This window comes from Adhaeribacter arboris, assembly GCF_003023845.1.
Taxonomy (GTDB): domain Bacteria; phylum Bacteroidota; class Bacteroidia; order Cytophagales; family Hymenobacteraceae; genus Adhaeribacter; species Adhaeribacter arboris.
In genome coordinates, this window is record NZ_PYFT01000001.1 from 6,046,200 (window position 1) to 6,161,542 (window position 115,343).

The following is a 115,343-nucleotide window of genomic DNA, read 5'->3' on the forward strand; positions in this document are numbered from 1 at the left end:
CGACTCCCGCAAAAACAATTTGCGCGGGCCGGAAACCAGTGGCTAACGCTTGTTTAATTTCATTGCCACTCACGCAATCAGCTCCAAAACCAGTTTCCCGAATTAATTTAAGAATAGGTTCATTGCTATTTGCTTTTAAGGCGTAATGCACGTGATAACCATACCGGTCAGCCTCCGTTCGAGCCGCTTGTAAGGTTTGCCGTAGTAAATGAAGATCGTAGAAATAAAATGGGGTATTTTGCCCATTCCAGTTTTGCTCGGCCAGATTAAGCATGTGCGGGTTCCCTTTCAAATACACCTTCGTTTAAAGCCACTAAGGCCCGGTTTTTATCTGTTGTGCTGATTAACAAGCTAATATTATTTTTACTTCCCCCGTACGAAATCATACGCAAGGGAATAGCTTTTAAAGAATCGAATATTTTTACGGTTGTACCAGCTACTTCTTCTATGGAGTCGCCCACTAAACAAATAATCGTCTGATTCTCATCTATCTGCACCGAACTAAATTCTTTTAACTCGGCAATTATTTCCGATAAGTACTTGGTGTTATCAATGGTTACGGATACGGCTACTTCCGAGGTAGTGATCATATCAATGGGCGTTTTGTATTCTTCAAAAACTTCGAATACCCGGCGCAAGAAACCATACGCCAGCAGCATCCGGCTCGATTTTATGTTTATGGCCACAATTCCGTCTTTCGCGGCCACAGCTTTGATATTTTTCCCCGACGATTGCGCTGAAATGGTCGTTCCTTTCGCTTCCGGCTGCATGGTATTGAGTAATTTTACCGGAATATTCTTTTGCTTAGCGGGTAAAACGCTGGAAGGATGCAGGATTTTTGCGCCGAAATAAGCTAGTTCGGCCGCTTCGTCGAACGATAATTCCGCAATGGGATAAGTATCCCGGACAATGCGCGGATCGTTATTGTGCATGCCGTCGATATCGGTCCAGATTTGAATTTCGGAGGCTTTTACGGCCGCGCCAATCAACGAAGCCGAATAATCGCTGCCACCGCGCTTCAAATTATCTATTTCGCCGAACGAATTCCGGCAGATATAGCCTTGGGTAACAAAAAGATGGGTATTCGGGTATTTGGCTAAGGTAGCCGCTAATTCTTGCTGCAAAAATTTTACATCCGGTTCCTCGTTTTCATCTATCCGCATAAAATTAAGGGCCGGTAGCAAAACAGAATCCCGGTTCCTTTCTTCGAGTAAAAACTGAAATAAAGCCGTAGAAAGTAATTCTCCCTGCGCTAAAATAGCCCGCTCTTCGCGAATAGAGAAAGGACCAACCGCCAATGATTTAATAAAATCGAAATGAGAAAGCACCAAGTCTAATGCCGCGAACTTTTTCTTCTCGGTGGTATATACATCTTGTATTACTTCCCGGTAAATTTTGTGTAAATTCTCGGTGAGTTTAAGCGCTTCCTGGGTTTGTTGTTGGGAAAACTTACCGGCAATTTCTACCAATTTATTCGTGGTACCCGACATGGCCGATAAAACCACGATTTTACGATCCGCATCGTTAATCAGGTTGGCTACTAGTCTCATGTTTTGAGGAGAACCTACCGAAGTTCCGCCAAACTTTAGAATTTTCATGAATAGGTAATTTATAGGATGTATTATGTTGTAAAACTACTAAATTCAGGAAGACGTTAGCGAATTTTTCAAGTATTTGTTAAATAATTGTTAAATTTTTAGCTATTTGCCTTTAAATCTATAAATAATAACCAGCAACTAATTAGATTAGGGTAAAATTTATAAATTGTTAAGTAATAGCCGCCGACTAGATTTACCAATGTTTTTACTTCCCCACCTAAGCTGACTAAATAGCTTACTATGTGAACTTTATTGAAAATAGTTATAACTTTTAACACTATAATTCAGTAAAAGAAAATCCTGAACTTATCCTTCCTTTTTATTTTAATCACTTTCCCTTATGGAAGATTACAACTACGTTCATTCGGATACAGATTTAGATATTATTTCCAAAAAAGAATTCTGGAAACTAATAAAAGCTGGGCTCATAATTGATGCCCGGGCGGGTGGTCTGATTTTAGGCCCCTCTATTGAGCAAGGCGGCATAGATTGTGTGGCTGAAACCCCGGACGGTTTTACTAAAATTGGTAAAATTGAAGGCGGTGTTTTTATCGTTAATTCTTTAGCTAATAAGAACTACAGCGATAAGTTGCTGGCTTTTAATGCTTATGATACCTTGTTTTATGAAGATGAACCCGTAGATTACATTATATCTCCTACAACTTGTGTTTACAATACCTATGGCGTAGAAGAAAAATTGGTTTGGTTACGGGGAGATGAGTTTATAATGAATAAATATGCCTCTTTTAAGTTTTTAAAAGAAATTGAGGAAATTAACTACTTCGATTTTCGGGTTTGATAGGTTGAAGTTACAGGTTGCAAGCTGAATAGTTAGAAGATTAGAAAGTTGTGCTACTTTTTAGGTTTTAAGTTAAACGTTGTACGTACTTTCAAGCAACATTTTAACAATCCGGCAATTTAACGATCTAACAATTTACAATAAATAGACTATGGTCTAGATCCCCTTCCTGACAATTAAAGCCGAAGCATTACCCCCAAAACCCGCCGCTAAAATCATTATTCTTCGGATTGGATTTGTTCTTTTGCTTTGCTCTATGAAAATAGGGTAAGGAAAAGTGGTATATTGTTGGTGCTGTAAAATCCAAAGTGCGTATTCCAGACTCAGAGCCGCGGAGGCTCCCAAGGTATGCCCAATTAAGAATTTATTTGAGGTTACTAGGGATAGGTTTCTCCCGAAAACTGCTTTTAAAGCATAAATTTCGGCTGCGTCGCCGGCTACCGTGCCGGGAGCGTGCAGTACCACCGCATCAATAGTGGAGTCGTTTACCGATAAAGCTTGAGTGGCATTCCGGATGGCTTTCTGAAAATTACTTCCTTCGGGTGAAATGCCGGTTTTACTCGTTATTTTTTCAAAGCCAAATCCAATTGCTTCCAGAATAATGGTTTCAGGAGAGAGTTCAGACTCTGGAACTTGTTCTAAAGCAAACAAGGCGGCTCCTTCGCCCAGTACAAAAGTATTTTGTTTTTCTTTATTTAAAGGTCGGCACCAGTATTCGGGCTTGGGTTGGGTAGCGTAAATACCAATGGCTCGCATTTGGGCGATAGTGAAAGGAGTAAGTGGCGCCTCGGCGGCGCCGGCCAGAAAACGGAAAGCCATACCGGATTGTAACCAGGCAAAACCGTTAGCCAAGGCTTGCAAAGCCGTACTGCACGTTACCGAATGACTAATGACAGGGCCTTCGGTAGATAAATCGTTGGCTACCCAACTCGAAATATTTCCTAAAGTAGTAGTAGGAGAAATTTGGGAAGAAATATGGTTAGGATCTTTTTGGAAATCCTGATAGTATTGTTCAAATAAGCTAGTTGCCCCTCGAGACGAGCCAATATTTACGGCAATTTCTTCTTCTTGCTTCCAGCCTGCTTGTTGCAGAGCTTGGCGAGCCGCGTGAATGGCCATTAAAACAGTCCGGTCCAGATTCCGGTACAAACGATTTTCCTGCTGAATAGAGGTTACTAATTTTTCGTTTTCCGGAGATATAGCGGCAACTGGAACTTCAGAATTATTAAAAAGCTGAGGCAAAATAATTGGTTTCCCTTGACAATAAGCCCGGTCTACTTCAGTAGAATTAGCTCCTAAAGGGGAGATAGAACCAAAGCCTTTAATAACAATGTATTTTTTTGTACTCAATTTAGTTGTTTGCAATTAGTGAGAGCATGCCCAAAATTACATCATAAATTTGTCGTAATTCTTCGTTGGTAGTGCAGTAAGGCGGCATTACGTAAATAATATTACCTAGAGGCCGCAAAATTACGTGGTTTTCCAAGGCATAAGAATAAAGAATCTGCCGGATGTTGTTAAAATAAGACGTTTGCCCCGCATTCAATTCAATGGCCAGAACAGTACCCAATTGCCGGGATTCTTTAATAGCAGCATGGTCTTTTATTTCTTCGCGGAAACCTTCGTGCTCCTGACTTATCCGTTGCCGGTTTTCCAGGCAAGAAGGGTCTTTAAATAAATCCAGGCTGGCGCTAGCGGCGGTGCAGGCAATAGGGTTGGCCGTAAAAGAATGGCCGTGGAAAAAAGTTTTGGCCGGATTATCACTTAAAAAAGCCTGATAAATAGCATTTGTACACGTAGTTACTCCTAATGCCATTACCCCACCGGTCAAGCCCTTGGAAAAGCACATAATATCCGGCTGAATAGTAAGATAGTCGCAGGCAAAGTTTTTACCGGTTCGGCCGAAACCTGTCATTACTTCGTCGGCAATGGTTAAGACTTCGTGCTGCTGACAAATCTTTAAAAGCTGATTTAATACCTCCGGGGAATACATGACCATACCGGCCGTACCTAATAACAAAGGCTCAAAAATAAAAGCGGCCACATCGCCTTGCTGAACCAAAGTAGTGAGTTGTTCTATTACTTGCGCTTCCTTTCCTTTTATTGGCACGTCAATAAAATCCACCTGAAACAAATACTGCACGAAAGGCTGGGTAAATGTGCTGCGGCTGCTCACCGACATGGCGCCAAAGGTATCGCCGTGGTACGAATCCCGGAAAGCAATAATTAGCCGCTTGGGTTTATCCTGGTTTTCCCAGAACTGAATGGCCATTTTTAAGGCTACTTCAACCGCCGTAGAACCATTATCGGAGTAAAAAACACGCTTTTGATTATTGGGCAACAAAGACAGCAACTTTTCGGCTAACTCTACGGCGGGCGGATGAGTAAAACCGGCAAAAATAACGTGGTCTAACTGCTTTATTTGTTCCGCTACTTTTTCGGCAATGTAAGGATGAGAATGCCCGTGAATGGTTACCCACCACGATGAAACAGCATCCAGGTAAGCTTCGCCAGTTTCGGTATATAACCAACTTTTTTTCCCGCGCACAATGGGCAGGGGTAAGCTGGCGGTTTGCATTTGAGTGTAAGGATGCCAGATGATTTGCTGATCGCGGGAAGCTAAATTCATAGTAAAACAGATCTAAACAGAGCCGCATAGCGCTTTATCGTAGCGGCATTTATTTCAGACTCCGGTAAAACGGACGGCAATTTAGTTAATCCGGAATAAGTACTAATAAAATCTTCGGAAGCAGGAGTAGGAGGTCCGTTAAAAACAATACCCGCAACTGGAATTTGACGTTGCCGCAAATACTCAATAGAAAGTAAAGTATGATTAATGCTACCCAAATAATTTCGCGATACCAGGATTACTTCGGCCTTTAATTGGGCAATTAAATCAATAATCAAGAAAGCAGAGTTTAAGGGTACTAGTAAACCACCAGCTCCTTCAATCACTAAAATATTATCTGTTTTAGGCAGTAGCATCTGATTCGGGTCCAGGGTTATATTTTCGGCGGCGGCGGCCTGGTGCGGCGAAGCCGGTAGTTGCAGGCGGTAAGCTTCCGGGTGAAAAGTAGTTCGTTGGTTACTAATTAGTTCTTTTACCGTATCCGTATCAGTATGGTCGAGGTTACCGGATTGTACGGGTTTCCAGTAATCTGCTTGTAAGGCTTCCGCTACGATCGCTGCGACAATGGTCTTTCCCACATCGGTACCAATACCCGTTATGAATAGTTTTTTCATGCCCATAAATTTGCCAGAGGACCTAACAGTAAATCTATTTGAGCCGGCGTGTTAAAAGCGTGCACAATAATGCGTAATCGTTCTTTACCTACCGGCACCGTTGGGCTGAAAACCGGTCGTACATCTATATTATTTTCCTGAAGATTTCTGCTGATTTTCTTTAACTGCTCAATGTTGGGGGCAAAAACCACATTTATCGGCCCCGGCTCTTGTAAATATTTATTACCTGTAAATTTTTCTAACTGTTCGTTTAAATAGCGGGAAAGAGCTTTTACCTGGTTTCGTTCCGCTTGTAGCGATGGCAAAAAGCTGTAAGCCGATTTTATGGCTAGAATGTTATGCAGCGGTAGGGCAGTGGTGTAAATAAAAGGTCGACTAAAATTTATAAGATAGTTTTTTAAGGAAGTTGATCCTACCACCGCGGCTCCATGGCTGCCAATGGCTTTCCCGAAGGTCATAATGCGGGCAAAAACTTTATCTGTTAGGTTTTTTTCTACTATTAAACCTTCTCCGTTCTCCCCAAATAAACCATTGGAATGCGCTTCATCTACCACCAGGTACGCACCCTTTTTTTCGCAAAAATCAGCTAATTTAGGTAAAGGAGCTTGATCGCCATCCATGGAATAAACCGATTCGACGGCCACATAGGCGTTGCCCGCTGCGTGTTTAAATTTCCGGGTTAAATCTTCCAGGGAATTATGTTTAAAAGAATAGGCTTTCGCTAAACTTAACCGAATCCCTTCTTTAATGGAAGCATGACTAGCTTCGTCGTAAAAAATGGTATCACCGCGTTGAGGAACAGCGGAAAAAAAGCCCAGATTAGCTACGTAACCCGAATTAAATAAAAGCGCTGCCTCGGCTCGGTGAAAAGTAGCCAATTGTTTTTCCAGTAATTCATAAACCGGATGATTGCCCGATAATAAACGCGAACCGGTAGAACCCAGTAAGTAATTTGAAAATTGTTCGGCTTCTTGAGTTATTAATTGCTTTAAAGCGGTAGACCGGGCCAGGCCCAAATAATCATTTGAGCAAAAATCAATGGCAGCTTTACTGGTTGGTAATTGCCGGTAAATACCTTGCTGGGTACGTAAACTTAATTTTTGCTGTAAATTCTCCGGAAATTGCATGCCTTATTTCGCGGGTTGCCAGGCATCTTTAAATGCTTTCCGGGGCTGCAGTCCTAACAATTCAAACATAGCCTGGTCTTCGTTAAAATCCGGATTGGGAGTGGTTAATAATTTTTCGCCGGAAAATATGGAGTTAGCTCCCGCCAGAAAACACAAGGCTTGTTCCGCCACGCTTAAGTTCGTGCGGCCGGCCGATAGACGCACCATGGTTTTAGGCATAATAATGCGGGCCGTCGCAATCATCCGGATCATATCCCACACGGGTACCCGCGGCTGATTTTGCAAAGGCGTGCCGGCCACCGGTACGAGCGCGTTAACCGGCACGGATTCGGGGTGCTCGGGCATCGTAGCCAATACGTGCAGCATTTCAATCCGGTCCTCGGTGGTTTCGCCTAGACCAATAATGCCGCCGCTGCAAACCGAAATTCCGGCTTTGCGCACGTGATCAATGGTGTTTAACCGATCTTCGTATTTGCGGGTAGTAATTATATTGCCGTAATGATCGCCGGAAGTATCCAGGTTATGATTATAGGCGTATAAACCGGCTTGTTTCAAACGCTCGGCCTGGTATTCGTTCACCATACCTAAGGTGCAGCAAACTTCTAAGCCCATGTCGTTTACTTGGGTAACCATACCTAATACGCGGTCAAAATCGCGGTTATCGCGTACTTCGCGCCAAGCGGCGCCCATGCAAAAACGGGTTGAACCGGCATTTTTAGCGCGGGTAGCGGCCGCCAGTACTTCTTCGTCTTTTAACAAACCGTGGGCCTTTACTCCTGTTTGGTAACGGGCTGCCTGCGGACAATACGCGCAATCTTCGGGGCAGCCGCCGGTTTTCACGGACAATAAGGTGCAAACTTGTACTTCGCTCCCAGTTTGGTATTGACGGTGAACGGTAGCTGCTTCTACAATCAGTTCGAGAATGGGTTTATGATATATCTCCTCGATTTCTTTTATTTCCCAATCCGTGCGGATTCCGTAATTTTCGTTCGGCATGTTGTCAGCGTTAAGGGTACGAAAGTAAAGAAGAATCTACTACTAAAAAAAAGAATCCTGCGAAAACCTCTATCCGGAAATTTAGCTTATGAAGAGAATTTCTAAAAAACAAAAAGCACCGGTATTTAAACCTGGTGCTTTCTTAATTATAAGTTTTTGAATTAGCTTGAATACTTTAATGTAACAGCGAAGATTATTTACGTTTAATATCGGCACCCAAGGCACTCAAGCGTTGGTCGATGTATTGATAACCACGGTCGATTTGTTCTACGTTCTCGATGGTGCTTTTCCCTTCCGCAGACAAAGCGGCAATTAATAAAGCAACTCCTGCCCGGATATCCGGAGAAGTCATGTTAATTCCTCGGAGCGGTACCTTCCGGTTATGGCCAATTACCGTAGCCCGGTGCGGATCACAAAGTATAATCTGGGCGCCCATATCAATTAATTTATCCACGAAGAAAAGCCGGCTTTCGAACATTTTCTGATGAATAAGCACCGTGCCTTTGGCCTGGGTAGCAACCACCAAAGCCACGCTAATTAAATCGGGCGTGAAGCCGGGCCAGATAGCATCGGCAATGGTTAAAATACTGCCGTCAATGTAGGTGTCAATTTCATAGGAGTCCTGGGCCGGAATGTAGATATCATCGCCCCGGAATTCCATTTTAATGCCTAAGCGCTGAAAGGTTTCCGGAATAATACCTAATTCCGGAATTTGAACGTCTTTAATGGTAATTTCAGAACCGGTCATACCGGCTAAACCAATAAAAGAACCAATTTCAATCATATCCGGTAGCATCCGGTGCTCGGTTCCACCCAGTTTTTCCACTCCTTCTATCACGAGTAAGTTAGAACCAATACCGCTGATTTTCGCTCCCATGCGGGTGAGCATGCGGCAAAGTTGTTGCAAATAAGGTTCGCAGGCGGCGTTATAAATAGTGGTGGTGCCTTCGGCTAATACAGCGGCCATAACCATATTGGCGGTGCCGGTTACCGAAGCCTCATCGAGCAGCATGTAGGTTCCCTTTAAACCATTAGGCGCGGTAATCTGGAAAAAAGAATCCTGCGAATCGTAATTAAAGTTAGCGCCCAGTTTCTGTAAACCGATAAAATGGGTATCCATGCGGCGGCGGCCAATTTTATCGCCGCCGGGCTTAGGCAGGGCACACACTCCGAAACGGGCCAGCATGGGTCCCATAATCATAACCGAGCCCCGGATAGCCCGGCCTTGAGTCGCAAATTGCTCGGTTTTTAAATATTCCAGGTTAATATCGTCGGCCGTAAACGTGTACGTAGAAGCATCTTTTCGCTCTACTTTAACGCCGAGGTCGGTAAGCATTTCTATTAATTTATTTATGTCCCGGATATCGGGTACATTGGATATAGTAACAGGTTCAGGAGTAAGCAATACGGCACATAATATTTGTAATGCTTCGTTTTTGGCGCCCTGCGGAATAATTTCTCCTTGTAATTTATTGCCACCAATTACTTCAAAACTGGCCATTTAGATGAGTTAAAAGTTATGAGTTAAAAGTTAAAAGCTGTCGGCAAAGCAAGCCGGAAACCTTTAACCAGAACTACGTACGGTTTAAGAGTGAAAAGTAATAATCAATAACTAACAACGAACAACCAGCAACGAACAACTAAATTATTACTGTTGTTTTTTGCGCTGCTTATCCAGCATTTTCTTGCGGTTATTATTGTTGTTATTGTTGCTGTTATTATTAGAATTATTATTGGAAGAGCCCACTTTTACACTTACCTCAAATAAATTATTTGCTTCAATTTTAGCCAAATCCATGTTCAGTTTACCCCCGGAAAGCTCCCGGATATTGTTCAGGATAATTTCGTCGGTAATGGAATCTTTATTGTACGTGCGGTAAAGCGTTTTCATGAGCTTGCCCAAAGAAATAATGGCAGCGTCCTGCTCGTCCCGATCCTTTACTTCAATGGCCTTATGAATGAGGTGCTCCACGTTTTTACCGTAATGCTTATACTTCGGAATATCGTGCGGAATATCCATGCGGGCGGGCTTGTCATTCAAATATTCCATGGCGCTTAGCGGGTAGGGACAATCCACATCCAGCTTGCCATCTGACATCACGAACAGGTGGTTCCATAATTTTTGCTGCATATCCTGAATATCGCGGATAGAAGGATTCAGCTTGGCCATCAAGTTCACGAGCAGTTGGGCACTGCGGCTGCGTTGCGCCCGATCTTCGATAGAGAGAATATAAGAAACAATATTCTGAACATTTCTGCCGTATTCCCGCAGCAGCAGTTCCTGTTTAAAACTGGAGTTAGCAATCATAAGGTAAAGGTAAGGATTTTTTAGACGCTAGATACTAGATGCTAGACGCTAGACTTTTTTAAATTATCATCAACGAGTAATGTACGCTAGATTTCAAAATGTTTTTTAAATCTAAAATCTAGCGTCTAATGTCTAGTATCTAGCGTCTCGTTTCTATTCATGTATGCGTAATTTGGCGAAGCTGAGTAATAAGGTTTTTTCGCCGGCTTCTTCAAATTCAATGATGGCTTTGGTGCTGTTGCCTTGGGTATCCATTTTAGCTACCACACCAAAACCAAATTTAGGGTGTTCTACGCGCATTCCGGCTTGTAAGTTGGCGGTATCACTGGGTACAAAATCGGCGGGGGGAACGTAGTTACTTGCTTTTTTAACGGGAGAAGCCGGAATTAAATTGCTTTTCCGCTTTAAAACTTTATCAAAAACACTCTGGCCTTCGCCGTACTGAAAGTTTAAGAACCGGGTGTCGATTTCGTCAATAAAACGGCTTTTTTCGCAGGCCCGCAGGTTGCCCCATTGGTAGCGGCTGGTAGCGTAAGATAGAGTTAATTTCTTTTCGGCGCGGGTAATGGCTACGTAAAACAAACGGCGTTCTTCTTCCAAATCGGCGCGGGTGGTCAGCATCATTTGGCTCGGAAACAGGTTTTCTTCCATGCCCACAATAAATACATTCCGGAATTCCAGACCTTTAGCCGAGTGAATGGTCATCATGGTAACGTATTCGCTGCCGTCGTCTTGTTGCTTGTCGGCGTCGGTAATAAGAGCAATGTCTTGCAAAAAGGCCGACAAGCTTTTATCTTCTTTCTCCGGATCATCCACAAACTCTTTTATCCCGTTGAGTAATTCCTGGATGTTTTCGTAACGGGCCAAGCCTTCAATGGATTTATCGGCGTACAATTCTTCTACAATGCCGGATTGTTTGGCAATGTGTTTGGCTACTTCAAAGGCATCGTTTTGCTCCGCCATAATGGCGAAGCTTTTAATTTTAGTGGCAAAGTCTTCAATGGGAGAAGCCACACGGCCGGTTAAAAAGCTTTTAGCGTTGCTGACTACTTCCCAAATAGTATGGTTGGTTTCGTCGGCGGTTACAATAATTTTTTCGATGGTAGAGTCGCCGATGCCGCGTTTGGGGTAGTTTATTACCCGCCGTAAGGCTTGCTCGTCGTTGTGGTTAACGGTTAGGCGCAAGTAGGCAATTAAGTCTTTAATTTCTTTGCGTTGGTAGAACGATAAGCCCCCAATAATGCGGTATTTAATATTCATCTTCCGTAAAGCCTCTTCCATAGCCCGGCTCTGCGCATTGGTCCGGTAAAGAATCGCAAAATCTTCGTAAGAAAGGTGGTTGTTCATCTTTTCTTCGAAAATAGCGTTCGCCACTAGTTTACCTTCTTCGTTGTCGGAGTTGGCTTTTATTACTTCAATCAGCGGACCTTCTTCGTTGTCGGTAAAGACATCTTTGCGCAGCTGGGCTTTGTTATTTTTAATAACCGAATTAGCCGCGTACACAATGTTTTTGGTAGACCGGTAATTTTGCTCCAGCTTAAATACTTCCAGTTCGGGGTAATCGCGCTCGTAATTCAATATATTTTGAATATCGGCTCCCCGGAACGCGTAAATACTTTGCGCATCGTCGCCTACTACGCAGATATTCCGGTTTTTGGCGGCCAGTTTGCGGGTAATTAGGTACTGGGAGTAATTGGTATCCTGGTACTCATCCACCATCACGTATTTAAAAATGTTCTGGTATTTGTTCAGAGCATCTACATGTTCTTTAAAAAGCACGTTGGTGTTGAACAATAAGTCATCGAAATCCATCGCGCCGGCTTTAAAGCACCGGCTTTGGTATGCCTGGTAAATTTCCCCGATTTTGGGGCGCATGGCCGCTTCGTCGTCGGCCTGGATGGTAGGGTCCTGGCGGTATTGGGCAACGGTAATCAGTTTGTTTTTAGCCGCCGAAATGCGGCCTAATACCATGCCCGGTTTATACAACTTATCGTCGAGGTTCATTTCCTTAACGATGTTCCGGATCAGGGTTTTAGAATCATCGGTATCGTAAATAGTAAAGTTACTCGGGTAACCAATTTTAGGAGCTTCGGCGCGCAGAATTTTAGCAAATACCGAGTGGAACGTGCCCATCCAGATATTTTTGGCTTCGTTGCCGATTACTTTTTCAATCCGTTGCCGCATTTCTTTCGCGGCTTTATTAGTAAAGGTTAAAGATAATATATTAAAGGGGTCAACACCTTTACTAATTAAGTGGGCAATCCGGTAGGTTAAAACCCGGGTTTTACCGGAGCCGGCGCCCGCAATAATCATTACCGGACCGTCGGTATGCAGAACGGCGGCTCTTTGTGAATCGTTCAATAATTTCAGGTAATCCATTCGCTTCGGGGCTATCAGACAAAAGCGGCACAAGTTACAAAATTTACCGCATCTTCTATTCTTTCTAACAGCCAAACTACTTTATCAGTTTCTTGTATGTGGGTTAGGTAATACAAAATCTATTTAAAAAATCAAAAGGTACTGGTTCGTGTACTTGGAAGGAACAGCTTAAAGATTAACAAAAACTTAACAATTTCTTAACCTAGTGTACCTGGTGTACATTCCCACTAAGTGCCTATCATTCTTTACTTTTGTGAAATTTTTTAAAGTTTTGGCGTTCTCTCCCACTTCTACCAGCGCTCGCTTTAAAAATTAAAGAGACTAAACAATGAAAAGAATTATTTGTCCGCTCAAGTTACATTTGGGCGGCTGGCGGTATATTATCGCTTTTGTAGGAGTCAATCTTATTTACTTTTCGGCGCAGGCCCAGCAAGCTTCTCAAGATTCTACTATTTCGCAGGGCGAGGGTATTTACTCCGTTTTTAAAAAATTTGAAAATTTAAAATTCAGCGGGTATATCCAACCGCAGTTTCAGTTGGCGCAGAGTGCCGGTGCTCCCAGCTTTGCGGGGGGTAACTTTGCCGCTAATTCCAATAACCGGTTTATGCTGCGCCGCGGCCGGGTAAGGATGGAATATACCATGCTCCACCAAAAAGATTTACCTTCCGTCTCTTTTGCTTTCCAGTTTGATGTAACGGAACGAGGTGTGCAGATTCGGGATTTTTACGGAAAAATTTACGAGAATAAGTTCAGTAAATTTCACCTGACCACGGGTATGTTTCCCCGACCCTTTGGGTTCGAAGTAAATTATTCTTCGTCGCAGCGAGAAGCACCCGAACGTGGGCGCATGTCGCAGATTTTGTTCCGCACGGAGCGTGATTTGGGCTTGATGTTAAGTTTTGATCCGCAAAAGGAGCAGGATGCCTTAAGAAATCTGCGGATTGAAGCCGGTTTGTTTAACGGCACCGGGGTAGCCGCTCCCACCGATTACGATAGCAACAAAGATTTTATTGGTCGGGTTTCGGTAAAGCCCACCGAAATAACTGAAAAATTAATTTTATCAGGTAGTGTATCGCACTACAATGGCGGCATGCGCCAGTTCGGCAAACAGGTTTACCGTTTAAACAAAACGGCTGCCGGACCCATGTTTCAGGTAGATTCCGCGGAAACCAATATCGGTAAAATTGCTACCCGCCGGTACTACGGAGCCGATGCGCAGCTGAAAATTTTAAATAAATGGGGCACTACCGAGCTGCGGGGCGAATTTATTATTGGCCGGCAACCCGGCATTGCCACCTCCTCCGAAGTACCCGCTACCGAACCTACCACCGACGAGATTACCATTGTCAATAACCTGCCTTTTGCCCGCAAAGTAGGTTTGCCCATTTACCACCGAAAGTTTAACGGGGCTTACTTTTACTTTTTACAAGACATCAAGACCAGCCGCGACCAAATTGTGCTTAAGTACGATTGGTACGATCCGAACAAACAAGTAAAAAATAAAGAAGTAGGACAGCCTGGTTCCGGCACCACCGAAGCTGATATTAAATTCAGTACTTTAGGCGGCGGCTACATTCATAATTTTACGAATAATGTACGCTTTACCTTTTGGTACGACTGGGTAAAAAATCAACCTACCCAATTAATTAAATACGCCCGGGATTATAAAGATAATATACTAACTATTCGGGTAATGTACCGTTTCTAATGTAAGCGGCAATTTAAAATAAACCCTTACTTACCGCGGTAAGTAAGGGTTTATAGTTTTGTAGCGGACGAATACAGCTTTTATCGCCGAATGAAAAATACCTTAGATAAACTGGTTTTTCCCTGCAAGATTTTAACAATGTATAAGCCTACGGGTAAATTAGCGGTTGGCAATAAAAGGGTATTCTGTCCTAGAACGGGTTTTACAGAAAGATTCTGATGCACTAATTTCCCCTGGTTATTATAAAGTTGAACCGTATATTTCTGCTCAGAGGTAAATGGAATACGCACCTTTAAATAAGAGTTTGCCGGATTCGGATAAACCTGAAGCACAGGTTCTGTCGCAACCGTTTCTTTTGTGCTAGCTTGTGCCGGGGCAGAAGAATTTGGGCTTACTACTAAATGATCTAGGTTGGGGCCACTGGTACCCGTAGCCGTAAGCCGAATTGTGTTTGAACCCGCCGTTAAACTAATATTTATTTCTTTATTTGACCAGGAAGTCCATTGCCCGGTTTCGGGAAATTCCAGTTCCGATGCGAGGTTGGCGTTGTTTACCTGAAGCCGAAGATGACGTGAGCTACCTACCAAAGCATAGCGGAAGCTTAAATTATACGTACCGGCTGTCGGAACAGAAACTGTCCATTCTATGTAGTCATTCGATTCCTGGAGGTAGTTGGCAAAGCCGGTTCCGGTATAACCCGCATGATCGTTAGAAACTTGTACGCCAGAGACTACCGCATTTTCTGCCTCTAAGAGCGCCGAAGAAACTGCTTCGCGGTAAACGGCCGTATAAGTTACATTGTCTTTGGGCGTAGAAATAGTTTGATTCGCCGAGCCGCCGTGCAGCCATTTTTCAAAAACGTAGGTTTTCCCGTTAAGTGTTTGCGAATTTACCGGGCCGATATTTCGCATTATACCTTCTACACTGTTAACCGCAATAGGGGTATTTACGGGTTGTCCGTCTAAGGTAAGTTTTAATCCGGCCGGTTGAGTCGTCAGACTTATTGTGGAACGGTACGGATGAATATCCCGGTAAATTGTATCGGTTAACCCGCCCGCATCTTTTACTACGGCATACAGGCGGTACCAAACGTTTGCGGATACTTCTCCGCTGGTCGGAATCACAAAGGAGCCGCTTTTTACCCCATCGGCAATAGCCGGGCCGTCGTGGTGGTGGGTGTCGTGGTGAAAATCTACGAACCAGGTAAAGGCACTGGCTGGTAACGTTCCATCTTCCGTATCGGTAGCATCCCCGATAAACCGGATAACATCGCCGCCGCGGTAACGGAAGGTTTCGGTGGGATAATTAATTACGGCCACTGGCCGGTTGTTGAAAGCAGTAACCTTTAAGGAAGCGGCATTACTGGTTGCTTTTCCGGCGGCATTTGCTACTACCACGCGGTAATTACCGGCGTCCGCTGCTTTGGTACTAGCTATTGTGTAAGTAGCCGCGGTAGCTCCCGAAATATTTACTCCATTCTTTTGCCATTGGTAGGTGAGCGGAGCGGTACCAGTAGCGGTTACTTTAAAGGTGGCGGGTTGTCCGGCGGCAACCGTTAGGTTGGCCGGTTGTTGTTCAATACGGGGCGCAGCATTAGTAGTATAAATAATCTTATAAACGGCACTGGTACTTCTTTCCAGATAATACAAATTGCCATCTGTACCCACAGTAATCCCCAAAGCGTAGTCGCCGAGATTAGTGGCAAAAGGTTGGCGGATAGGAGTAGGGCTGGAAAGATCCAGTACATTAATCCATTTACTGCATAAATCCTGAAAAAAATAACGACCTTGGTAAGCAGCGGGATAATTGGTAGTAATTGGGTTAAAAAAAACTCCCCCGGTAATGGCACAACCCGTACCATCTTCGGAGCCGTGCGGATAGGCAAATACCGGATTGGCATAGGCCGGGTCCGTGCTGAATCCTTCTTTAACGGGCCAGCCAAAATTTTTTCCCCCGGCACTAGCATCGTTTATTTCTTCCCAAGTAACCTGACCTACATCGTTCACGAATATTCGGCCGGTACCGGGTTGGACCGCGAAAGTATACGGGTTACGCAAGCCGGAGGCCCAGATTCTTTTTTTTTGAGCTGAACCAGTAGTATAGGGATTACCTGCCGGAATGGAGCCATTCGGGTTTATCCGGAGTAATTTTCCGTGGTAAGTATTTAAGTCTTGAGATTGAGCCGGGTTGGCATTCTCGCCAATGGCTACGTATAATTTACCATCCTTGCCAAAGTGCATGGCGCCACCATTATGGTTATTAGCACTACTGAGCGGGTCCAGGTTTAATACAACTACTTCGCTACCTGGTACTACTACGTCGCCTTTAGCCGTAAACCGGCTTATCCGGTTGCGGGGTGTTCCCCGAACCGTATAATACACATATAAGTACTGATTACTGGCAAAGTTCGGGTCCAGGGTCAGGCCGATTAAACCTCTTTCCCCGTTGGAAGTAACCGGTAGCTGCATAAAAGGAGTTGAAAGAAGCTTCCCATTTTTGATAACCCGTAAAATGCCATCTTGCTGAGCTACCAAAATTCTACCATCCGGGGTAAAAGCCATTACCGTAGGTTTACTAATGCCGGAAGCAACCTGCACCCGGCTGAAACCGGCCGGTAAAGTATGGGCTTGAGTTGATGCGTTCCCCAGAAGATTAATCAAAATAAACAAAAAAAGAATTTAGCTTTTCGGCTATTCCGTTTAATGGGTCTCTTTGTCATCATAATCTAAATTTTTAAGTAGTTTTTTGTAGTGCCAACCATACTAATACCGCTAGATTTAAGGACTTTTGACTTTTAAAGGAGTAAAATGAATGGTTAGCTGGAAATAGCAGAAGCCTTATTTTTACTGTATTTACGCTGTAGTTGATAAAGCTTCGGCCGGTGGCGAACTATCAGCAGCATACTTACCAGCATCACGAGCAAAGAAATACCTACCGTTAACCCAATAATAACATACCCATTCGTAAAACTTCTGAATACGGCTTCTACAAAAAAAGCGGCAAATAAGCCCATCACCGATCCGTTTATATAATTATAATGCTTTTGCAGCCAGTTTCCCCGCCGCCGGATAACCGGATAAATACCCAGAGAAACAAAAAACAAATTAATGAGCGCTCCTACGTGAAAAGGCCCCGGTAAGCCGGAATTATATTCTAAAATGCCCCAGGCACTTACGTCCAGGATAACAATACTTACTACGTAAACCCAGCCCATACGGCGGTGCGAACGGGTTCCTTTCGGCGTGAGTAAAATATAAGTAGCGGCGGCTACGGCTATAATGCCGGTAATTACATGAAACCATCCGAACAGATTATGAATTTGCCATTCCATTGTAGTAGGAGTTAAAATTTATTTTCGGGTAAAAATTGATTAGAAGTAAAGGTTGATGAGGTATTTACCGGCGGGTGAGTTAATTACATTTCTTGCGTAGTATACGGGGTAGCAAGCAAGTTTTATTTTCCTGTCTTCCTTGTTTTATTTAATGCTTGGTACTCTTAGTTCCCATTCCAATACATCGCCATCTTCTTCGTCGTATAGTAAACCATTGCATTCAAAATGGTTTTTCTTCAGTATTCCTATCGAGCCCAGATTGTCTGGCAGCGTTCGGGCGGTAATTTTAACGGACGAATCGGTTTTTAGGGAAAGTTCTACTAATTGCCGGCAAATTTCGGTACCTAAACCCCTGCCTCGAAAATTTTTAAAAGTACCGTAAGAAATCTCTACCTTACCGTTACTGGGTTTGCCTTTGTATCCGCCACAACCAACCAGAGAATTTTCGTCGTTGGTTGCAAAATAGCCGATCCAAGGTTTATGGAAACCAACCCGTTTGTAAAATCCAGGATATACCTGAAGAATTTCCCGGCATTCTGGGTTATGCCCAAACCGGTAATTCTGTTTTTCGTCTACTTCTATGGGCAATAGCTTCATTGTTTTATTGGGTTTCGTTTTACTTACCAGAAGGTTGGCGCAATTTGAATAAACCGCAGCCGGTTTAGAGTAATTAAAGATAAATTTCCCGGATTTACAAGGATTTTTTTGATATCGTTTAACCAAATTGAAAATCAAAAATGCGGGCTAAATACTTTTCCGACTTACTTTATTCAAAAATAATTTAAAATCAAGTTTAGGAAGTTATCGGTACCTCCCAGATATAACTGGTAGAAATAAAATTAGCTTTCCTTTTAGCTTAAAAACCTTTTGGTGTACCTTTCTAATTTATAATTTCTAATTTTAATTTGGCAAGCGCCAGAAATAAACTTTAATTCCGCGAAACCTAAATGGAAAAATGAAAGCTTTCACGTGGCTGAAATAAGTTCTTGGGTATTTGTGTCGAAAACTAGAATTCCTTCGTCGGTATCATTCCGTTGGCCCATTAATAAACCTTGTTTATTCCAAACGGATGTTTTCCCGCCGCATTCCATACCACCCGCGGGCCCCACGCAGTTCGACATAAATACCTGCATAGAATACGTTTTGGCAATCCCGGCCAATCTTGGTAAAGCTCTATCTAAGCCTTGCACCGATTTTGCCACACTGGTCAAGTACACGCCAGCTCCTTGTTTAAAGGCCGTTTCTGCGTGTTCCGGAACGGATATTTCGTAACAAATTGCCATGGCTATATGCGAATGATTTTCGATTAAACCCGGCGAGTTGGGGCCACAAACAAAAAAACTTTCTTCGTCGGGGTGTAAAAACTGCTTGGCATAGGTTTGCGGGGCTTGATGCGGATGAAAAAGAACCAGGCCAATGTGTACTCCCGCAGCGTTTTTAATGGGTAATCCTATCCCAATAATTATCTGGTGGGTATCACTAATTGCTTGAAAATCGTTCAGCCTATTATCATCCGGCTTGGTCGCTAATTTACGGGCAAGTTCCGGTTCGTAACCCGTCAGAGATAGTTCCGGAAAAATAATTAGGTCTGCATCCAGGGAAAGAGCCTGGTCGATTAATTTTTTATGATTTTCTATATTCTTCGGAATATCTCCTTTAATGGGCCGGGTTTGGGCTACACCAATTCTCATTTTACACTTGTTTAACTAACCCGAATAATTTAAGAAATTTACATTTTACTTTTCTGGCTTTTTGGGTAAAGGTGATAAGGTTACAGGTTGGCGTATTTTCTTATAAGTTTATCTAATTTTTGAGAAATATCTCCTGTTAAAACTCCGCCGTGATAGCACACTAGTTTTTGAATATCCAGTTGCTGAAGTTTTTTTATCGATTTTACGGCTTCTTTTAAATCCAGAGTAAAATCTGGATTGGCTATTTCTAATTCATTTTTTTCGATTACCACCGCATCGGCAGCAATCAGGGTTTTACTTTCGGGCAGGTAAAGCGAAATATGACCGGGCATGTGGCCGGGAGTTTTTAGTACCCGAACGCCCGGTAGAAAAGGTAATTCCCCTTCGGCAAAGGTAGCATCTACGAGCACTGGTTTAATTTGCTTCAACATTTCCTGAAAAGCATAAGCGCCTGGTTTTTGCTCTTCGGGCAACGACTCGTATAAGCTTTCAGCCTGTTGTAAGCGTAAACTTTTTTTCTGACCATTTATATAAGGCTCCTCCATTTCCGGGGAGTATATTTTTATGGTTGGGTATTTTTCTTTCAGCTCAAACAAGCAGCCTAAATGATCCATATCGTGGTGCGTTATAATAATGCCCGTTAGATCTTGAAGCGATAAACCTTGTTGGTGAGCGGCGGCTTCGAGTAAAGGAATAAACCCAGCATAGCCGCCGTCAATTAGAATGAGTTCTTGGTCATTTTGTAAAATTACCGGGTAAAGTGCTTTTGCTACCCCCTCAAAGGTAAATTGTACTTCTAAAACGTAATGGTTCATGGGGGTAAGGAGTAATTAATTTCTCTAAAAGATGCTTTTTTAACTTTAATCAGGAGCCGATAAAAGTTTTCTCATCACCAAATCACATCGGGGCGATGCGGCCGCTGTTTGTTTTACTTTCCGGAAGCCAAAGCTTTCGTAGAGCTGAATGGCCGCTGCCATGGTATGCACAGTTTCGAGTAATATTTCCTGAAAGCCCAGGTAAATGGCTCTTGCTATAATTTTCTCCAGGAGTAGTCGGCCTAATCCTACGCCGCGGTAATCTTTCGCGACGTACATTTTTCTTAATTTGGCGGTAGTTGAATTTACTTTATAAAGAGCGACGGTACCTACAATTTGGGCTTGGTTGGTTTGAAGCGTTTCAAAAGCGCCTCCTGCATTTATATAAGTGGTTTCAATGTTTGCTAAATCACTTTCCGAAGATTCCGGGGAATACGTTAAGTTAAATTCTTGTAAACACTTTTTAACTAAACTTACAATTTCCGGAATATCCGGGTTGGTAGCTGGGCGAAATTTTAAATTTTCAGATACCATGAAAGTTAAGTTTCCGTTTTTTACTTCTAAAAGTAGTTTAATTACCTAACGTTTCCATTCTCCACCACACAAAAAAGATTGCCGTCCGGGTCTTCTAACACGATAAAATCACTTTTGGGCGGATAGCGCCAAGGATATTTTTTGGCTCCCAGTTTTATTAATCTTTCTACTTCTTCTTTTTGTCGGCGGGTGTACAAATCCAGGTGAATCCAGCTTCTTTGCCCGGAACGTTTTTCCGGAGCTTTGTCTAGAGACAGATTTTGGGCCTATTCCTTGAGGATCGCATAAAACTACCCATAAAACTACCCAACCGGCCTGCGCCGGCTCTCTTGGTACATAGCGGAGCGCTTCCTGCCAAAACTCCAGCATTTTTGCAAAATCAAAACACCGTATCACAATAGAGCCGATTTTCATGGAAAAGACCAAAGTACCCAGCTACAAGACATAAGACTTATTCTGAGTTAAAACGATTGATTTTAAGTCCTTTGTGTATCATCTTCCAGTCAATTTAACCAGAGCGACTTTGTCCGGTGACTTAATCGTAAATAATTGATAATCTAATTTCAGCTATCGAATAAACAATCCAACTGCTTGTTTGGAAATTGCATGTAATTAGTAGGTTTTAGCTAAAGAATACTGGAAACATCTTCCCAAATATACCGGCAAACCTGAGCTTTGGTTTTATCAATGTTTTCCGTTTCTATGGTTTGAAAGTTTTTGCCGCCTAAACGATCGTAGAAAGCGCGGGCATTTTTATTTAATTCATAAACCCACAAATACATATTCGGAAGGTCGGCCGAGCTTTTTATATACTTCGCGCTTTCTTTCAGGAGTAAAGCGCCCACGCCGGATTTTTGTAGCTCTTTAGCAACGTGGAGATTGTCGATATAGGAACCGAAAACCGGATCACTGTTTAAATAAAAACAAGAAAAGCCAACTATATTTTCAGCTAAAGTGGCCAGCAGCATTTTTTGGTTTGCACGCGGGCTTTGCAGTCTTTGGTGCCAAACATTCAAACGATCTTGCTCCACTTCCTTATCTAAAAAATAATCGCTCATTATTCCCCGGTAATGTTGCTGCCAACTGGCAGCGTGGAGCTTGGCGATGGCAACATGGTCTGAAAACTGAGCATCTCGTAATATAATCATGCGGGAGGTTTAAAAACTAAATTCTATTTTCCAGATGTATGGTGTAGCTCACAATGCTAAGATATTTAATTAGGCGACCACTTTCAATTTTCTGGTTCCTGTTCTTCGCCAATTAGGGTCGGCAAAAGTTCGGGTAAAACCTGGGCGGAGCAAACAAAATGATGATTAAGCTGTTGTAGAATAGGTATTTATTTACGATTTCGCAATAAAAATATATACTAAACATAGGGTAACACGTATTTAAACCTAGTAACTGACCCGGTGAGTGATTAGATGAGCCGGAAAATAGATTTTATCTGCGGCAGGTGAAATACGGGTTAGGTTTTAGCTGTAAAACATACTTAAATATAAATTTAAATAATAGCTATGGCCAGTAATACCATTTCCACCGAAAGTTTTGGCATTCGTTACGGTATAATTGCCGCCGCTGCCATGATTGCCTACTTCCTTTTTATTAATGTTATTAATTTGCAAGACATGGAGGTAGTACGCTTTGCCAGTAATATTTTTATTTTAGTAGCGGTAATTTGGGCGATAAATGCCTATAAAAACCGGAGTCGTGGCCCAATGCCTTATTTGCCCGGTTTAGCGGTAGGTTTTCTGGTGGGTCTGATTAGTTCGGTATTGTACGCTTTTTTTATTTACGTATATGCCAAATTCCTCAATCCGGATTACGCCACCGTTTTAAAAACCCAGGACTACTACGGTTCGGTATTATCGCCGATGATGTTGGCCGGAGCTATTACTATTTTAGGTACGGCCGTAGGCACCATGACCGGTTATATTATGATGATGGCCTACGATAACTCCGGTGCCCGTACGGCAGATTAAATGAATAAATTCGTTTTATTTTGCGCTTATATTGGAAAAACGGAAAACCGGTAGAATCACCGGTTTTTTTAGTAGCCATCATTTCTGTTTAGCTTTTATAAGGTTTGTTTTCCAATGAAGCTAAATAAAAAATAAATTACCTTCTTTTAAACCGGCTTCGTATTTAGCTTTATCAAAGCGGTACAAATAAGGCGATTTATGAGCTCCGCCCTTCCGGCGGATGGGTAATCTTTCCAGGATACCTAAACCCAGCAGCTTTCTTTGAAAATTCCGCGGATCTAATTTTCGGTCCAGGATGGTTTCGTAAAGCTTTTGCAATTCGGGCAAGGTAAATTCGTGCGGCAATAGATTATACCCAATGGGTTGCCAGCTTAACTGGTTGCGTAAGGCTTGCAAGGCCACCTGAATAATATGATTATGGTCGAAAAGCAGAAAAGGAATTTCCCGGATATCCCACCACTGGCATTCGTCGGTGTAAGCATCGGGAGTAGGATTAACGCGGGAATAGTCTACTAAGGCGTAATAACCAATAGAAACGGCCCGCTCGTACCAAAGCTCCGGATCGAAAATTAATTTCAACTTTTCCTGAATCTCTGCCCGGCTATAACGCTCCACTTCACCAAAAACATGAAACTGCTGCAGAAAAATATCGTCGAGCCCGGTTCTTTCTTGTAAGATGCGTTGGGCCGCCGCATTTACCGATTCGTTTTGCCGGATGGGGCCGCCCGGTAAACTCCATTCCTGCGTATTTTTCCAGCGCAGCAACAACACCCGTAACTGGTTATTGTGAAACCCTAAAATGATACAATCCAGCGTAAGCTGGGGTATTAACGGAGCATTATTTTTCTCTGGTTCCAACCAGGACTCGGGTAGTATAGCCATACGGTAAGATAAATATTTTATTGTGTTACTTTGACATATTGATAAAAGTTTCTATTATTATGTAAAAGTTACATAATGTAAGGAACGCATTTTCTTAAATCTAATTCAGCATGGGTATTTTTAAAAAATTTATTTTTTGTTTTTTATTTACGCTACCGTTTTTGCCTTTTGCCTGCGCGCAAACCAAAAACAATACCGGTTTGGGAGCTAACCAGGTTAAAACGGCGAACGGCCGCGTAGAAGGAACTCTGGAGAAAAGTGGCATCCGGGTGTTTAAAGGCTTACCTTTTGCGGCTCCGCCGGTAGGAGAGTTACGGTGGCGAGAGCCGCAACCCGTTAAAAACTGGACCGGAGTACGGCCCGCCCAGCAATTTGGACCCCGGGCCATGCAGTTGGCGGTGTTCGGCGACATGGGCTTTCGCTCCAATGGCATGAACGAAGATTGTTTGTACCTGAATGTCTGGACGCCGGCTAAAACCGGACAAGAAAAATTACCCGTGCTGGTTTACTTTTATGGCGGTGGTTTTGTGGCCGGTGACGGTTCCGAGCCTCGTTACGATGGCGAAAGCATGGCTAAACGCGGTATTGTAGCCGTTACGGTTAACTACCGGCTGGGCGTTTTCGGCTTTATGGCTTACCCCGAATTAACTAAAGAATCTCTCAATAAGGCTTCCGGCAATTACGGTTACCTCGACCAGAGTGCGGCTTTGCGTTGGGTGCAGCAAAACATAGCGGCTTTTGGGGGCGATCCTACTAAAGTAACCATTGCCGGGGAGTCGGCGGGTTCTATTTCCGTTAGTGCGCAAATGGCTTCTCCTTTGTCGAAAAATTTATTTGCCCAAGCCATTGGCGAGAGTGGAGCGGCTGTAAATTCTAGTCTCGATCCCATTTCTTTGTCGGAGGCCGAACAACAAGGAGTAAAATTTGCGACTAGTCAGGGGGCTAATTCTTTGGCTGCTTTACGGGCTTTGCCGGCGCAGCAATTGTTAGAAGCAGCCGGTAAATTAGGTATTCCGGGCTTCCCGGCCACCATCGATAATTATTTCTTTCTAAAAACACCTACCGCAACTTTTACTGCTGGCGAACAAGCTAAAGTGCCTTTACTTGCCGGTTGGAACTCCGAAGAAATGACCCCTATGTTCGTGCTGGGGCGGCAAAAACCTACTCCCGAAAACTATAAAGCCGCCGTAGAGAAAATGTATAGTACCCAAGCCCAGGAAGTTCTAAAGGCCTACCCAGGAACTACCGAAGAAGAAGTGCTGCAATCTGCTACGAACCTGGCGAGCGACCGGTTTATTGCCTACAGTACCTGGAAATGGTTGGATTTACATAGTCAGACGAGTGGTAAACCGGTTTACCGGTACTTGTTCTCCCGTCCGCGACCCGCTATGACGCCCGAAATGGGAAATGCCGCAGCCGGTTTAGCCGGAGGAGTAGTAAAAGATAAATCTGCCAATGCGGTTACCTTGCCGCCCGCTAAAGGTGCGGTACACGCCGCTGAAATTGAATACGCCTTAGGTAATTTGCCTTATAATAAAGTATACGCCTGGACTCCGGAAGATTACAAAGTATCGGAAACCATGCAAAGTTACTTCGCTAATTTTGTTAAAACGGGTAACCCCAATGGAACAGGTTTGCCTAACTGGCCGGTTATGAAACCCGGCAGTGCGGGTCAGGTAATGAATCTGGATGTAAATACCCGCGCCCAAACCGACCAAACCCGCGAACGCTACCAATTGCTGGATCAACTCCAGACGAAAAAGTAATTGATATAAATTTATGTTGATTTAAAGAAAACCTGTTGTTTGAATGGATAAACACAGGTTTTCTTAGTTTTGACCGTAAGAAATAACCTTTATTCAATTGGTAATTCTTAACTTGGTACATAAAAATTGCCAGTATAAAGTTTTTTCGCTTTACTCCCCGACATAAATTTCAAAACTGTATAATCGCTGGCCCAGCCAAAATTATTCAGTACTTTTCTCATCTCCTATCCAACACTAGCTTATGAAATTTCTTAATACTCTTCTTTTTGCGGCTTTATTGCTATCATTTAAAAGTTTATACGCGGCTAAAGTAGATTCCCTGGATATTCCGAGTGCGGCTATGCACAAAAGTTACAAAGCCGGGGTAATAGTGCCAAATGCGTACGCTAAAAGTAAAGCTGCTTTTCCGGTGCTGTATTTACTACACGGTGGGGGCGGGCATTTCAGCGATTGGCTCCGGCAAACCCCCGATAAGCAACTGCTGCACAAATTAGCCGACCAGTACCGGATTATTATTGTAACCCCCGAAGGGGAAAGGTTAAGCGGTTACCTGGATAGTCCTCTTCAGAAAGACAATCTCTTTGAAACCTACATTACCAAAGAAGTAATTACTAAAATTGACAATACCTACCGTACCATTCGCGACCGCAAAGGCCGGGTAATTACCGGTTTAAGCATGGGTGGCCACGGATCGCTTTACCTGGCTACGCGCCACCCGGATCTTTACTGCGCGGCCGGCAGCATGAGTGGTGCCGTAGACCTAAACGCCACTACCTGGAATATAACGCCGGAGTTTGCCAAACAAATAGAACCCGGATTTACGCGTATTTTAGGTCCGCTCCAATCAAAGCCTGACCTCTACGCCGCTAATTCGGTGGTATACATGACGAATAAAATGAAGGCAAACGACGTGAAATTAATTATTGATTGCGGGGTAGATGATTTTCTGATTGAGCCGAACCGCGAACTGCACCGCCGCCTGGTTTACGAGAAAGTGCCGCACGATTATACCGAAAGACCCGGTGGGCATACCTGGGATTATTGGGAAAATTCCTTGTCGTACCACGTGCAGTTCTTCTACCAGATTTTGAAAAACAACAGTGCAATAGTGCTGTAATAGTTGTTTGCTTCTGTTCTAAACAGGTTATCTATGATTGAGCATTCTGACTTTTAGAACAAACGCGCTTAAGATTTTAACCTTGGATTTCGAATACCAAGCTAAATTTATTTCTGTCAAGTGTTCCGTTGAGTAGGAAGCAACGGGTTGTTTAACCTTAAACAAACTAATACACACACCATTATGGCTATGGACTATAGACTAAATACTAATATGAAATTTTTAAAAAACTTACTGCTGACGGGATTAAGCGGGTTGTTTTTTTCTCCGGCTATTCAGGCAGCTAAGGTAGATACCCTGGAGATTACCAGTAAAATAATGCAGAAACGCATCCGGGCGGCCGTGGTGTTGCCGTCTAGTTATAAGAAAGTTAAAAAGCCTTTTCCGGTTCTGTACCTGTTGCACGGCGGCACGGGTAACTACCGCGATTGGCTAAGTAAAACTCCGGATAAAACTTTACTTCACCGGTTAGCAGATCAGTATAACTTAATTATCGTTACCCCGGACGGCGGACCAACCAGCTATTATTTTGATAGCCCCTTGGATAAAAATAGTCAGTACGAAACATTCATCTCCCAAGAGCTTATAGAAAAAGTAGAAGGCACTTACCGCACCGTGCGGGACCGAAAAGGACGGATAATTGCCGGCTTATCTATGGGCGGACACGGCGCCATCTATATTGCCACTAAACATCCGGATTTGTACTGCGCGGCGGGTAGTATGAGCGGGGTAATGAATATTAATACCGCCACCTGGAAAGTGCCAGCCGACTTCGCTAAATTACGGGCCCAGAACTTTGTCCGATTGCTGGGTGCCCCGCAAGATACTTTAAATCCCTATCCGGCTTATACGGCCGTGGGAATGACCGACCAGATAAAGGCAAGTAGGTTAAAGCTGGTTTTTGACTGCGGCGTAGACGATTTTTTAATTGAGCCCAACCGCGATTTACACCGGCGCTTAACAGCAAACAAAACGCCGCACGATTATACCGAAAGACCCGGCGGGCATACGTGGCAATATTGGGAAAATGCTTTACCTTACCAATTAATATTCTTTTATAAGGTATTCGTAACGAACGGTGTTGCCCTTCCTTCTTCTTAACAGAAAACATATGTTTGTAAGCGTACAAATTGTATTTTACTTTTTACTAAATTTCCTTTTTTCGCCTGTTAAACCAGTGGCGTTGGGAGTAGTAAAAACGCAGGCCGGTTTAATATCCGGAGTAAAAAACCAAACGGGGGATGTGGCTATTTATAAGGGTATTCCTTTTGCGGCTCCGCCAGTAAAGGCCTTACGCTGGAAAGCTCCCCAACCCGTAAAGCCCTGGACGGGTGTTCGTCGCTGTGAAGCTTTCGGCCCCAGCCCCATGCAGACCGATCCGGCGCCGTTTAGCATGTGGAGCGCCGAGTTTTTAATTCCAAAAGAACCCATCAGCGAAGATTGTTTGTACCTGAACGTTTGGTCGGGCGCTAAAGCTGCGACCGAGAAAAGGCCGGTATTGGTTTGGATTTACGGTGGTGGATTTAACAGCGGCGGCAGTGCCGTACCTATCTACGACGGCGAAGCCATGGCCCAAAAAGGGATTGTGTTTGTGAGTATTAATTACCGGGTAGGAGTTTTTGGCTTTTTGGCTCATCCGGAATTAACGAAAGAATCAGGTAAGAATACCTCAGGAAATTATGGTTTGCTGGACCAGATAGCAGCTTTGCAGTGGGTACAGAAAAATATTGCGGCTTTTGGCGGTGATCCTAAAAATGTAACTATTGCGGGTCAATCGGCCGGGTCTATGAGTGTAAACTGTTTGGTTGCCTCGCCTTTAGCTAAGAATTTGTTTGTAAAAGCCATTGCTGAAAGCGGGGCTAATTTTTCCCGGGGCACTACTACGCTGCAACAAGCCGAACAAGATGGGGTAAAATTAGCCCAATCCTTACATGCTTCCTCGCTGGCTGATTTACGAGCAAAACCAGCTAAAGAGTTAATGCAGCCATCGCAAGCCCGCCGCGGACCCGTTACGGATGGCTACGTTTTACCAGCGTCCATAGCCGAAATATTTGCGGCCGATAAAGAAAATAAGGTAGCTTTATTAACTGGCTGGAACGAAGACGAAGGATTATTATCTGGTCCGTTAAAAAGCGCCGAAGAATTTCGCAAGCAAGCTGAACAACAATATGGTGCAGATGCCAAAACGTTTCTGGAATTATATCCGGCCACCGACGAACCTCAGGCCATTCATTCGCAATATAGATTGTCGCGGGATATGATTTTTGGCGTTCAGAATTATACCTGGGCACAAGTGCAGAGCCAAAAAGAAAAACAAAAAGTATTTGTTTACCGCTTCACCCGCAAAGTGCCCGCTACCGGCGAATACGTAAAATACGGGGCTTTTCATACCGGCGAAGTGCCTTACGCGTACGATAATTTAAAATTTGTCGACCGGCCTTGGGAACCCGTCGATCAGCAATTGGCAAAAACTATGTCTTCTTACTGGGTAAACTTTATTACCAAAGGAAATCCTAACGGACCGGGTTTACCCGAATGGCCGGCTTACAATAGTAGTAGTAGCCAGATAATGATTTTAAGCGATAAACCCGAAGCCCAGCCGCTACCCGATAAGCCCGCATTGGACTTTATAGCGGCTAAAATGGGAGGTAAATAGTTTTCTTAGTTAAGGAATATTGGTGAAATAGGCTACCAGTTATTGCCGTCCATCTCTATTTTTTACGTTTATCTTCCTTGAATCTCTGAAAAATAAACAATAGCTTTAAACACGCTTATTCATTTTAAATTAAACCTTCATGCAGCACAAAACACTTCTAAAAACCTTCTTTTTTCTTTTTTTAGCGATTGTAACTTTTCAGGTTCAGGCGCAAACCAAATTATTTAACGGTAAAAATTTAGATGGCTGGAAAGTACACGGCACCGAAAAATGGTACGTCGATAATGGGGAACTAGTCTGCGAAAGTGGCCCGGATAAACAATACGGCTACCTGGCTACCGACAAAACTTATAAGGATTTTGAACTAACCTTAGAATTTAAACAACAAGCCGACGGCAATAGCGGCGTATTTTTTCATTCTTCGCTCGATGGTACCAAAGTTTCGGGCTGGCAGGCAGAAGTGGCTCCTCCCGGAAAAAGCAGCGGTGGCATTTACGAGTCGTATGGCCGGGGTTGGTTAATTAAACCGGATCCGGAAAAAGATAAGGCACTTAAGATGGGTGATTGGAACAAAATGAAAATCCGGGTGGTGGGTAATCAGGTAACTACCTGGCTAAACGGAACCCAAATGGTAGAGCTAAACGACGAACAAATTGGCAGCAAAGACGGTGTACTTGCTCTGCAAATCCACGATGGGGGCGGCATTAAAGTACGCTGGAGGAACATCCGGGTAAAAGAACTAAGTAAATCATAAATACTTATTAAATCTCTTTTTAGGCAATGCCATTCCGGAAGGGATGGCATTATTTTTTTAGGCAGAGAATAGGTTTTTTGAATTTTAAAGAAATGTTTCGGGGTAGTAGCAGTTAATTTCATGCTGTTTTAAGTTAACTTAAGGAAACAAATTTTAAAATGATAAGGCATTTGCTCCTAGTCTTAAAACTCACCTTAGTGTTGCTGCTACTAACTCCACTAGCCTGGGGGCAGCCGGAACAGAAATTTCAATGGGCGAAACAAGGCGGTGGGCTCAGCTTCGATGAGGGAAGCAGCATTGGCGTAGATGCAGAAAGTAATAGTTATGTACTGGGTACTTTCAGCGATACGGCCCGGTTTGGAACCTTTACCGTTACGCCCACGCCTTTGGTAATTGGGTTCAGCAAAGATGCCGTTTTTATGGCGAAATACGATCCGAAGGGTCAGGAAGTATGGGCCATAAAAGTAAGCGACTCGAACCTGGATTTCGGGAACGACATGGCGGTAGATGATTTAGGCAATATTTACGTAACCGGCGGCTTCAGCGGCACCGTCCAATTCGGGACTACTACCTTAATCAGTAATGGTTACGGCGATATGTTTTTCGCCAAGTACGATACCAATGGTAGTTTTATCTGGGCCAAAAAAGGAGGAGGTTCCAGCTTTACCATTGCCAATAGTATTGCGCTGGATGGTAGCGGTAACAGTTACGTTACCGGTTATTTTCGGGCAAATGCGGTATTTGGCGCTTTTACTTTAACCAGTTTGGGCCGGGACGATGCTTTTTTGGTAAAGTACGATGCGGATGGAGACGTTTTATGGGCTAAAAGTGCCGGCGGTAAAGCCGGTACAGGCAGCACAGAAGGAACCGATGCTGTCGTAACTCTGGCCGGCGATTGTTTTTTTACCGGATTTTTTTACGGCCAAGCTACCTTTGATGCGGTTACTTTAACCGGCAGTAATAGCCCGGAATTAAAAAAAGACGTGTTTCTGGCCAAATACGATTCGGATGGTAACGTGCGATGGGCTCAAAAAATCAGTAATCCCGGCGAAGATACTCCCGGGGGTTTAGCCGTTGATTCCGCTGGTAATTGTTATGCGACGGGTGATTTTGTAGGTTCCGCCACTTTCGATGCTATTACTTTAACCAGTTACGGTGCCGAAGACGCTTTTCTGGTAAAGTATGATCCGGCGGGTAAAATAATTTGGGCCAAAAACCAGGGCGGACCAGCCAGCGATAAGGGCATTGATTTAGCTTTTCAGAAAGGAAAAATCTACGTTACGGGTACGTTTACCGGCACGGCTGTTTTCCAGAATACCGTTCTGACCAGTAAAGGAGGTTCGGACGTGTTTTTGGGACAATGGAATGCAGCGGGCCAAGAAATTTTTGCGGTAAAAGCCGGTGGGGAAGCACAAGATAAGGTAAGTAAAATTGCCTTAGATTCTACCGGCAATGCGTACGTGGCCGGCAGTTTTGAAAAGACCAGCTCTTTTGGCGATATTTCCATAACCAGTCAGGGAAATTTGGATGCATTTGTAGCCAAATTTGGCCAGCCGTTTACCGGATCGAATAATCCAACCATTACACTTTCCTCCTTAGAAAATTTTAATTACTGCGCCGGGCCCATTGTGTACCTTCCTTTTCGTACCAGCGGTTTTTTTAACCCGGATAATTCTTTTGTGGCCCAACTCTCGGATGCGACAGGTTCGTTTGCTGCTCCGGTTATTATTGGAACCAACTCCCGCAGCCCGATCATTGCGACTATTCCGGCCAATACGCCGGTGGGTAGTGGTTACCGCATCCGGGTAGTGGCAATTTCGCCGGCTATTAGCAGCAATACCAGCGAAACGGCTTTAGCTTTATTTCCCTTGGGTTTAGGAGCGCCCATTCCTAATATTATTACGCCCAACGGCGACGGCTTAAACGATACGTTTGCGTTGGTTTTATCCTGCCAGCAAGTAGAATTAAAAGTATATGACCGCTGGGGCAAATTGGTTTACGAGCAGACTGATTACCAAAATACCTGGAATGGCGCTAACCTCGCCGAAGGTACTTATTTTTACCAGTTGCATTCCTCTAAAGGGCAAAGTTGGAAGGGCTGGGTAGAAATAAGCCGGTAAGTTTTCGAGCATATTTTCAACGACTTTAACTAGAAAGTATTTACTAATATTCTACCAGTCGTTTTTAAATAAATCTCCTTAGAGCATATTCCAACTTATACAGTTTATTTAATAGATATAAAAGATTACGGGCCAAAGATAGTGAGTTAAGACAAGCGGAAAGAAGCTATCTTACAGGGGGAGAACTTATCTGACCCAGTGCGGAGGAACTTAAAAAAATTAGCCCCGAAACATTTACATGCTCGGGGCCAGGATTTGCTTTACTTGTTATTTGATTTATCGCGCGTAATATTTTCTTTGCAGATCTTCCGGTAAACCGATTCCTTCGAAACGGTAATTGCCGGTTTGAGTTTTGGCGAACTCCATTCGACGGGCATGGTCAAAAAGGGGATGAGCCGCTTCTTCAGCCCGGCAATTCTGGCAAAGCATATGGATGTTAAACCACGAAGCCCGAAGCGAATCTGCTTCGGCTCCGCAGCGATGACAAATTTGTTTACAATAGCGCATGATCTTTATTCGGTTTGGTTGGATGGATTAGTTTGATGCTTTTATATTAATATATAACAATGTTTTAATATAATAAAGTTAACGATTATTTTTAATTAAAGTTCGGAGAATAATAAAAAATATTAAAAAATTTAAATATTTAATTTAAGTCTAGTTTAAAGCAATACAATTCATTGAATTAATGGTGATAAACCCCCGGGAATTTTCCTATTTGCTTTTACCCAGATGTAATATTTTGCTTTAACGGTAGTATTTACTGGCTTATTTTACTACGTTCCAATAATCTCAAATCAGGATAAACAAACAAAGTGCCAGCCCCTTTTTTATTAAGGGTATTAGTAAGATTTGCCGACCCATTTTCTATTACCAGAAGCCCTACTATTTATATCAATTTATTCGTTCAGGTTAACAGATATTACCAAATAATTTAGAAATTTTCTAAATCTGAATAATTATAGATCAATAGGAGTAGAGCAGAGATAGTAGTTTCGCTCATCTACGTATCTAAAAAGCCGGGAGTGAGGAACAAAGAATTTCAATTACCAGGTGAGGCAAATAAGCAGCCGAGGATTTTCTGGCTAGAGATTAAAGGTGGATTTCTGTTAAAAAACTTTCTGATATAATTCTTTTGGCCGCGTTTCTTCCGGGTGCCCAACTTCCAGCAATTCGTATACATTTTGTTTAATCGTGTGCGCGATATCGCCAATGGGCAAATCGTTGCAATCCAAGCCAAACGGATCCTCAATTTCTTCGGCCATTAATTCTACGCCAATAAAAGCAAAGAAAATAAACATTATTAACCCAATGCCGGCGTAACCAAAATCGGGCAATAAGCCGAAAGGAAGAATTAACGTGTAAGCCGAGATGTACAGTTTCAGGTAAACGTTGTAGGAAAAAGGAATGGGCGTTTTCTTGATGCGTTCGCACGCGCCGGCTACGTCCAGCAGCGTTTGGGTGTGCATTTTTATATTGATCAAGTCTTCGCCGGTTAGGTCGCCCGATCTGACTTTTTCCTGCACTTGTACCTGAATTTGGGTAGCGATATAATTAGGCAGGTGATTCTTGGTAGCGTATAGAGCCTGTTCTTCCGGCGAAACATGAATAAGTTCGTTTATTTTTACTCCTCCGCGTAAATGTTCTTTTAAGGCAAGGCAAAAATTAGCAATATGCGCCGCCAGGTACCTACGGCTCGGCAGATCGGAAGCGGGCAAAGCCGCGTGCAGCAACATGGCCAAAGTACGGCAATTATTGACCAGATTCCCCCACTGCCGACGGCCTTCCCACCAACGGTCGTACGCCGAATTTGTCCGGAATACCAACAAAATGGAAAGCACAATCCCCAACAGCGAAAAAGTGCCGGTTTCTATTCTCCAATGCGTTAGCTTAAACACATCAATCACTAAGTAACTGATAAGGGCCATGCCAGCTCCTACCCACAAGGTACTGCGCACAATTTTTTGCATGGTGTAGCTCCGGTATAAGTGCTTTACATCGCGCAGCCAGCTTTTATTCGATTCATATATAATCATAACCTGCTTTAATAAAATAAACTAATCTGAATTTACTGGTAATGATAAGCAAACCATCAGAAATATTGAACTATGTTGTAAGATTGCCTTGGCTTGTAGCCTAACAGATTAGATAGGAGGGTAGAATAATAACGGGTTTTAAGAAAAACGAGAATCTAATAACAAATGACTAAAGCAAATGGGGCGCTGCTACTAAAGTTGCTCGGATAGGTACTTTAATGAGAATGGAGTAATACTTCCCGCTTATGTTGATTGCCCTTTAAATTTTTGTTAAGTTTCGGTTACGAGCTAGAAAGCCGAATCCGCTCCTGTAATTTTAGCCTTTCATTTATGAAGCCATGAAGAAACAACTTTACTTATTCGTTTTATCACTCGCTTTTTAAGTAGCTGGTTTACGGGAAGTGCCCAAACCCCGACGAACAATCCGCAAGCGAAGAATGTATTATTGCCCAACGGCTGGTCTTTAAGTCCGGCGGGGCGTTCTTTACCATTAGGGGATTTACCTTTAAACCTACAATTATCTCCTTCTAAAAAATTACTGGCGGTAACTAACAATGGGCACGGTAACCAAAGCATTCAACTCATTAATCCGGGAACCGAAAAATTACTGGACGAGAAGCCCATTAAAAAATCCTGGTACGGTTTAAAATTCAGCGCCGATAGTAAAAAATTGTACGCTTCGGGCGGCAACGATAATCGCATTCTGGTGTATCCCATTGTAAATAATAAATTAGGTTCGGCGGATACCATTGTTTTAGGACAACCCTGGCCCAAAGATAAAATCAGCCCAACGGGTTTGGATGTAGACGATAAAAAGAAAGTGCTGTACACCGTTACCAAAGACGATAGTACCTTGTACGTGGTAGATTTAACCACCGGAAAAACCCGGCAAAAAGTAAAATTAGGTTATGAGGCTTACGCCTGTTTACTCTCGCCGGATAAAACCGAATTGTATATTTCGCTTTGGGGCGGCGACAAACTAGCCATTTACAACACTACTACTCAGAAAATAACCACCGAAATAAAAACCGAAAGCCATCCGAACGAATTGCTGTTAACTAAATCGGGTAAATACCTGTTTGTGGCCAACGCCAATGATAATTCGGTATCGGTAATAGAAACGAAAAGCCGAAAAGTCATCGAGATTATATCGGCGGCTCTTTATCCTACCAAATTAACCGGTTCTACTACCAACGCTTTGGCCTTATCGCCCGACGAAGAAACTTTATACATTGGCAATGCCGATAATAACTGCGTCGCAGTTTTTAACGTGGAGGAGCCGGGTAAAAGCAGCGCCTTAGGCTTTATCCCAACGGGTTGGTATCCGACTAATATTAAAACTTCAGGTAAAAAAATAATGGTGGCGAATGGCAAAGGATTTTCGTCGTTGCCTAATCCGGCGGGGCCGCAACCCCTAAAAGAAACCGATAACAGTGGTTCGCACAGGGGAGTTACCGATAAGCAGGAGGTACAATATATTGGTGGTTTATTTAAAGGTACTTTATCTTTTATCGACCGGCCCAAAGAAGCCCAACTGAAAAGTTATTCGCAGCAAGTTTATAAAAATACGCCTTTTACTCTGCAAACCGAAGCACAAGCTAAAAGCGAAGCGGGTAATCCGGTACCGGGCAAACCGGGCGAGAAATCACCGATTAAATACATTTTTTACGTGATTAAAGAAAACCGCACCTACGATCAAATTTTAGGTGACATGAAAGAAGGCAACGGTGACCCGAACCTGTGTTTGTTTCCGGAAAAAGTTACGCCTAACCACCACGCTTTGGCGCGTGAATTTGTATTGCTCGATAACTTTTACGTGAATGCCGAAGTTAGCGCCGATGGCCATAACTGGAGCATGGCCGCTTACGCGAACGATTACGTGGAGAAAACCTGGCCCACCAGTTACAGCGGCCGGGGAGGAACCTACGATTACGAAGGAACCCGTAAAGTAGCTTACCCACGGGATGGCTTTATCTGGGATTATTGTTTACGGGCCGGCGTAAGCTACCGGAGCTACGGTGAATTTGCGAATAAAGGCAAGACTAGTTTAAAATCTTTACAAGGGCGTATTTGCAAAGCGGCTCCGGGCTTTGATATGGATATTAAAGATTTAGAACGTGTTAGAATCTGGAAACAAGATTTTGATTCTTTACTGGCGAAAAACGCGGTGCCGCAATTTAGTACTATTCGTTTATCTAACGACCATACCAGCGGCCAGCGCAAAGGCAAATTTACGCCTATTGCCGCTGTGGCCGATAATGATTTAGCTTTGGGCCAGTTAGTAGAGCATATTTCGAAAAGTTCTATCTGGAAGGAAGCAGCCATTTTCGTGCTCGAAGACGACGCCCAGAACGGCCCCGATCACATTGATGCCCACCGTTCGCCCGCTTTTGTGATCAGCCCATATACCAAACGGAATTCCGTGAATCATACCATGTATACCACCTCCGGTATGCTGCGCACGATAGAGTTAATTCTGGGTTTGCCGCCGATGAGTCAGTACGATGCGGCGGCTCTTCCTATGTTCGGTTGTTTTTCCCCGCAAGCTGATTTAACAGGTTATACTGCCAAACAGGCGCAAGTAGACCTGGAAGAACGCAACGTAGTCTGGAACAAAAGCGCCGAACGGTCCGAACATTTTAATTTGGCCGCCGAAGATTCCGCGCCGGATCTGGATTTAAACGAAGTAGTCTGGAAATCGGTAAAGGGCGAAGATTCCGTTATGCCTGCTCCCCGCCGCAGCGCCTTTTTAAAAGTGAAGATAGAAGAAGAGGAAGAGGATGATTAATTACCTATTTCATAAGTAAATCTAAATTACTTTTACGGCAGTAAAATAGCTGGATAAATCAATTCAGGTTTACATGAGCCATTATAAGGTAAAAGCCGCCAAGCATTTGCTGGATTCAGACATTAAAGCTATTCTTCATTTTTGGGAAATGCATACCCTGACACCGGATGCTTTCAGAGAAAAATTTAAGAATTCAGAGTTTCATTTAGTAAAAGATTATTCTTCGACCATTCGGGCAGTGGCCCGGGTAAATTTTGATTTTAAACTCCGGATAAATGAACAATTGTTTGCGTATCCGGAGTTTGGCGGTTTTGTCGCCCTGCCCCAAGGCAAAGGGTACGGCACCGAATTGCTGCAATATTTAATTCAAAATTTAAAAAAGAGAAAATTAGAAGCGCTCGGCTTTTGCGAAAAACCACTGCGGCCTTATTACGAAAAATGCGGCATCCGGATTTTATATGACCAAGCTAAGTTCTTAAGAACCGCCGAACAAAATGAATGGATACCTTCCAGCGACGATGATATTTTAGATTTAACCCTCTCGCCGGCTAGTTGGCAGCAACTGCAAAGTTTAAGTCCGGCTAATTTAGCCTATTTGGTAGAAGATTAAACTAAGATATCCCTTTTTGTTGCTATAAATCAGATTAACTGCTGGAGTGTTATTTCGGAAAACTACCTGATAATATCGTTTCTCCTCTATTACCTGCCATAAAAGTTACAAACTCGGTAGGTTGGGAAAACGAGATTGTCCGAAACCTAGGTTCAGAACAAGTAGAATACCGTCTTTTCTATTCTTTCGAGTCATCCTGAAAGGATCTAACCGGTTTAAAGCAACTGCTGGAGGCATCCTAAAAAGATTATTCGTTGCTTTCAGGAGGTAATCACCGGTTTTACTTCTCTCCGGTTCTTGTTTTCGGCTGATTAGATCCTGGCAGGATGACGGCGAAAAGGGTTGCTAGTGGTAACTTGATCACTTGAAAGGCAGATTTCGGACAAGCTTGTTTGGAAAAGCTGCTGGGTTTCATCCGCCGCCGTTAGGGCAGTTGATTTAGGCGATTTGGAATAAGTAGCTGCTAAACTCTTCTTAAATTTTAAGTAAGCGTAGAGTTTTAAACTAAATTAAAAAATCTGTACGGAACGGATTTAAAGCGTGAAATAGCTTTATAAGGTGCTTCAAAAGGAAGACTTGCAAAAGTAGGAAGTTTAAAAAGTTCCTAATTCTAAAAGCTTGTACTCCTGTTTTAAGCCATAAATAGCTTAGAAGGCTTGTTAATAAAAGCAGGTTTCTGATTAGGATTTTGATTGTTTGATTTGAGTAAGCAATTTCGTTAGTTCGTCGGGCCTGTTTGTGCCAATTAAAAGTTTGTTGCCGTCCGTAAATTCAAGCTGCAAACCTTGGTTTCCGGAGACATTCAATGCGCTTCCTTTTCCGAAACTGCCCGAGCGTAACCCCCAGCCGCCAAACTCACGGATAGGTTTATATTCTCTCACGTACGACTTAGCTATTTTGTTCCAGTCATAATAACGGAAGGATAAATGAAAAGGAAAGAATCTGACATAGATGCCATCCTCCTTTATCTGCGTATCTAATCGGAAATTGATAAACAGGATAGTTAACAGCAGGAAAAACCCGGCGGATATTAGTAGTGCAGTATTACTCATAGGATTATTGCCCCATGGTTGACCGCCAATTACTTGTTTAAAAACCCCGAATAGGAATATTCCATTTATTCCTAATAAGATTACCCAAAGCCACCATTGTTTAAATCTTTGGGTTTCCGAGAATAAAACGCTGGTTTTCATATCTACTAATTTTTATATCCATTACTAGTAAAACAGTTTTATATGAATAACGTAAGCAATCGGTTAAATGACTGAAAACAAATAATTTAGTAAACGGTTATGGAACAAGGCATTAAAGGGGCTATATAAAGAGGAGAAGTGCCTTCTCGCATGAGCTGCTTTCTACTACTACAATATAACCCAAAATATTACTTAATGCCTGTATCTGCCTTAATTACAGAAAGTTAAATAATAAATCGGAATTTTACAAGTCAACTTACTCATATAATTTAGAAGTTAATGCCAAAAAAAGTCGTCATTGTGGGAGGTGGATTTGCTGGATTGAACCTGGCCAAAAAATTGTCGAATAACCGGCATTTTGAAGTAACCGTGGTGGATATTAATAACTATCACTTTTTCCCGCCTTTACTGTATCAGGTTTCTACTGCCTTTATCGAAGCAACTAATATTTGTTATCCATTCCGGAGACTGTTTCAGGGCCGGCAGAACGTTCGGTTTTACATGGGCAAACTTTTAAGAGTTATACCCGAATCCAATACGATTGAAACCGATAATGGGAGTTTGAGTTACGACTACCTGGTATTGGCTATGGGAACCGAAACTAACTTCTTCGGAAATGAAAATGTAATAAGGAGCGCCTTGCCCATGAAAACCGTAGACGAGGCTTTGAACGTCCGGAACCACATTCTCCTGCACGCCGAAGAAGCCATACGGGCCCCATCTTTGCCGGAAAAAGCGAGATTAGCCAATATTGTAATTGCCGGTGGTGGCCCCACCGGTGTAGAAATGGCGGGTATGCTGGCCGAAATGTCCCGGAACATTGTAGCTAAAGATTATCCGGAGGCCGCCGGCAATATAGCGAGCATTTATTTAATAGATGGGGCGCCTACCTTACTTGGTCCCATGAGCACAAAAGCCCAAAAAGAAGCGTACCAGGTTCTGAACAAACTCGGGGTAAAAATAATCTTAAATACCCTGGTTAAAGATTACGTGAATGATGAAGTACTACTTTCTAACGGGGAAAAACTAAGTTCCGCCACCTTAATCTGGGCTTCGGGAGTGGTGGCGCGGGAAGTAGTGGGGCTGCCCAAAGAAGCGATAACCAGAGGTCGGCGGATTCTGGTAGACGAAATAAACCGGGTAACTGGCTTTACCAATATTTTTGCCATCGGAGACCAATGCGCACAAACGAGTGATAAGGATTATCCGAACGGCCACCCGCAACTGGCCCAGGTGGCCATCCAGCAAGGTCAGTTGTTAGCCGAAAATTTAGAAAGACTGGAAGAAAATAAACCGGTAAAAGCTTTTCGGTATAACAACAAAGGCAGCATGGCCATTATTTCTAAATACAAAGCCGTTGTTGATTTACCCAAAGGATTTTTCAAAGGTTTTTTTGCCTGGCTGGTTTGGTTGTTTATTCACATTATCCCTTTGGTTGGCTTCCGGAATAAATTAAATCTTGCCTATAACTGGATGTGGAGTTTTATAACCAATGACCCAACCCTACGACTCATTATCCGGCCCGGTAAAAAAGAAAATCAGTCTAATAAGACGGCAGTGGTTAATTCTTAATCGAAGTTTTATTTATAAGGTGAGTGGCGAAAAGACGATAATGAATATTTTGTTAAAGTACCATCCTTAATTTTTAGTTTATTTCACGAGTAAACACCGTAATTATTTAAAATCCGGTAACTGGTTAATAGTCCGGGTAATAAGTTTAATTTATACCAACCTAAAATTACATGGGTGTTTTTAATTGCTACCTGACAGGCCATCTCATCATTCCCGAAATGTTACCTGCTAGCTCGAATACTTTATCAGGTTTGTTCTATTCGGGTAATCGGAATCGGCTTATTTCTTAAATAAAGTGATACCCCAAAAGAAGTTATCCGGAGGAGCAGAATCCCAGTTGTTATAGCCATGACCTGAGTCGGATTTGTATTTTAATTTATAAGCACCGGCAGGAAGCGTAATTATTGCTACTACCCGTTGATTTTTAATAGCTCCCCCAGCCCGAACGGCCGGTTGTGATGGCATCTGCCAAACCACTTTTCCGTTTGCATCTTCAATCCAACCATAATCACACCAGGAGGTAAAATCAACGGAACAATTTTCTCCTACTCCATAAACGTTAATTTCTGTTGGTTTTGTAAGGGAAAAAGAAGCAACCTCTTCCTTATTGATACCGACATTTTTTAATTCTGCCATAACAGGGGTTTGAGGGAGAGGGGAACTATTGGTAAAATTTAGGTGCGCATACAAATCATACAGTTTATTTACCATAGTCGTTTGGCCACTCACAGCATAAAGAGAAGCCTGGGTAATAATTTCTTTATTATAAAATTCTTTAAAAGTAGAACTGCCGCGTTGCGTAATATTTTTTATCAATTCCTTTGGTGGTAAACGATAATCTAAGTTCTTTAAATTTTTATCTTGGTTGATAAAGTATTTATAAAATGCCTGGCCTAACGGGGATGTAAATAAATCTCCATCGCCCAAAGGAAAAGGAGTACTGAGTTTATCGATGTTGGTAAGTGCCACTAAGGTGAGATGACGACTAGGTACTTTTACAAAAAGAGCCGATTCTCCCTGGGTTTGCCCATAATGCCAGTAAAAATTGATTCCTTTGTAATTCTGAACAAACCATCCTAAACCATAAGGGGTGGGGTGGCCGTTTTTCGTGCGGTTTGGTGTAAAAATTACTTTTTGAGTTTGTTGGCTAATAAATTTATACTGGTCAATGGCCGCCGAGTATTTTAAAAGATCATGCACGTTCGAGGTAAGTCCACCGAAAGCACCGAACTCATCTAAGTACTTCGTTTCAGCTATTTCTCCTTGCTGGTTTAATTCGTATGGTTTAGCCAGATTGGTAAACGCTTTTTCAAAAAAAGGCTGCATTTCCTTATGTGCTTGTACGTAAGCAAAGTAAGTAAATAAGGGCATCCCGGGAGCAGAATTATACAGTTGGGCCGGTTGAAGTATATTTTCCATAATAAGCTGATAAAATGGTTTTCTAGCAGCTTTTTCTATAATAACTCCCAGTTTGCCGAACCGAAATCCATTGTATTGAAAATGGGTGCCCGGTTCACCTTCTGAAGTATGGGTAAGTAAGTGCCTGACGGTTATGCTGGGATTGCCAAAATCTAATCCAAATTCTGTAATGGGAGTGTCGAGCTCAAGTTTTCCCTGCTCCACCAATTGCATGATAATGGTAGAGGTAAATGTTTTAGTAACAGAAGCAATCCGGAAAGTAGTACTGGAAGAAACTTTAACATTATTCTGGATATCGGCATACCCCAATCCTTTTTCGTAGATTATGGAATCACCTTTGCTAATGGCTACGGCCATTCCTGGAATTTTTAAAAGAGATCGGATATGGTCTAAGTCTATTTCAAATTTTTGATTTTGCCGGGATTGGGCACGAGTAGCAGAAACTACTATAAAAATAAGCAAGATACAACTGCAGTAAAACCGTTTTTTCTTCATGAATACAGCTACTCTATTTATAAAGAAGATTATTTAGCAACTAAGCGAGAGAAATAACTTTAGCTTTCATTCCGCTTGTGAAACAATAATTAATATACTGCTAAGTACTCAGGTAAAAAACAGACTAGCTAAAAAAGGTAAAACTTAATGCAAAATTTATTCGCCAGCTTTATTTACCGACCTATTTTCTGCCCCAACTCATTTATTTAAGAAAGGTATGTAAAATGGAACAAAAACTTTAAGATAAAGTGCTAGTAGCTACAGGTAGTTTCTTCTTCCAATCCTTTTGGTTTATCTGAAACCAGTAGTGTTCCATTCCTTCGTAAGAAAAGGTTTCCAGAAGGGTAAATCCCACTTTTTCTAAAACCTTTCGTGATCCGGTATTTTGGATATCCGCCATGGCAAAAACTTCCGGTAAGTTTAGTTGATGAAAAGCGTAGTACAAAGTTGCTTGCGCCGTTTCGGTGGCGTAGCCCTTTCCCCAGTGTTTTTTTAGAAATCGGTAGCCTAAATCGTAATAATTCGTGTGGTTGTTAATTGTTTGGGTAATCCGTTTCAACCCGGACCAACCCAGAAACTCGTTGGTGTTTTTGTCTATTACGGCCCACCGGGCAATGCCATTCTCAGCGTACTGCTGCCTGATAAATTGAAGGTTTTTCCGGGCTTGTTCTACGCGGGTAATCGGTTTGTTCCCTAAAAATGTATGCACTTCGGGATCGGAGTCTAAAAGAAAAAGACCGGCCTCATCTTCCGGCAATATTTCTCTTAAAAGGAACCGTTCGGTTTCGGCAAAAATTTTCATTGTAGATTTTAGGTAAGCTGGTTATTATAAGGTTGAACATTACCGATTGAGTACCCGTTAATGGGCAGCTAAAAGTATTACTAAAACAAACAGCGGTAAAGATTTTACTTTCATGCGCTCCATTTATATTATTTATTTCGGATGGAAGGTAAAAAGAACCTTAATGCTTTCTAAGTTTAAATTCTTTTTCTTAGTTATAGTTTACTCATGCTTATGGATTCGCCGCTATGTAGGTTGGCATCTGTTAGTATTCAATTTCGAAAATACCTGTTTCTCCCTTTTTAATGTAAATACTATCTCTTCTATCTATTCTTTGTCCATTCTTTTTAATCAGAATATCAAAGGTAGTAAACTGGTCTCCTGCTGTTTCACCGGTAACTTCGTATTTATCAAACGCAGGTTCATTCCCGTAGAACCCAAAATTATGGGCGTTGATTGTTTCACTTTGCCTAACAGCAATACCGTTTGAACCATAAGATGAAAAGCCAGGAATAGCTTCAAAAAAATCGGCGGAAGTTGTTGGGTAAAAGTTTTTATAAATTATTTTAATCAATGCCTTACTGGGCAAGTGGATGTTGGCAGATACAACAGTATCCGTCCTATTGATTCCATAGTAGCTATTTAATTGGGAGTGATAGTTTTTATCTTTTTGTACAAACACATAAAATCGGCCTTCCTGTAACTCCTTTGCATCTGGAGTAAAACTAAAGCTAAAGTTTCCTTTTTCGTTAGTGGAACCTTTGGCTATTAATCTGCCGGGATTTCCGATTGGAGTAGCCGGGCGATTCCAGCCTAATTCTACTTTTGCTCCTGCCACGGGTGTTTGAGAGTTTAATCCGGTTTTAACATTGATAGTAAAGGTTATACAATCTTGATTACAACGGATATTTACCCTGGACTCATCCCTGTTTAAACAGCTTTGCAGAATAAAAGTAAGAATTAATATACCTATATTTCTCATCTGTTATTTTCTAGTGCGGCTAACGGATTGCGGTTTACCACTGTTGACAATTTCGAGGCACTTTACTAACAGCCTGTACAAAAGTTTGATAGGAGCCCTCAACTTTTACGCTTTTTAAATCTCACCATTTTCAGGGTTAATTTTGCTAAACAAATAAGTAAAATGCGTGGCTTGTAATTCATTACTTAGCGGCGTTGACCGGTAAAAATTTACTGCTTGCAAGTCGTTGGTTTCTGCTTGTACAAATACTTCCTGAAATCCCTTTGTGCTGCAATATTCATTTAAGGTGGCCATTAACTTTTTACCAATTCTTTTTTGCTGAAAACTAGTTAATACGGCAAGATCATACACATAAGCAGACGGCTTTTCAGAATCGTACCTGTCCAGAACATGAGCAGTGAGGCTACTTACTAATTTCTTATTTGCCCTGGCAATAATTACGATAAGATAAGGATTATGTAGCACTTTTGTAAATGCAACCGGTTCGGGAAGGAAAAATATTCCCATTCAAAAACCATCTCCAATACTCTTATCAGCTCTGAAAATTCAGCTATATATGAACTTAGAAGCTTTTTATTTCTATTTCCATTATTGATCTTGTCCATAACTTAATGCGGAGGATAGTTATACTAAACCTACCAGCGGCCGAATAGAATTATTCGGCCGCTGGTAGGTTTACTTGATTACCGGTTTAAGCCCGTTAATCTTTGATAGAAATAAGAAAGTTATGATAGAACTACATTCCGTTTAAAGGAATTGTACTTTGGTATTGGCGAGTCGATGGCTAAATAAAGCATGCTCATCAAGTTATTTTCTGTGTTTGGTTATATCACAAAGCATATCAGAATGAATATTTAGGCCAATATTGGTAAGGTTGTACACGTGTTCGCTGACAATGAGGTAGATAATTTCGCAGATTTCCCGTTCCGAATAAAAATTTTGTAAGCGGGCAAAAGTCTCCGGTGGTACTTTTTTGTGCCGGGTAAGTTCCGTGGCGTAATCCAGTGCTGCCCGCTCCGCCTCCGTAAACAACGGGCTGGTTGGGTATTCTTCCAAAGCATCAAATTTGGCTTCACTCATGTTTTTTTTCATGAGACTGTACCGACCGGCATCCATGCAAAATAAACAAATATTAAGGCGGGCTACCCACTCCCGGATCAGCAAAGTAGTTTCTTCAGAAAGGATTAGTTTTTTATCTAGCTCAGCAATTTTTCCGCCCCACATTCCAAAGGCAATAGGCATACGGGCGGAATAAACCTTTAAGGGGGTGATAACTTTGCCAAATTGCCTCTTTGTAAAAAAATAAACGAGTTTCATACCTAAGCTGTTGGGCTTTTCTATGGGTTTGAGATAGGTTTCCATTTGCATTTAGTTAAAAGATTAAATTATTTATTCCGTTCTTATCAAATCAGTCCGGTAGTTCAATTTCCAGGAAACCAAGGCCAGTAATCCAAACAACAGCGACCAGATAAATTGACCCGGGCCATCTCCTACGATTAAATGCGATACAAAGCCACCCAAAAACAAAATAACGACTCCCGCATAAGCCCATTCCTTTAAAATCCGGAATCCTGGGGCTAGAATAATAATTGCTGCGGCTACTTTGCTCACGGCTAAAATGTTGGCTAAATACAAGGGGTAACCCAAATGATTTAAAATAGTGTGGACGTATCCTTTATTAAGCAGGTTGAAATCCCACAAGGCGCCGTAGAATAGTTCAAATCCTAAAAATGCCGTTACCAGCCAGTAACTAATAACCCGGGCTTTTGAGTAGTTGGGTAAGGAGGGATTATTAATGAATGTAGTCATGCTATTGGTTAAAATTAAGCGTTATAGTGGGTTTGCTTTAATGTTTTTAGTTTATCGGGGTCTAAGACGGCATTAATTTGGAGCACCGTACCGTGTTCGGGATGCAGGTCAAATATGACGCAGGAAGTCAGGCGTTCCTTTACAAAGGACAAGAAAGCCGGCTGATGATTTACCACCGTAAATACTATTCTGGCAAAACGAAGAAACTTATGATAAACCAATATTTGTAAAGCAGCTACCTCGGGAGCGCCGATACATAAATTGGTTACTAACGGAACCTTGCCGCCGCCATCGGCATAAAATCGAATGTCCGCCGCCATGATACTCTCTAGCAGTTGGGTGTCCCGTTGTTGGATGGCGCTCATGAAACGCTCCAGCACTTGCCGTTCGTGAGCAGCTTGAACTTGGGTGCGCTTTGGGGCCGGTTTAAAAATACTGGCCTTCGCGCGGCTAAGCAGCTTGCGGGAGTAATCTTCGGTAACTGATAATATTTCGGCAATCTCGGCGTGGGAGTAGTCAAAACTTTCGCGTAAGATAAAAACTGCCCGCTCCCTGGCGTTCAGCCGCTCCATTAATACCAGCAGAGAATACGAAAGCACCTCGTTCAAATGGAGATTCCTGTCGGCCGCATCGTCGGTGGCAATCGGCTCCGGCAGCCAAAATTCCTCCTTCCAGGTTGTTTTCTTTTGCCGGGTTTTCATGTTAATGGCCAGATTAATCACCGATTTTATCAGGTAACTTTTTTCATCTTTCACAAGCGCATTCGGGTCGGAAAGTTGTTTGGTTAAAACCTCCTGCACCGCATCTTTGGCGTCTTCTACCGCTCCCAGAATATTATAAGCATAAGGAAAAAGAATAGGAATGTACTGCTCAATGGCATTTCTATGGGATGACTCCGGATTCATACTTATTCTATTTAAATGTATTAGTGCTAGAAGCCTGAATTTTTGTTATTATATTCTGTTGCTCACTACATAATATTATTTGTTTAGAGCAAGACAATTCAGCCCCGCTAAACGTGACAAACTTTTTTAGAAAAACAGTAAAATTTATGGACTTTAAGCCTTAGATCTAAGAAATTATTGGAAGTAAAGTCTGGTAGGAAAGCTTAATGCAAGAGGGAGGTTTCAGGAAAATAGTAGTACCCGGTAATATTTATCAAGTGCCTGGGCAAAATAGTAACTCGTACTTTTGTGATTTTTAGGAGTAAAATCTTTGGAATGGGGTTGTATGGCGGCTTGTAAAAACGGAAATAAAAATAAGGCAAGTTACAAACCGTGCATACTATTGTGTTTTGACCTTTGTTGCTTAGAATTAACCGCCTCAAGTTAGGCCTTCTCTTCGTTGATGGCGTAAATATATCCTACACCTATCTCACCAGTATCTAGCTCGTATTTAGCTAAAATGCGCCTGTATTCATCGCCTTCAAATTCATCTAACATTTGCCAGTTGCTAACCAATTCATCCGAGATAAGGGCAAACATGCTTATTTTTTGCTGATCTTTCTTGCGGCAATGCTTAAATCCAAGATACCCTAATGCCGCGCCCCAACCCACATTCTCTAACTTACCTCGGACTATTCCTTTTTTCCATTCACCCTTAATATGTTCTACTACTGCATGATTAGGTTTGTTTGGCGCAAGTGATCCGTAGATAATTAATGATTTTTCCGGTTTATACGTCTGAAGGAGTTCTTTTTCTTCTTCGGTCAAGCCTGAATCTTCCAGCGTATTTACCCTTATACGTGATACGTTCTGGTTCTTATTTAAGCCTTCTATTATTTCGTTTAATTCTCTATTATACATTTTCATGAGTTTGCTTATTTTTTCTCCCATTACAGACAACAAACATGACTATACTTTCGCGAAGCTGCGTTTAGGCATTGTTACTCTTTATTGTTACCATACTTAAGGCTAATCAGATTAAGTTCTTTAATTGTTTGTGTTAGATATGATTGGTCAGAGGAAAATTCAAATTTTAGTTCATTCTCAAATTGGCCAAATTCAAAATATGTACCTTCTACAACAGTATGTCCTAATTCTGTGTAGGTAACAGTAAACTCTAGGTTCCTTTCGTAATTTTCGAACTTTACCTTACCTTTTAAAACTTTATTCGAGGCCTCTAAGCATTTGAGAAAATCTTGAATCTCTCCTGTTGATGTCCACAAGATTGATTTAACATTAAAATTTCCTGACTTAATTTCTAAACTTGCCCGTACTTCATAACCACCCCAATGGCTAGTAGATTCAGGAAATCCATATACTTCTTGAAAAGAAAATTTTATCCAATTCCCATTTTCTCCTTTAACTGAAAATTCTTCTATCTCTGAAAATTTTTCCATCTTTAGAATACACCATAACGGATTAGCAATGGCACGGCTTGGTTTGCTTTAGGCTTTATTGCCTTTGTACTTGGTTTTTTCAATCAACCCTAGAGTCAAGAAATTAACTAACCCATAAATCATGAACATGGCTAATATTACAAAATAAGCTTTAAAAGATTCTTTTCCTCGTCCATCTTCGATATTGTTTAATAAAATAAGAACAACAGCTAGGAATAAGAGAAGCAACAAAACGTATTTCCACGGCTTATTCCTAAAAAATAACTTATGCTTACTAATTTTATTCTAAAAAGGAATGACAATGGTAGCTTGAAATAACAAAGCAAATACAGAAGGTATAAACAGAAATAGATATAAAGGAATATCAATTTGAGGACCTGAATCAAAACTAGGGTCAATTTGAAAGATATAGTTGTGATATTTCTCTTCTAATTTTAATAAACAGGCCAATACAATAAAGCTTATAAATGTCGGAAAAAATATTCTAGATAGCTTATACGTCATTACTTAGATCTTTATTTAAGGAAAAGCAGTTGCTTTGTTAAAGTTTAGGCAAAGCAAGTATGCACCTAATAATTTTTTGGTATATACATAGATTATCAGATCCTACGGCTTCAATTAAATAATCTTTAAAATTTAAAATAATTTATCTGCTTTGCCTTACCACAGTTACAAAAATAGCTTAAATTACCTACCGCATTTAATTAAACGGGCATAGTCAGCAGCTCCGAAGAGTGGGTGAGAGTTGGCAGTTGAAGAAGTGCGTCTTCTTATTTTTATATATTTAAAATGAACATGGCAGTGCAGGCAATTAATAGTAATACCAAAGGCGTCGCGCAGAATACCTACGATGCTATAGTAATCGGGTCGGGCATTAGCGGGGGTTGGGCGGCTAAGGAACTATGCGATAAAGGTTTAAAAACCCTGGTGCTGGAGCGCGGCCGTAACGTAGAGCATAACAAAGATTATCCAACGGCTACTAAAGATTTGTGGGAGTTTCCGCACCGGGGCAACATGACTCGGCAATTTTTAAAAGATAACCCGCTCATTAGTAAAGCCGCCGGATTTGGCGAGGATACCGCGCATTTTTTTATCAAAGACAAAGACCACCCTTACGTGCAGGAAAAACCTTTCGATTGGATTCGCGGGTACCAGGTGGGCGGTAAATCTTTAACCTGGGGGCGGGCCTGCCAGCGGTGGAGTAATTTTGAGTTTACCGCCCCGGCCCGCTACGGCTACGGTCTGGATTGGCCCATCCGCTACGAAGATGTGGCGCCCTGGTACTCGCACGTCGAGAAATTTGCCGGCGTGTGCGGCAATAAAGACGGCATTGAAGCCATGCCCGACGGGGAGTTTTTACCGCCATTTGACTTAAACTGCGTAGAAACCCACGTGCAGAAATCCATTAAACAGCATTTTCCGGACCGGCATTTGGTGCAGGCCCGCTGGGCCCATATTACAAAACCCACCGAAACGCATTTGCAATTGGGGCGGGGTAAATGCCAGGCGCGCAATTTGTGTATGCGCGGCTGCCCTTACGGCGCTTATTTTAGTTCGGTTTCGGCTACGTTGCCCTGGGCCGCCCGGACCGGTAACTTAACCATGCGGCCGTTTTCGGTGGTGCATTCTATTATTTTCGACGAGCAGAAAAACAAAGCTATCGGCGTTAGGGTAATTGATGCTCAAACTAAAGCTACTACCGATTATTTTGCCCGGATTATTTTTTTAAATGCCTCGGCTTTAAACAGCAATTTGGTGTTGTTAAACTCTACTTCTCAGCGTTTTCCGAATGGTTTAGGCAACGACAGCGGATTACTGGGGAAATACATCGCCTTTCATAATTACCGCGCTAATGTGCGTGGCGAAATTCCCGGGTTCGAAGATAAATATTATTTCGGCCGGAACCCCACCGAACCCATTATTGCCAACTACCGCAATCTGCATCAACAAGATACCGATTACCTGGGCGGATTTACCACCTTTATGGGCGCTCACCGGACCCGCGGCGCTACGGCTAATTTAACCGAAGAAATAGGAGCCGCTTACAAAGATGCTTTATCGTTACCCGGCGGCTGGCGCGTGTACATGTACATGCAAGGCGAAACGATTCCGAAAGAAAGCAACCACGTACGTTTAAGCAAAACCGAAAAAGATCAATGGGGTATTCCCTTGCTGGTTACCTCCGTGGCCTACGACGACAACGACGAGAAAATGATTAAAGATTTTCTGGCGCAAAGTACGGCCATGCTGGAAAAAGCCGGCTGCACCAATATCCAACAACACGATAGCAAACAAGCGCCTGGACTGGACATTCACGAAATGGGCGGGGTGCGCATGGGGCACGATCCTAAAACTTCCTTGCTGAATAAATACAACCAACTGCATTACTGTCAAAACGTTTTCGTGACTGACGGCGCCTGCATGACCAGTACCGGTAACCAGAGTCCGTCTATTTTATACATGGCGCTTACCGCCCGCGCCGTGAACCACGCCGCCGAAGAAATGAAGAAAGGAAATTTGTAAAGTTTCTGATTTCGGACGGGCAGGTTTTAAGAATTAGCCGTAACCATATCTTTTAAATTATTGATAAGCTAAAAATGCAAATTAAAAATACACAAATAACTTAAAACCAGTATGAACCGAAGAGAAGCTATTGCGGCCGTCGCTTATATAATGGGAAGTACCGTTGTCGGGGCGGAAGTTTTTTTATCCGGCTGCCAACGAAGCTCATCAGATGAAACCTTATCTTTTTCCGAAAATACAGTGGCCTTATTGGACGAGGTAGCCGAAACTATTTTGCCCAGTACCGCTGCTTCGCCGGGGGCAAAAGAGGCCCACATTGGTAGTTTTATCAAAACCATGGTTACGGATTGCTACGAAGAAAAAGACCAGAAAATTTTTGCGGCGGGATTAGATAAGTTACAGGAAGTTAGTAAAGAAAAGTTTAAAGATAATTTTCAAAAACTATCTGCCGGTAACAAACACGCCTTGCTGGTTAATTTAGATAACGAAGCGAAAAGTTACCAGAAAAGTAAAAAAGAAGACGAGCCCAATCATTATTTTACTATGCTGAAGCAACTCACTCTGTTAGGTTATTTTACTTCGGAACTTGGCGCTACCCAGGCTTTAAACTATTTACCCGTACCCGGCCGCTTCGAAGGCTGCATTCCCTACAAAAAAGGGGATAAAGCCTGGGCCATGTAATGCAATAATAATATCAGTTCGTATTTACTACATACCCGAGCCGTATTCGACAAGAACCAAACCCGGTAGGTTTTGAAGACCTACCGGGTTTTATCCGCAGTTGATTTAGGCGATTGGGTAGTATTTCAGAGTAAGACTAAAACTAGTACCGCAACTTAAAGCGATCCGGTTAGAGCTAAAGTTAACAATGCCCAGATTACGGCCGGAACGGCTTTCATTTCCAGGCTTACGGAAGTTTCCCGACTAAATGTATTTTTAATAGTAGTAGCTTTCCCGTCAGGAGCATTCGTTGTTGTGGCCATACTTTATCAGGTGAAGCTTACATTTTTTTACTTTTCCGGTTTAAGCCAGACGATACTACTTGAAAGAAGGATTTGCTTGTTCTACTGTATTGCGGGCCGGTAACGGAAAGCTTGGCTAGAATTCATTTCTACAAGATACTATTTTCTGCTTATTTATTAAGGAAATAATTAGATGCATAAAGCAAAATAATAGTATTATTAAGGCCAAATTCTTTCCAACCTCCAACGCTTACACTATGAACAGAACGAAAGTTGTTATCCTGGGAGCCGGTTTTATTTCGGATATTCATTTAGAGTGTTACCACCGTTTTATTCCGGAAGCAGAAGTAGTGGCCGTATACGCCCGTAATCCCGAAAAAGCAAAAGCCTTCGCCGAGAAACACCACATCCCGCAATGGTTCGATGATTACGAAAAAGCCATCCGGGAATCGGGCTGCGAGGTAGTAGATATTTGTTTACCGAATTTCCTGCACGCTAAAGTTACTCTCATAGCCGCCGACGCCCGCAAGCACATTATTATTGAAAAACCCCTCGCCGTAACCCTGGAAGAAGCCGATGCTATGATTGCCGCTTGCCAGCAAAGCAAGGTAAAGCTCATGTACGCCGAGGAACTCTGTTTTGCGCCGAAGTACGAACGGGCCCGGCATCTGGTTAAAGAAGGGGCAGTTGGAGAAATTTACATGTTGAAGCAATCTGAAAAACACTCCGGTCCGCATTCCGATTGGTTTTACGATATTAACCTGGCCGGCGGCGGCGTATTAATGGATATGGGCTGCCATGCTTTGGGCTGGTTCCGGTGGATGCTGGGCAATGCGCCGGTAGCGAGCGTGTACGCCACCATGAGCACGGTACTGCACAAAGGCCGCACGCAAGGCGAAGATAATTCGGTAGTTATTGTCGAGTTCCAGAACGGCGTAACCGCCGTAGCCGAAGATAGTTGGGCCAAACACGGCGGCATGGACGATCGCAGCGAAATTTACGGGACCGGCGGCGTTATTTACGCGGATTTATTTATGGGTAATTCGGCGATTACTTACAGCAAAAACGGCTACGGTTACGCCATGGAAAAAGCCGATACCACCCAGGGCTGGAGCTTTACCGTTTTCGAAGAAGTATTTAACCAAGGCTATCCCCACGAATTAAAGCATTTTATCGAATGCGTACGCGAAGATAAAACGCCTTTGGTAACCGGCGAAGATGGCCGGGCGGTGCTGGAAATTATCTATGCTGCTTACGCTGCGGCGGGTGCCGGTAAAAAAATAACCTTACCGTTTACCCCCCATGTAGCCAAACCAATTGACCTTTGGTTGAATGGTTCAGTAGATGGAGTGAGTGAATGAGTGATTGATGGGGAAAGCAAATATTGGGTATTACGGTACTTGTCTTAAGTTTTTAATTTACTCATTCTGTCGGCGCGAGCGCAATAATATTAAGTTAAGCCAGTTAGTTGAAAAAAAACCTCTTCGAAGGGGTAGGACCGTTAAATTCTCCTGATGAAAGTTGGTATAACGCGAGCACGCCTCGCTCGTGTTGCGCATCGTCCGCCCTCTGGCCGTTAGGAATTTAACTCCAATTTATTTACATAGGCTTTTGGGTTCGCCCGGCCGGAGGCCGCCTGGATAATCTTCACGAGCGTAGACGCTCGCGAAAGCAGTAATTTATTAAAACTTAACGGTCCTACCTTCAAAGGAGGGAGAGGATGATAATCGTTAGTTGTTAAAATTTACAAAGAGTACCCAGAGTTCACATGATGGAACAACACGAGCGCATTTGCGCACGCCCTAATGGATATTGAAAATTTCAAACTGGTTCACTAGATCAACAGTGTAAACTTAAATCTAAATATTCAGTTAAAGTTGAAAAAACTTATTTTTAGCTTATAACCCTTAATTAAAAATTTAAAAACCAATCAACCACCTAAAAGCGTGATAATAAATATTCAACATTCTTACGATGACATGTCAAAAGCGGCCGCCGATTTTGTTCGGGAATACGTGCAGCAGAAACCAAATGCTTTATTATGTTTTCCTTCCGGTGAATCGCCGACCGGAATGCTGCATTATTTAGGGCAATACGCGCAGGCGGGTCAGGTTGATTTTAGTAAGTGCACGTTTGTAGGCTTAGACGAGTGGGTGGGCATGGACGAAACTAACGAAGGCAGTTGCCGGCATTATTTAAACCAACACTTGTTCGAACCACTCGGAATTAAACCGGAAAACAGAATCCTTTTTAACGCCAAAGCGCCGGATTTAGACCAGGAATGTGAACGAATGAATGCGCTAATCGCCCAACACGGCGTAATTGACTTAATGGTGGTAGGAGTGGGCATGAATGGGCACATCGGGCTGAACGAACCGGGAGTTTCTTTTGATTTATATGCGCATCACATGGCTTTAGACGAAGTAACAAAAACCGTGGGCCAGAAATATTTTAAACAACAAACCGAATTGCACGAAGGAATTACGCTGGGCTTAAAACATTTTCAGGAAGCGCACTATCCGGTTTTAATTGCGGCCGGCGGCAAAAAAGCCGGTATTCTGGCCCAAGCCTTAGAAGGAAAAGTGACGAATCAGGTTCCGGCCAGTATTTTACAAATCCTGCCGAATGCCCAAGTGTTTTTAGATTGGGCGGTGGCCACTCAATTAACGTTTGCCGCTGCAAAATGAATCCGGAACCCCAACAAAAAACAGGTTGCCTTACTCGAAAATAATAGTAAAATTATCTTTAGAAGAAGAGATATTTTCAGGTCGGCAAGGAGAGTAGATAAATAAACCTTCTTCTTCACCCGAAAAGAATAAAAGTTTTTAATTTCTAATTGCCAGCCGCCGTTTAGTCTTACGTTACTTTGGTAGCGTTTGAATCTGTGTTTCTTTTTAAAGGTAATAACCGGTTTTATTTAATTGAGTTTAATAACCAGGGAATCACTAATTATATCGTGAATGGCCCGGCGTTCGGGGTTGAACATAATGGTTAAAAAAGATAACCAGCCCAGTAAAACTTTTACTACAAAGCGTAGTACCGCTAACCCGAAATTTAAATTACCGCTACTTTTTACGTGGATCACCCGCATATCTAAAAGTTGGTGACCTATGGTGCCACCAAACAAAGAAATAAAAATCGGGTCATACAAAAACAAGGTGAAAATTAGTATAGAGCCCCGTAACCAGCCAGGTACGGAGCCTACTAAGTCAATTACGTATCCAACTAACATAAAGGCGCCGATAATTATAAACAAGTCTATAAAATAACTGGCAAACCTTCGGCGCAAAGAAGGAAAGGTGGCGGAAGTAAATTTTTTTCTGGCCATGGTAACAACCTGATTTTTGCAGGGGCATTGGGGAAGAAGTGAAAAAGTACAATAATAAAGAATTTAAAATTAATTTCTGAGTACCAGACAGCACCCGCTTTTAGATTAAGTGCAATAGTAATCAACTATTTAAAAAAAAGAAATGAGCAACTCTGACCCATAAAAAAGGTTGGAGTTAAAGAGTTTGAGCAGTTTCTAAGCGTATTGCTGGTATAAACTCTTTTACTGCTTTAACAGTGCATTTCCAGGTACTAAACGGACACTTGCGTAAATACCGCCGCGACATGGTTTTTGGCGTCAGGTAAATAATTTATTAAGATGGTGCTTTTAGCGCCGTAATTACAGCCGGTTACGGAATTGCCCCACAAGTCGCATTTATGCTGCAACACACCTACGTGATTAATGTAATTATGGAACGTTACATTTATGGGAACGAAGGCAAACTTTTCGTTAAGTGCCCTGACTGCTACTTTCATGGCTTCGGTTTTAGGTAAAATGGGGTAGCCGTGTTTTCTTTCGGGATAGCACGCCGGCCGCAATATTTCCTGGGCTTGTTGTAAGCTTGGTCTTCGGGATACTCGCTCAACTGGAATTCTTTGCCTCTTTACAAAACCAACTTCTTTACTCATTTCTGGTCTAGGGGCAGATGAATATGTTTTTCGGGTTTCTCTTTATTTCTAAGAGTAATTAAATACCAAACAACTTCGCTATTAAAGCAGCGATAGTAATAGCAATTTGTACATAGCCCAATGGGATGAGTACCGACATACCGGACACGACAACTACCACCGCTTTAAATATTAGCTTGCCTTTATTGCTTGGTGGAGGAATATTGCTCAGTTATAGTGGTTCTCTAAATTTAAACTTATTGCTAATAGTTACTATGGTATACTGAATGTATTATCGGATTTTTAGTTGTCGAGTCAAGGATTGAAGGCTATCAATTGCCTGCTGGTTATCTAAATATTCCTGTATTTCTTCTCCTAGAGCAGCTTCCGGTTGTATTTGCACTACTGACCTATCCTGGGTACAGATGTAAAACGCCTTATAAGGAATAGAATGCTTCTTTAAATAATAGATAAAAACTTCATCCGGCATTTGTGTTGTTACGGGTAGACTTAGCAATGAGCGTATATGTCGGGCAATTCACGTTTACCTACCCGAATAAACTCTTGCAGTTAGGCTTTAAAAGGAGCATCATATCTGTTGAAAAAGCTAACTGATCATTCTTGCCGGTTTTGCTTTGGATAACTACAAAGCGGCAAAGTAAATAGTGGAAATCCGGCTGAAAGGTATGAAGAATTTATTCTATATATCCAGTTACATTTGAGCGATCAAATGACATAACTCTGCTTTTTAACCAGGTTTTAAATCTGTTGCAGTAGTAAGTACTGCTTGTTGTAGCATTTGAAAAATTATTGTATTCGAAAAATAATCTCAGAGCCTTATTTAGCTGCATTAGAAGTTAGTGTACCTTTTTTCCGTTTTGGCGAACCGCCGTTCGGGCATCGTTTTTATCATCTCGCCAGGTAGGGTGTTGAAAGTGAATCACAAAATCGCCGTTATAAGACACTACGCCATCATTAAAATCAATTTTACCAATGGTTTGCCACTTAGTGATAGTTTGCCGTTGTCCGTTGGGTAGCAAAGGAAAACCTGATTTTTTACCGGTATCCGATACTGCTATTTCAAAACTAAGAGTTCGTTGGGGTTTAGGATTACCTTTGTTAAAAATGTGGCCTAGCACTTCATCACGAACGTCTACTTCCTCCATTTTTGGTAGACCAGCTACGGCTTTTAACCGCATAAATTCCGGGGAACGAGTCGGCTCATTATTGGTTTTGCCTAATTCAGCAATGGGGTATATTTGCCGAATATCAGCTGTGCGATCCACTTTCTCGAATACTAATCCCTCTTGAATTAAAATAGGAATTTGATTGCCCCGGTTTAAGCCGGTTATATGGGGAGCATTGGTAAGTTCTACCTCCGTTATATGGGAGGCAGTTGTTCCGCCCAGGTCATCGCTGAAAAAAACATTAGCGGTTTTAAGTAATTGGTCGTGGTCTTCGTCGGCCGTGGGATAAAGTTTTAGGGCAACGCCGTAAGATCGCCTTAAGCCAGCTAGTGTCTGGGTTTCGGCAGCGGTAATTCGGGCAATCACCAAACCTTGACGGCCTTTTTGGAAGTAGCCAGAATAGGTATTAGCCTCGGTAATTTCCCATAATCCGGTAACGCATACCCCATGCGGGCGCACCAATCTTCTAAATCCCAATCCATCTTCTCCCCAACGTAAATCCAAGGCAGAATCCAATGATCGAATAGAAGCCTCCTTGAACTGCGGGGGCTTACCACCCGGTAAAATGCCGGCGTAAACACTCTTATTCGTAACTACATAGTGCGGCAGGGGAGGAGCTTGCGGATCGCCCCAGACCTGCTGATATGGATTAGCGAACAAGGCGGCTTTCATTTCCCGAAAACGGGAGCCTTGATAACTACTATCTTCGGGAGTCATGCCTTGCTCTCCAAAAATAGCCTCGGGTGGTACTGTATGGTGCATGCGTTAGCGTGTTAAAATTAGAGTGGTTAAGAAAACTTAATCCGTCCTATCCATAAAAAACATTATTTTATTTACATCCCGTAAAGGCAGAGGCTCCCGATTTAAAATAATTTCGATGATGGTGGTAGTGAAAGGAAAAAAAATCTTTTTGTTCTTTTCATGAAGAAAAGGGGTAAGATCTATGGTAAAAGTAGGGCTCTTGTCAGTAGTGGTTATTTTTACATCATCCGCTACATATTCATAATAACCCAGTAATTCGGTACCAGTAGAGGCCATAAACTCCAGCTTTAAACTCTGAATATTTTGAGCATCCAGGTCCTTTAAATTCACATGAAAACAACGGTAACTATTATCGCTCGTGTAGGCATGCACATCAATGGCGATAGGTTCCCAATCGGTCTTATTACTACTTATTTTATAAAATTGCAAGTTATAATCGGTAATGGGGTCGCCGCGTTCATCGTGGGCCCGTACCACAAACTGCTGCCACGGGTCCATTGCCGCTAAAGTTTGTTTTGATATTTTGGTAGCAGTCTGTATCCAGTTTTTATACCCTTCTTCCGTATTTACATCCAGCGCTTGTATCACCATTTTTATTAATTCGTCGGAGGGATTCTCGATAATAGAAGCATGATTTATTCCTTCTACAGGAATAAAGGGCATTGCCAGGTTGGTTCGTTTATCTACCGGCCAATCCGTAATGTCGTAACGGCCATCTTCGTCGGGTTTCGTAAAATCTAAAGTAATTTTCCGGGAGTTTAGCGCGCAGCCTGCCCAGCGTACCGTACCATCGGTACCCGGCGCGGAAGCCACCAATCCTCTTAACCCTTTATACTGGGTGTTACCGCAAAAAGTAAAAACATAAGGAGTGTCGGCCGAGGGCCCGTAAAAAATAGTGTCTTTATCAAAAAGATCCCGGTGCGCCAGATCCCAGGTAAACCGGCTGCCCAGTTCCAAACCGTCCAGCACCAAGTCGCCGGCTTCTAAGAAGTCGGGCTTTAACTCCTTATTACCTTTAAAGATGGCTCCTATCCAACTGCGGCCTTTATGCGCCAGGGGCGAGCCAAAAGAAGAAGGCGCCAAGGCAATAATGTGCTTTATTTGCCGGTGCCGACCATATACCGAAAGCCAGGAACGTAACACTAAAATGCCGGTAGAATGAACAATGGCATCAAAAGGCTCCGTTGAGTTAATATGTTTATTAATGCGGAGAGCCCGATCAAAACCCTCGGCGATATCTTTAATGGTTACCTCATTCGTGAGCGACTTGTAGCTGCATATCTGCACTTGCTCCGAGCGATAGCCTTTTTCTTTGACCAGGATCTTTTTCCAGGTTTCAAAAGACTTTCCTTCATCGGAGTAGCCATGAATTAAAATAATTGGATTTGGCATTTTGGACGCGGTTGATGGTCTAAAAATTGTTTTTAGAGGAGCCATGATTTTACTTTTGATGGAAAACCAATCTCCAATCTTTCCTATAATGGCTTGCAAGTTCACGTATCTACTTTTAACTGTTTAATTATTTTTTCACCAGATAATGTTGCCGATCAGGATATTTCTAAATTAATTACCAGAAACAATTCGGTTAGAAATTTAAATTCTACCGGCAACGGGATTACAAATCTTCTTCAGAAACTATTAAAAATAATCTAATCGAGCGCGGAGGATTATGCCGGTTCAAAAACCAGGTTACCAGAAAGCGCATTCTTTTTAGCATCTTCCAAGATAACGTCGCTGGCCTTTTCACCAATCATGTATACCGATGAAACAATAAATAGCCCCGGAATGCGCGGGAAAACGCTAGCATCTACAACGCGTAGATTTCTTGTGCGCCGTACCCGGAACCTGCTATCCAAAACGGCCATTTTATCTCCGTCGGCACCAATCTTACAGCTACAAGATGCATGATGTCCCCAGGCTTCATTTTTAACAAATTTCCGGATTTCTTCCTGGGTTTGGTATTTCGGGCCAGGTACCACTTCCCCGTCAATAACTCCCCGGAGCCCCGAATCAATATTCATCCGGCGAGCAAATTCCACTCCGGCAACCACTGAATCCAAATCGTCCTGCCATTGGGCTTGGTCCACTCCTGGATCATCATCAAAATAGCGAAAATTAATCTCCGGGGTATCCACAGGGTTGGCCGAGTGGAGTGTTACTTTACCAGCCAAGTTGTTGGTATGTCCTTTTAAGACACACCAGGTAAAATAATTTTTATTTTTGATATGGTCCGTGGAATATCCCGGTTTATACCCGTCAAAATAACCCGGTAGGCCAAATATATAAAGGTCAGGATCTGGTTTTTGCCGGTTAGATCTTTTGATAATACCTAAAAGGCCGCCATTAGAAGTATAAAGACCTTTCCCTTTTTTCCAATTTACAAAATTAGGATCGTCAAGAGTTGGTGAAAAAGCTGCCTCTTTCAGCAAAGGAAAATCTCGTTTCATTTGGCTGACAACTCCGACTTCATAACGATCCTGCAAGTTTTCTCCCACACCAGGCAAATCTACCCGTACCTCAATGCCGTGTTTTCGTAATTGTTCTGCCGGACCAATTCCGGAAAGCATTAATAACTGCGGTGTATTAAAGGCACCCCCAGAAATAATTACTTCTCTTTTGGCAAATACCTGCTTGGTAATTCCAGAATGGTTATTTTTACCCGCATACGGATCGGCTTTATATAGGTGTTCGCCCTCAAAGTACTCTACGCCAATAGCTGTGTTTTCGGGGCCAAATAAAACTTTTTTGGCCAGGCAATCGGTCCAGATGGTAAGGTTATTAGGGAATTTCTTCCGGACAGCTTTCAATCGTTCCCGGGTGCCGATGCGCCTGCCTTGGGCGGTATTGATGGGGAAGAAGGCTGCTCCTTCAGCCCGGTTTTGCGCACAGTCCCAATCGTTGGGATCAAATCCCCTCTTTAAGCGACGCAAAAATTTTCCCGACCGTTCTTCAATGGTTTGCTCAAAAGCTTCCAGAATAATCCTAATCAGGCTTTTATCTTTTAGAACGAGGGTAGGATTGGCATTGCTCGTCTGCAACCAGCCATTATATCCGCGGCGGCGCGGATTGAAAGAAATGCCTATCCGGCGGAGCAAACGGGCAGCATATTTATGAAAAGTGTTGCCAACTCCATACCGGCAGTTCTCCAATCTTTCAAAATATTTCCGCATGTTATTGCTGGCCCAACTTTTATCACCGGTAATTTCCGCAATATGGTCCCAGTCACTGTTGTGAGGGTAAACGCAAATCATGGCATTATGCGCGGTGCACCCGCCCAAGGTACCGGCCCGCGGGTATAAAATACCTTTGTGAGGCTGGTTGAATTTCGAATCTTTTTGCGCCTGTTCTTCGTTGCTGTAATGCTTAACAAAAAAGTCCCATTTCAAATCGTCCTGCTCCGTAGACAAAGAATGAAAAACCGGAACCTGACTGTAATAATTCTCCGAATGGTCTTTACCCGCCTCCAGTACCAGCACTTTGTACCCAGCTATAGCTAAATTGGCCGCTAGGGTACCGCCGCCAGCTCCTGAACCAACGACGATGTAATCAAATTTAGCTGTTTCGGTCATCACTATTTATCTTACTGGTTTGATTACTTCATAATAAGCCGTCAAAAAGTCTTTAAAAATTCGACTAACGCTAATTTGTCTTTATCAGATAAATCCTTCCCGAATTCGTGGCCCCGATCCACGACAAAATCCGGGCTTTTACTAACGCTTAATAAATCGGGTACTAGTTTCTTAAGAACTTCTGTTGCCTGCTCACTATTGAGGTTTTGTTGTTTGATTTGCCGGAGCGACCTTTTTACATTAATTAGTAAACCAATTAAGTCTTTATGCTTTTTTGCCTGGCTCAAGCCCAGTTTAATTTCTAAATCAATATTGGCTAACAAATTAATGGGAGTGCCTTTGGGAATGGGACCGATCCGTAATTCATTTTCTCCTTTTTCCAGCATCCGGTGAAAGATGGGCGGTAAGTAATTCTTATGCAGCCGGATATAGCTTTCTTCGGTGGTTCGGTAAATGGGTGGGCAGAAAGGGAGGCCCCATTTATCCATACAATCTGTTTCGCTGCGCTTATTGGGCCACAGTAATTTTTGTGCCGCATCGTCAAAGGCTTCCATTCGGCCGGCTACTGAGGGGTCATTCGTAAACTTGCCTAAACCATTATTATGGAAATAAGGGGCGGTTGCCCACATGCTTATCAGGGAAGGGGTGCGGTAATACCCACGCCCCCCACCAGGCATCTGATAGTCGTAAGTAGTACCGTTAAGAGGATGCTGGACTTTAATTTTGCCAACCGCCGGTAAGTTTTTATACGTTTCGGAACTGAAATTATCCCATACATGGCCTTTTAAGGCGTTAGAAGCCAAAGAAGCGCCAGCGTTCGTGCCAATAACAGTAACCGGATGCCTGGCTTCATCCGACAAGTAATTATTATCCAGGAAATCCGGCTTCACTACTTCTGCCCGCATCCATTGTTTATATTCCTCGGATCGCCAATCCTTATTGTTAGGGGGCTGTTTGCTGGAGTGACAAGAGGCACAATTATCGGCAAAAACCAGTTTTCCCTGCGTTAGGAGTGCTTGATCCGTTTTCAGGTAAGCGGCTCCGCCCGGGGCATCTTTTAAATGGTGAGGTCCGGCGGCCTTAAGAAAGAATTTAGCCAGATTATTTACCAGTTTTTCGGTAGCCTGGAAATACACCGAGTTATTTTGGGCCACTTTTACTTCAATTGGGGTCTGGGGCTTGCCGCCTACCAAAGGATTAAAATGTTGCACCCATTCCTGATGGAAGGAACCAATATTGAAATAAACCCGCGTTAAAGCACCTTGAATACCTACGGCATCGGCGCCATCCTTGAGTATATGCGGCACATGCGCCTCTTTTTCGATGTTTTTCAGATTTAGCGTACCGCCGGCCATGGTTTCCTTCGGATTATTCTGAGCTGCCCTAAGCCGGTTACCTACACTATAAATAGCGTTCATGGTTCGAGGGTTATTTATATTATCATTGGCAATCATAGATGTTTCCAGCGCCCCGGGCGGTGAACTATTAAATAGCTGCCAGATAAAATTATTGGGCTTTAAATCGCTGGTAAACACCCGACCGGCCCAGAAATATTGCGCGCCAATATTAGAAGATAAGTTTTCCCATTCCGGATTCTCCGGGTCAGCGGGCGGGTTCAGAGGATGGGGGGAAGCGTGGCAAAAGCCGCAGGACATTGCCACCCGGTAAGGACGGACTAATTGGGGATTCAGATAATAATTTTCATCGGTATAGTAACGCTTGCCGTCCCATTTCTTTTTGGCTTCTTCATCAAAATCCGGATTAGGAAATAAGCGCAAGCCGACCACGCCGGAAGCTTTGCCGTAAAAGGAACCACCATTTAAACCGGGATATTTGGCGGCATTTTCAAAAGGATCTGGTTCCCCAACCCGCTCATCCAGCCATAACCCGTATTCATCGGGTTTAGTGGCTTTTTTGAAACCCGGCTCATTCATGATACCAAAATAACTAAAGCGTATGTCGCGGTTGTACTTAGAACCCGGATAAGAAGAAACTATTTTCAGCAGGTCAGTAGAGCCAAAGCTCTTATTGGCGATGTAATCCCAGAAAGCATCATTGCCCGCCGTATAAACTAACCAGGTGTTTCGCCCTTTCACCTCATCGGCCGAAAGCTGGATTTTGCCATCCATGTCTTTAAAATAATCTTCATCAGCTTCCGGAATATTTTTCACTTCCCAGCCTTTCTTCTTTGCTTCGTCTTGCACCTCTTTTCGATCGCATTGACTGAAAAGTACCGAAGCCATACAGATTAGCATGGACGTGAAAACTAATAGTACCTTTTTCATGATTGTCTCTTTTAAAGCTTGATTTTTCTTAATTAGTAGACTTTATAAGTAATATTTTGTATTTCAAAAATCCATAAAGTAAAATCTACTTTGTTAATAAGGTTTGTAGCTTTTTATTCTGGATAATTTTAAATTAGGTAAGACGGTATATAATGGCGGGCATACCATTAAGTAATTCGTTTCTCGGTTATACCTAATTTTAGATAGAAATTATTACACACGCAATACTGATTTTTCAGTATTTTTCTGCTGTTTTGCTGGAAAATCACAAATAATTTCAACTTACAAAATAGATTATCTATCTAAAGCTCATGTCCTGGGTATCAATTAACGGCTAAAAACCGGCGAGCAGTAGCAGGAGAATAGCTTTTAATAGCCGGAGTAAATATCCACCCCTTAATTAGATGGATTGACAGAGAATTTTTATTAAGATAAAAAGAAGTATGCCATAAGTATTATCCTGCTCTGCTTACTGGCAGTAATGCAGGTGTGTAGTTTGCATATGTTTATCAGATAGGAGGTTTATGGAGGAATTCATAACTCAATTAGCCAGATATTGGCCGTTGTATAAAACAAGCCAACTAACCTTATTTTACAATAGTATCTTGGGCGAATTATTTACTTTGTAATATTTGATTAATCATCTTTAAATCTAGTTTTACTTTATTAATAAGGTAGCACTAGATTTAAAGATGATCATATATCTACTTATTGGAATCCTTCATTAATGATAAAGTTTTTATGGGGCAAAAATTATTTCAATTTTTATGAATTACTTACATCTGCGGTGCCCGCACCAAACCAGCGCCAATATCAAAAGGATCGAAGCCGGCTTTTAAACCGGTGTTGCTGCCGGAACTGATTAAACGGGCGGTTAGCTGGGCCGGACTCAAAATACCGGTACTTTTAATTTTTTCGGCCCACAGCGCGGCTATTCCCGCTACGTGCGGGGTGGCCATACTGGTGCCGCTCATCAGGGCAAATCCGCCGCCCATTTTGGCCGAAAGAATGGCTACTCCCGGTCCGGAAACGGTGGCTCCGGTATTCGAAAACGGCGCTACGGCAAACCCTTCGGGGTCCTCGCCGAGCGCTGCTACCGATATAATACCTTCGGCCACCGCCGGAGGACTGACCGCAATTTCAAAATCCGGGTTGGTGTCTCTTTGGGTTTCGTTGCCAGCGGCGGCTATCACTATGGTCGGTTGTAAAAAGTTGGCCTTCGCATTAATTAAGGCTACTAATCGTTCAAAAAGCTGGACGTTGGTCCGGTAACCCTCCAGGGCGCGGGAAGTGGCTAGTTCCGTCGGAAAACCATTTTCTTCTAAACGCTTTACCAGGCCCGGAAAGTCCATGCCTAAAGACATCGAAATAATATTGGCGCCGTTATCTACTGCCCATTGAATGCCACTTACAATTTGTTCGCTGGAGCCTCCCTGGGAACCTAATACTTTACCAATCAAGGCTTTTTCTATGCCGGGGGCCACGCCAATGCGAATGTTTTCGGTAGTTCTGCCGAAAATAGTGCCGGCGCAATGCGTACCATGCCCGTGCTGGTCGCCGCTGCCCTCGCCGGTAAAATCGTTTTGAATAATGCTCATGCCGGCAAAAGCCGGGTGCGAAGCATCAATGCCCGTGTCGAGCACCGCTACTACAATACCACTGCCGGTGAAGGGAGAAGTATCGGCACTTACGGCCCGCACGCCCCAGGCAATTTCCTGCGCGGCTGGCTCGGTAACATCTTCCACGGCAACCGGTTGGATTAATTTCATGGGGATGGATGGGGCAATAGCTACCACATCGGCGTGGCGGGATAGAGTAGAAATACGGGTACGCTCCATTTCTTCAATTTCAACGGTAACTCCGGCGGCAAGAGATTCGGCTTCGCTGGTATTTACAATGCCTCCCCCTAAAAAAAGGTCGCGGGTGGCCGGCCGGGCCAAACGTAGAATAATATGTTTTTCTTTCATAGGCTTTAGTTTTGTTATTGGAAAGATAGATGCTATTCTATTGGGATTCAATACTGATTTTTCAGTATATTTTTATTAACGGAGAGCTGCCGATAACTTGAAGTAGTGTTGTTGTTCTTAAATCAATAAAAACCTGTTTTAAAAAGAAGTATTTACAAATCTTCGGTTAATGCAAAAAGAGAAGTTAATGAAAGAGAGAAATTAAGAAGTTTTTGTAAAAGCAAGGAAAGGCAGGGGTTCAATAGATTCTTCCGCTTATTTTCATCTTGTTTTATAAATACTTTCTCTATATTTAAAGCCAATTTCAGGCTTGTTTTACCCCAAATTCAAAATCATCCGTTATGAATACTCGTCGCGACTTTTTGCAAAAGCTTACGCTTTCGGCCGCAGTCCTACCTTTTTTGCCTGGTAAAAATCCAAGCAGCTTGCATGACTTTTACAATCAACCTTATCAAGGCCGGGTGCTGCGGGTAGCCATTTTAGGCTTAGGCAGCTACGGTACCCGGGTAGCCGATGCCATGCAATCGTGCAAAAGAGCTAAATTGGTGGGCGCCATCAGCGGCACGCCTGCTAAACTAAAAGAATGGCAAAGCAAGTACAACATACCCGAGAAAAACTGCTACAACTACGAGAACTTCGACCAGATTAAAAATAATAAAGATATTGACGCCGTGTACGTGATTACCCCGAATGCCTTGCACAAGGACCAGGTAATCCGGGTAGCAAAAGCCGGCAAACACGCTATTTGCGAAAAACCCATGTCCATTACTGCCAAAGATGGCCAAGCCATGGTGGATGCGTGTAAGGCAGCCAACGTGAAATTATTGGTAGGTTACCGCATGCACTTCGAACCGAAAACCCTGGAAGTTATCCGGATGCGGAAAGACGGGGAATTCGGGAAAGTATTGTTTTTTCAGGGATTATCGGGCTTTACTATTGGCGACCCGTCCCAATGGCGCTTGAACAAGCAACTGGCCGGGGGCGGCGCTATGATGGATATTGGTATCTATTCCATTAACGGCGCCCGGTACATGATCGGGGAAGAACCCATTTGGGTAACCGCGCAGGAAACCAAAACCAATCCCGAGAAATTTAAAGAAGGCGTCGACGAAACCATTCAGTTCCAGCTAGGCTTTCCGAGCGGCGCAGTGGCCTCTTGCTTGTCGACGTACACAATGAATAACCTGGACCGTTTTTTCCTGAACGGCGAAAAAGGATTTGCCGAAATGCAGCCTTCTACGGGTTACGGACCCATTAAGGGCCGGACCCACAAAGGGGAACTAACGCAACCGCACACGACCCACCAAACCATTCAAATGGACGAAATGGCGGCTATTATATTCGATAATAAAAAACCGATTGTGCCCGTAGATGGGGAAGAAGGCTTACGGGATTTAAAAATAATCGACGCTATTTTTCTAGCCGCGAAAACCGGTAAAAAAGTAAGTGTAACGATTTAAGAATTTTGCTTTTTCCTAGCTTTCAAAGTTATTCCGCTTATTAGGGATTACTGGAATTAATTACAAAAACCCCACTTTCAAACGAAAAATAAACTTCTGAAATAGCTTCACGCCTAAAATCTTTGCCTTAAACTACTGGTATAAACATATACCAGTAGCATCCTAATTATTCTTTAAAAAAGATACTACATAAAAATGGAGGATAAGGCGATTGTGGCCTTAAAATTGCAACATTTAATCTTGCTAGAAGTATACTAAAAAGGGATTTATGTACTTTTGACTTCTATTTTTCTTTATTTAGCATTAATTCCTATAACTTGTATTAAGGTAAAAATGAGTTCATTTTAAATAGTTCCTCTTTTACCTAAGTACTTCTTTTTATAAATTTCTTTATTAAAATTTGTATGTTTAAAATTTACTTTCCTTTTACCAAAATTGCTTCTTCAGGACGATCAAACGGGTTAATTCTGACAATTATCTGCTTCCTGTTTCAAGTACCCGTGCGAGCTGATGAATTAGTTTATCGCATTAACGCGGGTGGTGGTAGTACCAGCACTTCTATTGGCGTATTTGCGGCTGATAAGTATTTTTCGCCTTCTCCGGGGTATGTTGATACGAGTACAAAAGGCATCGCGGGCACCAGCGACGATGCCATGTACCAAAATCAACGGGGTTCCACCTCTAATAATGGTACTTTTAACTATAATTTTCCAGTCAGCGATGGACAATACCGGGTAAAGCTTTTTTTAGCTGAACTGTATTGGACTAAGCCTGGTCAGCGGGTATTCGACGTGTCGGCGGAAGGTACTAAGGTATTAAATAATTATGATATCCTGCAGAACGTAGCCCCTCTTACCGCAACCTCCGAAACTTTTACGGTGGACGTTACGGATGGCACGTTAAACTTGTATTTTAGCGCCCTAGCCAGCGATGGGGGCGTTAACCGGCCGCAAATTGGGGGGATTGAGATCGTGAAAATTACAACTTCTACTCCTACTGGATTTACGCGTATTACTTGGGGCACTGCTGCCAGCCAGCCTTATGGTACGCACGAAATCCACGGCGAAGTAGTAAATAATAAACTTTACATTTTTGGTGGGTACGATGTTACCAAATCCACCTTCACGCCTACCAAAAGGTCTTATTGTTATGATCCTAATACCAATACCTGGAAGGCTATTGCCGATTTACCGCATACTCCTAAAGGCACTAATTTTGGTGGTATAACCCACGTAGGTACGGCTACGGATGGTACTAACATCTACTTTGCGGGGGGGTATCCTTCTAACGCTACCGGCACGGGGCAAGTTTTTGGAACCAACCAGGTATGGCGATACAATGTGGCCAGCAATAACTACACGGCTTTACCAAAATTACCGGCCGAACTAGCCGCCGGACAATTAAAGTACCTGAACGGTAAACTGCATTATATGGGAGGAGCCAATAAAGCCCGCGCGGATGTAGCCGTGCATTATGCCTTAGATCTAAGTAATCTTGCGGCCGGTTGGAAAGCTTTAAAATCCTTACCTAACGCCACGAATCATGGTGGTTCAGCGGTATACGGCGGTAAAATATATTATATCGGCGGAGCGCATGGCCAAAATGATGATGCTGTAGCACAAAAAACAGTTCAGGTCTATAATCCAGCTACTGATACCTGGACGAAAGTGGCCGATATGCCTACCGGCCGGGATCATATTTCTTCGGCAGTGGTTGTAATGGGCAACCGGATTTTAGTATTAGGCGGTCAAACTTCCTATAATGTAAGCAGTGCTCTGGTGTCGGCTTATACCCCGGCTACTAATACCTGGCAGGAATTAACGCCATTACCGGTTAAAAAGTCCACTGGGGTAGCTGCCGTACTGAATGGCAATATTCACTACACGGGTGGTATAAGGTCTAAGATAAACTATAAAGGGGTACCAGTACAAAGTTCGGCTATTGCCTCCGTAGAGGAAGTAAAAGAAACTAAAATAGATAACCAAAATCTATCCCGGCAAATAGTAGTATATCCTAATCCAATTAAATCGGATAATACACTTTATGTTGAGATCCGGGATTTCGCCGCGAAAGAGAAAGTTTCCGTTTCCCTGATCGACATGCTTGGGCGAAGCCTGCAATCTACAACAGTTGTTACAACCGAACAGGGTAAGGCTACCGCTGAAATGCCGATTAAAACCAGTTTAAGTGCGGGTGTATATATTATAAAAGCTTATGCAACATCGGGTAAAGCACAAATCAGGTTAGTAAAAGAATAGACACCATTAGATTAACCATTTAACCATAAAAAAGGAGGCTGCAAGATGGAGCCTCCTTTTTCTTTTTTATGAATAATAACCTATAAGGAAGGTAGTTATAAGGAGGTATATTAAACATTGGTAATATATTTGTGTGGATATATTATACCGGATACGGGAGGTAAACGAATCCTGATTTATGGTCTAATAAATCCCTCATGAAGCAAATTTGCTATTCTATCGTTTTTACTTTTATTTCCTTCTTCTTTTACCAGAATGGGCAAGCTCAATCTACTTTCGTTCCGGCTAAGCTGGTAAAAGCACCCGGGGATACAGTAAATGGATTCCTCCATTTTTATGATTGGAGCATTAGTCCAAAAGAAATTGAATTTAAAATGTCTTTAAATACTCCTGTTCAAACTTATCCCGCCAGCGAAGTAGAATCCTTTTTTATACCCGCTAAAAACGAATGGTATTCTGCTCACTTCATTCAAATTAGTTTTTATTTAGACGGGATAGGCGAGAATTCGAATAAAGTTGCCCGAACCATTTCCGGCGCTTTTTTCCTGAACGAAGTGGTAAAAGGGAATCGGGTTTCCCTTTATCTGCTCCTGGATCAGGACCAAAACCCCCGCTATTTCCTCCGGAAAGGTTCTGAATTTACCGAATTGATCCGGTATAAATATTCTACTTTTAGAAATGGAAAGTGGTATACGGCCTCCGTGAACCAATATATCAATCAATTGCAATTACTGCTCAATGATTGTTCCACCTTACATATTTCTCCGGGCTTAAGCTATACCAAAACCGCTTTACTGCAAGTGTTAACCAGTTATTATACCTGCCAAGGAGAAACCATCCAACATGTTCAAGCCGTCGACCAACAACCGGGTTATAATCCGATCCTCATCCCGGGTTTTCTTAAAGTATTTGGCTTTCAAAATTATATTCCTTCCATCGGTGTCGGGATAAAAGTTGCCTTACCCAAGAAATTCTATAACCGCTACGGTATCCTGCAGCTCGACCAGTATCGGCATAATTTTACCGAAGCGGGCAGGAAGTATACGGGCAATACCTACCTGGTAACAGTTTTAGGAGGAACCTATTTTGGGAAATCTAAAATTCAACCGTTTATTCACGGGGGAGTACAGTATCCTTCCGTCATGTGGTTTACAGCGGGCGCGGGCTTGAGTTATGCCAAAAAACTCAATCTGGAAATGCGCTCTCCGAGTCTTTCCGGACTCATGATGACCCTGCATTATACTTTCGGCAAGATTAAGAAATAAGGTTAATTAAACCTAATCTGATTTAAGATAAACTTCCTTAACCTTCAAAGAGAAAGAGGGTTAAGGAAGTTTATGGTTTTGCCCAAATTGGGTTTTTACTTTACTCGTTAGCGGTAGGTTTTTTATTACTTTGTTGGTTATTCACTTGCTTCCGTTTTTGCGCCTTTAAGTAAAGCATAGATGGCCATGGCGTGCCCATGTCCCAGTTCAAAATCTTCTTTCAGCCACTGAACAATTTCTCCGGCTTTTTTCTCTGGTTTTAGTTTTCCATTCTGCGTAAATCCTTTTTGCTCGGCTATTACTTTAAAGTCTTCTGGTTCTTTGCCCGTCTTTGTTTTAATGTTAGTAAGGTAAGCTTGAAACGACATAATCAGGGTGCTTTAAAGGTTGATGATTGGAATGGGGGAACTTACTAAGTTTATGATAGGAAAGATAAGAGATACTAAGAATAACAAAAATGAACAGGGGAAAAAATGTTTGCCCATTCAAGCCGTCTACTACTCCATGACTAATAAAAGCCGAGAGGATGGTGATGCCAAAACCAGCGTATGCCCACTCCTTAAATCGTCCCCGGACGAAGGGTAGTATTAAGGCTAAAGCGCCAGCTACTTTAAAAACCGTTAACATTACTCGAAAGTAGTCGGGGTAACCTAAATGGCGGATTCCTTCTACCGCCAGGTCAGTATGAGAAGTAAAGGCCGGCAGAACGCCTTCAAACAAAAAAATTATGCTAGTTGTGGTCCAATAAATAATCTTGGTGGTTTTAGCAGTTTTCATAATTAATACGTATTTGGTTTTTACAAAGAAAAGAAATAAACGAAACTTTTAGGAGGGATAATGACGACTTTAAAAGGGGCATTTGCGACAAATTTAATGTTCTGGAATTATTTTATTTAGCACTTATACCAGCTTGAAACTTATAAGATGTATTGGGGAAAGTAATAGTAGCAGTTTATCGTTGGAGCTGGTTCCCATTTCCATCATTGGTGCTATCTTCTTTGAGCCGTAACCAGTTTGCCTCAAAGGCCGGCGGACCCCGTTTGGCTCTTTCGGGCCGGTCTAAGCTTCCTTTCCTCATTTCGCGGAATGTCTCTTACGGCGCCACCGAAACCTTAGAAGGCCCTCCACCGCCAAACTGCTGTGGATTATTCTTGGCTAATGCTCATTACTGATACGGCTTATTCTTTACCATTGGTACCCCTAACCTTATGCAGGAGAATAAAAAGCAGCTTTTCCGCTTAGTATGGCTCCAAAATGTAATCAAAGCTCCAGAATTGAATTATCGATTTTACGCTTGCTTTTCATAAAAACTTTAGCAGCGGTTCGTGGTTTAGCTTGTTATCTCCGCTTGATATTAGTACTGGCGATAAAATACTGGGCTACTTGCGACAAAAGGTTACATTTCTTTTACTCTGCCTATTCTGGAAATAGATGAACCAATTAGTTTGAGGAATTTGCCTTATTGCACAAGAAGGTGCTTATTAGACCAAGTCAACTGTATAGGAGGGGAGAAACGCAGCAGCTTTCCTTGCTTACCTAGCAGCTTCGTTTACGTTCGAACCGAGCCATTAAAACTAGGTGACCGTAGGTTCCAGACACTGGAAACAAGTATTTGCTGAGTTGTTGGGTAATAAAGACGGTATAATGCGAGCACAAACTTTTCTGCGAGGAAGTGAACGGTTCTGGCTATCGAAGCAGGAGGACGGGCTAAATTCTGGAAAATAAATCCGAGCTTTTCGGAACGTGGTAGTAATAAGGTATCGTTCATTTTTACCAAACAAGGTATTTAAAATACCACTGGACTTAGCCTTCTTAAATTTTCTTCTGCCTCTGCCTTTCTCCAAGTAAGAACAGCTGGGCTAGTTTAACAGACATTAACCTTGTAAACAATAATAGCGATTGGTGGATGGGACTATTATTAGCGCATTATGGGTTATTTTAGCTGGATATTAAATGTGACCTTTGGCTTGTTGTATTTCTAAATAGAAAAAGCAACCAAGGTTCAAGAATAATAACAGAAAAGAACAATAAGATGAAAAAGATAGTGTTAGTGGCCGGAGCAACCGGAAATTTAGGCGGCAGAATCGTAAAAGCGCTGCTTGCCAGGGGTGCGGAAGTAAGGGTACTGGTGAGACCAACAACCGACCAAGAGAAAATCAAAATTTGGGAAAATCAGGGAGTTTCGGTTATTAAGCTGGACATGACGGATACCGAACCATTACAACAAGCCCTACAAGAGATTACTTGTGTCATTTCCGCTTTACAAGGTTTAGAAGACGTGATTGTAGAGGCGCAGCTATTACTACTGAATGCCGCAGTTTCTGCCGGGGTGCCGCGTTTTATTCCGTCTGATTTTTCGTCTGATTTCACTACAATACCCGCCGGAGATAACCGGAATTTTGATTTGCGGCGCCAGTTTCATCTTCACCTGGACAAAGCAAGTATTGCGGCCACCTCTATTTTTAACGGGGCCTTTACCGACATTCTAACTTATAATACTCCTTTGTTAGATTTGCAAAATAACAGCATTGGTTATTGGGAGGATGCCAACTGGCCGATTGATTTCACCACGATGGATAACACCGCGGAATTTACGGCCGCAGCAGCCCTGGACGAGGCTGCCCCGGAAAAATTAGTTATCGCTAGCTTCCGGATTACTCCCACGGAACTGAAGGAACTGGCAGAAAAAACCTTAAACCGGAATTTTACCATAAAACGGCTGGGTAGTCGGGCAGAGCTGACTGCTTCTATTCGCCAGAATAGGGCAGAGCACCCGGAAGGAGAAAAGGAACTGTACCCGCAATGGCAGCAAATGCAGTATTTGTTAAGTATGTTCAGCGCCAAAGCCGTTGATCTGGCTAACGACCGGTATACCGGCATCCACTGGACTTCCCCTTCTGCTATACTTTCTGCTATGGTCTAAATTTATTCTTTCCTTCAATCAATTAAAGCACTAATTGATTGAAGGAAACTTACTTACTGTCTTAAGAATTAAAACAACAATTAAATAAAACAAGTTATGAGCAAGCCACATGTAACCAATATTCAGGAAAAAAAGGCTTATTGGATGGTAGATACGCTTTGGGTTATTTTAGCGGAGGGTAAAGATACCGATAATAATTTCTCACTCATGTGGCAGCTTTGCAACCAGGCCTCGGGGCCGGGGCCGCATCGTCACGACCAAGACGAAGCTTTCTTCCTAGTGGACGGTGAAATCACGTATATGGCTAACGACGAAATTCTCCTTGCCAAAGCCGGCTCCTTTGTCTGGATTCCCCGGGGTACGGTGCACGCTTTTAAAGTGAAAAGTGAGCAAGCCACTATTCTGAATATGTATACTCCCGCGGGCTTTGAACAAACCATTATAACGGGAGGTACCCCGGCAGAGGCTTTTACAGTTCCCCCCAAAGGTTTTTCGTATAGTAACAAGATGAAGGAAGTATGGGCCTTATTCCCAAAAATAGGTATGCACGTAGTACATGCGCCAGACAAACTGCGATCTTCCACCGAAAATAACTTAATGTAAATGGTTTTTGAGTTTACCGCCACCCCCGAATTCGATTTTTTAAGAGCCTTTGCGGAGAATCTTCAGGTGCCCGTTCAAAATAATGCCTTACAAATTCCGGACTTCCTGGGGGCTGGTTTTATTAAAAAAGCGCGGTTAACCGAATACCTATCCCTCATTCAGCACCGCTATAAGTTAAAGGAAGATTTAATAGTAAAACGCATTTCGCCCGCGCAACCTACTGATTCTGTTAATATATTATTTAATATCAATCAGGAAGCGGATAGTCCCTTAACCGGAATAAAGGAAGCAGCAGCCACTAAGCCGAATGAATTTGCCATTCGCATTACTTCGCCCAATCTGGATTCAGAGATGCTATTGCCCCGTAATAAGGAAATTTATTTCACGGTTATTTCTATCTCCCGCTTGCCGCTTCAGCAAATGCTCCGTATTCAAAATCCGAACAGTGTTGTTAAAACTATTTTAGAGAAGGCCAGCGCTTTTCTTTTTTATGAAAGCATTACGCCAGAAGTCGAGAAAACGCTTAAACACTTGACCGATGACCAAGAGCAGAATGAGCTAAGTTTCTTTTACCAAAAAATTAAAGTGGAAGAACTGATCTATTTTGTCTTTCGCCGGCTTTTACAAAGGGATACAGTGCGCCATAGCTCCATCCATAAAGCAGACGTAGAGAAGATTTTTACGGTGAAAAAACAGGTTCTACTTAATCTGAGCCAAACTCCCCGCTTAGCCGAACTGGCGGAGCAAGCCGGGCTCAGCCAAAGTAAGATGACCGACCTCTTTAAACAGGTATTTGGCGACAGCATCTACAACTATTATCAAAAAGCCCGGATGGAAGAGGCGTCAAACAGGTTAAAACAAGGAAATGCGGTTAGTGAAGTAGGGTACCAGTTAGGCTTTTCCAACCTGAGCCATTTTAGTAGAGTATTTGCCCGGCAATATGGAGTAAATCCCAAGAAGTACACTTATAGGAATGAAGCAAACCTTTCCCGTTTGTCTATCTAGTTCTGAATTAAGCTGGGAAATTAGTCTTAAAAAACATCGGAAAAAAAGAAGTTGCCTTATAGAACAGAAAACAACTTCTAAAACTTGTTTGGTCAATTAGAAATAAGGTTGAAGAATAGGTAGGAGAAGGAAAATTAACAATTTTGGTTAAGAAAAGGGGGAGATTTGGAATGTGTTATGACCAGTCGCGAAGCAAGACTTATTCCGCGCATTAAACCCCATTTTACCCTGTTCGTTTAATTGTTTTCTTAGCTATTAGTGGTATAACGTTTTATAACGACTTTATATCAGTTGCTACCAGGAACAAGTTATTGTTAAGCTGATGCCCGCCGCTATTTATTGGACGTAGTGCCGCATGCGGCAACTTTTGCCCGTAAAGCGCCAGATTCTCGAATGAAACCACTTCATCGTCGCGGCAATGGTAAAAAAACAGGGGAACATTCCCGGGCAGTTTATGGGCAAAATCTTCTTTGAGCGTTAAACCCTCCATCCACTTTTCATCCCCGCTCCAAAAAGGGGTAGAGAGAAGAAAAATCCCAGTAATCTTTTTTTTGACCTGCTTTTCCGACAAAAATTTTAACAGCATAGAAGCACCCAAAGAGTGTCCCACCAAAATAACGTTGCCCCTGATGCCAGTTATTTCATCGCTGATCTGCTGGAGCCAACCGAAATCCGGCAAGGCTTTATCAGAAGGCAGGCGAGGATAATGCACTTGGTAAACAGCTCCTAATTCTGTTTGTAAAGAAGCCACTAACTGGGCATCTTCTTCGTAGCCTGCATCCCCGCCGCCTTGTATAAATAGTACCTGCTGGGTCATCTTGAAAATCGCTTATTATTGGTCCTAAAGCCAGCAGGTGCTAGCGGCATTTGTCATTTTAGCTTTCGCATTTTATTGGTTTTTGTTTTACAAAATAGAGGGCTAAGTAGTATGTTAAAACGTAGGTGGGGTTGACTTTAGGTCGGAATCCAGGAAATCGGTGATCATTGGTATCAGCCAGTCAGTCCGCTGGATCATGCCGATATGCGTTGTTCCCGGTAATATAGCCAGTCGGGATGGGGGCAGCCCGTGTAAATCCCCCTGTTTTCCCCCACCTTTGGCCCGGAATAGTTCCAGAGCATGCTCATAGCGGACCCCGTCGGCATCGCCCATGGCCAGGAAAATCGGAGCTTTAATGGTTTTTACCTCGCTAAACCAATTATATGGCTTCAGATCAATACTGACTACCTTTTTCACGAATTCCGGGAAATGGGCCGGATCATTCCCAAATTTATCGTACTCGGCTCGTATCGGAGTGTCGTGGAACATATCTGGGGTGAAGGTAGCAAAACTAGCCTCGGTATCGGGCCACCACCCGTTGTGCGCATAAGGAGCGGACACCACCACCAACCGGCGTACCTGCTCCGGATGGCGCACCCCCATCTGAAAGGCTACTCCACCGCCCATGCTATACCCTAAAATGTCCGCCTGATCTATTTGGAGGTGTTGCAGCAGACCGGATACATCGTCGGCCATGGCTTCGTAACTAAACTCCCGAGGTATATCCCGGGTGCGGCCGTGGCCCTGCATCTCCGGTGCAATTACTTTCCGGTTTTTGGCCAACAAGGGGATAATAGCTTTCCAGTTCAGGGGAATAGTCATAAAAGAGCCGTGCAGCAGGACAAGGGGCTTGCCTTGACCATAAACCTCATAATACATTTGTAGGCCATTTACGGCTGCATAGCCGCTTTCCGCCGGTTTTGGATTCTGGTTCATAACGGTATTTATTTGTGGTAGTTAAAAGGTTTTACTCTTATTTTGGGTGCGTTTGACAGGATGCCAGTTCCCATTTACTGGTGCCAACCGACAGAAAAGTTATATTTGGGTTGTTCATTTAATCTGGCCTATTGTTACAATACAAATTTCGGAAACCTTTGCCAGCTGTGGGCTAGGTGTTTGCGACAAGGATAGGGTGAAATACGACAAATACGGATAGGGCTAGTTAAAATGTCCAGCCTTAAATTTGAGTTGACAACAGCTAATAACAAAATAAGACCGTTTTCCGGGGATTAAATTGACTTTAACTTGCATGTCCTTACTTATAAGTCGATTGGTAAACGCGGCACCTTATTCCTTAATTTCACCAAATTGACTTAAATTTTATGTGCAAACAATAACAATTTTTATTTTTTGCTCTAAAAAAGTGTAGAGATTATTTGTTGTTTACTATATTGTAATTGATTCGCTTACAGAGCATTATGATTTTATTTTAAATTAATTATTAAAATATTTGGAATGAATGGATTTAAATCCCTTTATTTGTCTATTAATTCTATAGACATAATAAAATTATGAAGCTAATCTACTCACCCTCTTACTCGATTGTTGCTGTAACCGAAGCTAATTTGTTCTTTGCCAAGCGCTTTGCCTGCAAGTGCGCGCATGATTCTTATATTATGAGTTGCCCCTGTAGTAGCATGTGCTAACCATTCCTATCCAAACTAATTCTACTTTTCTACCCGAAACCTTCCGGTTTATATTGGCAAAACGCCCCACTCCTGGGTGTTGTTCTTGCTGCCTGGCTGGTCTTTAACTTAGCGTTAGGCTAACCAGATTTTAAAAAAAATGCTTCCCCAGTCAGGTTGCCTCTGGAACAGGCTTAGACCGGGAAAGCATGGTAATCATTGTGTAACCCAAAATTAAAAAAATCATGAAAAAATTACTACTAACGAGTAGTAAATTACTGCTATTTCTGTATTTGCAGAAAACACCCGCTTACGCGGCCCTAACTTCTCCGCATTTACCGCTTACTTTTCTCCACACGCCATCAGCTTTCCGCACTACTACCGACAAAGAAAATCCGGTAAACCTAAGCGGTACCATCATCTCGGCCAAAGGCGAACCACTACCGGGCGTAACCGTACTTTTTAAAGGCAGCACCATTGGTACTACCACTAACCCGGAAGGATTATTTAACTTAAGTTTGCCTTCTACCAACGGCGTTTTGGTCATTTCTTTTATTGGGTATTTAACCAAAGAAGTAACGGTAAACGGACAAACCAATTTAAAAATTGCGCTGGACGAAGATGCCAAAGCGCTGGATGAAGTAGTCATTGTGGGCTACGGTACCCAGAAGAAAAGTGATTTAACCGGGGCAGTGGCTTCTATCGCCAACCTGAACGTAACCTTGAAACAAACCCCGGCCAGTTCTTTTGAAAAAGCTTTGCAGGGCGGCACGCCCGGTATTCAGGTAACGCAGTCTTCCGGTCAGCCAGGCACTTCGGCTACCATCCGCATTCGGGGAGGCAACTCCATTAACGGCGGCAACGAGCCTTTGTACGTGATCGATGGTTTTCCCATTTACAACGACAACCGGGAAATTAGCGCCGGAGCTTTGAGCGGGGCCAGCATTAACGCTTTATCTACCATTAACCCCAACGACATTGAATCCATTGAAGTATTGAAAGATGCTTCGGCTACGGCTATTTACGGCTCCCGGGGAGCCAACGGGGTGGTTTTAATTACTACCAAGCGCGGCAAAATTGGCGAAAATTTAATTTCTTACGAAACCTACGCCGGAACCCAGGAAATTACCCGCACCTTACCCGTGTTAAACGCGCCGCAATGGGCCCAGTTTAAAAACGATGCTTTGGTAAACTCCGGTAAACCGGCTTTGTACACGCCCGAGCAAATTGCGAACCTGGGCCAAGGCACCAATTGGCAAAAAGAAGCTTTCCGGACCGCTCCCGTGCAGAACCACCAATTGACCATAACGGGCGGCGACGCGAAAACCCGTTACGCCATTGCGGGCAATTACTTTAACCAGGAAGGCATTTTACTAAACAGCGGCTTTAAACGGTATTCTACTCGCATTAACCTCGATCAGCAAGTTAGCCCTAAACTAAAAGTGGGCGCCAGCCTTACCGGGAGCCGGGTTACTTCCAATATTGCCGAAGGCAACGCCGTTCGGTACGTCTTAACCATGGCGTCCACCGTGCCTTTAATCGACCCCAATACCAACGATTATACTTTGCAAAGCCCTTACGGCAGTTTAGGAAATCCGGTCGCTACTTTAAAATACGTGACCAATCAATCGATTGTAAACCGGGCCTTGGCTAACTTTTACGGCGAGTACAGAATTGCCGAAGGATTAACGGCCAAAGTAACCTTAGGTACCGATATTATTTCGAGCAAGCAGAACAATTACTATCCGCGCAATACCTACACCGGGGCGCAAACCCAAGGCATCGGCGCGGTAGGTTCGCAGTTTGTTACAAATTGGCTGAACGAGAATACCCTGCACTATAATAAAGTACTAAACGGCATTCACGCTTTGGACGCGGTATTGGGCTATACTTTCCAGCAAGCCAGCAGCGAAGGTTCGGTGGCGAAAGCGCAATCCTTGCCCAACGATGATTTAGGGTACACCGGTTTAAATGCCGCCACCGTTTCCTCCATTCCGGGAATCTCTAAATCCGACTGGACTTTGCGTTCTTATCTGGGCCGCCTAAACTATTCGTTACACCAGAAATATTTGTTCACCTTAACCGCTCGGGCCGATGGTTCTTCCCGTTTCGGCGCGAATAACAAATGGGGATTTTTCCCCTCGGCGGCCGTGGCCTGGAATGTGAGTGAAGAAGGTTTTATAAAGGATATTCAGGTAATCAGTAATTTAAAAGTAAGAACCAGCATTGGCGCTACGGGTAATCAGCAGATCGGGCAGTACCAATCGCTGGCGCAACTCGACCCTTACAATTACATTTTTGGCAATGCCTTGGCTACCGGGTTTGCGCCCAGCCGGATTGCGAACCCGAATTTAGGTTGGGAAACTACTCTGCAGTACGATGGCGGCCTGGATTTAGGCTTTTTCAACGACCGCATTACCTTTACCGTGGATGCGTATTACAAGAAAACCAAAGATTTGCTCCTCGACCGTCCCGTTTCCGAAACGTCCGGTTTTTACACCGCGCTGCAAAACGTGGGTACCGTGGAAAACAAAGGTTTGGAATTCTTACTGAATACGCAAAATACCACCGGTGCTTTTTCCTGGAATACCTCGGTTAACTTCTCGTTGAACCGCAATAAAGTACTGGATCTGGGTGGCTTAAATTATTTTTACCCGGAAGGCGGCAGCGAACGGAATATTAACAAACCCACCATTGTGCGGGTAGGCGAGCCCATTGGGCAGTTTTACGGTTACCAAACCAACGGTATATTTCAGACTGCCGATGATATTGTCAGCTTACCTACCGTGGACGCGAAGAACACCAAGCCCGGCGACCGCCGCTTCGTAGACCAAAATGGCGACGGCAGAATTACTCAGGATGGCGACCGCGTAGTGATCGGGCAGGCGCAACCGAAATTTTTAGGTGGCATTACCAACAGCTTCAGCTACAAAAACTTCGACTTAACGCTGTTGCTGCAAGGGGTATACGGCAATAGTATTTTAAATTTTAACAAGGTAGAGCTCGAAACGCCTACCGGCTTCCAGCAAGTATCTACGGATTTACTGAACCGCTGGACCCCCACGAACCCCAGCAACGAGGTACCGAGAGCCGTAGAAGTATCGGCCTTGTGGTTATCGAACCGGTTCATCGAAGATGGCTCGTATTTGCGGGTGAAGAACCTGGTTTTCGGCTATAATTTACCGGCCAGTTTACTGCAAAAAGTACATTTAAAGAAACTGCGGGTTTACGTTTCCGGCCAGAACCTGTACACCTTCACCAAATACTCGGGGTACGACCCGGAAGTAAGCCGCAACGAACAAAGCACGCTTTACTCCGGCATCGACTACGGCAATTATCCTAATTTCAAAACTTACACTGCCGGTCTGCAAATCTCTTTTTAGTCTATAAACCAGAAGAAATAAAATTCCGAAGCTATTGAAGCTGACCCCATGCTGGCGCGAGCGTCCTCGCTCGTGTCTACCATCAGGTAGGCCTCGGGCCGGGCGAACAGAAAGTCCTCTTAATAGAACCAGTAAAATTAATTGGACAGAGAACATCCAATAAATAATAAGCCTAAAGCTCGCGCCAGCTAAAAGCGCTTCAGAACCGAGATATTTTGTAAATTTTTAGTAAATCCTTATGAAAAAAACACTCTTATCTATATTAATACTGGGCAGTCTGGCATCGTGCGACGACCTGGAAGAAAATCCTCCCTTTATTCAATCTGCTGATTTTTATCAAACTAAAGATGATGCGGTGGCGGCCGTTACCGCGGTTTACAGCCACCTGAGCCACGATGTGGGCAATGCCACCGAATTTGGCTTGTACCAACGCCAGTTGCACTTAACCACCGATTTGATCTCGGACGATGCCAACGCGGGTGCGGGCGCTACGAACCAAAATGTGCTGGCCATGGGAGCCGTAACCTTTGCCCCAACTAACGACCGCATCGAAAAAACCTGGCGTCAACATTACGCCGCCATTAACCGCGCCAATGTAGCCATCGACAACATTGCCAAAGCTTCTTTCGACGAAAACCTACGCAACCGGCTAATAGCCGAAACCAAGTTTATCCGGGCTTTGCTGTACTTTAACCTGGTGCGTCTGTGGGGCGATGTGCCGCTAATTTTAACCGGTACTTCTTCTATAGACACCGACTTTCTGGTAAAACGCACCCCGGTAGAGGAAGTATATGCTCAGATTTTAAAAGACTTAACTGAAGCCGAAGTGGATGGCGTTTTACCACTTAGCTATTCTGGCAACGATGTGGGGCGCGTAACCCAGGGTGCGGTAAAAAGTTTACTGGCTAAGGTGTACTTAACCCGCCAGGAATGGCAAAAAGCCGCCGATAAAGCCCAGGAAGTACAAGACCCGAAATTTGGCTACAGCTTGTTCCCCAATTTTGCCGATGTATTTAACGTACCTACCAAAAACGGACCGGAGCATATTTTCTCCATTCAGTACAAAAGTAACAGCAACGGCAACGCCAATAACATGGGAATTTTGTCGGCGCCCAATACCAGCATTGTACCGGGTTTACTGGGCAACGAAGCCGATATTCCGCAGCCCGGTTTGTACGAACTATACCGATCAATTGATAAGCGCCGCGACGTAACGTTTTATACCTCGTTTGTGAGTCCGGCCAACGGGCAGACGTATACCTTTAAACCGCATTTCGGAAAGTATTTTGATAAATCGGTAATTAACCGGCCCAGCGAATCCGGCATTAACTTTCCGGTCATCCGTTTTTCGGATGTATTGTTGATGCACGCCGAAGCTTTGAACGAGCAAGCCGGACCAACGGCGGAAGCTTACCAAGCGGTGAACAAAGTACGGCAACGGGCCGGCTTACCCGATTTAACCCCGGCTTTGTCGCAAGCCCAGTTTCGCGATTCCGTTTACCTGGAGCGGCGCCTCGAGTTTGTGTACGAAGATCACCGTTGGTTCGACTTACTGCGCACCCGGCGCATGGTAGACCAACTCCACGCCGCGGGTAAACCCAACGCCGAAGAACGCCATTACCTACTGCCCATTCCCCAACGCGAACTCGACGCGAACCCGAATTTACGGCCCCAAAACCCGGGCTACTAAACCAAAAGCGGCTAACCTTTAAATAAAAAATATACCATGACCTTTAGCGACATTCTTTTACTCGGCAAAAAAATAGCCGTGGGTATTCTGCTCATTATCATTCCTTTCACCATTCTGTACGGTGGCCTGTGGCTGCTACAAGCATTTCTGAAATAAGTAAATTTTAAAAATTTTAAAAACACGCTCATGAAAATGCAAAAATCCATCGCGGACCGGATTATCCGCAACGCTTTTTTAAGTCTGTTTATTTACACCTTACCCGTTCTTTTAATGCTGCTCACCTTTTACATCACCGGCGAAAAACCCTGGTTAAAAAAAGTACATAACAAGCCGCGGGTAGTGTACCAACGCTAACGGCACTTACAATTGATAATTACACCGCAAAATTTAAATTTTAACCTTCAAACCGAATCACCATGATTATTATTATCGAGAATATTTTTAAAAATTTAAACGGCTGGGGTTTACCGGTGCTGGTGCTGGCTTTAGGCGTGGTAGAATTTTCGCTGGGCCTCTACAAAAAACACTGGAACAAAAACGAAATTGCCCTGGATCTGGCTTGCTATACCTTACCCAAGCTGGTGATAAAACCCTTAGTCGCCTACTTTGGCCTCACCTTTTTACCGTATATCTTACCCGCTTCCAAAAATGCCTTCGCGTGGATTCCGTTTGTGTGGGGCGCCCTGATTATTGCCATTTATGATGATCTTACGCAGTATTGGTACCACCGCTTGCACCACGAAGTTCCGTGGCTGTGGCGCTTTCACCGCACGCACCACTCCGCGCCGTACATGGGCATGTCCATGGCCAGCCGCCAGAATATTATCTACACCATTTTCTTTTCGCAAACTTACCTGACTACCGTGCTGGTGTATTTAGGCCTGGGTTATCCCGCGCTTTTTGTGAAAGGCATAAAAGCTTTAATTACCACCGCGGCGCACTCCAGCATTCCTTGGGATAAGCCTTTTTACACCTACAAATGGCTGCACCCGGTAGCCTGGGTTCTGGAACGGTTAATTTCCACGCCGGCTACCCACCACGCGCACCACGCCGACACCACCGACGATGGCGTGGGTTATTACAAAGGCAACTTCGGCAACATGTTCTTCATCTGGGACATTATTTTTGGTACCGGTTTTATCAGCCGGCAATACCCGAAAACGTACGGCATTAAAAGCTACCAGCAGGAAGAATGGTACGCCCAGTTATTATGGCCGGTTTTAAAGTCGAAAAAAGAAGGCAGCGAACTAGCGCATAACGGGCCTATCGTGGCCGAAGATGTGCCGGTAATAACCCAAAACGCACCGGAATCCGCACCCGCACCCGCGTTAAAACCAGTACCAGTAGAACTTAACGTAAGTGTTATTTAAGTGGAATGTCTTCCGTTAAGTTAATTATCATAACAGTTTAAGTGTTCGTTTAGAAATTAAAAGGCAGCTTCGGCGTGGGCGATAGTTGTCTTTTAATTTTCGTTTTAAAAAGAGGGTAAACTCCTGCAATAGCTTTACACCACAAGTATAAAGCTATGAACAAAAGGGAATGTAAAAGAAACGTGAAAGAAGTTTATTCGTCTAAAGAGAAAAGGATACTAGTCGAAGAAATTCGCTCCGGCATGCTTTCCCTTCAGCAATCTGTTCAACAGCATGACGTTTCGGCATCCGTTTACAAAAATGGAATTGCTGGTACTTTAAAACGCGGCTGTTAAGATATTATCGACCTAAATCATCTTTTCTGATGGCACTTTCCCAGACAACCGTTGAACAGTTAAAGCGCAATTACAAGAAGCCGAAGCGCAAGTAAAGCCGCAGAATACGGCTTTAGAAACTTTGGTCTCGGTAGCTGAAAAGCAGTTTTACCCAAGGGAAAAGAAGGATTAATTCATCATTCGCATGGGGGTATCCAGTACTGCCAAGATTATATTGAGTTACTTTGTTCCAATGAGATCCGTATGCCCAACCAGGGAGAGCCGGGAGAAAATGCTTTAGCAGAAAGAATAAACGACATTCTCCAAGAAGAATTTAACGGCCAGTCTTTTATCTCCTTTGACTTGGCCAAGTCAGCTAGCACCAAGTCCGTTCACGCCTATAATCAGCTTCGTCCTCCTGCTTCCTGTGATTACTTAACTTCCGCTCAGGCCCACTTCCGGGAAGGTCTACTGAAAAAGCGCTGGCAAAAACAAGCAAGAAAAACTCCTGTCAACCAAGAGCAGTTAATCGAGGAATTAAATATAATTTTAACCGTTTAACCTGTAAAGCTACTTCAGGAGTTTACCATAATTTAAAATTATTGGTAATCGAGAAGGAGTATTTTTTTAACCTATAACACTTAAAGCGATTTGCGGATGTTGAGCTTCCAGGGATTTTCTACGGTGCATATTGCTTTGGTATGAATGAGCTGTGCCATGGTTTTTCCCATTAGTTTAAAATCAGTAGAGAGAGTGGTGATTCCGCCGGCTAGTATCTCCTTGAGCGGGGTATCGTTATAAGATATAATGCCAAAATCTTGGCCGGAATTTAATTGTTGCGCATTAGCCTGCTTGAGTATCTCCACCAAATCCCTATCCCGCACCACAATAAATAAATCGCCTTTCTTAATTTTCCTGGTCGTTATCTCCGATAGAAAGTCATGATTTAACTGGTATTTTTGGCAAAAAGCCTGGAGTCCGGTGTACCTCTCCACCGGCTCTTTCTCTTCTTTCTGTACCATAAGCAGGCGTTTGTATTTTTTAATTAGGTCATAACCAGCAATAAGAGCCTCATAGGTGTCCTTTTCAAAATTCTGAAAAACCGCGGAGTACTTTCCCGTCAACTCCGGATGGAAATGGTCCAGCAAAAACACGCGGCCTCCCAGGGATTGTAACAACGGCTCAATGCCCTGAAATTTGCCGGACATAATAATATAATCCGTGTATTTGTTTTTGGCCTCACTCAATAGAGTGTCAAAAACCTGCCGGTTATAATTGTGAAAGTAAAGGTCTACGGTAACCGAACTTCCTGCCGCCGCCATAAACGAGTTAAACAAGTCTTCCTTAAATTCATTAAACTCGTTAAACAACAAAAATATATGATGGCTGGCGGAAACGTTGGTGCTCGTAACAAAATAGCCTACGCCTTGACTGGCAGAAATAATTCCTTTGGCAACTAATTCCCGTAAACCGGCAAAAACCGTATCCCGCGACAAATTATACTTACTTCTAAATTCATTGATGGAAGGAATTCGGTCGCCGTTGCTGTATTCTTCCGACTGAATTTTATCCGTAACGTGGCTTACCACTAGCTTGTATTTGGACTTGTTTTCTTTCACCTTGAGTAGCATTCAAAACAAAGATAAATTTATAAATACATAATAAAATAAAAAATCGTACTAGTTCGTACCAGTCGGAAAATATCTTTACATTTGAACCTTAAACCGTTCCCGCATGAAAAGATACAGTTCCTTTCTCGTCATTGTCCTAGGGTTCATCTTTTTTGCCTGTTCTAATAAAGAGCAAAGTTTAAGCGAAAAGCCTGCGGTACAGCTTTCGCCGGTCCACCAGGTAAAAATAAATGACCCCTTCTGGAGTCCCAAGCTGGAGCTTTGGCGAACAACTACCGCGAATGATATTTTAGATAAATTTGAAGGAAAACACCTTGCTACCGCAGAGGAAAGAAAAAATAACAATGTGTTCGGGAATTTTGACCAAGTTGCGGCCGGTAAGAAAGGAACGGGTCAGCATGCTGGATTACCTTGGTTTGATGGCTTGATTTATGAAACAATAAGGGGTATTGGAGACTTAGTTGGTCAGTATCCGGATCCGGCCCTACAAGCTAGGCTGGATAATTATATTGATCGGATTTACGCGGCGCAGCAGGCAGATCCTAACGGTTATATTAACACTTATACGGATCTAATGGAACCAACTCATCGCTGGGGAGACAATGGGGGCTTTTTACGCTGGCAGCACGACGTGTACAACGGCGGAATGCTCATCGAGGCAGGTGTACACTATTACAAAGCTACCGGTAAGACAAAACTGCTGACAGTGGCTACCCGCTTTGCCAATTACATGAGCGATTTAATGGGGCCAGTGCCCAAACGCAATATTGTTCCGGCCCACTCTGGTCCCGAAGAAGCAATGATGAAATTATATTGGTTATATAAAGAAGAACCGGAGTTAAAGAAAAAACTAACCGTTCCGGTAAACCAAACTGCTTACTACCGCTTAGCCCAATTCTGGATTGAAAACCGCGGCAAGCATGCGGGTTATCCCTTGTGGCTTACCTGGGGCAATGATAAGTCCGAGAAATGGATTAAAGAACAAAAATATAAAAATGGCTCGATAGCCAGTAATGCCCGGCCTAGTTGGGGCGATTATGCCCAAGATTCGATACCCGTATTCCAGCAGAAAACCATTGAAGGCCACGCGGTCAGAGCTACCTTGCTCGCTACGGGTATTACCGCCGTAGCCCTAGAAAGCCACGCTCCGGAATACGTACAAACGGCAGAAAACCTCTGGGATAACATGGTGGGGCGCCGGATGTTTGTGACCGGAGGTGTCGGTGCTATTCACAATGATGAGAAATTTGGGCCGGATTATTTTCTGCCGACGGATGCCTACTTGGAAACTTGCGCAGCGGTGGGTGCCGGCTTCTTTAGCCAGAGAATGAATGAGCTGACGGGCAACGCCAAATATATGGATGAATTTGAACGAGTATTATACAATAATGTGCTTACCGGTATCTCGCTGGCGGGTAACAAATACACCTACCAGAACCCGCTAAATGCAGCTAATCATGCTCGCTGGAATTGGCACTCTTGCCCGTGCTGCCCACCCATGTTTTTAAAAATGGTGTCGTCCTTACCTGACTATATCTATGCTTCTGCTGGCGACCAATTATATGTCAATCTATTTATCGGGAGCGAGGCACAAATTAAACTAACCGGAAGTAAGCAAGTTGCCATTAAACAAGAAACCAATTATCCTTGGAACGGAAAAATTACCTTGACCGTAAGTCCGGAAAATTCTACTGCCTTTACTTTGTATGTACGCATACCCGGCTGGGCTCGCGGGAAAGAAAATCCCTATGACTTGTACCATTCCGATCTTAATCCGCAGTATACCCTGCGGGTTAATGGCAAAGTGCAGAAAATAGTCCTGGAGAATGGCTATGCGGTAATTCAGAGAAAATGGAAAAAGGGAGATCAAGTAATGCTGGACTTACCCCTACAACCCCGCCTGATAATGGCTAATAAACAAGTGAAAGATTTACAAAGTATGGTTGCCATTGCCTCGGGTCCGATCATCTACTGCCTGGAAGGAGTTGATAATACTAATCTGGAAGTGCTTCAAGTTAATACAGCTGATTCTTTGAAAATGCAGTACCGAAAAGGCATGCTGAACGGGGTTAACGTGATTACAAGTAAGTTAAATAATAAGGGCGAAGAATCCAGTTTGACGGCAATCCCCTACTATGCGGCCGGTAACCGCGAAGGAAGGGGGTACAAAGTTTGGCTAAAGCTTGACCGCTGATGAGGGAACCGGTTTTTTGCCCATCTCCAAAGCCTGGCAAGTAAAATATTTTGTTTGGTGCCGGGCAAATGAAAAATGGAATACATACTATGCTTATTAAAGAAAAAGGCTCTTGTTACGAGAGCCTTTGAGTACGTTTAGTTTTTCAACCTGCAGCCTGTATGTTTTACGGTAATCTGGTTGTGGTTTAGTTATAAATTCATTTATACCATTGGTTTTATGACCACGTATTTACTTCACCCGATCGATTCCTTACCGTTTCACCTACTTCGAGATCAAGTCGCAACAGGGACAACTAATTCAAAAAAAAACAACCATTTAATAGAGAATACTTACCTGAGGAGATAAAATGTAAAAAACGATACTACCGGTAAAAGCGCCTTCTAACATTTAATAATACCGGCCGATCTTACTCACAATCATTTTTTTCATTTCCAGGGGTACAATAGAGCCTTGGGTGCGGTAAGCTACTTTGCCGCCGGGTTCAATTAAGAGGGTGTAGGGCAGAGCTCCCTGCCATTGCGGGTCAATGGCTTCAATTAATTTGTACGTATCTTCGGAGTGCCAGATGTAATTTTTGTTGGAAGCCTGCATTTTTTTCAAAATAGCCAGGGCTTTGTCTTTTTTATCGGGTTTGTCGGCGCTAATGGTGATAAACTCAAACTCGCGGTTGCGGTACATGCGGTTCATGTTAATAAATTCGGGCATTTCTACTACGCAGGGTCCGCACCAGGTTGCCCAAACATTTACCAGGCGTACTTTATCGGTATCATTTTTTAACAAAGCTTTTAAATCGGCTTCTTCAATTACCATTAAATCTACGGGTTCCTTGGCCCACACGAGTGGGGCTTTTTTCGCCCAGTCGCTTTTTTCCTGCCATTTTATAGAACAGCCAAAGGTTTTGGTTTTTGCTACGGCCACGGGTTTTCCGGCCAGCAAGGCATCCAAGGCACTACGGGTATCTTCGGCATTAGCTGAGCCGGGTTTCTCCGCAGCGTCTAAGCGGCCGGTATAGCGCAGCTTGCGTTGTTGGTCGAACACAAAAACGTGCGGCGTTGCCATAGGTCCGTAAGCTTTCGACATAATTTCGGTTTCGCCGTCAAATAAATACGGGAAGTTATATCCTTTGTCCTTCGCCCGAATTTTCATTTCTTCAAAGCTATCGCCTAAATCGGTGTAGCCCATTTCATCTAAAGATACCGCTTGAGGGTAGTTGGGCGAAACGGCCACTACCGCCACCCCTTTGTTTTTGTAATCAGTAACCAATGCTTTCATGCGGTCTTCGTAGGCTTGGGCCGTGGGGCAATGGTTGCAGGTAAAGATTATCGTCAGAATTTTAGCGTTGGCAAAGCTTTTAAGCGAGTACGTTTTTCCATCCACTCCCGGCAAACTAAAGTCGGGAGCCGAAGCGCCAATTTCCAGAGTTTTAGGATCGTCGGCTAAACTGCGGATAGTTGCCAGCAGCAGAATAAAAGCAAAGAGAAAATTTTTTAAAATGCGGGAAAGAAGGAGTGTTTTCATAATACTTTATCCGGATGAATAAGGAAAACTCTTAGATAATTAGGTACACGGAACGGAATTTACCATTTTCTAAAGATTATTTTCTAAATCTGGCTTATAAAATTTTATGACTTTTAAAATTAGTACTTTGAAAACGAAATAAGCTAAGTAAAGAGCCATTTGTGAAAAAGTTCTTCTGCTAAAAGTTGGTATAACGTGAGCATGGCTCGCTCGCACCAACAGTATTTTATTACATTTTCAATATTGTTCCCTTGTTATTAAAATAAGCTTTTAGTAACCTTTTCTTAATCCAGGGCTAATATTTAGATAATAGTGTGGTTCTAATTTCGGCTCGAAATAATTTTTAAACCAGGCCGAAATTTTTTCTCTCCTTTCGATTGATATGCTTGCTTTTTTACCATAGATGGCATGACCCTCGAAAAATTCTGCTGCGATTTTAATGGCAGCCGGGCGGTAATAAACTACAATGTTAACGCGAATGCCGGAGTTGTTACTTTATCCGGAAATGCTTACCAAATTTGGTTAGACGTTCGCTATAGTTTTTAATGATCAAATTTTCCGGATAAGGACATTTTTCTATTAGCAAGTGTGCTTATCTTTTTTAAACTTTAACTTCCTTTTTCCTTTACATTTATCACCCGTATACTATTCTGAATAATGAAAAAAATATTTTGTTTAAGTTTTTTCTGGATGACGTATTTCTTGCAACCCAGCTTTGGTCAAACCCATCTTTTTGCTCCCATTTATTTAACTAATTATTCTTACTCGAAAGACCGGTTGGTAGTAGGTACAATTAAATTACGGGCCGGAAAGGATACCAAAATTCAAAGTATTAGCTTAGCCGGCGAACAAGCCGAGGCTTTTAAAATAAGTAAGGATTACCAACTTTCTATCCGGAAAGAAAAGCTAAATAACAGTAAAAATCCCCTGGAAGTAGCACTAAAAGTTAAAACCAACGCCGGCGAATACCAGCCTACTTTCCGGATTGTAAAGGACGAGTTTATAAAAAATAAAGTAGTAGCGCACCGCGGCGCCTGGAAAAACACCGGGGTAGCCGAAAATTCGGTGGCTTCTTTAAATCATGCCGTGGCAATGGGTTGCGAAGGCAGTGAATTTGATGTCCGGATGTCTTCTGACTCGGTGCTGTACGTAAACCACGACCCGGAAATTCAAGGCCTCTCGATTGCAAAAAGCTCTTCTAATGCATTAAAAACTATAAAATTAGCGCACGGCGAAACATTTCCAACCCTGCAGGATTATTTGCGGGCCGGCATGCAGCAAACTAAAACCAAGCTTATTTTAGAAATTAAAGCTTCGGAAACAGGTAAAGAAAATTCCTTGGCGGCCACCAGAAAAATTGTAAAAATGGTAGAAGATTTACACGCCCAGGCTTGGGTAGATTACATCAGCTTTGATTACGACGTTTGTACCGAAGTTATGAAGCTGGCGCCGTATGCCAAAGTAGCGTACTTAAACGGCGACAAAAACCCTGCTGAATTAGCCCAAGCAAATTTCTACGGCCTGGATTACCATTTTAAGGTTTTACAAAAAAATCCTACCTGGATTAAAGAAGCCAAACAAAATAAACTCACCATTAACGTCTGGACGGTGAATGAGAAAACTATGCTGGAAGATTTTCTGAAAGAAAACGTAGATTTTATTACCACCAACGAACCCGAATTACTCTTAAATATGATTTCTGCCAAGTGAGCAAGTGCTTCGAAAATTAAAAAATTAGAAATTTAGGCTACAAAGGATTCAAGCTAACCTGAACGGCGATTCTAATTTTATACAATTTCCTACTCCCACCTTTGACTACTAAATGGGCCAGCACTATTCCGTTAAATATAACGTTAAGGAAGTAGCAATTAAAATATGGGTTGCGTATATTTAACCTGGGTACAAATTAGAAGGTATCTTGAAATGGTAAACGGAATGAAGTTAAAATACATAAGTTTTTGGGTAATATTTTTAAGTTTAAGCGGGAGCACTATGGCTCAAACTGCCCATGATGCACAAACTGAATTAAACAGCACGCCACCCACTCTGGAAACAACTATAACGAAGCCCGATTCCGGTAGTACTACCCATGCACCGGCAGGTAAACCGGTTCGTAAGATTTCGTACAGTATGTCGGCGGGAGCTCAATTTTCTCCGGGATGGGGCTCGGCTACTTACCTGGAACCCAGTGTATCAATTCCGATAACCAAACGGTTTAGTGGTTTTGCCAGTTTAAACCTGATTTCTACTTATGGCATGGGCTATAATTGGTTAGGCAGAGAAAATACAACGGCTACTTTCACGCCTTTGCGGAACCAGCATTTGATTTTACATGCTGGCGGCAACTACAGGGTGACGGATCGTTTGCGTTTTACCGGCAGCGTTTGGCGGGATTTATCGAAAAATACGATGCCGACTCCGGTTAACAGGTATATGCCCGGCGGAACCAATGGCATGATGTTCCGGGCTCATTATAAAGTAAGTGACAATTTTTCTATATCGGGTGGTTTACGGTATTCTAATGGTAATACCTACCAGAACAGTTGGTATAATCCTGCTTCGCCTTATGGTTTTTAAAGGTTGAGCTTTCAAAACTTCTTAATTAAGTATTTTTTAAGCTGAAAGCGTTAAAGTAGATGGGTAGTTCGAATAACATTAAAATTGAACTGAATTTAAAGGACGTATTATTTTTAATTTAGACGGTTTGTTCCGCGGAGCCTTTTCAAGTCTACGGGTATAGGTGCTATCTCGATGGATAAGTACCCTATTTGCCTCGTGGGTGGCGGACCTCGTTTGGCTCTTCCGGGCTGGTCTAAGTTTCCTTTCCTCCTGCGTCGGAATGCTCCGCACCGGAACCTTAGAAGGCCCTCCCTAGCCAAACTGCTGTCAACTTTTCTTAGCTACTGCTTGGTAGCAGGAACAGTAGTAAATAATTAAATAAAGGTTATTCATTTCTGTTTAGTAGAAGGTTCTATTTACTATATTTAGTAGAAGGATAACATTAGCTAAAGAATCGAATTAATTCATTTGAGAACTTGGTAGAATTTCCGTTAGAGATTATAGTCCGGATTATTCATTGGTAGTTTGTTTAAAAATTGAGTTTACTTTTTAAGAGCATAAAGCAACCGGAGTAAGGTTGCTTTCTCCGGTTACTACCTGAATTCTACTAGTTTACTTAGGTTTTTATTGTAGAAGCGCCTTTACTCTTTCATACCGAAATTCATTATTTTACCCGCCGAGTTTAAGGAAAAGCTCATCTGGAAAAGATTGCCTTGTTTTTTGTCTTTAAAGGTGGCGGTGCCGGTTAAGGGGTCGATGGGAGTCTGGGTTACTCTTTCTATACCACCCGTATTCTGATACAATTCTTTGGCCCGCATAATTAGATTTTCGCTGGTAAGTGCGGCTAGAGCCGATTCGTCCATGTGCGTTTTTAAGAAACCCTGTATTTTTTCGTCGGCGTTAGAATTAATGGCTTCTTCGAAAGCGGTAAAAATAATTTGGTAAGCGTTCATTAATTTTTTGGTTTCGACGGGGCTTAGCTTAGCAGAAGTCGCCTGTGGTTTAACCTTTATCCAAACATCTCTTTTAAAAGCCACTACCTGCGTAATTGCGCCATTTTGGTCACGGGTAAAATCGAGTGTAAAGTCCGGATGATCAACGGCTACAAAGCTGAGTTCGGTTTTTTGCTTAAAACTAATTTCGTTATTGCTCCACGATTCTTTCAACGTTAATTGATCGCCGTAGGCGCTAATTTTAATAAAAGCATTTTGATTGCCCAACATTTGGTACGATCCTTCGAATATTTTTAAATCCAGAATTTTAGTTTCTTTTTGCCCGAGGACAAACCCTAAGCCGGTAACCGGATTATAAGTAAGGTAAATACTGAAAGCAAAAAAGAGCCATAAGATGAAGCTTTTTCTCATAGTTATTGGGTTTAAAAGTTAATTATCGTGTATCATTCATCATCGTTTCATAAGTTTCGTTTTTTCGACCGGCGCACTAACCACCATAAATTATCTGTTCATTCATTATCTATCTTCCCGGCTGTTTTGTTTGCATGTATAATTGCTCCCGTTTTTCCAGATTTTTTAAAACATCGGTCTTTTCTAATAAGGCTGGCCGCAGTTTTTTTTGCGAGAGTAAAAGTAATTGATCGCCGAGGTGTTTGCTGCCGGGTTGGGTAGCATTGCCGTAACTAAGCAACACCTGGGCTTTTACTTTGGGGCCAAATTCGGTTATGGCCACGTAACTATCGCCACCCGTAGCAAAGCTTTTATTGCCGTCGGTGGGAGTTGGCGCAAATTGAATGACCCGAAAAGCGCCGAACTGGTCGGGGCCGCCGTTACCGGGCAAGTTATAGTTACCCATCCGGAACCGGTATACTTCTCCCCAAGCCACATCCAGAGCACCGTAATCGGTTTCAACTTCCAGCGCTGCCCGGGCAAATAAGGCTACGGCTTTTTTGGGGTCTTGTAAGCCATCGGGGGTAGTTAAGGAATGCGCCGGGTCCCATGGCGTCTGGAAAGGATTACGACCTAATTTATTCAGCCACCGCACAAATAACACCGCGCCTTTACTTTGGGCATCGGTGGTTTTATCCCATTTCTGGAGAACAGGCACGGCTCTGATGGCCACCGGGTCCGGGTATTGCTTTACTGCCGCCAATAAATCGTCCAGGATACGGTCGGCAGCTTCCAGGCCGGTGTTTAGTTTATAAGCAACCAGTTCCTGAAAGGTAATAGCCGCATCGCTTTTGATTAAATTTATCGCCCGCTGCGGACGCAAGCGCATTTCCTGCGGCGACAGATAAGCCGGAAATTTGTCTGCTTGCAAGGCAGCAGGGTAGGTGCTGGACCAGGGAGGATCGTTGGCGTTTTGTACAAACCCGGTTTTAGGGTTCAATAATTTAGGTAAATCGTCGTAAGTATGGTACTGCGTCCAGAGGTATTTGGAGGAACTACCATCCAAAGTCCGTTTCCAGAAAGCCCAGTCGCCTTCGCTGCGTTTAGGTACGTTGCCGTTGAAAAGGTAGAATATGTTGCCTTCCTGGTCGGCGTAAATAACGTTGAACATCGGATTTTGCAGCATTTTTAAAGCGGTTTCAAACTCCTTAAAGTTTTGGGCCAGTGCCATTTTATGATATTGGGCGTCTAAAAAAGCATTTTCTAAACCAGCTATCCGTATGGCATAGGCTTTCCCGTTCTTTTCCCCCGCAATTGGCCCCTGTTTGGAACTCAAAAACTCCGTAGGTTGGGTCAAGAAAGTGCCATCGGCTTGCCGGATTTTTAAAGTAACTTTTCTATGGGTAAAAGGCTGCACGACGCCGTCGAGCAAGTAGCCATTATTTTTTAAAGTTAACTCGTACCGATCGGAGGCATCAATGGTGTTCACGGTATGGGTCCAGCCCAATTTATTGTTGAAGGCGATGTTCAATACGGGTTGCCCCACCAGCGAAGCGCCGTAGGCTTGAAACCCGGGAGCTGTGAGGTGTGCTTCAAAAAATAAGTAGAAATCGCTCCAGGGTAAATGCGGATTGGCCATCAGCAAAGCATTTTTAGAAGCTGATTTGGCAGGACCAATCGCATACGCGTTCGATCCCGCATTCATCGGCTGCAGGGCATTGTAAATATCGCCGGCCGCTAAAAACTCCAGGCAAATTATACGGGTACTATGGGCCAGCACATCGGTCGGGGTAATAGGCAGTACGCGCTTCCGGGCAGGGTCAATTACTTCCGGATGCGCCTGCGCGTAGGCGTTTATGCCTTTTACGAAAGCATCTAAATAACTTTTGTACTCCGGGTCCTGTTTTGCGTAGTTTTGGCGGGCAGTTTCCGGCAAATTAAATAGGTGCACCTGTTTATCGGTAGCCAAGTAGTCTATTCCCCAATATTCCGCCGCCCGGCCGCGGGCCTGCCCGTATAATTTTAAAAGTAAATTGGCGTGGTTGTGCATTTGCGCCCAACCAAAGGCGTAGTACATTTCCGGAATACTGCGGCCATAAACGTGTGGTACGCCGTATCTATCCCATAAAATTTCGGTCGGTAAATTTGATGCTGCCCCGGAAGTAGCCTGATTCTGACCAAACGTTACTGGTGCCAGTAAGCAGAATATAACCAACGTAAAAAGCATTCTCATAAGGCAGGTATACCGGGAGCTTGTACTAGAACAGATGCAACCTTCTCTAATTTCCATAATAAATACCTTTTATTTTAGAAAAATGTAGAAGTTCAGAATAACCTGCTAATCTAATATCCCCTTCCCCGGATTATTGTTACCCCTTAAGTTTAATAAAATGAGAGCAGAAATAGTATTTTTTAATGTTATTTCAGGGGAGTGGAGAAATGTGTAACCTTTGGATTGAACCAGAAAAAGCAATTTTGTGCCTTTCCCAGCTGAAATTAATACCAAATAGAAACCAAGGAAGGCATATTTACTCAGATCAGAAGCCAAGAAGAACAATACCCGTTTGGCTAGGGAGAGCCTTTTAGCGTTCCGGTGCCGAGGCACGAGGCACGGTAAACTCAGGTTTATATTCCCCGCTATTTTAGTATCTTAAATCCCATTTAGCAGAATAAAAAATAAGAGCAGAGTTAACGACTGTTTTCTTACTTTCTAATCCAGGGGCAATTAAAATAAATAAAGATTATGTTGTTTAAAGCAAGATTAAAAAGAGCCTGCAACCGGCAGGGACATGCAGTTTTTGTTTTAATTATTTGCCTTTGCTTTTTCCTTTCTGGTCTGCCGCTTTCGGCGCAAAAAAAGAGCCGGCCTAAACAAACCAATGCGTCAGCCACCCATATCGTTCTCACCGATAAGGAAACGAGCCGGTACCGGATAGTGGTGCCCACGGCGGCCACTCCGCACGAATTAAAAGCTTCGCAGGTGCTACAGGACTATTTACTCCAGATTTCGGGCGTGGCTTTGCCCATAGTAGCCGCGAATAAAGGCCGGAGCCGGTACGAAATTGTGCTGGGGCAGAATGAGCGGTTAGCCGAAGCCGGTATTAACGTAGATTTTAATAAACTGAAGGAAGATGGGTTTTTAATTAAAACTGATAGCCTGCGTTTAGTTATTGTCGGTGGCAACGAAAAAGGGACTCTCTACGGGGTGTATACTTTCCTGGAAAAATACCTGGGTTGCCGCATGTATAGTCCCAAAGTTAAAGTAATTCCCACGCAAAAGCAGATTGTTTTATCCCCGATTAACGATTTACAAGTACCGGTAATTTTATTCCGGGATACGCATTACCGGGGTACCTGGGAAGCCGAGTATACTGATTGGCACAAGCTCGACCATGATAAAGAAGGCGGCCGGCCGGATTGGGGCATGTGGGTACATACTTTTAACGAGTTGGTTCCGCCGCAGAATTATTACAAAGAACACCCCGAATATTACTCCCTGGTGAATGGCAAACGCCTCCCTACGCAACTCTGCCTTACCAACCCAGCTGTTTTAGAAATTACCGTGCAGAACCTGCGGCGAAAAATAGCGCAAAACCCTACGGCCACTTACTGGTCGGTAAGTCAGAACGACAACCGTAATTACTGTACCTGCGATAATTGCCGGGCCATTGATGAGCGCGAAGGTTCCCCTTCCGGGTCTATTATTCAATTTGTGAACCAGGTAGCCGTGCAATTTCCGGATAAAATAATTTCTACCCTGGCCTATGAATACGGCCGTAAAGCGCCCAAATCTTTACGGCCCCGGCCAAACGTAAACATCATGCTCTGCAGCATTGAGGTAAACCGCGATAAGCCCATCAACGAAGACCCTGCTAGCACCGATTTCCGGCGCGACGTAGAAGAATGGGGCAAAATAGCTAAGGATATTATTGTTTGGGATTACGTTATTCAGTTCAACCACCTGATTAGTCCTTTCCCGAACCTGCACGTGATTCAGCCGAATATTGCTTTTTTTGCCAAACACGGCGTAACGGCCATGTTCGAACAAGGAAATCGCGAAGTAGGAGGGGAGTTTACCGAACTCCGGAGTTATCTAATCTCCAAACTTTTGTGGGACCCGAACCAGAATGTAGACGTTTTAATGGACGATTTTCTGCAAGGCTATTACGGAGTTGCCGCCAAACCTATCCGGACTTACATCAACGAAATGCGGGAAGCCTTACAGAAATCGGGCGCTCCGCTCCGGATATTTGGTACTCCCTACGATGCTGCCACTACCTATTTAACGCCTACTCTTATCCGGCGGTACGAGCAATTGTTCGATGAAGCCGAAGCCGCTGTAAACCAGGATTCCAAATTGCTGGAACGGGTGAAAATTGCCCGCTTGCCGTTGGAGTACGCTATCATGGAACAGGCTAAGAAAAACTTTACCGGGAAGCAGGGCGTGTTTGTAAAAACCGATGGAAAATGGCAAGTGCGTTCGGCCATCCGGGCCAAAATTGACTCGTTCACGGATTTATGTAACCGGCAGGGAGTAACGCAGGTGAAAGAATGGAGTACTTCGCCGGAAGAATACCGGGCCGCCATGTACCGTTTATTTTCCCAGGGCATGAAAGAGCACCTGGCTTATAACAAAAAAGTTAAATTTTTAAGTCCGGTTGCCGAAAGTCAGCCCACCGAGGCCGGGCGGATGCTCACCGACGGGGTTCGCGGCAGCCACGATTACGCTTTCAACTGGTTTTCTTTCAGCGGCAAAGACCTGGAAGTAGTCATTGACCTGGAAGAAATAAAACCGGTGAAACGGATTGAATCGGCGTATCACCAATTTGCCTTCTGGCTGGGCATTCTACCTAAAAAGGTAGAGTATTCGGTTTCTATGGATGGGGAACATTTTGAGCCAGTCGGATTGGTAAATAATACCTTGCCCATTGACCAGTACGGCGCTATTCAGCGGGATTTTGTTGCGGAATTTGCTCCCCGGAACGTTCGCTACGTGAAGGTAAAAGCTTATACTATTGGTAACACCCCTGAATGGCATCCTGGAGCCGGGCGGCCCGCTACCATGCGGATTGATGAAATTGTGGTAGAGTAGGATATTTAATTATCAGAAAGACTAACCGGAGCGTTATTGGTATTTGGTAATTTTACGTACCTGGATAGCTTTAATACTCAATTGAATTTGCCAAAATGCGGCTTAAATTTTTATCCGTGGACCCTTGAAAAGGCTCCAGAAATTGGCGCTCTCAGGTTTGACAAGGAACCGGTTTGCCTCGTCGTAGCGGACCTCTTTTGGCCCTTCCGGGCCGCTACGACGAGGCGAGCAAGAAAATGGTAGATAAGGATAATTGAAAACTAAGAAAACTGTTAAAGGCAAATTGATTTTATGGTTCCTCCGATTGGCAGTAACTTACCACTCTTTACCATGGTGTTATTTAAGTAATTAAATTAAAATTTGTATAAAGTTGGCGCGAGGCTCCCGCCTCGTGATTAACTAGGAGGCCTCTGTCCGGGCATACAGTTAGGCCTTCCTTAAAAGTAATCAGGTTATATTACTACCGGCCGGAGTCCGGACGATACTACTCACGAGCGGCTCGCGATATAAAAAGGTATTAAAAAACTTAACAGCCCTGTTTTCCAATTATAAATTTTCTGCCCGATTAGCTTCAAATAACAGTTAGCTTGAGTTAACAATACTATTTTTGGACCTAAATGATTGTAAAATCAAACCTCAAAGTTCAGTCAGCAATTAAAAATTAGCCATGGGCTTGGTTAAAACTTGGTTGTCTTTGAGTAACTGCTCTTTCAGTTTGGCATAATTTAAATCTTGCACAGCTTTTTTACTTTCTATAGCCTGCGCTGCGGCCGTAGCAGCACTTTGTCCCAAAATCATAAAAACCGGTTCCATGCGGATAGAACCGTAAGCAATATGCGAGCTGGATAAACAAACCGGCACCAATAAATTCTGGCATTCCTGCTTTTTCGGGATAATAGCGCCGTAGCTAATCTGGTAAGGTTCTTTAACCGGCACGCCAATATCCCCTTCGTTCTGTACGTAGCCGTCGGGTTTTACGTAGCGCTGAATGTTATGGGAATCTAAGGAGTAGGAACCCATACCCACGGGGTTTGCTACTGCTCGGCGGCCCAGGGTTTCGTGTTCCGTCATCACGTAATCGCTTACCATGCGGCGGGCTTCCCGCACATACAACTGGTGCGGCCAGTTGCCGTTTTCCGTAAATTCGTCTTTGGCTAAGCCCCAGGTATTAAATTCTGCTTGCACCTCCTGCGGAATCTGTTTACTGGTAGCCATAAAATAAAGTAAGCCTTTCTGGTAGGTTTCGTGGGCTTTTATAATTTCTTGCCGGCGTTCGTAGGTGGCTTCGGGGTAAGCGTAACTCCCGCCAATGTAATCGGTACTAACCGGGCCGTGGTTGTTGGTATCGGTTTTCCGGTTCGGAATGGCATCAAATTTCCGGAACAACTCCCCCCAGCCCGAATCAAAAACCCGTACCAATAGTTCGTATTGCGCAGAGTCGTAGCCCTCAGGCTTAGGAAAAGGTACCCGGTTTTCCGGGTGATTGGTAAGGCACATCCGGAAGCAGTAAGCCTGCACTTTTTTATCACCGGCGCCTTTTACTCCCGGATCTTCCGGAGAAATCAAAGGCAGTATACCGCTGGCCGGATTACCCGGAATTTTATAAGGATCGATGTTTTTCTTAAAGTAATGATCATGGTGCAAAACTCCGGTTTGTACGCCATTAAACTCTTCGCCGTAAACTGCATTGGCTTCCCGGCCCACGTGGTAACTCACTCCGGCTGCCGCTAGCAAATCGCCTTCGTAAGTAGCATCAATAAACATTTTACCCACGTAGGTAATGCCGCTTAAAGTTTGAATAGCGATTATTTTACCTTTTTTCTTTTGTACGCCACTCTCCCGGTTCAGCCATTCGTCCCGGAAAACCGGAATTTTATTTTCTCTTACAAAGTCTTCCATAACTGTTTCGGCTACGTGAGGTTCAAAAATCCACATGGTGCGTTCGGTACCGTCCATAGCCGGTGTGCCCTGACCTTTGTTGCCGTATTCTTCTTTTTTCTGCCAACGCCAGGCTTCGGGTTTTTGGTAATGCTGGTAAATTCGTTGGTAAAATTCGCGGGCAATACCGCCTATTACGGCTTTATTTCCGGTATCAGTAAATCCCAAGCCACTGGAAGCCATCCCGCCCAAATGCTTATCCGGCGAAACTACAATAACACTTTTTCCCAAACGGGTGGCCTGCACTGCCGAAGCAATTGCCGCTGAAGTGCCACCATAAATGATAATATCTGCCTTTATAATATTCTGATTAGAAGCAGTAGAATTTTTTACTTCGGAGTTACGACAGGATAATAAACTCAGAAAAACGAACCAGCTAATAAACCGAATAGTATATCTCATAAAATCGCGTTTAAGAAGTGATCCGGTAATTTATCTATTACCTTAATTTTTACCTAATTTATAAATTTTTGCTGCTGATGATTCAACGCCAGGTCTACCGCATGCCGAAAGCAGGTTCCATTAAAAACCTGAAATTACAAACCGAAAAGTTAGGACCACCTCAACCCGAAGAAGTATGCGTGCGGGTAAAAGCCATTGGGCTCAACTTTGCCGATATTTTTGCCATGCAGGGTTTGTACAGCGCGACGCCCCAAGGCTCGTTTATTCCAGGATTGGAATTTTCCGGAGAGATTGCAGCCGTTGGTGCAGCCGTAAAAGAATGGCAAGTGGGCAATAAAGTAATGGGCGTTACTAAGTTTGGCGGTTATGCCTCGCGTATTAATAGCCATTCTCGTTATGTAATTCCCTTACCGGAAGCCTGGAGTTACGAAGAAGGCGCCGGATTTCTGGTGCAAGGGCTCACCGCTTATTACGCGCTTCTGGAACTGGGTAATTTGCAACCCGGTATGACGGTGTTAATTCATAGTGCGGCCGGCGGAGTAGGTATTCTGACGAACCGGATTTGTAAAAAATACGAAGCGTATACCATTGGCACGGTAGGGCAGGCGAACAAAATTGATTTTCTAAAGGAACAAGAAGCTTACGATACCGTTATTTTGCGGGATAAACATTTTGCCCAAAAATTAAAAAATACTTTGGCTGACCGGCCTTTGCTGTTGATTATGGAATGCATTGGTGGTAAAATTCTACAGCAAGGTTGGGATTTATTGGCTCCTATGGGCCGCATGGTGGTGTACGGCAATGCCAGTTTTTCCAGCCATAGTTCCAAACCCAATTACCCGAAACTTTATTTAAAGTACCTACAACGGCCCAAAATCGATCCGCTACGGTTACCCACTCAGAATAAATCGCTCATGGGATTTAATCTCATCTACCTTTACGAGCAAACGGATTTGATGCACCTATTACTACAAAAGTTGCAGGCTCTCCAATTAGCTCCTCAGTACATTGGTCAGGTATATGATTTTAAAGAAATGCACGAGGCAATTTCCCTTTTCCAGCGAGGGAAAACTATGGGCAAAGTGGTAGTAAAGATGGAGGCGTAAAACAGTATTATCTTCTCGTTTCTTAAACCAAACACAATCCATAAACTTCTCCCTTTCAGTTAATAAAATTCCGAAGGAAAAATGGTAAACTGCACCATGGAAAACTCTATTTAAACTGCTGCTAGATTAAAATTTAGTAATGAATAGTGCTTATAGAGCATCCCGTTTTTAAAACTCAGCAAAATGTAACTCTGGTGTCCGAATTTAAATATCTGAAAACTTAAAAATGCGGTAAAATGATAAACAACAATAATAACTCCCGCCGGGATTTTATTAAAAAAGCCGGCTTGGGTTCGGTGGGGTTGGCCCTGGGAATGAGTGCCAAAAGCTACGCCAGTATTATGGGCGCCAACGATCGGGTAAGAATGGGATTTGTGGGGGTGAATGGCCGGGGCAATGGCATGACCAAAAACTTTGCTCGCCAGGCGGGTTGCGAAGTGGTATATGTATGCGATGTAGATGCCAATGCCATGGCGAAAACCATTACGGGCTTAGCCGATATCAGCAAAAAAAAGCCAAAGGGCGTAAAAGATTTCCGGACTATTTTGAATGACAAATCACTGGACGGAGTCTATATTGCTACTCCGGATCATTGGCACGCCCCTGCGGCCATTCTGGCTTGCCAAGCCGGTAAACACGTGTACGTGGAGAAACCCTGCAGCCATAACCCTTACGAGGGGGAATTGCTGGTAGAAGCGGCGCGCAAATACAACCGCATTGTGCAAATGGGAAATCAGCGACGTTCGTGGCCCCGCATTATGGAATGCATGGAAGAACTAAAATCCGGGATAATTGGTAAGGCTTATTTGGCGAAAGGCTGGTACACCAATAATCGTAAACCCATTGGCAAAGGCAAACAGGTACCTGTACCGGCCAACCTGGATTATGAATTGTGGCAAGGACCGGCTCCCCGGCGGCCGTACCAGGATAATTTAATTCATTATAATTGGCATTGGTTCTGGAATTGGGGTACCGGCGAAGCTTTAAATAATGGCACCCACGAAATAGACGTAATGCGCTGGGGCTTAGGCGTGGAGTATCCAACGAGGGTAACCTCCTTCGGGGGCCGTTATGCGTACCAGGACGATTGGGAAACGCCCGATACGCAGGTGATTAACTTAGAATTTCCGGGAGGTATGGCCATGACCTGGGAAGGCCGCAGTTGTAATAATTACCCCGTGGAGGGTAGCGCTCGCGGGGCTATTTTTTACGGCGACAAAGGCACCGTTGTGACTACCGGCGATAACGATTATACCGTGTATAACATGGATAATAAAGTAGTGAAGAAAGTGCAGGACGAAGCGAAAACCAATACTACGGATCCGGCTGGTCCCGGCGATAAACTGGATGCCTTCCACATCCATAACTTCCTGGATTGCGTCCGAACCGGCAAGCGTCCCAACGGCGACATCGAAACTGGCCACAAGAGTGTATTGTTGTGCCAACTGGGCAATATTGCCCAACGAACCGGCCGGGTACTAAACTGTGATCAAAAGAATGGGCATATTGTAAATGATAAAGAGGCTATGGCCTTGTGGCGGCGCGAGTACGAGCCCGGTTGGGAACCCAAGCTAGTATAAAACATAAAATTTTTAGATTTAAAATAATTGCCCCACCCAAGTAAAACCGTAATTGGAACTTATGACGGGGCTTTTTTTTGAACTTACGCTTCGAAAATTGTTGTACTTTTTTTCTACCTTCCAGTTCTTCGGAGTAGAGCATCCGGAAAAATCTGGATGCCATCTTTTTTAAAAATTGAAAAGCAGCGGGATTGTTACTTCCGGCAAAACCGGGCCAACTAGGTTTTTTAATCGCCGTTAAAAGCCGGCAAAATTGATTTACTTGCTTTCTGATATAAGATACAAGAAGTATGAAACCCAAAAACTTATCCGTGGAAGAAAATAACTTTATAAAAAAGCTTCATCAAATAGTAAACAATACGGTTAAAGAAGAAAAACTTATCACGGATAACTTATCTAACCCGCCGAAAGAAATAGTAACCCGCGGACAAACTATCTCCGACAAAGTAGCCCGCTTTGGGGGCAGTTGGAAATTTATTATTTACTTCTGTACCTTATTACTGGTATGGATTATAGTTAATGGCCTGGTGCTTGGCCGCGAGGCATTTGACCCCTACCCCTTTATTCTGATGAACTTAATTTTATCTTGTGTGGCGGCTTTACAAGCTCCCATTATCATGATGAGCCAGAACCGAAAGGAAGAAAAAGACCGAATGCGCAGCGAGAACGATTACCTCATTAATTTAAAAGCGGAAGTAGAAATTCGCAGTTTGCACCAGAAAATAGATTTGCTCCTGGAAGAACAGGTGAAGCAATTGTACCAGAACCAGGCTAAGCAATTAGAAATACTGCAACAAATACAAAGGCAATTAAATAAGGCTTCTTAAAAAAGACTCGATGGAAAATCAAAACGAGAATAACTCGCCGCATATTCTGAACACGTCGGCTAATTTGCTGGGGCTTTGCTTTATTGTCCTTACCTCCATAAAAGTACTGAAGCTCAAAGAAGTTTCTATTATTGATGAACTCACGACAGTGGCCATCTTATTTTTTATGATCAGCAGTATTCTTTCTTTTTTAGCCATGCGGCATAAATCGTTGCGCAACAACCGTTACGAAAAAATTGCCGATTATATTTTTCTGGCGGGCTTGTTTTTTCTTTTTTTTACTACCATGCTCATTGCTTTTAACATCATCAGTTAACAGTTACCAAGTACTATTTACCATTAATCATTTACCATTTACCATTTACCATTTACCTATCTTCAACCAGTAGTAATAAAATAAGCTTTCATCTGTGGACTGTGGACTATGGACCATCAACAACCATCCACTAATAATGGGCAACTTTGGTTAAAACGGATGGGGCTTGCACTAAATCTAAGTCGTGGGTATACACCAGGTATTTATTCGTCCAGGTATCGGCAAACTTTTCTTTGAAGAACCGCAAACCGTGTAAATGCGAAAACTGGTGTAAATTATTATAGGCAAATTGCAGGGCTTTCTCCGGAATGTTCTGGGGTTGGTTTAAGCCGGATAAGGGGGCCATGCCTAAATTCAAAAATAGCAGGTTCTGGGTTTTAAAATAATCGATTAATTGTACCAGTAAAAAATCTAACACGCCGTTGGGGGCATCTACTGTTTTCCGGATTAGATCGTACGTTCCTTCCTGCGGCGAATAATCGGGTATAACGTTAATAAAGGCTACCATTTTTTCTTCTGCATCTTCCACGGTAATAACTACCTGTTGTTTTATTTCGGCGGTATTAAAAACACCTTGCGTAAACGCACTTTCTTGCTTTTTAAATTCTTTTAACCATTCCTCCGAAACTGCCTTTAACCGTTGGATAAGTCCTTCTTTTAAAGGCGGCAGGTACGTTCGGCTAACATAACCGGCTGTACTTACTTTGCGGATAGCATTCCGCAACGATTTGCGTTCAGCTCCTTCTAAAGTAAAATTTTGTAAAGAGATTATGCCTTCCTGACCAATAAACAAATGCTTTTTACCCAAGGAGGTATACGCAGCTAAGTCTTTTTCATCAATTCGGTAATAGATAGCTTGCCAACCGTTTTGGTGGCAGAATTGCTCAAATTCCGTGATAACCGTAGAAAATATAACTTCATCGGCCAATACCGGATTTTCTAATACTACCGCATATTGCCCGGCTACTTTATAAGCCACAAATGCATTGTTAGCCGCATTAAAAAATAGTTGCTTATCGGGGTAAACTTTAAAATAATCTAAAGACGATTTGCCGTATTGGTTGAGCAATTCTTTGGCTCTGGTTATATCTTCGTGGGTGTGGGTAGTTTTATTAAAAACGGGACGTAGCAGCACGTACGTTAAAAATGTGAGCCAGGCTAATTCCATTGTTTGCAGCGAAACACTAAAGCCCCGCGCAAAAAGAGTTTGCGGAAACAACCGATCGTTTTGTAATAAAAGTAATTTGCCAAATTGTGTAAGAGCCGTAAACCAGGTAAAATTTTGATTAAAATGGCGGTAGTCGAGCCAGTAAAATCCTACTAAGCCATAGATTAGTAAAAGGCAAAAGCCGGTGGTTAGTAAAAAGCCTTTATGCCGGATACCCTTGGGGTCACTTTTTAAAGTATAATGCCGGCGGGTATAAATTAAAACAATCAGCACGCTTAAACCGAACAAAGCTTCTTCGTAGTCAATGGCCTTGCCTATATGGCCCAGAATAGAGACAATGGTTAGTACAAGGGCCATTATCCAGGCGTTGCGAAAGCCCTGGAATAGATAAACAGATAAAAATAATAACAATATTCCCCCACCAATAACCGCATAATTAGAGAAAAAAATAGTAGAGGAAGAAAGAAAGTGGGTAAGTAAAGTTAACCGTTCCGCAATAGCAGGAGTAAGCACCGATATAATATTTACCAAACCCAGCAAAAAAATCAGAAATGCCGGTAAGATGCGTAAGAGTAAATTATTTTTCTGAAACAGAAAGGCTGCCAAACCAAATAAAAGCGGTAGCCAGAATTCAAAGAACCGGTAGTAAAGCGTTATCGCTACTGCTGCCACTTTGGGTATACCGTATTGTACCAGTACATAGGTTAACGAAAGCTCAACGGCGCCTAAACCGCGGAACAAAGGCGAAACAGCATAAAGCAAAGTGGCAATAGTGTAACCAAAAGCAATCATCTCGAGGGTAGCCGGGTGCCCGATGGCCCAACAGGCAATCCATAAGTGAGCCATGCCGCATAATTCTACCCCAATAGAGGCTACTACTGCCCCCAGCAGCCACGACTTTTGGTAAGTTTGATTGCGGATTTGCTCCAGCAAATTGGCGGCAGCCGGAAAACGTTGAACAAAAAAGGTATAAGAGCGGCCACGCCGGAAAAAGGTAATAATTAAAATAAGTATGCCAACCGCCACCACCAATAAAGTACTAAAAGCAATAAGAAGATTGTTGCTTAAATTTCCCCTCAGGGTTAACAAGCCAATTACCGGCAATGCAATTAAAAGCAAGGAAGCATAACTTGCAAAAACGTATAAAAAAGTAGCTTGCGAATTTTGAGCGGGTAATACTTTTTGTTTTAAAATAGAATTATTAAAAAAGGCCAGCGACGAAACGCCTCCGGCCGGTAAAAATACACTGAGCAAGTTTCGTTTTAAAAATACCCGCACGAGCAAGGGCAAAGAAACCCGGGCATTAACGGCGGCAAAACTGCAAAAATAAATGCCGGCATTCAGAACAGCGTAGAATAAGGAAACTAAAAGAGCAACAAGACCTAAACCGAAAGAAGTCTGCTGGATTTTAGTAAAAGCCAATGGTAATTCGGTTCCTTCATGCTTCACAAAAAAAATACAAAAAAATACGATTATTAGGGTTAGGCCCGCTTGCCAGATACCTTTTCGGCTTAAAGGTATTTTAAAATTACGAAGGGCAGTTTCCATAAATTAATAATTAAAACCGGAATGCGAAAAAAGTATCTGCTCGGAATGGGCGCCACTCTCCTTATACTTGGCGCATTCGTAATCGGGTATTTTGTTCTGCCCCTTTATCAGGATGAGTCGGAACAAATAGCTACTCAATATGCTAAAGATGCGCGGTTCCGGCAAGTGAGCCAAACGCCATTTTTCCTGCAGCGGATTCTTATGCATGTAATCTAATTTTTATTCAAATACTTTTTTTTATTCAAATACTTTCCTGGACCATAAAGGACAGACAAGGGTCGGTATTCCTGTACTTGCTAAGAGCAGTCTTTCACTTTTACCCGAAACTTTTCTAATCCAGAAGGGTGATATTGTTGTAAGTCAAATTTAATTTGCAGAGCGGTAAATTTTAGATAATCCCGCTGCCCATCAGATGATTTTATATTTTCGCGCTTTTGCCAGATTATAGGCAAGTAGTTGGTATAATAATAAAACCATACAATTTGAAACGCTGCTGGAGCACCAAAAATTTTAAGCTACCCATTATTCTATCCTTGTGTTTATCAGGCTTTAACAAATGCTTCCGCTCCAAATAAAGTAACCGTAAAAAACTGCGGATGCTCCGTTAGCATCGGCTCATTATTACTAAGCATGATGGGTAAGATGAATTAGTTGGTTTCAGGTGATAATAACTGAAACAGCAAAAATAATACGGTTCAGGTGGTGAGTAATTTACTTTTACCAAGTCTGAACTTATCTTGAATTAAGATTCAATTCCACAATTCTGTAAAATATTTTAGTATATTACCTTGCCTAAACTGCCTAACTATGAAAATTCTGAGTTTTTTTCTGTTTGCCAGTAGTATTTTTTTGTTCGCTTTTATTTTTCCAAAATTAGTTAAACCAAAAGCCGGCATTTCAAAAGAAATATTTGGTAAAATGCCGGATGGAAAGGAAGTGCATTTGTTTACTCTGACTAATACTGCCGGCATGGAAGTTAAAATAACCAATTACGGCGGCTATATCGTTACCTGGAAGGCTCCAGATAGAACCGGTAAGCAGGAATATATTACCTTAGGCGTACCCACTTTCGCCGATTATTTAAAAGGTACCCCAGTATTCGGACCTATCATTGGCCGCTACGGCAACCGGATTGCCAAAGGCAAAATGGTACTAGATGGCAAAGAATATACTTTAACTACCAACGGCAGCGGGAACCACATGCACGGCGGAAAAATAGGTTTTGATAAAAAAGTATGGGCTGCTACCCTTGTGAATAATCCCGAACCGGCCTTAAAGTTACAATATACCTCGCCGGACGGCGAAGAAGGTTACCCGGGTACGCTGGCGGTGGAGGTAACTTATACCTTACAAAAAAACAACGCTCTGCGCATTGATTATAAAGCTACTACCGATAAAGTAACCGTAGTAAATCTCACCAACCACGCTTATTTTAATTTGAGCGGGATGAAACGGGATGTTCTAAACCAGGAACTCATGCTACCTGCCAGTAAATTTCTGCCCACGGATCGCACGCAAATTCCGACCGGAGAGTTAAAGTCCGTAGCGGGTACGCCCTTCGATTTTACCAAACCCACCGTTATTGGTAACCGCATCAACGACACCACCGATACGCAAATTAAATACGGCCACGGCTACGACCATTGCTGGGTTTTTAACGATCAGTCGAAGAAATTAAAATTGGGGGCTACCGTTTACGAACCCGTAAGTGGCCGGTTTATGGAAATGTACACCACCGAACCGGGCGTGCAAATTTATACCGGTAATCATTTAAACGGTAAAATTCAAGGCAAAGAAGGGGTACCTTATACTACTCGTTTTGGCTTGTGCCTCGAAACCCAACATTTTCCCGATTCGCCTAATCATCCGAATTTTCCGACTACCACCCTGCGGCCCGGTGAAACCTACCAATCGACTACCGTATATAAATTATCCGCGAAGTAGATAATCGGTTTACCCCTGAGCTTATTTACCCCGAAAGTTTTACATTTAAGGTATTTACCCTTTTATTCCGGCCCTAAATTCCGGATTATTGTCCCTAAATGAAAGAATGACTTTTCTTCCAAACTTTGATTTTTACTTCTGAATATAAACCTTTTAACCCATACTAATTCTATGAACAGAATGCAATTAATTAAAACTTGTTTTTTCGGCGCCCTGCTGTTTGGTTTAACTTCGGGGAATAGCCTGGTACTGGGCCAAACCGTAAGCTTAGCGAAAAAGTGGGAAACTTCAGCTACCTTAAAAGAGCCGGAATCGGTATTGTACGATAAAGCCAATAAGGTGCTTTATGTTTCTAATATTAATAATCCGGCGGGTAACGCCGACGGTAATGGTTCAATTGGCCGGGTTTCTTTAAACGGTGATATTCAGAAAGTAGAATGGGTAGTAGGCGGCATGGATTCTCCGAAAGGTTTGGGTTTATCGAAAGGCCTTTTGTACGTCGCCGACCTGACCAAGGTAGTAGTAATTGATACCAAAACGGCCAAAGTGGTGCGCACCATACCTGTTGCCGATGCCGGGATGTTAAACGATATTACCGTAGATGCGCAAGGAGTGGTGTATGTTTCGGACTCCGATAAAAAGAGAGTGTACCGTTTAAATAATAACCAGGCCGAAGTGTGGCTGGAAAAAGACTATTTCCAAAAACCCAACGGCTTACTGGCGCATCAAAACAAATTTTACATGATGGATATGACGGCCGGTATTTTTTACGAGGTGGATAAAAACACCAAAGAACTCCGCAAAATAGCCGAAGGATTAACCGGCGGCGACGGCATTATTCCGTACGGCAAGGATTTTATTATCTCTAACTGGAACGGCGAAATCAATTACGTAACCGCCAGCGGCCAGGTAACCAAGTTGCTCGATACCAAGGCCGAAAAAGTAAATGCCGCCGATATCGAATTTATTCCGGAGCAAAACTTATTATTAGTTCCTACCTTCTTCGCGAATAAAGTAGTAGCCTACCAGGTTGAAAAGTAAGTTTTCGTAAAGTGAAGCCGTTGAAAGTACTTTATTGATGATTTTAGAATAAAAGCGGTCAAAAGGATTTGGTTAAGGCTAGAATTAATAAATACCCTAAAAGGCTTTTTGCACGAAAGAAGCTTTTTAGGGTAATTTTTTTAATAAACGATTATTCAAGAATTGCGTGGCGCAATCTGGCAAGTTAAACCAGCATCTAACTTTTAAGAAATACTGTAAACGGAAAATTGAGATAAATGCATTTCAACCTGCTAAAAAATGTACGTATCTCTAGTTTTATCACCGAAATAAATCAACCTAAATCAAGAGCAATAATTTCGTGATCAGTTAATTGGCTTACTTGTAAATTAACCAGGTTGTTTTTTAATTCAAAAGCAGGTTTTTGACCGCTTAAAAGCAAATGTACGCCGATTACTTTTTTGTTAGCCGGAACGCGGATACTCACCTGGGTGTCTACCGGAATCAACTCCCGGAAGGGTCCTTTCAGCATCATGGGGTTGGTTAAATTTACCAAATGCACGGTCATGGAGTTTTGCTGCTGCCAGGTAGTTACATCTATTACGCCGGGGCCTTTTACTTCTACCATTGGCTCTTCGTTTAAAGCCCACCGGAACGTGTTCCGCAGGAGCTGGCCGTGATCCGAACTGAGAATCTGCCAGAAAGTACGATCAAGGTCACCGGGAATATAGGCAACCCGTCCTTTTCCCACTTCGCGCAGGTATAGCTCCCTGATTTCCGTATCTGGTTTGCGCGGGAAAACGTCTTCCATGGGTAAATCCGGGTAAGAAGGCACCAGCGTAACCGGGCTCGGGAAAGAAAGATTTGGTTTTACCTTTACGCGGTGCGTAGCATTAATAATGCGGTACGCCTCTTCCAGATTTTTTAAAACCGGATGAAATTTACCGGTAGTCGCATCACTTTTTAAGCGCAAATAGCTATTCTGCATCGGGCCTTCTACGCCCTGGTCGTAACTGACTCCAAACAAATTAGAAAGACCGAAATCCGGGAGCTGTTTTCCTGCTTCATCGTACAACGAGGTTGTGTAGGTAGCTACCAGGCTGCCGCCACCTTCCACAAACTTCTGCAATTGATTACATTGCGCCTTAGATAGCGCCGCAATATTGGGTAAAATCAGCAATTTAAAAGGCTTCAGGTATTCCGCGTCCAGCAATTGGTCGTTTACCATTTCAAAAGGAAGCCGGTCTTCTATCAAGGCATGATATACCCCGTTGCTATGATCGGAGTAATTTTTTTGCCATTCTTTATCGCCGTAGTTTTTATCGGTTTGTTCGGAATAGACAACCCCGACCCGCGCCAAGGGATTGAGGTTGCGGAGGTATTTTTCGTTTTTGTAGTAATTCTGGTATAGCTTTTCGACGGTAGAAAGCCAGCGCTTATCGTAGATTTGCCCCCCAAACTTTACGAAACAAGGTAACAAGCCATTGGCCGTTCCTTCGGCTACCCAAATTTTAATCTCGGCATTATCTTGTACCGAATCTTTCCAACGGTTTTTCTCTTCGATGCCGACACTAAAAATACCTACTTGGGGTTTCATGCCCATGGTCGCGCGTAGTTCTTTGGCGTGTTTGCCGTTCGACCAAGGCGGTATTACTCCGCTCCGGGCCTGTTGGTCGGCGAAAAAGAAATCGGAATGTTTACCGGTAACTAATTTATCGGGGAAGCCATTAGGTATAAAACGGGCGGTTGCTTTTTGTTTTCGAATTTCGCTGTCCCACAAAAACCAGAGTTCGCGCAAGCGTTCGGTGCGCCACTCCACGTATTTCCGGTAAGCAGGGTCGTTCTTATCGCCGGAAGCCATGGCCGTGCTGTTATTACCCGTGGTTGAGCGGGGCAGGTCATTACCCGAAAAAGTTTGGAAGTTGCGTTTACAATGTTCGCAGTAACAAATGCCATGACCCGACCAGCGATTCGAAAATATAGCGTCCGGTTGGTACCGCGCCATTATTTCCTGATTCACCTGTTTCATGAAATCAAAGTTATACGGACCTAAAGCGCAGGTTACCCATAAATCCGGATTGGCCCAGTGTTTCCGCTTTTCGCCGTTAAAATTGGTATGAATCCAATCCGGATGCGCCTCATACACATTTTGCCGGGCAGCGTGCGGATCGGTACGCAAAATTAGGGACATGTTCATTTTGCGGCAGCCGGCTACCAGGTAGCCTAGTACATCTTTATCTTTCAGCCAGGCACTCCGGTAATGCAGCGGTATTTGGGTAGGGTAAAAGGCAACTATACCGCCGGCGCTAAGTAATACTCCATCGGCGTGCAGGCGCTTAAAATAATCCAGCCAAAAGTCCGGATCGTAATTTCCGGGGTCTGTTTCTACAAATGCCAGTTGCGCCCAGCGCATGGAACGATTGAACCAAGGAGTACCTTGGGGGCTAGTCGCATGCGCCAGGGTGGTTGTTCCGGCTATGGCATAGGCTCCTCCGATTACTGCCGTTTTTTTAATAAAACTTCTTCTATGCATGGCAAGGAACAGAATAAAGTAAAAAGGGATTTTGCAACCTAATAATACCATTAAGTAGTTGATAAAAATACTTTAACTTCAAGTGTTTTTATTAAATAACTTATTAATAATTTTCTTTGGAGCCTTTTCCCGTCTCCAGGCATTGGTGCTGATGCGGTATGAGAAGTAACCTGTTTGCCTCATGGCCGGCAGGCCTCGTTTAGCTCTTCCGGTCTGGTCTAAGCTTCCTTTCCTCCTGCGTCGGAATGCTAAAGCACCGGAACCTTAGAAGGCCCTCCATAGCTAAACTGGTGTCTTTTACTAGTAGCTACGATTAAAGAGTTATAATCCGTTGATTTTTTGTATTGATTAACAAAAAATAAAGTAGGGTAGAATTAGGATGAAGTAGGTTTGGATTTATTATAAATAAAAAGCCTCTTTCATTAAGAGGCTTTTTATTTATAATTTGAAGTGGCATTTTGCGCCGGGTTTTCTAAATTTCTGGGGTGATATAGAGCTTGTTAGACTTTAGTAACCGATAGTGCCTGTTACTGTTTCGCACCTTGTTATTTCTTTGTTGAGGCAGGTGGGGCGACCATTAAGTCTTCAATCACTTTTGCTACTTCGGCGGCGGGGCGGTTCAAAATTAAGTAGCTGTGGTCTTTATCTGTATTCTGTCGCCATTCGTTTTTGCCGGTTTCGTCTATGTTATTGAAGCCGTTACTTTCTAATTTCCAGTTATTCTGGGTTCCCTGTACGGCGAATAACATGGCGGTTTGGTCCCAGCTTTGGCGGTCTTTGGTAACGCTGTCTACAAACGGGTGGTTTTCGAAAGAAGCTCGGACTGGGCTATTTTCGGGTGCTTCGGTGAGTAGGCGGCGGCCCGTCCGGATGGCCTGACCTATTTCATTGCCGCTGTACACAATAGGCGTAGGCCAGGTTTCTGCTACCAGTTTAGAAGCGTCCGGCGCAATTTTAATATTCCATTCGTCGCCTTTCGGAAAACCGGCTCCCATTACCGATAGCATTTTTACCTTTTGCTTAACTAAATCGCGGCCGCTTAATTGGCTGTAATCGTCCGGGCCGGATTTTAGCAAATCTGCCAATAAACGTTCCGGACCTACCGCTACAATTACCACGCTGGTATCTTCTTGTTTCGCTAATATCTGCCGGTATAAGGCAATGGCATCCGGAGCATCTTTACCAGTTTTTAAATCGTGCGGAAATTTGTTAGCCAACTTGGTATTGTAATGATCCCACAACTCGCCCCGGTATTTAAAATTACCTTTATAGGTGCCAATAGGAATATCCGGCCGGCCATAATACGTGTTAATCACATCCATGGCGGGCGCTCCCATCGGGTCCTGCATCGGAAACATGGTGGCTAAAATTTCTACTTCCCCTTTATCTGCGAACTGGTGCATTATGGCCATGGCGGCCGCATCATCACAATCCTGTCCAATATCACTATCCAGAATTATTTTAATGGGTTTAGTAGCGCTGGTGGCACTGTTGCTGGTGGCATTGTTTTCAGTTGCGGAACTATTGGATTTAGATTGACAGGACCCTAATAAAATACTGCCACAAATAATTAAAGACACAGGTAAGGTAATTTTCTTCATTTGTATTTTTAAGATTGAGATGAAATTGTAAAATAATCATTAGAGAGATTATTACCGGCTTGTTAGGTCATTCCTATGACGATAAACCTGAGTAATATTTACTCCAGATTTAAAAATAACATATTCCTGATTATAATTTTGGTTAGTTTACCATTTATTACTATCCTGATCGCAAACCTGGCAAGGAATGGCAAAGCAGAACATACGGATTATCTAATTCACAATTTTTAAAGGCGATTTTCTTCTAATCCGCCGTGGGGTGCAATGCGGTTAAGTCTTTCACAACATCTATGTAACCTCTTTATATCTTATCCGATGCCGGTACCAGTTTTGCGGTAAGATCCGGGTCTTTCATGTTTTTATCTAAAGGAAACATGGGACGTTTAATGCGTCGGTAAGGAAGCCGCGCCAGGTTCTGGTCTACACCGCCAGGCGTAAGTGCCAGTATCCAATCGGCCCGCATGGCATAGAGCTCCGGTTCCAGGTAACCAATTTTTACCACTACTATGTCCGATTGGCGCGGGTTAAGACCTAACCGGGTAAAATCCTTTTCTTTGTGGTAAGGCTTTCGTTTTTGGGTAACAATGACGTTTACGCTTCCTACCTTTACCACCACTTCGGTTTCAGCGTCTTTATCGCCGTGTTCAATGGCCGTTACGGTACCATTGAGCCGAATAGGAGGAGCAAAACGGGCATCTACTTTGGCTCCGGCCAAGCCATCTACTTTACCGCCAACACCTGCTGCAATAGCTTTTTTTACTAAGTCCGGTCCCGGGATAGAAGCATATATAAGCGAAGGCCCGTTTTCAATTTTAAATTCTGGTCGGGCTAAAATTTGCTGTAAGGTCCAGGTAACGTCGCCGGCTCCTCCCGCAGTAGGGTTATCGCCGGAATCGCTGATAAAAAATGGGTGCTTTTGGCTGGCAATGGCCTGGTCCAGACTTTCTTTTAAAGAGCCCGTAGGGGCTACAAAATCAAATTTAGAGCGAGCATCCCAAAAGCTTTTGGCTAGTTGCTCCGCCGTTTGGGTAACTTTTGCTTTATTATCGCCGGTTACCAGTACTACTGCGTGGTTACGTGGTTCGTCGGCCCAGGCATATCCTATCCAAATGGCTGCATCCACAATGCCTGGTTGTGCTGCCGCCGGCGCCACGGCTTGGTAAATACTTTTGCCGGGTTCTATTCGGGTACTGGTTTGTTCGCCCGGTAATAAAATGGGAATGGGAATCCAAGCTTTGTAAGCCGGCTTTCCTTTCCCTTGTTCTAAGCGAGTCAATAGGTTGGATACGGCTCGTTTTTTCGTTTGCA

Annotated in this window: 93 protein-coding genes (2 of these 93 cut by a window edge); 40 read left to right on the plus strand and 53 right to left on the minus strand. The window is 43.2% G+C overall.

Annotated elements, in window-relative coordinates:
- Together lysA and AHMF7605_RS24575 are read right to left on the minus strand one after the other, a co-directional pair.
- Positions 1 to 292, minus strand: the 5' portion of a protein-coding gene (gene lysA, locus AHMF7605_RS24570; RefSeq protein ID WP_233219244.1) for a diaminopimelate decarboxylase. 869 nt of this gene lie to the left of the window's left edge; the window shows 292 of its 1,161 coding nt (coding positions 1-292); the start codon lies at positions 290 to 292; its stop codon lies beyond the left edge, outside the window.
- The gene (locus AHMF7605_RS24575; RefSeq protein WP_106932614.1) at positions 267 to 1,598 is read right to left on the minus strand and encodes an aspartate kinase; all 1,332 of its coding nucleotides are present in this window, start codon (positions 1,596 to 1,598) and stop codon (positions 267 to 269) included. The genes lysA and AHMF7605_RS24575 overlap by 26 nt, the downstream gene beginning before the upstream one ends.
- A 340-nt stretch (positions 1,599 to 1,938) precedes the next feature.
- On the opposite strand from AHMF7605_RS24575, the gene AHMF7605_RS24580 reads away from it, so the two are divergent.
- Positions 1,939 to 2,397 (plus strand): hypothetical protein, encoded by a 459-nt coding sequence (locus AHMF7605_RS24580; RefSeq protein ID WP_106932615.1) that lies wholly within the window; start codon positions 1,939 to 1,941, stop codon positions 2,395 to 2,397.
- Between the two features lie 156 nt (positions 2,398 to 2,553).
- On the opposite strand, the gene AHMF7605_RS24585 is transcribed toward AHMF7605_RS24580, so the two are convergent.
- The 8 genes from AHMF7605_RS24585 to AHMF7605_RS24620 all read right to left on the minus strand — a co-directional run bounded on the left by AHMF7605_RS24585 (position 2,554) and on the right by AHMF7605_RS24620 (position 12,450).
- On the minus strand, positions 2,554 to 3,747 hold the full coding sequence (locus AHMF7605_RS24585) for a beta-ketoacyl synthase N-terminal-like domain-containing protein (RefSeq protein WP_106932616.1): 1,194 nt from the start codon (positions 3,745 to 3,747) through the stop codon (positions 2,554 to 2,556).
- 1 nt (position 3,748) lies between these two features.
- A complete protein-coding gene (gene bioA, locus AHMF7605_RS24590) occupies positions 3,749 to 5,026 on the minus strand; it encodes an adenosylmethionine--8-amino-7-oxononanoate transaminase (RefSeq protein ID WP_106932617.1) in 1,278 nt (425 codons plus the stop codon).
- The gene (gene bioD / locus AHMF7605_RS24595; protein WP_106933604.1) at positions 5,023 to 5,640 is read right to left on the minus strand and encodes a dethiobiotin synthase; all 618 of its coding nucleotides are present in this window, start codon (positions 5,638 to 5,640) and stop codon (positions 5,023 to 5,025) included. The genes bioA and bioD overlap by 4 nt, the downstream gene beginning before the upstream one ends.
- A complete protein-coding gene (locus tag AHMF7605_RS24600) occupies positions 5,637 to 6,767 on the minus strand; it encodes an aminotransferase class I/II-fold pyridoxal phosphate-dependent enzyme (protein ID WP_106932618.1) in 1,131 nt (376 codons plus the stop codon). Before AHMF7605_RS24600 ends, bioD begins: the two co-directional genes overlap by 4 nt.
- 3 nt (positions 6,768 to 6,770) lie before the next feature.
- Entirely contained in the window at positions 6,771 to 7,763 is a 993-nt protein-coding gene (gene bioB, locus AHMF7605_RS24605) for a biotin synthase BioB (RefSeq protein ID WP_106932619.1), read from the minus strand.
- A gap of 193 nt (positions 7,764 to 7,956) precedes the next feature.
- On the minus strand, positions 7,957 to 9,264 hold the full coding sequence (murA, locus tag AHMF7605_RS24610) for a UDP-N-acetylglucosamine 1-carboxyvinyltransferase (protein WP_106932620.1): 1,308 nt from the start codon (positions 9,262 to 9,264) through the stop codon (positions 7,957 to 7,959).
- Positions 9,265 to 9,411: 147 nt separating this feature from the next.
- Positions 9,412 to 10,071 carry a DUF4290 domain-containing protein gene (locus AHMF7605_RS24615; RefSeq protein WP_106932621.1) on the minus strand — a complete coding sequence of 220 codons (660 nt, stop codon included), beginning with the start codon at positions 10,069 to 10,071 and terminating at the stop codon, positions 9,412 to 9,414.
- 153 nt (positions 10,072 to 10,224) lie between these two features.
- Positions 10,225 to 12,450 (minus strand): ATP-dependent helicase, encoded by a 2,226-nt coding sequence (locus tag AHMF7605_RS24620; protein WP_106932622.1) that lies wholly within the window; start codon positions 12,448 to 12,450, stop codon positions 10,225 to 10,227.
- Between the two features lie 328 nt (positions 12,451 to 12,778).
- On the opposite strand from AHMF7605_RS24620, the gene AHMF7605_RS24625 reads away from it, so the two are divergent.
- Complete coding sequence (locus AHMF7605_RS24625) at positions 12,779 to 14,158, plus strand: porin (RefSeq protein WP_106932623.1); 1,380 nt, start codon at positions 12,779 to 12,781, stop codon at positions 14,156 to 14,158.
- 80 nt (positions 14,159 to 14,238) lie between these two features.
- On the opposite strand, the gene AHMF7605_RS24630 is transcribed toward AHMF7605_RS24625, so the two are convergent.
- The 8 genes from AHMF7605_RS24630 to AHMF7605_RS24665 all read right to left on the minus strand — a co-directional run bounded on the left by AHMF7605_RS24630 (position 14,239) and on the right by AHMF7605_RS24665 (position 21,677).
- Positions 14,239 to 16,818 carry a PQQ-dependent sugar dehydrogenase gene (locus AHMF7605_RS24630; protein ID WP_146153666.1) on the minus strand — a complete coding sequence of 860 codons (2,580 nt, stop codon included), beginning with the start codon at positions 16,816 to 16,818 and terminating at the stop codon, positions 14,239 to 14,241.
- Positions 16,819 to 16,973: 155 nt separating this feature from the next.
- Complete coding sequence (locus AHMF7605_RS24635) at positions 16,974 to 17,489, minus strand: DUF2306 domain-containing protein (RefSeq protein WP_106932625.1); 516 nt, start codon at positions 17,487 to 17,489, stop codon at positions 16,974 to 16,976.
- 144 nt (positions 17,490 to 17,633) lie between these two features.
- Positions 17,634 to 18,086 carry a GNAT family N-acetyltransferase gene (locus tag AHMF7605_RS24640; RefSeq protein WP_106933605.1) on the minus strand — a complete coding sequence of 151 codons (453 nt, stop codon included), beginning with the start codon at positions 18,084 to 18,086 and terminating at the stop codon, positions 17,634 to 17,636.
- A 368-nt stretch (positions 18,087 to 18,454) separates the two neighbouring features.
- Positions 18,455 to 19,180, minus strand: a complete 726-nt coding sequence (locus tag AHMF7605_RS24645; protein WP_106932626.1) for a carbon-nitrogen hydrolase family protein — start codon at positions 19,178 to 19,180, stop codon at positions 18,455 to 18,457.
- An 80-nt stretch (positions 19,181 to 19,260) separates the two neighbouring features.
- Positions 19,261 to 19,995 (minus strand): MBL fold metallo-hydrolase, encoded by a 735-nt coding sequence (locus AHMF7605_RS24650; RefSeq protein ID WP_106932627.1) that lies wholly within the window; start codon positions 19,993 to 19,995, stop codon positions 19,261 to 19,263.
- Positions 19,996 to 20,040: 45 nt separating this feature from the next.
- Entirely contained in the window at positions 20,041 to 20,529 is a 489-nt protein-coding gene (locus AHMF7605_RS24655) for a GNAT family N-acetyltransferase (protein WP_106932628.1), read from the minus strand.
- A gap of 41 nt (positions 20,530 to 20,570) precedes the next feature.
- Positions 20,571 to 20,786: a VOC family protein gene (locus AHMF7605_RS31220; RefSeq protein WP_158267651.1), complete on the minus strand. Its 216-nt coding sequence runs from the start codon at positions 20,784 to 20,786 to the stop codon at positions 20,571 to 20,573.
- Positions 20,787 to 21,155: 369 nt separating this feature from the next.
- Complete coding sequence (locus tag AHMF7605_RS24665) at positions 21,156 to 21,677, minus strand: GNAT family N-acetyltransferase (RefSeq protein WP_106932629.1); 522 nt, start codon at positions 21,675 to 21,677, stop codon at positions 21,156 to 21,158.
- A 366-nt stretch (positions 21,678 to 22,043) separates the two neighbouring features.
- Here AHMF7605_RS24665 and AHMF7605_RS24670 point away from each other — a divergent pair, with 366 nt between their 5' ends.
- Positions 22,044 to 22,508, plus strand: a complete 465-nt coding sequence (locus AHMF7605_RS24670) for a DUF4199 domain-containing protein (protein WP_106932630.1) — start codon at positions 22,044 to 22,046, stop codon at positions 22,506 to 22,508.
- A gap of 120 nt (positions 22,509 to 22,628) precedes the next feature.
- On the opposite strand, the gene AHMF7605_RS24675 is transcribed toward AHMF7605_RS24670, so the two are convergent.
- Entirely contained in the window at positions 22,629 to 23,390 is a 762-nt protein-coding gene (locus AHMF7605_RS24675; protein WP_199200303.1) for an NUDIX hydrolase, read from the minus strand.
- Positions 23,391 to 23,500: 110 nt separating this feature from the next.
- Here AHMF7605_RS24675 and AHMF7605_RS24680 point away from each other — a divergent pair, with 110 nt between their 5' ends.
- The 6 genes from AHMF7605_RS24680 to AHMF7605_RS24705 all read left to right on the plus strand — a co-directional run bounded on the left by AHMF7605_RS24680 (position 23,501) and on the right by AHMF7605_RS24705 (position 31,803).
- A complete protein-coding gene (locus AHMF7605_RS24680) occupies positions 23,501 to 25,156 on the plus strand; it encodes a carboxylesterase/lipase family protein (protein WP_106932631.1) in 1,656 nt (551 codons plus the stop codon).
- Between the two features lie 241 nt (positions 25,157 to 25,397).
- A complete protein-coding gene (locus tag AHMF7605_RS24685; protein ID WP_106932632.1) occupies positions 25,398 to 26,273 on the plus strand; it encodes an alpha/beta hydrolase in 876 nt (291 codons plus the stop codon).
- Positions 26,274 to 26,486: 213 nt separating this feature from the next.
- Complete coding sequence (locus AHMF7605_RS24690; RefSeq protein ID WP_106932633.1) at positions 26,487 to 27,374, plus strand: alpha/beta hydrolase; 888 nt, start codon at positions 26,487 to 26,489, stop codon at positions 27,372 to 27,374.
- 10 nt (positions 27,375 to 27,384) lie between these two features.
- Entirely contained in the window at positions 27,385 to 28,929 is a 1,545-nt protein-coding gene (locus AHMF7605_RS24695) for a carboxylesterase/lipase family protein (RefSeq protein WP_106932634.1), read from the plus strand.
- Positions 28,930 to 29,068: 139 nt separating this feature from the next.
- Positions 29,069 to 29,683, plus strand: a complete 615-nt coding sequence (locus tag AHMF7605_RS24700; protein WP_106932635.1) for a 3-keto-disaccharide hydrolase — start codon at positions 29,069 to 29,071, stop codon at positions 29,681 to 29,683.
- 197 nt (positions 29,684 to 29,880) lie between these two features.
- Positions 29,881 to 31,803 (plus strand): SBBP repeat-containing protein, encoded by a 1,923-nt coding sequence (locus AHMF7605_RS24705; protein ID WP_158267613.1) that lies wholly within the window; start codon positions 29,881 to 29,883, stop codon positions 31,801 to 31,803.
- Positions 31,804 to 32,079: 276 nt separating this feature from the next.
- Here the strand turns inward: AHMF7605_RS24705 and AHMF7605_RS29530 are convergent, their stop codons facing one another.
- Positions 32,080 to 32,310 (minus strand): hypothetical protein, encoded by a 231-nt coding sequence (locus AHMF7605_RS29530; protein ID WP_146153667.1) that lies wholly within the window; start codon positions 32,308 to 32,310, stop codon positions 32,080 to 32,082.
- A 602-nt stretch (positions 32,311 to 32,912) separates the two neighbouring features.
- Positions 32,913 to 33,839 (minus strand): bestrophin family protein, encoded by a 927-nt coding sequence (locus AHMF7605_RS24710; protein WP_106932637.1) that lies wholly within the window; start codon positions 33,837 to 33,839, stop codon positions 32,913 to 32,915.
- Between the two features lie 445 nt (positions 33,840 to 34,284).
- Here AHMF7605_RS24710 and AHMF7605_RS24715 point away from each other — a divergent pair, with 445 nt between their 5' ends.
- Both AHMF7605_RS24715 and AHMF7605_RS24720 read left to right on the plus strand, forming a co-directional pair.
- Entirely contained in the window at positions 34,285 to 36,627 is a 2,343-nt protein-coding gene (locus AHMF7605_RS24715) for a bifunctional YncE family protein/alkaline phosphatase family protein (protein ID WP_233219245.1), read from the plus strand.
- Between the two features lie 73 nt (positions 36,628 to 36,700).
- Complete coding sequence (locus tag AHMF7605_RS24720) at positions 36,701 to 37,237, plus strand: GNAT family N-acetyltransferase (RefSeq protein WP_106932639.1); 537 nt, start codon at positions 36,701 to 36,703, stop codon at positions 37,235 to 37,237.
- Positions 37,238 to 37,917: 680 nt separating this feature from the next.
- On the opposite strand, the gene AHMF7605_RS24725 is transcribed toward AHMF7605_RS24720, so the two are convergent.
- Entirely contained in the window at positions 37,918 to 38,430 is a 513-nt protein-coding gene (locus AHMF7605_RS24725; protein ID WP_106932640.1) for a hypothetical protein, read from the minus strand.
- Positions 38,431 to 38,709: 279 nt separating this feature from the next.
- Here AHMF7605_RS24725 and AHMF7605_RS24730 point away from each other — a divergent pair, with 279 nt between their 5' ends.
- Positions 38,710 to 40,002, plus strand: coding sequence for an NAD(P)/FAD-dependent oxidoreductase (locus tag AHMF7605_RS24730; protein ID WP_106932641.1), 1,293 nt, complete (start codon positions 38,710 to 38,712; stop codon positions 40,000 to 40,002).
- Between the two features lie 279 nt (positions 40,003 to 40,281).
- On the opposite strand, the gene AHMF7605_RS24735 is transcribed toward AHMF7605_RS24730, so the two are convergent.
- From AHMF7605_RS24735 to AHMF7605_RS24775, 9 genes are all read right to left on the minus strand, one after another.
- Positions 40,282 to 41,883, minus strand: a complete 1,602-nt coding sequence (locus AHMF7605_RS24735) for a serine hydrolase domain-containing protein (protein WP_158267614.1) — start codon at positions 41,881 to 41,883, stop codon at positions 40,282 to 40,284.
- A 271-nt stretch (positions 41,884 to 42,154) separates the two neighbouring features.
- Positions 42,155 to 42,718: a GNAT family N-acetyltransferase gene (locus AHMF7605_RS24740; protein WP_106932643.1), complete on the minus strand. Its 564-nt coding sequence runs from the start codon at positions 42,716 to 42,718 to the stop codon at positions 42,155 to 42,157.
- Between the two features lie 244 nt (positions 42,719 to 42,962).
- The gene (locus AHMF7605_RS24745) at positions 42,963 to 43,679 is read right to left on the minus strand and encodes a hypothetical protein (protein ID WP_106932644.1); all 717 of its coding nucleotides are present in this window, start codon (positions 43,677 to 43,679) and stop codon (positions 42,963 to 42,965) included.
- Between the two features lie 114 nt (positions 43,680 to 43,793).
- On the minus strand, positions 43,794 to 44,186 hold the full coding sequence (locus AHMF7605_RS24750) for a GNAT family N-acetyltransferase (RefSeq protein ID WP_106932645.1): 393 nt from the start codon (positions 44,184 to 44,186) through the stop codon (positions 43,794 to 43,796).
- A gap of 300 nt (positions 44,187 to 44,486) precedes the next feature.
- Positions 44,487 to 45,041 carry a carboxymuconolactone decarboxylase family protein gene (locus tag AHMF7605_RS24755; RefSeq protein ID WP_106933607.1) on the minus strand — a complete coding sequence of 185 codons (555 nt, stop codon included), beginning with the start codon at positions 45,039 to 45,041 and terminating at the stop codon, positions 44,487 to 44,489.
- Positions 45,042 to 45,068: 27 nt separating this feature from the next.
- On the minus strand, positions 45,069 to 45,488 hold the full coding sequence (locus AHMF7605_RS24760; protein ID WP_106932646.1) for a DoxX family protein: 420 nt from the start codon (positions 45,486 to 45,488) through the stop codon (positions 45,069 to 45,071).
- 14 nt (positions 45,489 to 45,502) lie between these two features.
- Entirely contained in the window at positions 45,503 to 46,393 is an 891-nt protein-coding gene (locus tag AHMF7605_RS24765; RefSeq protein WP_106932647.1) for a sigma-70 family RNA polymerase sigma factor, read from the minus strand.
- 423 nt (positions 46,394 to 46,816) lie between these two features.
- Complete coding sequence (locus AHMF7605_RS24770) at positions 46,817 to 47,299, minus strand: gamma-glutamylcyclotransferase (protein WP_233219246.1); 483 nt, start codon at positions 47,297 to 47,299, stop codon at positions 46,817 to 46,819.
- Positions 47,300 to 47,373: 74 nt separating this feature from the next.
- Positions 47,374 to 47,829, minus strand: coding sequence for a WapI family immunity protein (locus tag AHMF7605_RS24775; RefSeq protein WP_106932648.1), 456 nt, complete (start codon positions 47,827 to 47,829; stop codon positions 47,374 to 47,376).
- Positions 47,830 to 48,618: 789 nt separating this feature from the next.
- On the opposite strand from AHMF7605_RS24775, the gene AHMF7605_RS24790 reads away from it, so the two are divergent.
- Both AHMF7605_RS24790 and AHMF7605_RS24795 read left to right on the plus strand, forming a co-directional pair.
- Positions 48,619 to 50,352 (plus strand): GMC oxidoreductase, encoded by a 1,734-nt coding sequence (locus tag AHMF7605_RS24790; protein WP_233219247.1) that lies wholly within the window; start codon positions 48,619 to 48,621, stop codon positions 50,350 to 50,352.
- Positions 50,353 to 50,463: 111 nt separating this feature from the next.
- Positions 50,464 to 51,033, plus strand: a complete 570-nt coding sequence (locus AHMF7605_RS24795) for a gluconate 2-dehydrogenase subunit 3 family protein (protein ID WP_106932651.1) — start codon at positions 50,464 to 50,466, stop codon at positions 51,031 to 51,033.
- Between the two features lie 155 nt (positions 51,034 to 51,188).
- Here the strand turns inward: AHMF7605_RS24795 and AHMF7605_RS29955 are convergent, their stop codons facing one another.
- Positions 51,189 to 51,335 (minus strand): hypothetical protein, encoded by a 147-nt coding sequence (locus AHMF7605_RS29955; protein ID WP_158267615.1) that lies wholly within the window; start codon positions 51,333 to 51,335, stop codon positions 51,189 to 51,191.
- 236 nt (positions 51,336 to 51,571) lie between these two features.
- Between AHMF7605_RS29955 and AHMF7605_RS24800 the strand changes: the two genes are divergently transcribed.
- Both AHMF7605_RS24800 and AHMF7605_RS24805 read left to right on the plus strand, forming a co-directional pair.
- Positions 51,572 to 52,675, plus strand: coding sequence for a Gfo/Idh/MocA family protein (locus tag AHMF7605_RS24800; protein ID WP_106932652.1), 1,104 nt, complete (start codon positions 51,572 to 51,574; stop codon positions 52,673 to 52,675).
- Positions 52,676 to 53,260: 585 nt separating this feature from the next.
- Positions 53,261 to 54,001 carry a glucosamine-6-phosphate deaminase gene (locus AHMF7605_RS24805; protein WP_233219248.1) on the plus strand — a complete coding sequence of 247 codons (741 nt, stop codon included), beginning with the start codon at positions 53,261 to 53,263 and terminating at the stop codon, positions 53,999 to 54,001.
- Between the two features lie 230 nt (positions 54,002 to 54,231).
- Here AHMF7605_RS24805 and AHMF7605_RS24810 read toward each other — a convergent pair whose 3' ends face one another.
- The 7 genes from AHMF7605_RS24810 to AHMF7605_RS24845 form a co-directional block, all read right to left on the minus strand.
- Entirely contained in the window at positions 54,232 to 54,642 is a 411-nt protein-coding gene (locus tag AHMF7605_RS24810; protein ID WP_106932654.1) for an RDD family protein, read from the minus strand.
- Between the two features lie 251 nt (positions 54,643 to 54,893).
- A complete protein-coding gene (locus AHMF7605_RS24815; protein ID WP_106932655.1) occupies positions 54,894 to 55,271 on the minus strand; it encodes a hypothetical protein in 378 nt (125 codons plus the stop codon).
- An 836-nt stretch (positions 55,272 to 56,107) separates the two neighbouring features.
- On the minus strand, positions 56,108 to 57,199 hold the full coding sequence (locus tag AHMF7605_RS24825; RefSeq protein WP_106932657.1) for a hypothetical protein: 1,092 nt from the start codon (positions 57,197 to 57,199) through the stop codon (positions 56,108 to 56,110).
- A gap of 36 nt (positions 57,200 to 57,235) precedes the next feature.
- Positions 57,236 to 58,591 carry an esterase/lipase family protein gene (locus AHMF7605_RS24830; protein ID WP_106933610.1) on the minus strand — a complete coding sequence of 452 codons (1,356 nt, stop codon included), beginning with the start codon at positions 58,589 to 58,591 and terminating at the stop codon, positions 57,236 to 57,238.
- A gap of 275 nt (positions 58,592 to 58,866) precedes the next feature.
- Positions 58,867 to 60,768: a GMC family oxidoreductase gene (locus AHMF7605_RS24835; protein ID WP_106932658.1), complete on the minus strand. Its 1,902-nt coding sequence runs from the start codon at positions 60,766 to 60,768 to the stop codon at positions 58,867 to 58,869.
- 41 nt (positions 60,769 to 60,809) lie between these two features.
- Entirely contained in the window at positions 60,810 to 63,053 is a 2,244-nt protein-coding gene (locus tag AHMF7605_RS24840; RefSeq protein WP_106932659.1) for a hypothetical protein, read from the minus strand.
- Between the two features lie 776 nt (positions 63,054 to 63,829).
- A complete protein-coding gene (locus AHMF7605_RS24845; protein ID WP_106932660.1) occupies positions 63,830 to 65,020 on the minus strand; it encodes a S8 family peptidase in 1,191 nt (396 codons plus the stop codon).
- A gap of 341 nt (positions 65,021 to 65,361) precedes the next feature.
- Here AHMF7605_RS24845 and AHMF7605_RS24850 point away from each other — a divergent pair, with 341 nt between their 5' ends.
- The 3 genes from AHMF7605_RS24850 (at position 65,362) to AHMF7605_RS24860 (ending at position 70,003) form a co-directional block, all read left to right on the plus strand.
- Entirely contained in the window at positions 65,362 to 66,480 is a 1,119-nt protein-coding gene (locus tag AHMF7605_RS24850; RefSeq protein WP_106932661.1) for a Gfo/Idh/MocA family protein, read from the plus strand.
- 404 nt (positions 66,481 to 66,884) lie between these two features.
- Positions 66,885 to 68,738: a malectin domain-containing carbohydrate-binding protein gene (locus AHMF7605_RS24855; RefSeq protein ID WP_106932662.1), complete on the plus strand. Its 1,854-nt coding sequence runs from the start codon at positions 66,885 to 66,887 to the stop codon at positions 68,736 to 68,738.
- Positions 68,739 to 68,935: 197 nt separating this feature from the next.
- Positions 68,936 to 70,003 carry a hypothetical protein gene (locus AHMF7605_RS24860; protein WP_106932663.1) on the plus strand — a complete coding sequence of 356 codons (1,068 nt, stop codon included), beginning with the start codon at positions 68,936 to 68,938 and terminating at the stop codon, positions 70,001 to 70,003.
- A 137-nt stretch (positions 70,004 to 70,140) separates the two neighbouring features.
- Here the strand turns inward: AHMF7605_RS24860 and AHMF7605_RS24865 are convergent, their stop codons facing one another.
- The 3 genes from AHMF7605_RS24865 to AHMF7605_RS30860 all read right to left on the minus strand — a co-directional run bounded on the left by AHMF7605_RS24865 (position 70,141) and on the right by AHMF7605_RS30860 (position 71,081).
- A complete protein-coding gene (locus tag AHMF7605_RS24865; RefSeq protein ID WP_106932664.1) occupies positions 70,141 to 70,371 on the minus strand; it encodes a DUF4287 domain-containing protein in 231 nt (76 codons plus the stop codon).
- The gene (locus AHMF7605_RS24870) at positions 70,346 to 70,780 is read right to left on the minus strand and encodes a DoxX family protein (RefSeq protein ID WP_106932665.1); all 435 of its coding nucleotides are present in this window, start codon (positions 70,778 to 70,780) and stop codon (positions 70,346 to 70,348) included. The genes AHMF7605_RS24865 and AHMF7605_RS24870 overlap by 26 nt, the downstream gene beginning before the upstream one ends.
- Before the next feature lie 175 nt (positions 70,781 to 70,955).
- On the minus strand, positions 70,956 to 71,081 hold the full coding sequence (locus AHMF7605_RS30860; protein WP_262512367.1) for a hypothetical protein: 126 nt from the start codon (positions 71,079 to 71,081) through the stop codon (positions 70,956 to 70,958).
- Between the two features lie 954 nt (positions 71,082 to 72,035).
- Between AHMF7605_RS30860 and AHMF7605_RS24875 the strand changes: the two genes are divergently transcribed.
- The 3 genes from AHMF7605_RS24875 to AHMF7605_RS24885 all read left to right on the plus strand — a co-directional run bounded on the left by AHMF7605_RS24875 (position 72,036) and on the right by AHMF7605_RS24885 (position 74,534).
- A complete protein-coding gene (locus tag AHMF7605_RS24875) occupies positions 72,036 to 72,926 on the plus strand; it encodes an NmrA family NAD(P)-binding protein (RefSeq protein WP_106932666.1) in 891 nt (296 codons plus the stop codon).
- Between the two features lie 96 nt (positions 72,927 to 73,022).
- Positions 73,023 to 73,529: a cupin domain-containing protein gene (locus AHMF7605_RS24880; protein ID WP_106932667.1), complete on the plus strand. Its 507-nt coding sequence runs from the start codon at positions 73,023 to 73,025 to the stop codon at positions 73,527 to 73,529.
- Positions 73,530 to 74,534 carry a helix-turn-helix domain-containing protein gene (locus AHMF7605_RS24885; protein ID WP_106932668.1) on the plus strand — a complete coding sequence of 335 codons (1,005 nt, stop codon included), beginning with the start codon at positions 73,530 to 73,532 and terminating at the stop codon, positions 74,532 to 74,534.
- Positions 74,535 to 74,805: 271 nt separating this feature from the next.
- Here AHMF7605_RS24885 and AHMF7605_RS24890 read toward each other — a convergent pair whose 3' ends face one another.
- Positions 74,806 to 75,351 (minus strand): alpha/beta fold hydrolase, encoded by a 546-nt coding sequence (locus AHMF7605_RS24890; protein ID WP_106932669.1) that lies wholly within the window; start codon positions 75,349 to 75,351, stop codon positions 74,806 to 74,808.
- A 114-nt stretch (positions 75,352 to 75,465) separates the two neighbouring features.
- A complete protein-coding gene (locus tag AHMF7605_RS24895; protein WP_106932670.1) occupies positions 75,466 to 76,287 on the minus strand; it encodes an alpha/beta fold hydrolase in 822 nt (273 codons plus the stop codon).
- A 934-nt stretch (positions 76,288 to 77,221) separates the two neighbouring features.
- On the opposite strand from AHMF7605_RS24895, the gene AHMF7605_RS24900 reads away from it, so the two are divergent.
- The 6 genes from AHMF7605_RS24900 (at position 77,222) to AHMF7605_RS24915 (ending at position 84,294) form a co-directional block, all read left to right on the plus strand.
- Positions 77,222 to 80,359, plus strand: coding sequence for a SusC/RagA family TonB-linked outer membrane protein (locus AHMF7605_RS24900; RefSeq protein ID WP_106932671.1), 3,138 nt, complete (start codon positions 77,222 to 77,224; stop codon positions 80,357 to 80,359).
- 238 nt (positions 80,360 to 80,597) lie between these two features.
- Complete coding sequence (locus AHMF7605_RS24905) at positions 80,598 to 82,049, plus strand: RagB/SusD family nutrient uptake outer membrane protein (protein WP_106932672.1); 1,452 nt, start codon at positions 80,598 to 80,600, stop codon at positions 82,047 to 82,049.
- A gap of 186 nt (positions 82,050 to 82,235) precedes the next feature.
- Positions 82,236 to 82,403, plus strand: coding sequence for a hypothetical protein (locus AHMF7605_RS30275; protein WP_199200304.1), 168 nt, complete (start codon positions 82,236 to 82,238; stop codon positions 82,401 to 82,403).
- A 62-nt stretch (positions 82,404 to 82,465) separates the two neighbouring features.
- A complete protein-coding gene (locus tag AHMF7605_RS24910; RefSeq protein WP_106932673.1) occupies positions 82,466 to 83,419 on the plus strand; it encodes a sterol desaturase family protein in 954 nt (317 codons plus the stop codon).
- A 155-nt stretch (positions 83,420 to 83,574) separates the two neighbouring features.
- The gene (locus tag AHMF7605_RS29535) at positions 83,575 to 83,754 is read left to right on the plus strand and encodes a hypothetical protein (RefSeq protein WP_146153668.1); all 180 of its coding nucleotides are present in this window, start codon (positions 83,575 to 83,577) and stop codon (positions 83,752 to 83,754) included.
- Between the two features lie 243 nt (positions 83,755 to 83,997).
- Positions 83,998 to 84,294 carry an integrase core domain-containing protein gene (locus AHMF7605_RS24915; RefSeq protein WP_106932674.1) on the plus strand — a complete coding sequence of 99 codons (297 nt, stop codon included), beginning with the start codon at positions 83,998 to 84,000 and terminating at the stop codon, positions 84,292 to 84,294.
- Between the two features lie 80 nt (positions 84,295 to 84,374).
- Here the strand turns inward: AHMF7605_RS24915 and AHMF7605_RS24920 are convergent, their stop codons facing one another.
- A complete protein-coding gene (locus AHMF7605_RS24920) occupies positions 84,375 to 85,364 on the minus strand; it encodes a GntR family transcriptional regulator (RefSeq protein ID WP_199200305.1) in 990 nt (329 codons plus the stop codon).
- Positions 85,365 to 85,467: 103 nt separating this feature from the next.
- Here AHMF7605_RS24920 and AHMF7605_RS24925 point away from each other — a divergent pair, with 103 nt between their 5' ends.
- On the plus strand, positions 85,468 to 87,558 hold the full coding sequence (locus AHMF7605_RS24925; RefSeq protein WP_106932675.1) for a glycoside hydrolase family 127 protein: 2,091 nt from the start codon (positions 85,468 to 85,470) through the stop codon (positions 87,556 to 87,558).
- Positions 87,559 to 87,948: 390 nt separating this feature from the next.
- On the opposite strand, the gene AHMF7605_RS24930 is transcribed toward AHMF7605_RS24925, so the two are convergent.
- Positions 87,949 to 89,079, minus strand: coding sequence for a redoxin domain-containing protein (locus tag AHMF7605_RS24930; protein WP_106932676.1), 1,131 nt, complete (start codon positions 89,077 to 89,079; stop codon positions 87,949 to 87,951).
- Positions 89,080 to 89,487: 408 nt separating this feature from the next.
- Here AHMF7605_RS24930 and AHMF7605_RS29960 point away from each other — a divergent pair, with 408 nt between their 5' ends.
- The 3 genes from AHMF7605_RS29960 to AHMF7605_RS24940 all read left to right on the plus strand — a co-directional run bounded on the left by AHMF7605_RS29960 (position 89,488) and on the right by AHMF7605_RS24940 (position 91,656).
- Positions 89,488 to 89,625: a hypothetical protein gene (locus AHMF7605_RS29960; RefSeq protein ID WP_158267616.1), complete on the plus strand. Its 138-nt coding sequence runs from the start codon at positions 89,488 to 89,490 to the stop codon at positions 89,623 to 89,625.
- A 111-nt stretch (positions 89,626 to 89,736) separates the two neighbouring features.
- Complete coding sequence (locus AHMF7605_RS24935) at positions 89,737 to 90,789, plus strand: glycerophosphodiester phosphodiesterase (protein WP_233219249.1); 1,053 nt, start codon at positions 89,737 to 89,739, stop codon at positions 90,787 to 90,789.
- Between the two features lie 282 nt (positions 90,790 to 91,071).
- Positions 91,072 to 91,656, plus strand: coding sequence for a hypothetical protein (locus AHMF7605_RS24940; RefSeq protein WP_146153669.1), 585 nt, complete (start codon positions 91,072 to 91,074; stop codon positions 91,654 to 91,656).
- 623 nt (positions 91,657 to 92,279) lie between these two features.
- Here AHMF7605_RS24940 and AHMF7605_RS24945 read toward each other — a convergent pair.
- Entirely contained in the window at positions 92,280 to 93,002 is a 723-nt protein-coding gene (locus AHMF7605_RS24945) for a hypothetical protein (RefSeq protein ID WP_106932679.1), read from the minus strand.
- 109 nt (positions 93,003 to 93,111) lie between these two features.
- The gene (locus AHMF7605_RS24950; RefSeq protein WP_106932680.1) at positions 93,112 to 95,214 is read right to left on the minus strand and encodes an acylase; all 2,103 of its coding nucleotides are present in this window, start codon (positions 95,212 to 95,214) and stop codon (positions 93,112 to 93,114) included.
- A 510-nt stretch (positions 95,215 to 95,724) separates the two neighbouring features.
- On the opposite strand from AHMF7605_RS24950, the gene AHMF7605_RS24955 reads away from it, so the two are divergent.
- The gene (locus AHMF7605_RS24955) at positions 95,725 to 98,073 is read left to right on the plus strand and encodes a DUF4838 domain-containing protein (protein WP_106932681.1); all 2,349 of its coding nucleotides are present in this window, start codon (positions 95,725 to 95,727) and stop codon (positions 98,071 to 98,073) included.
- A gap of 654 nt (positions 98,074 to 98,727) precedes the next feature.
- Here AHMF7605_RS24955 and AHMF7605_RS24960 read toward each other — a convergent pair.
- A complete protein-coding gene (locus AHMF7605_RS24960; RefSeq protein ID WP_106932682.1) occupies positions 98,728 to 100,413 on the minus strand; it encodes an FAD-dependent oxidoreductase in 1,686 nt (561 codons plus the stop codon).
- A gap of 77 nt (positions 100,414 to 100,490) precedes the next feature.
- Here AHMF7605_RS24960 and AHMF7605_RS24965 point away from each other — a divergent pair, with 77 nt between their 5' ends.
- The 4 genes from AHMF7605_RS24965 (at position 100,491) to AHMF7605_RS24980 (ending at position 104,242) form a co-directional block, all read left to right on the plus strand.
- Positions 100,491 to 101,519, plus strand: a complete 1,029-nt coding sequence (locus AHMF7605_RS24965) for an alcohol dehydrogenase catalytic domain-containing protein (protein WP_106932683.1) — start codon at positions 100,491 to 100,493, stop codon at positions 101,517 to 101,519.
- Between the two features lie 236 nt (positions 101,520 to 101,755).
- Positions 101,756 to 103,099, plus strand: a complete 1,344-nt coding sequence (locus AHMF7605_RS24970; protein ID WP_106932684.1) for a Gfo/Idh/MocA family protein — start codon at positions 101,756 to 101,758, stop codon at positions 103,097 to 103,099.
- Between the two features lie 290 nt (positions 103,100 to 103,389).
- Positions 103,390 to 103,926 (plus strand): DUF1003 domain-containing protein, encoded by a 537-nt coding sequence (locus tag AHMF7605_RS24975; RefSeq protein WP_106932685.1) that lies wholly within the window; start codon positions 103,390 to 103,392, stop codon positions 103,924 to 103,926.
- 10 nt (positions 103,927 to 103,936) lie between these two features.
- On the plus strand, positions 103,937 to 104,242 hold the full coding sequence (locus AHMF7605_RS24980) for a hypothetical protein (protein WP_106932686.1): 306 nt from the start codon (positions 103,937 to 103,939) through the stop codon (positions 104,240 to 104,242).
- A gap of 130 nt (positions 104,243 to 104,372) precedes the next feature.
- On the opposite strand, the gene AHMF7605_RS24985 is transcribed toward AHMF7605_RS24980, so the two are convergent.
- Positions 104,373 to 106,958, minus strand: a complete 2,586-nt coding sequence (locus AHMF7605_RS24985) for a phosphatidylglycerol lysyltransferase domain-containing protein (protein WP_106932687.1) — start codon at positions 106,956 to 106,958, stop codon at positions 104,373 to 104,375.
- A 21-nt stretch (positions 106,959 to 106,979) separates the two neighbouring features.
- Between AHMF7605_RS24985 and AHMF7605_RS24990 the strand changes: the two genes are divergently transcribed.
- The 3 genes from AHMF7605_RS24990 to AHMF7605_RS25000 all read left to right on the plus strand — a co-directional run bounded on the left by AHMF7605_RS24990 (position 106,980) and on the right by AHMF7605_RS25000 (position 109,943).
- Positions 106,980 to 107,174 carry a hypothetical protein gene (locus AHMF7605_RS24990; protein ID WP_106932688.1) on the plus strand — a complete coding sequence of 65 codons (195 nt, stop codon included), beginning with the start codon at positions 106,980 to 106,982 and terminating at the stop codon, positions 107,172 to 107,174.
- Positions 107,175 to 107,765: 591 nt separating this feature from the next.
- Complete coding sequence (locus AHMF7605_RS24995) at positions 107,766 to 108,902, plus strand: aldose epimerase family protein (protein ID WP_106932689.1); 1,137 nt, start codon at positions 107,766 to 107,768, stop codon at positions 108,900 to 108,902.
- Between the two features lie 171 nt (positions 108,903 to 109,073).
- Positions 109,074 to 109,943: an SMP-30/gluconolactonase/LRE family protein gene (locus AHMF7605_RS25000; protein ID WP_146153670.1), complete on the plus strand. Its 870-nt coding sequence runs from the start codon at positions 109,074 to 109,076 to the stop codon at positions 109,941 to 109,943.
- Positions 109,944 to 110,235: 292 nt separating this feature from the next.
- Here the strand turns inward: AHMF7605_RS25000 and AHMF7605_RS25005 are convergent, their stop codons facing one another.
- The 3 genes from AHMF7605_RS25005 to AHMF7605_RS25015 all read right to left on the minus strand — a co-directional run.
- A complete protein-coding gene (locus AHMF7605_RS25005) occupies positions 110,236 to 112,434 on the minus strand; it encodes an alpha-amylase family protein (protein WP_106933612.1) in 2,199 nt (732 codons plus the stop codon).
- A 545-nt stretch (positions 112,435 to 112,979) separates the two neighbouring features.
- Positions 112,980 to 114,035: a nucleoside hydrolase gene (locus tag AHMF7605_RS25010; RefSeq protein ID WP_106932691.1), complete on the minus strand. Its 1,056-nt coding sequence runs from the start codon at positions 114,033 to 114,035 to the stop codon at positions 112,980 to 112,982.
- 301 nt (positions 114,036 to 114,336) lie between these two features.
- On the minus strand, positions 114,337 to 115,343 hold the 3' portion of the coding sequence (locus AHMF7605_RS25015) for a M81 family metallopeptidase (RefSeq protein WP_106932692.1). Its footprint extends 604 nt past the window's final position; the window shows 1,007 of its 1,611 coding nt (coding positions 605-1,611); the start codon falls outside the window, past its right edge — the gene reads right to left on this strand; it ends in the stop codon at positions 114,337 to 114,339.

Coding starts and splice junctions, on each gene's coding strand:
- AHMF7605_RS24575 (WP_106932614.1), bottom strand. CDS start 1,598: ATGAAAATTCTAAAGTTTGGCGGAACTTCGGTAGGTTCTCCTCAAAAC.
- AHMF7605_RS24580 (WP_106932615.1), top strand. CDS start 1,939: ATGGAAGATTACAACTACGTTCATTCGGATACAGATTTAGATATTATT.
- bioA (WP_106932617.1), bottom strand. CDS start 5,026: ATGAATTTAGCTTCCCGCGATCAGCAAATCATCTGGCATCCTTACACT.
- bioD (WP_106933604.1), bottom strand. CDS start 5,640: ATGAAAAAACTATTCATAACGGGTATTGGTACCGATGTGGGAAAGACC.
- AHMF7605_RS24600 (WP_106932618.1), bottom strand. CDS start 6,767: ATGCAATTTCCGGAGAATTTACAGCAAAAATTAAGTTTACGTACCCAG.
- bioB (WP_106932619.1), bottom strand. CDS start 7,763: ATGCCGAACGAAAATTACGGAATCCGCACGGATTGGGAAATAAAAGAA.
- murA (WP_106932620.1), bottom strand. CDS start 9,264: ATGGCCAGTTTTGAAGTAATTGGTGGCAATAAATTACAAGGAGAAATT.
- AHMF7605_RS24615 (WP_106932621.1), bottom strand. CDS start 10,071: ATGATTGCTAACTCCAGTTTTAAACAGGAACTGCTGCTGCGGGAATAC.
- AHMF7605_RS24620 (WP_106932622.1), bottom strand. CDS start 12,450: ATGGATTACCTGAAATTATTGAACGATTCACAAAGAGCCGCCGTTCTG.
- AHMF7605_RS24625 (WP_106932623.1), top strand. CDS start 12,779: ATGAAAAGAATTATTTGTCCGCTCAAGTTACATTTGGGCGGCTGGCGG.
- AHMF7605_RS24635 (WP_106932625.1), bottom strand. CDS start 17,489: ATGGAATGGCAAATTCATAATCTGTTCGGATGGTTTCATGTAATTACC.
- AHMF7605_RS24640 (WP_106933605.1), bottom strand. CDS start 18,086: ATGAAGCTATTGCCCATAGAAGTAGACGAAAAACAGAATTACCGGTTT.
- AHMF7605_RS24645 (WP_106932626.1), bottom strand. CDS start 19,180: ATGAGAATTGGTGTAGCCCAAACCCGGCCCATTAAAGGAGATATTCCG.
- AHMF7605_RS24650 (WP_106932627.1), bottom strand. CDS start 19,995: ATGAACCATTACGTTTTAGAAGTACAATTTACCTTTGAGGGGGTAGCA.
- AHMF7605_RS24655 (WP_106932628.1), bottom strand. CDS start 20,529: ATGGTATCTGAAAATTTAAAATTTCGCCCAGCTACCAACCCGGATATT.
- AHMF7605_RS24665 (WP_106932629.1), bottom strand. CDS start 21,677: ATGATTATATTACGAGATGCTCAGTTTTCAGACCATGTTGCCATCGCC.
- AHMF7605_RS24670 (WP_106932630.1), top strand. CDS start 22,044: ATGGCCAGTAATACCATTTCCACCGAAAGTTTTGGCATTCGTTACGGT.
- AHMF7605_RS24675 (WP_199200303.1), bottom strand. CDS start 23,390: ATGGCTATACTACCCGAGTCCTGGTTGGAACCAGAGAAAAATAATGCT.
- AHMF7605_RS24680 (WP_106932631.1), top strand. CDS start 23,501: ATGGGTATTTTTAAAAAATTTATTTTTTGTTTTTTATTTACGCTACCG.
- AHMF7605_RS24685 (WP_106932632.1), top strand. CDS start 25,398: ATGAAATTTCTTAATACTCTTCTTTTTGCGGCTTTATTGCTATCATTT.
- AHMF7605_RS24690 (WP_106932633.1), top strand. CDS start 26,487: ATGAAATTTTTAAAAAACTTACTGCTGACGGGATTAAGCGGGTTGTTT.
- AHMF7605_RS24695 (WP_106932634.1), top strand. CDS start 27,385: ATGTTTGTAAGCGTACAAATTGTATTTTACTTTTTACTAAATTTCCTT.
- AHMF7605_RS24700 (WP_106932635.1), top strand. CDS start 29,069: ATGCAGCACAAAACACTTCTAAAAACCTTCTTTTTTCTTTTTTTAGCG.
- AHMF7605_RS29530 (WP_146153667.1), bottom strand. CDS start 32,310: ATGCGCTATTGTAAACAAATTTGTCATCGCTGCGGAGCCGAAGCAGAT.
- AHMF7605_RS24710 (WP_106932637.1), bottom strand. CDS start 33,839: ATGATTATATATGAATCGAATAAAAGCTGGCTGCGCGATGTAAAGCAC.
- AHMF7605_RS24720 (WP_106932639.1), top strand. CDS start 36,701: ATGAGCCATTATAAGGTAAAAGCCGCCAAGCATTTGCTGGATTCAGAC.
- AHMF7605_RS24725 (WP_106932640.1), bottom strand. CDS start 38,430: ATGAAAACCAGCGTTTTATTCTCGGAAACCCAAAGATTTAAACAATGG.
- AHMF7605_RS24730 (WP_106932641.1), top strand. CDS start 38,710: ATGCCAAAAAAAGTCGTCATTGTGGGAGGTGGATTTGCTGGATTGAAC.
- AHMF7605_RS24740 (WP_106932643.1), bottom strand. CDS start 42,718: ATGAAAATTTTTGCCGAAACCGAACGGTTCCTTTTAAGAGAAATATTG.
- AHMF7605_RS24745 (WP_106932644.1), bottom strand. CDS start 43,679: ATGAGAAATATAGGTATATTAATTCTTACTTTTATTCTGCAAAGCTGT.
- AHMF7605_RS24750 (WP_106932645.1), bottom strand. CDS start 44,186: ATGGGAATATTTTTCCTTCCCGAACCGGTTGCATTTACAAAAGTGCTA.
- AHMF7605_RS24755 (WP_106933607.1), bottom strand. CDS start 45,041: ATGGAAACCTATCTCAAACCCATAGAAAAGCCCAACAGCTTAGGTATG.
- AHMF7605_RS24760 (WP_106932646.1), bottom strand. CDS start 45,488: ATGACTACATTCATTAATAATCCCTCCTTACCCAACTACTCAAAAGCC.
- AHMF7605_RS24765 (WP_106932647.1), bottom strand. CDS start 46,393: ATGAATCCGGAGTCATCCCATAGAAATGCCATTGAGCAGTACATTCCT.
- AHMF7605_RS24770 (WP_233219246.1), bottom strand. CDS start 47,299: ATGAAAATGTATAATAGAGAATTAAACGAAATAATAGAAGGCTTAAAT.
- AHMF7605_RS24775 (WP_106932648.1), bottom strand. CDS start 47,829: ATGGAAAAATTTTCAGAGATAGAAGAATTTTCAGTTAAAGGAGAAAAT.
- AHMF7605_RS24790 (WP_233219247.1), top strand. CDS start 48,619: ATGAACATGGCAGTGCAGGCAATTAATAGTAATACCAAAGGCGTCGCG.
- AHMF7605_RS24795 (WP_106932651.1), top strand. CDS start 50,464: ATGAACCGAAGAGAAGCTATTGCGGCCGTCGCTTATATAATGGGAAGT.
- AHMF7605_RS29955 (WP_158267615.1), bottom strand. CDS start 51,335: ATGGCCACAACAACGAATGCTCCTGACGGGAAAGCTACTACTATTAAA.
- AHMF7605_RS24800 (WP_106932652.1), top strand. CDS start 51,572: ATGAACAGAACGAAAGTTGTTATCCTGGGAGCCGGTTTTATTTCGGAT.
- AHMF7605_RS24810 (WP_106932654.1), bottom strand. CDS start 54,642: ATGGCCAGAAAAAAATTTACTTCCGCCACCTTTCCTTCTTTGCGCCGA.
- AHMF7605_RS24815 (WP_106932655.1), bottom strand. CDS start 55,271: ATGAGTAAAGAAGTTGGTTTTGTAAAGAGGCAAAGAATTCCAGTTGAG.
- AHMF7605_RS24825 (WP_106932657.1), bottom strand. CDS start 57,199: ATGCACCATACAGTACCACCCGAGGCTATTTTTGGAGAGCAAGGCATG.
- AHMF7605_RS24830 (WP_106933610.1), bottom strand. CDS start 58,591: ATGCCAAATCCAATTATTTTAATTCATGGCTACTCCGATGAAGGAAAG.
- AHMF7605_RS24835 (WP_106932658.1), bottom strand. CDS start 60,768: ATGACCGAAACAGCTAAATTTGATTACATCGTCGTTGGTTCAGGAGCT.
- AHMF7605_RS24840 (WP_106932659.1), bottom strand. CDS start 63,053: ATGAAAAAGGTACTATTAGTTTTCACGTCCATGCTAATCTGTATGGCT.
- AHMF7605_RS24845 (WP_106932660.1), bottom strand. CDS start 65,020: ATGAAAGAAAAACATATTATTCTACGTTTGGCCCGGCCGGCCACCCGC.
- AHMF7605_RS24850 (WP_106932661.1), top strand. CDS start 65,362: ATGAATACTCGTCGCGACTTTTTGCAAAAGCTTACGCTTTCGGCCGCA.
- AHMF7605_RS24855 (WP_106932662.1), top strand. CDS start 66,885: ATGTTTAAAATTTACTTTCCTTTTACCAAAATTGCTTCTTCAGGACGA.
- AHMF7605_RS24860 (WP_106932663.1), top strand. CDS start 68,936: ATGAAGCAAATTTGCTATTCTATCGTTTTTACTTTTATTTCCTTCTTC.
- AHMF7605_RS24865 (WP_106932664.1), bottom strand. CDS start 70,371: ATGTCGTTTCAAGCTTACCTTACTAACATTAAAACAAAGACGGGCAAA.
- AHMF7605_RS24870 (WP_106932665.1), bottom strand. CDS start 70,780: ATGAAAACTGCTAAAACCACCAAGATTATTTATTGGACCACAACTAGC.
- AHMF7605_RS30860 (WP_262512367.1), bottom strand. CDS start 71,081: ATGAGGAAAGGAAGCTTAGACCGGCCCGAAAGAGCCAAACGGGGTCCG.
- AHMF7605_RS24875 (WP_106932666.1), top strand. CDS start 72,036: ATGAAAAAGATAGTGTTAGTGGCCGGAGCAACCGGAAATTTAGGCGGC.
- AHMF7605_RS24880 (WP_106932667.1), top strand. CDS start 73,023: ATGAGCAAGCCACATGTAACCAATATTCAGGAAAAAAAGGCTTATTGG.
- AHMF7605_RS24885 (WP_106932668.1), top strand. CDS start 73,530: ATGGTTTTTGAGTTTACCGCCACCCCCGAATTCGATTTTTTAAGAGCC.
- AHMF7605_RS24890 (WP_106932669.1), bottom strand. CDS start 75,351: ATGACCCAGCAGGTACTATTTATACAAGGCGGCGGGGATGCAGGCTAC.
- AHMF7605_RS24895 (WP_106932670.1), bottom strand. CDS start 76,287: ATGAACCAGAATCCAAAACCGGCGGAAAGCGGCTATGCAGCCGTAAAT.
- AHMF7605_RS24900 (WP_106932671.1), top strand. CDS start 77,222: ATGAAAAAATTACTACTAACGAGTAGTAAATTACTGCTATTTCTGTAT.
- AHMF7605_RS24905 (WP_106932672.1), top strand. CDS start 80,598: ATGAAAAAAACACTCTTATCTATATTAATACTGGGCAGTCTGGCATCG.
- AHMF7605_RS30275 (WP_199200304.1), top strand. CDS start 82,236: ATGAAAATGCAAAAATCCATCGCGGACCGGATTATCCGCAACGCTTTT.
- AHMF7605_RS24910 (WP_106932673.1), top strand. CDS start 82,466: ATGATTATTATTATCGAGAATATTTTTAAAAATTTAAACGGCTGGGGT.
- AHMF7605_RS29535 (WP_146153668.1), top strand. CDS start 83,575: ATGAACAAAAGGGAATGTAAAAGAAACGTGAAAGAAGTTTATTCGTCT.
- AHMF7605_RS24915 (WP_106932674.1), top strand. CDS start 83,998: ATGCCCAACCAGGGAGAGCCGGGAGAAAATGCTTTAGCAGAAAGAATA.
- AHMF7605_RS24920 (WP_199200305.1), bottom strand. CDS start 85,364: ATGCTACTCAAGGTGAAAGAAAACAAGTCCAAATACAAGCTAGTGGTA.
- AHMF7605_RS24925 (WP_106932675.1), top strand. CDS start 85,468: ATGAAAAGATACAGTTCCTTTCTCGTCATTGTCCTAGGGTTCATCTTT.
- AHMF7605_RS24930 (WP_106932676.1), bottom strand. CDS start 89,079: ATGAAAACACTCCTTCTTTCCCGCATTTTAAAAAATTTTCTCTTTGCT.
- AHMF7605_RS29960 (WP_158267616.1), top strand. CDS start 89,488: ATGACCCTCGAAAAATTCTGCTGCGATTTTAATGGCAGCCGGGCGGTA.
- AHMF7605_RS24935 (WP_233219249.1), top strand. CDS start 89,737: ATGAAAAAAATATTTTGTTTAAGTTTTTTCTGGATGACGTATTTCTTG.
- AHMF7605_RS24940 (WP_146153669.1), top strand. CDS start 91,072: ATGGCTCAAACTGCCCATGATGCACAAACTGAATTAAACAGCACGCCA.
- AHMF7605_RS24945 (WP_106932679.1), bottom strand. CDS start 93,002: ATGAGAAAAAGCTTCATCTTATGGCTCTTTTTTGCTTTCAGTATTTAC.
- AHMF7605_RS24950 (WP_106932680.1), bottom strand. CDS start 95,214: ATGAGAATGCTTTTTACGTTGGTTATATTCTGCTTACTGGCACCAGTA.
- AHMF7605_RS24955 (WP_106932681.1), top strand. CDS start 95,725: ATGTTGTTTAAAGCAAGATTAAAAAGAGCCTGCAACCGGCAGGGACAT.
- AHMF7605_RS24960 (WP_106932682.1), bottom strand. CDS start 100,413: ATGAGATATACTATTCGGTTTATTAGCTGGTTCGTTTTTCTGAGTTTA.
- AHMF7605_RS24965 (WP_106932683.1), top strand. CDS start 100,491: ATGATTCAACGCCAGGTCTACCGCATGCCGAAAGCAGGTTCCATTAAA.
- AHMF7605_RS24970 (WP_106932684.1), top strand. CDS start 101,756: ATGATAAACAACAATAATAACTCCCGCCGGGATTTTATTAAAAAAGCC.
- AHMF7605_RS24975 (WP_106932685.1), top strand. CDS start 103,390: ATGAAACCCAAAAACTTATCCGTGGAAGAAAATAACTTTATAAAAAAG.
- AHMF7605_RS24980 (WP_106932686.1), top strand. CDS start 103,937: ATGGAAAATCAAAACGAGAATAACTCGCCGCATATTCTGAACACGTCG.
- AHMF7605_RS24985 (WP_106932687.1), bottom strand. CDS start 106,958: ATGGAAACTGCCCTTCGTAATTTTAAAATACCTTTAAGCCGAAAAGGT.
- AHMF7605_RS24990 (WP_106932688.1), top strand. CDS start 106,980: ATGCGAAAAAAGTATCTGCTCGGAATGGGCGCCACTCTCCTTATACTT.
- AHMF7605_RS24995 (WP_106932689.1), top strand. CDS start 107,766: ATGAAAATTCTGAGTTTTTTTCTGTTTGCCAGTAGTATTTTTTTGTTC.
- AHMF7605_RS25000 (WP_146153670.1), top strand. CDS start 109,074: ATGAACAGAATGCAATTAATTAAAACTTGTTTTTTCGGCGCCCTGCTG.
- AHMF7605_RS25005 (WP_106933612.1), bottom strand. CDS start 112,434: ATGCATAGAAGAAGTTTTATTAAAAAAACGGCAGTAATCGGAGGAGCC.
- AHMF7605_RS25010 (WP_106932691.1), bottom strand. CDS start 114,035: ATGAAGAAAATTACCTTACCTGTGTCTTTAATTATTTGTGGCAGTATT.